Source organism: Methylobacterium mesophilicum SR1.6/6 (assembly GCF_000364445.2).
In the GTDB taxonomy this organism is placed as follows: domain Bacteria; phylum Pseudomonadota; class Alphaproteobacteria; order Rhizobiales; family Beijerinckiaceae; genus Methylobacterium; species Methylobacterium mesophilicum_A.
This window is the reverse complement of the sequence record NZ_CP043538.1, coordinates 3376751-3488885: the sequence shown is the minus strand read 5'-3', so window position 1 is coordinate 3488885 and position 112135 is coordinate 3376751. Positions and strand designations below refer to the sequence as shown.

The 112135-nt window shown below is 68.9% G+C and carries 108 protein-coding genes and 1 pseudogene (2 of these 109 cut by a window edge); 47 read left to right on the top strand and 62 right to left on the bottom strand.

The genetic code is table 11. The features are described 5' to 3' along the window. From msrP to MMSR116_RS16625, 4 genes are all read right to left on the bottom strand, one after another. Window positions 1–23: the 5' portion of a protein-methionine-sulfoxide reductase catalytic subunit MsrP gene (gene msrP / locus MMSR116_RS16640; protein WP_010681977.1), read on the bottom strand. The gene continues 928 nt to the left of window position 1, outside the view; only the first 23 of its 951 coding nucleotides appear in the window; the start codon lies at window positions 21–23; its stop codon lies beyond the left edge, outside the window. 126 nt (window positions 24–149) lie between these two features. After that, window positions 150–1904, bottom strand: coding sequence for a long-chain-fatty-acid--CoA ligase (locus MMSR116_RS16635; RefSeq protein ID WP_010681978.1), 1755 nt, complete (start codon window positions 1902–1904; stop codon window positions 150–152). Window positions 1905–2004: 100 nt separating this feature from the next. Continuing rightward, window positions 2005–2631 (bottom strand): hypothetical protein, encoded by a 627-nt coding sequence (locus MMSR116_RS16630; protein ID WP_010681979.1) that lies wholly within the window; start codon window positions 2629–2631, stop codon window positions 2005–2007. Window positions 2632–2835: 204 nt separating this feature from the next. Beyond that, the gene (locus MMSR116_RS16625; RefSeq protein ID WP_010681980.1) at window positions 2836–4347 is read right to left on the bottom strand and encodes a leucyl aminopeptidase; all 1512 of its coding nucleotides are present in this window, start codon (window positions 4345–4347) and stop codon (window positions 2836–2838) included. A gap of 184 nt (window positions 4348–4531) precedes the next feature. On the opposite strand from MMSR116_RS16625, the gene lptF reads away from it, so the two are divergent. The 5 genes from lptF (at window position 4532) to rsmA (ending at window position 11464) form a co-directional block, all read left to right on the top strand. Beyond that, on the top strand, window positions 4532–5692 hold the full coding sequence (lptF, locus tag MMSR116_RS16620; protein WP_010681981.1) for an LPS export ABC transporter permease LptF: 1161 nt from the start codon (window positions 4532–4534) through the stop codon (window positions 5690–5692). Window positions 5693–5699: 7 nt separating this feature from the next. Next, window positions 5700–6788 (top strand): LPS export ABC transporter permease LptG, encoded by a 1089-nt coding sequence (gene lptG, locus MMSR116_RS16615; protein ID WP_039892482.1) that lies wholly within the window; start codon window positions 5700–5702, stop codon window positions 6786–6788. A gap of 78 nt (window positions 6789–6866) precedes the next feature. Next, window positions 6867–9446: an LPS-assembly protein LptD gene (locus MMSR116_RS16610; RefSeq protein WP_010681983.1), complete on the top strand. Its 2580-nt coding sequence runs from the start codon at window positions 6867–6869 to the stop codon at window positions 9444–9446. Between the two features lie 31 nt (window positions 9447–9477). Further along, a complete protein-coding gene (gene pdxA, locus MMSR116_RS16605; RefSeq protein WP_010681984.1) occupies window positions 9478–10596 on the top strand; it encodes a 4-hydroxythreonine-4-phosphate dehydrogenase PdxA in 1119 nt (372 codons plus the stop codon). 10 nt (window positions 10597–10606) lie between these two features. Next, window positions 10607–11464: a 16S rRNA (adenine(1518)-N(6)/adenine(1519)-N(6))-dimethyltransferase RsmA gene (rsmA, locus tag MMSR116_RS16600; protein ID WP_010681985.1), complete on the top strand. Its 858-nt coding sequence runs from the start codon at window positions 10607–10609 to the stop codon at window positions 11462–11464. 108 nt (window positions 11465–11572) lie between these two features. Here the strand turns inward: rsmA and MMSR116_RS16595 are convergent, their stop codons facing one another. The 3 genes from MMSR116_RS16595 to MMSR116_RS16585 form a co-directional block, all read right to left on the bottom strand. Next, window positions 11573–12547 (bottom strand): TIM44-like domain-containing protein, encoded by a 975-nt coding sequence (locus tag MMSR116_RS16595; protein WP_010681986.1) that lies wholly within the window; start codon window positions 12545–12547, stop codon window positions 11573–11575. 117 nt (window positions 12548–12664) lie between these two features. Then, a complete protein-coding gene (locus MMSR116_RS16590) occupies window positions 12665–13765 on the bottom strand; it encodes a two-component system sensor histidine kinase NtrB (RefSeq protein ID WP_010681987.1) in 1101 nt (366 codons plus the stop codon). A 136-nt stretch (window positions 13766–13901) separates the two neighbouring features. Further along, window positions 13902–14534: a S24 family peptidase gene (locus tag MMSR116_RS16585; RefSeq protein ID WP_010681988.1), complete on the bottom strand. Its 633-nt coding sequence runs from the start codon at window positions 14532–14534 to the stop codon at window positions 13902–13904. A gap of 316 nt (window positions 14535–14850) precedes the next feature. Between MMSR116_RS16585 and MMSR116_RS16580 the strand changes: the two genes are divergently transcribed. The 4 genes from MMSR116_RS16580 (at window position 14851) to MMSR116_RS16565 (ending at window position 19018) form a co-directional block, all read left to right on the top strand. After that, complete coding sequence (locus MMSR116_RS16580) at window positions 14851–15201, top strand: DUF952 domain-containing protein (protein WP_010681989.1); 351 nt, start codon at window positions 14851–14853, stop codon at window positions 15199–15201. Then, window positions 15198–16274 (top strand): quinone-dependent dihydroorotate dehydrogenase, encoded by a 1077-nt coding sequence (locus MMSR116_RS16575; RefSeq protein ID WP_010681990.1) that lies wholly within the window; start codon window positions 15198–15200, stop codon window positions 16272–16274. The genes MMSR116_RS16580 and MMSR116_RS16575 overlap by 4 nt, the downstream gene beginning before the upstream one ends. Before the next feature lie 174 nt (window positions 16275–16448). Further along, complete coding sequence (locus MMSR116_RS16570) at window positions 16449–18746, top strand: FdhF/YdeP family oxidoreductase (RefSeq protein ID WP_010681991.1); 2298 nt, start codon at window positions 16449–16451, stop codon at window positions 18744–18746. Further along, window positions 18743–19018, top strand: coding sequence for a hypothetical protein (locus MMSR116_RS16565; protein WP_010681992.1), 276 nt, complete (start codon window positions 18743–18745; stop codon window positions 19016–19018). Before MMSR116_RS16570 ends, MMSR116_RS16565 begins: the two co-directional genes overlap by 4 nt. A gap of 42 nt (window positions 19019–19060) precedes the next feature. Here the strand turns inward: MMSR116_RS16565 and MMSR116_RS16560 are convergent, their stop codons facing one another. Then, the gene (locus tag MMSR116_RS16560) at window positions 19061–19942 is read right to left on the bottom strand and encodes an HpcH/HpaI aldolase/citrate lyase family protein (RefSeq protein WP_039892484.1); all 882 of its coding nucleotides are present in this window, start codon (window positions 19940–19942) and stop codon (window positions 19061–19063) included. 225 nt (window positions 19943–20167) lie between these two features. Between MMSR116_RS16560 and MMSR116_RS16555 the strand changes: the two genes are divergently transcribed. Next, window positions 20168–20509, top strand: a complete 342-nt coding sequence (locus tag MMSR116_RS16555) for a hypothetical protein (protein WP_010681994.1) — start codon at window positions 20168–20170, stop codon at window positions 20507–20509. Between the two features lie 12 nt (window positions 20510–20521). On the opposite strand, the gene MMSR116_RS16550 is transcribed toward MMSR116_RS16555, so the two are convergent. Further along, a complete protein-coding gene (locus MMSR116_RS16550; protein ID WP_010681995.1) occupies window positions 20522–21886 on the bottom strand; it encodes an MATE family efflux transporter in 1365 nt (454 codons plus the stop codon). Window positions 21887–21933: 47 nt separating this feature from the next. Then, complete coding sequence (locus MMSR116_RS16545) at window positions 21934–22272, bottom strand: DUF6460 domain-containing protein (protein ID WP_010681996.1); 339 nt, start codon at window positions 22270–22272, stop codon at window positions 21934–21936. Window positions 22273–22554: 282 nt separating this feature from the next. On the opposite strand from MMSR116_RS16545, the gene MMSR116_RS16540 reads away from it, so the two are divergent. From MMSR116_RS16540 to pdeM, 3 genes are read left to right on the top strand one after another with little or no spacing between them, the layout of a single operon-like run. Next, window positions 22555–23511, top strand: coding sequence for an alpha/beta hydrolase (locus MMSR116_RS16540; RefSeq protein ID WP_010681997.1), 957 nt, complete (start codon window positions 22555–22557; stop codon window positions 23509–23511). Continuing rightward, window positions 23508–26045: a ligase-associated DNA damage response DEXH box helicase gene (locus tag MMSR116_RS16535; protein WP_051072108.1), complete on the top strand. Its 2538-nt coding sequence runs from the start codon at window positions 23508–23510 to the stop codon at window positions 26043–26045. The genes MMSR116_RS16540 and MMSR116_RS16535 overlap by 4 nt, the downstream gene beginning before the upstream one ends. Before the next feature lie 41 nt (window positions 26046–26086). Further along, window positions 26087–26800, top strand: a complete 714-nt coding sequence (pdeM, locus tag MMSR116_RS16530) for a ligase-associated DNA damage response endonuclease PdeM (protein ID WP_010681999.1) — start codon at window positions 26087–26089, stop codon at window positions 26798–26800. A gap of 126 nt (window positions 26801–26926) precedes the next feature. Here pdeM and MMSR116_RS16525 read toward each other — a convergent pair whose 3' ends face one another. Next, window positions 26927–28387, bottom strand: a complete 1461-nt coding sequence (locus MMSR116_RS16525) for a methyl-accepting chemotaxis protein (RefSeq protein WP_010682000.1) — start codon at window positions 28385–28387, stop codon at window positions 26927–26929. A 186-nt stretch (window positions 28388–28573) separates the two neighbouring features. Next, a complete protein-coding gene (locus MMSR116_RS16520; RefSeq protein ID WP_010682001.1) occupies window positions 28574–29560 on the bottom strand; it encodes a CorA family divalent cation transporter in 987 nt (328 codons plus the stop codon). Between the two features lie 211 nt (window positions 29561–29771). On the opposite strand from MMSR116_RS16520, the gene groES reads away from it, so the two are divergent. Continuing rightward, a complete protein-coding gene (groES, locus tag MMSR116_RS16515) occupies window positions 29772–30062 on the top strand; it encodes a co-chaperone GroES (protein ID WP_010682002.1) in 291 nt (96 codons plus the stop codon). 71 nt (window positions 30063–30133) lie between these two features. After that, entirely contained in the window at window positions 30134–31774 is a 1641-nt protein-coding gene (groL, locus tag MMSR116_RS16510) for a chaperonin GroEL (RefSeq protein ID WP_010682003.1), read from the top strand. Window positions 31775–32288: 514 nt separating this feature from the next. On the opposite strand, the gene fae is transcribed toward groL, so the two are convergent. From fae to MMSR116_RS16475, 7 genes are all read right to left on the bottom strand, one after another. Beyond that, window positions 32289–32801, bottom strand: coding sequence for a 5,6,7,8-tetrahydromethanopterin hydro-lyase (fae, locus tag MMSR116_RS16505; RefSeq protein WP_010682004.1), 513 nt, complete (start codon window positions 32799–32801; stop codon window positions 32289–32291). 239 nt (window positions 32802–33040) lie between these two features. After that, entirely contained in the window at window positions 33041–33886 is an 846-nt protein-coding gene (locus MMSR116_RS16500; protein WP_010682005.1) for a triphosphoribosyl-dephospho-CoA synthase, read from the bottom strand. Continuing rightward, window positions 33883–34791 carry an ATP-grasp domain-containing protein gene (locus tag MMSR116_RS16495; protein ID WP_010682006.1) on the bottom strand — a complete coding sequence of 303 codons (909 nt, stop codon included), beginning with the start codon at window positions 34789–34791 and terminating at the stop codon, window positions 33883–33885. Before MMSR116_RS16495 ends, MMSR116_RS16500 begins: the two co-directional genes overlap by 4 nt. 196 nt (window positions 34792–34987) lie before the next feature. Continuing rightward, the gene (gene mch, locus MMSR116_RS16490; protein ID WP_010682007.1) at window positions 34988–35962 is read right to left on the bottom strand and encodes a methenyltetrahydromethanopterin cyclohydrolase; all 975 of its coding nucleotides are present in this window, start codon (window positions 35960–35962) and stop codon (window positions 34988–34990) included. Continuing rightward, window positions 35962–37110, bottom strand: a complete 1149-nt coding sequence (locus MMSR116_RS16485; RefSeq protein ID WP_010682008.1) for an ATP-grasp domain-containing protein — start codon at window positions 37108–37110, stop codon at window positions 35962–35964. Before MMSR116_RS16485 ends, mch begins: the two co-directional genes overlap by 1 nt. Before the next feature lie 22 nt (window positions 37111–37132). Then, window positions 37133–38026 carry an NADP-dependent methylenetetrahydromethanopterin/methylenetetrahydrofolate dehydrogenase gene (locus tag MMSR116_RS16480; protein ID WP_010682009.1) on the bottom strand — a complete coding sequence of 298 codons (894 nt, stop codon included), beginning with the start codon at window positions 38024–38026 and terminating at the stop codon, window positions 37133–37135. 86 nt (window positions 38027–38112) lie between these two features. After that, window positions 38113–39090, bottom strand: coding sequence for a beta-ribofuranosylaminobenzene 5'-phosphate synthase family protein (locus MMSR116_RS16475; protein ID WP_010682010.1), 978 nt, complete (start codon window positions 39088–39090; stop codon window positions 38113–38115). Window positions 39091–39655: 565 nt separating this feature from the next. Here MMSR116_RS16475 and MMSR116_RS16470 point away from each other — a divergent pair. The 16 genes from MMSR116_RS16470 to folK all read left to right on the top strand — a co-directional run bounded on the left by MMSR116_RS16470 (window position 39656) and on the right by folK (window position 53530). Continuing rightward, window positions 39656–40762, top strand: coding sequence for a tungsten-containing formylmethanofuran dehydrogenase subunit B (locus MMSR116_RS16470; RefSeq protein WP_010682011.1), 1107 nt, complete (start codon window positions 39656–39658; stop codon window positions 40760–40762). Next, window positions 40756–42402, top strand: a complete 1647-nt coding sequence (locus MMSR116_RS16465) for a formylmethanofuran dehydrogenase subunit A (RefSeq protein ID WP_010682012.1) — start codon at window positions 40756–40758, stop codon at window positions 42400–42402. Before MMSR116_RS16470 ends, MMSR116_RS16465 begins: the two co-directional genes overlap by 7 nt. Before the next feature lie 27 nt (window positions 42403–42429). Next, window positions 42430–43377 carry a formylmethanofuran--tetrahydromethanopterin N-formyltransferase gene (gene fhcD / locus MMSR116_RS16460; RefSeq protein ID WP_010682013.1) on the top strand — a complete coding sequence of 316 codons (948 nt, stop codon included), beginning with the start codon at window positions 42430–42432 and terminating at the stop codon, window positions 43375–43377. A 3-nt stretch (window positions 43378–43380) separates the two neighbouring features. Beyond that, entirely contained in the window at window positions 43381–44175 is a 795-nt protein-coding gene (locus tag MMSR116_RS16455) for a formylmethanofuran dehydrogenase subunit C (RefSeq protein WP_010682014.1), read from the top strand. A gap of 84 nt (window positions 44176–44259) precedes the next feature. After that, the gene (locus MMSR116_RS16450; protein WP_010682015.1) at window positions 44260–44466 is read left to right on the top strand and encodes a hypothetical protein; all 207 of its coding nucleotides are present in this window, start codon (window positions 44260–44262) and stop codon (window positions 44464–44466) included. A 64-nt stretch (window positions 44467–44530) separates the two neighbouring features. Next, window positions 44531–46165: a sensor histidine kinase gene (locus tag MMSR116_RS16445; protein WP_010682016.1), complete on the top strand. Its 1635-nt coding sequence runs from the start codon at window positions 44531–44533 to the stop codon at window positions 46163–46165. Next, window positions 46162–46866, top strand: coding sequence for a response regulator transcription factor (locus MMSR116_RS16440; protein ID WP_010682017.1), 705 nt, complete (start codon window positions 46162–46164; stop codon window positions 46864–46866). The genes MMSR116_RS16445 and MMSR116_RS16440 overlap by 4 nt, the downstream gene beginning before the upstream one ends. A gap of 222 nt (window positions 46867–47088) precedes the next feature. Continuing rightward, entirely contained in the window at window positions 47089–47178 is a 90-nt protein-coding gene (pqqA, locus tag MMSR116_RS16435) for a pyrroloquinoline quinone precursor peptide PqqA (protein WP_007564431.1), read from the top strand. A 31-nt stretch (window positions 47179–47209) separates the two neighbouring features. Further along, window positions 47210–48109 carry a pyrroloquinoline quinone biosynthesis protein PqqB gene (pqqB, locus tag MMSR116_RS16430; protein WP_010682019.1) on the top strand — a complete coding sequence of 300 codons (900 nt, stop codon included), beginning with the start codon at window positions 47210–47212 and terminating at the stop codon, window positions 48107–48109. 361 nt (window positions 48110–48470) lie between these two features. Continuing rightward, complete coding sequence (gene pqqC, locus MMSR116_RS16425; protein ID WP_010682020.1) at window positions 48471–49556, top strand: pyrroloquinoline-quinone synthase PqqC; 1086 nt, start codon at window positions 48471–48473, stop codon at window positions 49554–49556. Next, the gene (gene pqqE / locus MMSR116_RS16420; protein WP_010682021.1) at window positions 49553–50698 is read left to right on the top strand and encodes a pyrroloquinoline quinone biosynthesis protein PqqE; all 1146 of its coding nucleotides are present in this window, start codon (window positions 49553–49555) and stop codon (window positions 50696–50698) included. Before pqqC ends, pqqE begins: the two co-directional genes overlap by 4 nt. Before the next feature lie 11 nt (window positions 50699–50709). Further along, window positions 50710–51417, top strand: coding sequence for a hypothetical protein (locus MMSR116_RS16415; RefSeq protein WP_039892166.1), 708 nt, complete (start codon window positions 50710–50712; stop codon window positions 51415–51417). Next, entirely contained in the window at window positions 51398–51760 is a 363-nt protein-coding gene (locus tag MMSR116_RS16410; RefSeq protein WP_010682023.1) for a hypothetical protein, read from the top strand. The genes MMSR116_RS16415 and MMSR116_RS16410 overlap by 20 nt, the downstream gene beginning before the upstream one ends. Before the next feature lie 86 nt (window positions 51761–51846). Next, entirely contained in the window at window positions 51847–52683 is an 837-nt protein-coding gene (gene folP / locus MMSR116_RS16405; RefSeq protein WP_010682024.1) for a dihydropteroate synthase, read from the top strand. A gap of 2 nt (window positions 52684–52685) precedes the next feature. After that, window positions 52686–53063: a dihydroneopterin aldolase gene (gene folB / locus MMSR116_RS16400; protein WP_010682025.1), complete on the top strand. Its 378-nt coding sequence runs from the start codon at window positions 52686–52688 to the stop codon at window positions 53061–53063. Then, window positions 53060–53530 carry a 2-amino-4-hydroxy-6-hydroxymethyldihydropteridine diphosphokinase gene (gene folK, locus MMSR116_RS16395; RefSeq protein WP_010682026.1) on the top strand — a complete coding sequence of 157 codons (471 nt, stop codon included), beginning with the start codon at window positions 53060–53062 and terminating at the stop codon, window positions 53528–53530. Before folB ends, folK begins: the two co-directional genes overlap by 4 nt. A 90-nt stretch (window positions 53531–53620) precedes the next feature. Here folK and xoxJ read toward each other — a convergent pair whose 3' ends face one another. The 6 genes from xoxJ to MMSR116_RS16365 form a co-directional block, all read right to left on the bottom strand. Next, window positions 53621–54466, bottom strand: a complete 846-nt coding sequence (gene xoxJ / locus MMSR116_RS16390; protein WP_191991817.1) for a rare earth element methanol dehydrogenase accessory protein XoxJ — start codon at window positions 54464–54466, stop codon at window positions 53621–53623. Beyond that, entirely contained in the window at window positions 54466–55077 is a 612-nt protein-coding gene (locus MMSR116_RS16385) for a c-type cytochrome, methanol metabolism-related (RefSeq protein WP_010682028.1), read from the bottom strand. Before MMSR116_RS16385 ends, xoxJ begins: the two co-directional genes overlap by 1 nt. 134 nt (window positions 55078–55211) lie before the next feature. Continuing rightward, window positions 55212–57017, bottom strand: a complete 1806-nt coding sequence (gene xoxF1, locus MMSR116_RS16380; protein ID WP_010682029.1) for a lanthanide-dependent methanol dehydrogenase XoxF1 — start codon at window positions 57015–57017, stop codon at window positions 55212–55214. Between the two features lie 818 nt (window positions 57018–57835). Next, window positions 57836–58123: a hypothetical protein gene (locus tag MMSR116_RS16375; protein ID WP_039892169.1), complete on the bottom strand. Its 288-nt coding sequence runs from the start codon at window positions 58121–58123 to the stop codon at window positions 57836–57838. Window positions 58124–58230: 107 nt separating this feature from the next. Continuing rightward, window positions 58231–59418 carry a ribonuclease D gene (gene rnd, locus MMSR116_RS16370; RefSeq protein WP_039892171.1) on the bottom strand — a complete coding sequence of 396 codons (1188 nt, stop codon included), beginning with the start codon at window positions 59416–59418 and terminating at the stop codon, window positions 58231–58233. Window positions 59419–59491: 73 nt separating this feature from the next. Beyond that, a complete protein-coding gene (locus MMSR116_RS16365; RefSeq protein ID WP_432419911.1) occupies window positions 59492–59914 on the bottom strand; it encodes a hypothetical protein in 423 nt (140 codons plus the stop codon). Between the two features lie 147 nt (window positions 59915–60061). Between MMSR116_RS16365 and aspS the strand changes: the two genes are divergently transcribed. Genes aspS through MMSR116_RS16345 form a run of 4 tightly spaced genes read left to right on the top strand, consistent with a single transcriptional unit; the run spans window position 60062 to window position 64207 of the window. Then, a complete protein-coding gene (gene aspS, locus MMSR116_RS16360; RefSeq protein ID WP_010682034.1) occupies window positions 60062–61906 on the top strand; it encodes an aspartate--tRNA ligase in 1845 nt (614 codons plus the stop codon). A 23-nt stretch (window positions 61907–61929) separates the two neighbouring features. Then, on the top strand, window positions 61930–62799 hold the full coding sequence (locus MMSR116_RS16355; protein ID WP_010682035.1) for a glycosyltransferase family 2 protein: 870 nt from the start codon (window positions 61930–61932) through the stop codon (window positions 62797–62799). Then, window positions 62799–63875, top strand: a complete 1077-nt coding sequence (locus MMSR116_RS16350; RefSeq protein WP_010682036.1) for an acyltransferase family protein — start codon at window positions 62799–62801, stop codon at window positions 63873–63875. The genes MMSR116_RS16355 and MMSR116_RS16350 overlap by 1 nt, the downstream gene beginning before the upstream one ends. Then, a complete protein-coding gene (locus MMSR116_RS16345; RefSeq protein ID WP_039892172.1) occupies window positions 63872–64207 on the top strand; it encodes a hypothetical protein in 336 nt (111 codons plus the stop codon). Before MMSR116_RS16350 ends, MMSR116_RS16345 begins: the two co-directional genes overlap by 4 nt. On the opposite strand, the gene MMSR116_RS16340 is transcribed toward MMSR116_RS16345, so the two are convergent. Together MMSR116_RS16340 and MMSR116_RS16335 are read right to left on the bottom strand one after the other, a co-directional pair. Beyond that, window positions 64177–64428, bottom strand: a complete 252-nt coding sequence (locus tag MMSR116_RS16340) for a DUF3297 family protein (protein ID WP_010682037.1) — start codon at window positions 64426–64428, stop codon at window positions 64177–64179. The genes MMSR116_RS16345 and MMSR116_RS16340 overlap by 31 nt on opposite strands. Then, entirely contained in the window at window positions 64425–65075 is a 651-nt protein-coding gene (locus MMSR116_RS16335; protein WP_051072132.1) for a CatB-related O-acetyltransferase, read from the bottom strand. Before MMSR116_RS16335 ends, MMSR116_RS16340 begins: the two co-directional genes overlap by 4 nt. Window positions 65076–65153: 78 nt before the next feature. Here MMSR116_RS16335 and MMSR116_RS16330 point away from each other — a divergent pair, with 78 nt between their 5' ends. Together MMSR116_RS16330 and MMSR116_RS16325 are read left to right on the top strand one after the other, a co-directional pair. After that, on the top strand, window positions 65154–67484 hold the full coding sequence (locus MMSR116_RS16330; RefSeq protein ID WP_010682039.1) for an NADP-dependent malic enzyme: 2331 nt from the start codon (window positions 65154–65156) through the stop codon (window positions 67482–67484). 77 nt (window positions 67485–67561) lie between these two features. Further along, window positions 67562–69004, top strand: a complete 1443-nt coding sequence (locus tag MMSR116_RS16325; protein WP_010682040.1) for an acetamidase/formamidase family protein — start codon at window positions 67562–67564, stop codon at window positions 69002–69004. Between the two features lie 158 nt (window positions 69005–69162). Here MMSR116_RS16325 and ppx read toward each other — a convergent pair. The 4 genes and pseudogenes from ppx to MMSR116_RS16305 form a co-directional block, all read right to left on the bottom strand. Continuing rightward, window positions 69163–70703 (bottom strand): annotated as a pseudogene (gene ppx, locus MMSR116_RS16320) (exopolyphosphatase). 83 nt (window positions 70704–70786) lie between these two features. Next, the gene (locus MMSR116_RS16315; protein WP_010682042.1) at window positions 70787–73189 is read right to left on the bottom strand and encodes an RNA degradosome polyphosphate kinase; all 2403 of its coding nucleotides are present in this window, start codon (window positions 73187–73189) and stop codon (window positions 70787–70789) included. Window positions 73190–73295: 106 nt separating this feature from the next. Next, window positions 73296–74006 carry a DnaA ATPase domain-containing protein gene (locus MMSR116_RS16310; protein WP_010682043.1) on the bottom strand — a complete coding sequence of 237 codons (711 nt, stop codon included), beginning with the start codon at window positions 74004–74006 and terminating at the stop codon, window positions 73296–73298. Between the two features lie 27 nt (window positions 74007–74033). After that, window positions 74034–75158, bottom strand: coding sequence for an AI-2E family transporter (locus MMSR116_RS16305; protein WP_039892174.1), 1125 nt, complete (start codon window positions 75156–75158; stop codon window positions 74034–74036). Between the two features lie 141 nt (window positions 75159–75299). Here MMSR116_RS16305 and purM point away from each other — a divergent pair, with 141 nt between their 5' ends. Both purM and purN read left to right on the top strand, forming a co-directional pair. Beyond that, window positions 75300–76379, top strand: coding sequence for a phosphoribosylformylglycinamidine cyclo-ligase (gene purM, locus MMSR116_RS16300; RefSeq protein ID WP_039892176.1), 1080 nt, complete (start codon window positions 75300–75302; stop codon window positions 76377–76379). Next, entirely contained in the window at window positions 76379–77029 is a 651-nt protein-coding gene (gene purN / locus MMSR116_RS16295; RefSeq protein WP_010682046.1) for a phosphoribosylglycinamide formyltransferase, read from the top strand. The genes purM and purN overlap by 1 nt, the downstream gene beginning before the upstream one ends. A 142-nt stretch (window positions 77030–77171) precedes the next feature. Here the strand turns inward: purN and MMSR116_RS16290 are convergent, their stop codons facing one another. Continuing rightward, window positions 77172–77537, bottom strand: coding sequence for a hypothetical protein (locus tag MMSR116_RS16290; protein WP_010682047.1), 366 nt, complete (start codon window positions 77535–77537; stop codon window positions 77172–77174). 166 nt (window positions 77538–77703) lie between these two features. Then, window positions 77704–78126, bottom strand: a complete 423-nt coding sequence (ndk, locus tag MMSR116_RS16285; protein WP_010682048.1) for a nucleoside-diphosphate kinase — start codon at window positions 78124–78126, stop codon at window positions 77704–77706. A gap of 267 nt (window positions 78127–78393) precedes the next feature. Between ndk and MMSR116_RS16280 the strand changes: the two genes are divergently transcribed. Beyond that, window positions 78394–78858 carry a DUF2147 domain-containing protein gene (locus tag MMSR116_RS16280; protein ID WP_010682049.1) on the top strand — a complete coding sequence of 155 codons (465 nt, stop codon included), beginning with the start codon at window positions 78394–78396 and terminating at the stop codon, window positions 78856–78858. Between the two features lie 7 nt (window positions 78859–78865). Here MMSR116_RS16280 and MMSR116_RS16275 read toward each other — a convergent pair whose 3' ends face one another. After that, window positions 78866–79501: a glutathione S-transferase N-terminal domain-containing protein gene (locus tag MMSR116_RS16275; RefSeq protein WP_010682050.1), complete on the bottom strand. Its 636-nt coding sequence runs from the start codon at window positions 79499–79501 to the stop codon at window positions 78866–78868. A gap of 240 nt (window positions 79502–79741) precedes the next feature. Between MMSR116_RS16275 and MMSR116_RS16270 the strand changes: the two genes are divergently transcribed. From MMSR116_RS16270 to MMSR116_RS16250, 5 genes are all read left to right on the top strand, one after another. Beyond that, the gene (locus MMSR116_RS16270) at window positions 79742–80020 is read left to right on the top strand and encodes a hypothetical protein (protein WP_010682051.1); all 279 of its coding nucleotides are present in this window, start codon (window positions 79742–79744) and stop codon (window positions 80018–80020) included. Window positions 80021–80142: 122 nt separating this feature from the next. Further along, window positions 80143–82170, top strand: a complete 2028-nt coding sequence (locus MMSR116_RS16265; protein WP_010682052.1) for an FUSC family protein — start codon at window positions 80143–80145, stop codon at window positions 82168–82170. Between the two features lie 23 nt (window positions 82171–82193). Continuing rightward, on the top strand, window positions 82194–82388 hold the full coding sequence (locus MMSR116_RS16260) for a DUF1656 domain-containing protein (protein WP_010682053.1): 195 nt from the start codon (window positions 82194–82196) through the stop codon (window positions 82386–82388). After that, window positions 82389–83456 carry an efflux RND transporter periplasmic adaptor subunit gene (locus MMSR116_RS16255; RefSeq protein WP_010682054.1) on the top strand — a complete coding sequence of 356 codons (1068 nt, stop codon included), beginning with the start codon at window positions 82389–82391 and terminating at the stop codon, window positions 83454–83456. 68 nt (window positions 83457–83524) lie between these two features. After that, window positions 83525–84010, top strand: a complete 486-nt coding sequence (locus MMSR116_RS16250; protein ID WP_010682055.1) for a DUF3280 domain-containing protein — start codon at window positions 83525–83527, stop codon at window positions 84008–84010. 554 nt (window positions 84011–84564) lie between these two features. Here the strand turns inward: MMSR116_RS16250 and gatB are convergent. The 5 genes from gatB to MMSR116_RS16225 all read right to left on the bottom strand — a co-directional run bounded on the left by gatB (window position 84565) and on the right by MMSR116_RS16225 (window position 88743). Further along, the gene (gene gatB, locus MMSR116_RS16245; RefSeq protein ID WP_010682056.1) at window positions 84565–86037 is read right to left on the bottom strand and encodes an Asp-tRNA(Asn)/Glu-tRNA(Gln) amidotransferase subunit GatB; all 1473 of its coding nucleotides are present in this window, start codon (window positions 86035–86037) and stop codon (window positions 84565–84567) included. Between the two features lie 214 nt (window positions 86038–86251). Next, window positions 86252–86551 carry a hypothetical protein gene (locus MMSR116_RS16240; protein WP_010682057.1) on the bottom strand — a complete coding sequence of 100 codons (300 nt, stop codon included), beginning with the start codon at window positions 86549–86551 and terminating at the stop codon, window positions 86252–86254. Then, window positions 86548–88026, bottom strand: a complete 1479-nt coding sequence (gene gatA, locus MMSR116_RS16235; protein ID WP_010682058.1) for an Asp-tRNA(Asn)/Glu-tRNA(Gln) amidotransferase subunit GatA — start codon at window positions 88024–88026, stop codon at window positions 86548–86550. The genes MMSR116_RS16240 and gatA overlap by 4 nt, the downstream gene beginning before the upstream one ends. Before the next feature lie 72 nt (window positions 88027–88098). Continuing rightward, a complete protein-coding gene (gene gatC / locus MMSR116_RS16230) occupies window positions 88099–88386 on the bottom strand; it encodes an Asp-tRNA(Asn)/Glu-tRNA(Gln) amidotransferase subunit GatC (protein ID WP_039892179.1) in 288 nt (95 codons plus the stop codon). 162 nt (window positions 88387–88548) lie between these two features. Further along, the gene (locus MMSR116_RS16225; RefSeq protein WP_010682060.1) at window positions 88549–88743 is read right to left on the bottom strand and encodes a hypothetical protein; all 195 of its coding nucleotides are present in this window, start codon (window positions 88741–88743) and stop codon (window positions 88549–88551) included. A gap of 117 nt (window positions 88744–88860) precedes the next feature. Between MMSR116_RS16225 and MMSR116_RS16220 the strand changes: the two genes are divergently transcribed. Together MMSR116_RS16220 and ruvX are read left to right on the top strand one after the other, a co-directional pair. After that, the gene (locus MMSR116_RS16220) at window positions 88861–89430 is read left to right on the top strand and encodes an SMI1/KNR4 family protein (protein ID WP_039892180.1); all 570 of its coding nucleotides are present in this window, start codon (window positions 88861–88863) and stop codon (window positions 89428–89430) included. Then, window positions 89427–89927: a Holliday junction resolvase RuvX gene (ruvX, locus tag MMSR116_RS16215; protein WP_010682062.1), complete on the top strand. Its 501-nt coding sequence runs from the start codon at window positions 89427–89429 to the stop codon at window positions 89925–89927. The genes MMSR116_RS16220 and ruvX overlap by 4 nt, the downstream gene beginning before the upstream one ends. Here the strand turns inward: ruvX and dprA are convergent. From dprA to MMSR116_RS16100, 23 genes are all read right to left on the bottom strand, one after another. Beyond that, entirely contained in the window at window positions 89917–91131 is a 1215-nt protein-coding gene (gene dprA / locus MMSR116_RS16210) for a DNA-processing protein DprA (RefSeq protein WP_010682063.1), read from the bottom strand. The genes ruvX and dprA overlap by 11 nt on opposite strands. 27 nt (window positions 91132–91158) lie before the next feature. Next, entirely contained in the window at window positions 91159–91761 is a 603-nt protein-coding gene (plsY, locus tag MMSR116_RS16205; RefSeq protein WP_010682064.1) for a glycerol-3-phosphate 1-O-acyltransferase PlsY, read from the bottom strand. Continuing rightward, the gene (locus MMSR116_RS16200) at window positions 91761–93065 is read right to left on the bottom strand and encodes a dihydroorotase (protein WP_010682065.1); all 1305 of its coding nucleotides are present in this window, start codon (window positions 93063–93065) and stop codon (window positions 91761–91763) included. Before MMSR116_RS16200 ends, plsY begins: the two co-directional genes overlap by 1 nt. Then, window positions 93062–93865: an imidazole glycerol phosphate synthase subunit HisF gene (hisF, locus tag MMSR116_RS16195; protein WP_010682066.1), complete on the bottom strand. Its 804-nt coding sequence runs from the start codon at window positions 93863–93865 to the stop codon at window positions 93062–93064. The genes MMSR116_RS16200 and hisF overlap by 4 nt, the downstream gene beginning before the upstream one ends. Window positions 93866–93883: 18 nt before the next feature. Then, on the bottom strand, window positions 93884–94354 hold the full coding sequence (locus MMSR116_RS16190; RefSeq protein ID WP_010682067.1) for a DUF29 domain-containing protein: 471 nt from the start codon (window positions 94352–94354) through the stop codon (window positions 93884–93886). Window positions 94355–94394: 40 nt separating this feature from the next. Continuing rightward, window positions 94395–95138 (bottom strand): 1-(5-phosphoribosyl)-5-[(5-phosphoribosylamino)methylideneamino]imidazole-4-carboxamide isomerase, encoded by a 744-nt coding sequence (gene hisA / locus MMSR116_RS16185; RefSeq protein ID WP_010682068.1) that lies wholly within the window; start codon window positions 95136–95138, stop codon window positions 94395–94397. Between the two features lie 37 nt (window positions 95139–95175). Then, window positions 95176–95835, bottom strand: coding sequence for an imidazole glycerol phosphate synthase subunit HisH (hisH, locus tag MMSR116_RS16180; RefSeq protein WP_010682069.1), 660 nt, complete (start codon window positions 95833–95835; stop codon window positions 95176–95178). Between the two features lie 19 nt (window positions 95836–95854). Then, entirely contained in the window at window positions 95855–96334 is a 480-nt protein-coding gene (locus MMSR116_RS16175; RefSeq protein WP_039892489.1) for a DUF2628 domain-containing protein, read from the bottom strand. A 73-nt stretch (window positions 96335–96407) separates the two neighbouring features. Further along, the gene (hisB, locus tag MMSR116_RS16170; RefSeq protein ID WP_010682071.1) at window positions 96408–96995 is read right to left on the bottom strand and encodes an imidazoleglycerol-phosphate dehydratase HisB; all 588 of its coding nucleotides are present in this window, start codon (window positions 96993–96995) and stop codon (window positions 96408–96410) included. 82 nt (window positions 96996–97077) lie between these two features. Next, a complete protein-coding gene (locus MMSR116_RS16165; RefSeq protein ID WP_010682072.1) occupies window positions 97078–97953 on the bottom strand; it encodes an S-methyl-5'-thioadenosine phosphorylase in 876 nt (291 codons plus the stop codon). Window positions 97954–98247: 294 nt separating this feature from the next. Continuing rightward, window positions 98248–99147: a cytochrome c1 gene (locus MMSR116_RS16160; protein WP_432419910.1), complete on the bottom strand. Its 900-nt coding sequence runs from the start codon at window positions 99145–99147 to the stop codon at window positions 98248–98250. Window positions 99148–99168: 21 nt separating this feature from the next. Continuing rightward, window positions 99169–100455: a cytochrome b gene (locus MMSR116_RS16155; RefSeq protein ID WP_010682074.1), complete on the bottom strand. Its 1287-nt coding sequence runs from the start codon at window positions 100453–100455 to the stop codon at window positions 99169–99171. A gap of 13 nt (window positions 100456–100468) precedes the next feature. Beyond that, window positions 100469–101038, bottom strand: coding sequence for a ubiquinol-cytochrome c reductase iron-sulfur subunit (petA, locus tag MMSR116_RS16150; protein ID WP_010682075.1), 570 nt, complete (start codon window positions 101036–101038; stop codon window positions 100469–100471). A gap of 283 nt (window positions 101039–101321) precedes the next feature. Then, complete coding sequence (locus MMSR116_RS16145) at window positions 101322–102716, bottom strand: MATE family efflux transporter (RefSeq protein WP_010682076.1); 1395 nt, start codon at window positions 102714–102716, stop codon at window positions 101322–101324. 95 nt (window positions 102717–102811) lie between these two features. Further along, window positions 102812–104725, bottom strand: coding sequence for an ABC transporter ATP-binding protein (locus MMSR116_RS16140; protein WP_010682077.1), 1914 nt, complete (start codon window positions 104723–104725; stop codon window positions 102812–102814). Between the two features lie 107 nt (window positions 104726–104832). Beyond that, on the bottom strand, window positions 104833–105417 hold the full coding sequence (locus MMSR116_RS16135) for an AprI/Inh family metalloprotease inhibitor (RefSeq protein WP_010682078.1): 585 nt from the start codon (window positions 105415–105417) through the stop codon (window positions 104833–104835). Between the two features lie 164 nt (window positions 105418–105581). Continuing rightward, a complete protein-coding gene (locus tag MMSR116_RS16130) occupies window positions 105582–106406 on the bottom strand; it encodes a succinate dehydrogenase iron-sulfur subunit (RefSeq protein WP_010682079.1) in 825 nt (274 codons plus the stop codon). A gap of 84 nt (window positions 106407–106490) precedes the next feature. Further along, window positions 106491–108308, bottom strand: coding sequence for a succinate dehydrogenase flavoprotein subunit (gene sdhA, locus MMSR116_RS16125; protein ID WP_010682080.1), 1818 nt, complete (start codon window positions 108306–108308; stop codon window positions 106491–106493). A gap of 31 nt (window positions 108309–108339) precedes the next feature. Continuing rightward, a complete protein-coding gene (sdhD, locus tag MMSR116_RS16120; RefSeq protein WP_010682081.1) occupies window positions 108340–108759 on the bottom strand; it encodes a succinate dehydrogenase, hydrophobic membrane anchor protein in 420 nt (139 codons plus the stop codon). Window positions 108760–108769: 10 nt separating this feature from the next. Further along, a complete protein-coding gene (gene sdhC, locus MMSR116_RS16115; RefSeq protein WP_039892184.1) occupies window positions 108770–109171 on the bottom strand; it encodes a succinate dehydrogenase, cytochrome b556 subunit in 402 nt (133 codons plus the stop codon). Window positions 109172–109300: 129 nt separating this feature from the next. Beyond that, window positions 109301–110599: an SLC13 family permease gene (locus tag MMSR116_RS16110; RefSeq protein WP_039892186.1), complete on the bottom strand. Its 1299-nt coding sequence runs from the start codon at window positions 110597–110599 to the stop codon at window positions 109301–109303. Between the two features lie 251 nt (window positions 110600–110850). Continuing rightward, the gene (locus MMSR116_RS16105) at window positions 110851–111366 is read right to left on the bottom strand and encodes a hypothetical protein (RefSeq protein WP_010682084.1); all 516 of its coding nucleotides are present in this window, start codon (window positions 111364–111366) and stop codon (window positions 110851–110853) included. A gap of 255 nt (window positions 111367–111621) precedes the next feature. Further along, window positions 111622–112135: the end of an AMP nucleosidase gene (locus tag MMSR116_RS16100; protein ID WP_039892188.1), read on the bottom strand. It continues 980 nt past the right edge of the window; only the last 514 of its 1494 coding nucleotides appear in the window; its start codon lies beyond the right edge, outside the window; it ends in the stop codon at window positions 111622–111624.

Genomic DNA, 112135 nt, shown 5'->3' with positions numbered 1-112135 from the left:
CCGCGCTTGCGCTTGATCAACATCGCCGCCTCCTCGGGATCTCCGCGTCGCCATCCCACAGATCGGCGTTGGCCGACACGGGGACAACCGCCGCAGCCTCACCTTTCGGTCAGCGGAGGCCGGTGGTTACGTGACGGCCCTGCGGCGCGTCAGGCGCCGGGCGTTTCGTCGCGCAACACGCGTCGCAGCACCTTGCCGACGTTGGTCTTCGGCAGCGCGTCGTGCAGGACGACCCGGCGGGGCACCTTGTAGCCGGTGAGCTGCGTGCGGGCATGGGTCCGCAGGACATCCGCCGAGATCGACGCGTCCTTCAGGACGACGTGGGCCACGACCATCTCGCCGGTTTCCTCGCTCGGCGCACCGACGACCGCGCATTCGAGCACGGCCGGATGAGCGGCCAGGACGTCCTCCACCTCGTTCGGGTAGACGTTGAAGCCGGAGACGAGGATCATGTCCTTCATCCGATCGACGATCCGGAACTGCCCGTCCGGCAGCATCACGGCGACGTCGCCGGTGCGGAAGAACCCGTCCGCCGTCATGGCGCGGGCGGTCTCCTCGGGGCGGTTCCAGTAGCCGCCCATCACCTGCGGGCCGCGCACGCAGATCTCGCCCGGCTCGCCGACCGGGACCGGCTGCCCCGCCACGTCGCGGATCGAGACCTCCGTCGACGGCAGCGGAAACCCGATGGTGCCGGAAAAATCGCGCATGCCCCGCGGGTTGACGCAGACCACCGGCGACGTTTCCGACAGGCCGTAGCCCTCGATGATCGTGCTCCCGGTGAGCGCCTTCCACCGCTCGGCCACCGCGCGCTGGACGGCCGTGCCGCCGCCGACCACGAAATCGAGGTTCCCGAAGTCCACCGTGCCGATTTTCGGGTGGTTGAGCAGCACGTTGAACAGGGTATTGACGCCCATCAGGCAGGTGAACCGCGTGCGGCTCAGCGTTTTCACCATGCCGTCGCAGTCGCGCGGGTTCGGGATCAGCAGACAGGATCCGCCGCTGCGCATGAACTGGAAGAAGCAGGCTGTCAGCGCGAAGATGTGGTAGAGCGGAAGGGCCGTCACGGCGCAGCGGAGGACGCTCGGGTCCTTCGAATCGAACCAGAGCTGCGACTGCTCGACGTTCGCCATGATGTTGCGGTGGCTGAGCATCGCGGCCTTGGCGATGCCGGTTGTCCCACCCGTATATTGCAGGAAGGCGAGGTCTTCCGGTCCCACCGAGACCGACGTGCGCGGTAGGCCGCGGCCGCGGCGCAGGACGCTGGCGAACGGCACCGCGAGACGCTCCGGGAGCCGGAACGGCGGAACCGCCTTGCGCACGTGCCGGCTGGCCAGGGTGATGACGCGTCCCTTGATGCCGAGCCCGTCGCCGGGGCCGACGAGGAGCACCCGGTCGAGGGTCACATCCGGGAGGGCCGCTGCGACCGTGGCTCCGAAGTTCTCCAGAACGATCAGGATCCGGGCCCCGGAATCGTTGATCTGCTGAGTCAGCTCGCGGGGGGTGTAGAGCGGGTTGGTGTTCACCACCGTCCCGCCGGCGAGCAGCACGCCGAAGATCGCCACCGGGTAGGCCGGCACGTTCGGCAGCATGATCGCGACGCGGTCGCCCTTCGCCAAGCCCTGACGTGCCAGCCAGGCCGCGAGGTCGCGGGCCTGCTGGCCCAGGGTCGCGTAGGTCATCGTCGAGCCGAAGCACAGCATCGCCGGCCTGTCCGCAAAGGCGGCCATGCTGGTCTCGAACAGGTCGTTCAGGGTGCCGAGCCCCGCAACGTCGATCTCCGGCGGGACGCCCGGTGGGTAGGCGCTCACCCAGGGCCGTCCGGCAGCGTTTGCCGTCGATGGACCCGTCATCCGATCGGACGGGGTCGCCTGTGCGCCGTGCTCGACCACGCTGGCCTCGTGCATCGCGATGCCTCCCTCGGGCACGGCTCTGACGCGGCCGAGTCCCTCAACGCAGAACACGCCGACTCTGAGGGAACGGACGCTGGCCTGCAAGGCACGCGTGTCAGGGAGAGCGTCGATGCCGGAGGGCTGTCGCCAGGACGGTGTGCGGCAGCGCCGCCATGATGAGCACCAGCGCGGCGAGGGCTGCCTCCCCCGGCCTGAGCGCCCGGAGCGGCCACGGACCCACCCCGAGCGATCCCGACAGACCGATCAGGATTGCGCCGAACCAGAGGGCGAGGAAGGCCAGCGCGCCGGCGCCCACGCGTCTGAGGTGCGGCCGAAGCGGCCGGTTGGCGGCGATCGCGAAGAGACCCACGATGCCGCCGAACAGGGCAGCGGCCACGCCGGCACCGAGGCCGTAGGCAAGCCAGAGCGGCTGATGCGTGAGGAACGCCATGCCGCCCGCCGCGAAGCCGGCGCGCAGGATCAGCCCGCCGAAGGTCGGATACAGGCCGGCCGCCAGAAGCACCGCCGCACCGAGAGTCCCGAACAGCACCCGGCGCGCCATCGAGGCCGGCCCCGGTCCAAAGGCAATTCGGACGAGATGCGCCACGCCATACACGAGGGAGAAGGCGAAGAGCGGGTAGCGCGCGACGAAGTAGCCGAAGATCCAGGGCTCGACGTGCTCCGGCACCGCCGTGCGCTGGCTGAGGCCCGTGGCGGCGACCGCGGCGAGGGCGATCAGCATGGCCAGGATCGGGGCCGCCGCGCCGAGGCTTGGCCTCCAGCGTTCGGTTCCGGCGGACCCTGTCCGAAGCGGCCCGCGCGCCGCGGGCCGCGATCCGGCCGTCATGCCGACCCCCGACACGCTTGCAGGCCGCGCGATGCGGAGGCCGCCCGGTCAGCGCGGCGGCAACCCGTGGCGGACATGGCCGGCCGGCCCGTGCCCGGCCTACCGCGCCTCGTAGTGATCGCGCACCAGCCGGTCGAGGAGCCGCACGCCCCAGCCCGCCCCCCAGCTCCGGTTGATCTCGCTGGAATTGGACGACATCGCCACGCCGGCGATGTCGAGATGGGCCCACGGCACGTCCTCGACGTAGCGCTTGATGAACGAGGCCGCCGTCGCGGCGCCGCCGTGCCGGCCGCCGGTGTTTTTCATGTCGGCGAACTTGGAGTCGATCGCCTTGTCGTAGGCAGGGATCAGCGGCATCCGCCAGACCTTCTCGCCCGTCGCCTCGCCCGCCGCGTTGATGTTGGAGGCCAGCGCGTCGTCGTTGGAGAACATCCCGGCGATGTCCTGGCCCAGCGCCACGATGATGGCGCCCGTGAGCGTCGCGAGGTCGACGATCGCCTTGGGCTTGGCGCTGCGGACGATGTGGGTGATCACGTCGGCCAGCACGAGGCGGCCTTCGGCGTCGGTGTTGATCACCTCGATGGTCTGGCCCGACATCGAGGTCACGATGTCGGACGGGCGGTAGGAGCCGCCGTCCGGCATGTTCTCGACGATCCCGATGGCGCCGACCACGTTGCAGCGCGCCTTGCGGGACGCGAGGGCGTGAAGCGCCCCGACCACGGCGGCCGCGCCGCCCATGTCGCCCTTCATGTCCTCCATGCCGCCGCCCGGCTTGATGGAGATGCCGCCGGAATCGAAGATCACGCCCTTGCCGATCAGCGCCACCGGCGCCTCGCCGGCGGGGCCGCCGTTCCAGCGCATGATGACCAGCCGCGGCTCGCGGACGGAGCCCTGTGCCACGGCGAGCAGCGCCCCCATGCCGAGCTCGCGCATCCGCCCCGGCTCCAGCACCTCGATCTCGACGCCGAGCTTGGCGAGTTCGGAGGCGCGCCGGGCGAATTCCTCCGGGAAGAGGACGTTCGGCGGCTCGTTGACGAGGTCGCGTGCCAGGATCACGCTGTCGGCCAGCGTCCGGGCGCCCTCACCCTCGTGCGACGCGGTCCCGTGATCGGCGAGGAGAAGGGTCAGCGCGGTGCCGGCCTTCTCGTCGGCGTCGGGCTTCTTCTTCGTCTTGTAACGGTCGAACGTGTAGGTGCGCAGACGTGCGCCGAGGGCGAACTCGCCGGCCTGCGCCGCCGTCACGGTCATGCCGGGCCATTCGAGGACGACCCGGGCCGAGCGCCCCGAGACCTTGCTGGCGGTGAAGCCACCGAGCACAGGCCAGTCGATCTTGGCGCGGTCCTTGTCGGAGCCCAGGCCGACCACGACGAGGCGGTCGGCGCTCACGCCCGCGGGCGCCGGCAGGCTCAGGGCGGTGAGGGACCGGCCCTTGAACTTCTCGGAGGCCGCGGCGCGGGCGACCAGATCAGCTCCAGAAGCGCCGAGCGCGTCGCGGGCCGCCGAACCCAGGGCGAGATCGTCACCGACGAAGACGACGAGGTCGCCCGATCCGCCCGGGCCCTGCCCGCTCTGCCCCAGGGGACCGAAACCGATCTCGATGCCGTCCGCCATACCCGTCGCCCTGCCCGTGTTCCGGAGCCGTTCACCGCGCCCGCGCGACGCCGCGTGGGCCATCCGCCCTGTGTAGCCGCTGAGGCGGAGAACGCAACGCGGCGCAGCAGCCCTGGAATCGCCCCTTTTGTCGGGTCCCTGCCGCTTCGAGGGCGCGAGAGGACGAGCGGGACTGCCGGAGCCGATGAGGCAGATCGAGCGCTACATCTTTCGGATCGCCTTGGGCGCCACCCTCGCCTGCCTGATCGGCCTCACCGGCACGATCTGGCTGACCCAGGCCCTGCGCGAGCTCGACCTCGTGACCGCCAAGGGTCAGACCCTCATGGTCTTTCTGTTCGTGACCGGCCTGTCGCTGCCGACGCTGCTGGTGGTGATCGCGCCCGTGGCGCTGTTCATCGGCACCGTCTACGCGCTCAACAAATTGAACGGCGATTCCGAGTTGATCGTGATGTCGGCGGCCGGGATGCCGCCGCGGGCGCTGCTGCGGCCGTTCCTGACGCTGGCGCTGATCGTCAGCTTCCTCGTGGGCTTCCTCGTGGTGGTGGTGATGCCGGCGAGCTTCCAGGAGCTGCGCGACGTGATCACCCGGGTGCGGGGCGATTTCATCGCGAACGTCGTCAAGGAGGGGCAGTTCACCCAGCTCGACAACGGCATCACCTTCCACTTCCGCGAGCGCGGGCCGGGGGGCACCCTCAAGGGCCTGTTCATCCAGGACCGTCGGGAGGCCGGCAAGACCAAGGTCTACCTCGCCGAGCGCGGCAACGCCGTCGACGTCGAGGGCCAGAGCTACCTCATCCTTGAGAACGGCAGCGTCCACCAGCAGCAGAAGGAGTCCCGCGACTCCTCGATCCTCACCTTCGAGCGGTACACGATCGACCTCGCGGCCTTCGCGCCCCCGGATTCCGACACGATCTACAAGCCGCGGGAGCGCTCCACGGCGCAGCTCCTGTTCCCCGACCAGACCGAGGGTTACTACAAGCTCCAGAAGGGCCGCTTCCGGGCGGAACTGCACGACCGGCTCTCGGCGTGCCTCTACCCGCTGGCCCTGGTGTTCATCGCCTTCGCGGCTTTGGGCGATGCGCGCACGACCCGTCAGGGGCGCGGCCTCGCGGTCGCCGGTGCGATCCTCGCCGTGGTCGCCCTGCGCATCGGCGGCTTCGCGGCGGTGAGCGCCGCCGCGCGCAGCCCCGGGGCGGTGGCGGCCGTCTACGGCGTGCCGCTCCTGGCGATCGGGCTGTCCAGCCTTCTGATCTTCCACGGACCCCGGGTGCGGGCGTTCAACGGTGCGTTCGCCCGCGCGGTGCGGAACCTGATCCGCGGCCCGCGCCTCGCGCCGGCCTCCTGATCCGATGATGCTGATCGGCCCCACCCTCGGGCGGTACTTCGCCGCGCGGTTCGCCCGCACGGTGCTCGGCGTCTTCGTCACCGTGTTCGCGCTGGTCTACACCCTCGACTTCGTGGAACTGCTGCGACGCGCCGGCGAGGCCGAGGGCGCCTCCACGGGCCTGATGGCGCAACTCTCCCTCTACCGAACGCCCGCGGTGGCGGAGGGCGTGCTGCCCTTCGCGGTGCTGTTCGGCTCCATGGCGGCGCTGCTTCAGCTCTCGCGCAAGCTGGAACTGGTGGTCGCCCGGGCAGCCGGCATCTCCGCGTGGCAGTTCCTGCAGCCGGGCGTCTTCGTGGCGCTGGCCCTCGGGGCGATAGCGGTCGGGGTCTACAACCCGGTCTCCGCGATGCTGAAGCAGCGCTCCACGGAGATCGAGGCGAAGATCTTCGCCAAGGCCACCAAGGCCGGCTCGGGCAAGGATCTCTGGATCCGCCAGCGCGGCCTCGACGGCGAGGCGATCCTGCGGGCCGAGACCGCCATCGAGGGCACCACGACGCTCGCGGGCGTCTCGGTCTTCACCTTCGACGCGGCCGGGAAGTTCGCCGAACAGCTGGTGGCAGCCCGGGCGACGCTCCACGACGGCTACTGGGAACTCTCCGATGTGCGGGTCCTCACACCGGACGCACCGCCTGAGTCGTTCGACACCTACCTGATCGCCTCGAATCTCGATCCCGGGCAGGTCCGGCAACGCTTCACACCCCCGGAATCTGTGCCTTTCTGGCAACTTCCCACAACGATCGCGCGCACCGAACGGGCGGGTTTGGACGCGACCCGATACCGCCTTCAGTACGATGTCCTGTGGGCAAGGCCGATCCTGTTCGTCGCCATGGTCCTCGTCGCTGCAACCGTTTCCTTACGGTTCTTCCGCTTTGGTGGTGTCGGCAAACTCGTCCTCGGTGGGGTCGCGGCCGGCTTCGTCCTCTACGTGATCCGACAGGTCATGGAGGGGCTGGGCGCGTCCGGACTCGTCGCCGCACCGGTGGCGGCCTGGTTCCCCGCCGTGGTAGGCAGTCTTCTCGGTACGCTCACGCTTCTGTACCAGGAAGACGGCTGACCGCCGCGACCCTTCGCGGGCAGGGAGACGGGTGTTTGAGGTTCGTGGCGTCAAACGTCACAGGGGTTGGGACGCGCGTTGCGTAAGGTCGCCGACATCCTGCGGAAAGCGGGCCTTCTGGCCGCGCTCGGGCTGGCCGCGCCGCTTGCGGCGGGCGTGCCGGCGCACGCCCAGACTCTGCCCGCGCTCAAGACCGGGAAGCCTGGCGACAAGCTGCTCGTCGAGGCCGATGAGCTGATCTACGACAACGACAAGAGCACCGTGACGGCGCGCGGCAATGCCGAGCTGCATTACGGCCCCCGGACGCTCCAGGCCGACCGGGTTCGTTACGACCGCAACACCGGTCGGGTCTTCGCCGAGGGCAACGTCCGGCTGACCGAGGCCGACGGCGGGGTCGTCACCGGTGAGCGGATGGAGCTCACCGACGACTTCAAGACCGGATTCGTCGACGCGTTCCGCGGTCAGCAGACCGTCCAGCGCAAGTTCGAGACGGTGCGCACCCGGTTCTCCGCGCCACGGGCGGAGCGGCTGAACGGCGAGCAGACGAGCTTCGAGTCCGGCAGCTACACCGCCTGCGAGCCGTGCAAGGACAATCCCGAGACGCCGCCGCTCTGGCAGATCAAGGCGAAGAAGATCATCCACGACAACGAGACCCACACGGTCTACTTCGACGAGTCCACGCTGGAGCTCGCCGGGATCCCGGTCGCCTATCTGCCGTATTTCGAGGCGCCGGATCCCACGGTGCGGCGGAAGACCGGCTTCCTGACGCCGCGCTTCGTCTCGACCACGGCCCTCGGTACCGGGGTGTCGCTGCCCTACTTCGTCGACCTCGCGCCGGATTACGACCTGACCCTCACGCCGACCGTGCTCAGCCGGCAGGGTCTGCTGGCGCAGGGCGAGTTCCGCCAGCGGGTCGACAACGGCTTCTACAACCTGCGCCTGTCCGGGATCTCGCAGACGACGCCCTCAGCCTTCCTGCCGAGCCCGCTCGGCGCCGGAGAGCGCGACTTCCGAGGCTCGATCGAATCCGAGGGCCGGTTCTACATCAACCCGCGCTGGCGGACAGGCTGGGATCTCGTCGGCGTCACCGACAAGTGGTTCCTCGACAATTACCGCATCCGCAATCAGAACATCACGACGGACTATTTCCGCGAGGCGACCTCGACGGCGTTCCTGATCGGCCAGGGAGACCGCTCGTGGTTCGAGGCGCGCGGCTACTACTTCAAGGGCCTGTCGAGCTTCGACTGGCAGAAGCAGCAGCCGGTGGTCGCACCGGTGATCGACTACGACAAGCGCGTCAACGGTCCGGCCGAGATCGGCGGCGAGGTGCGCTTCCAGGCCAACATCACCAGCCTGACCCGCGAGACCACCCAGTACCAGGGTCTGCCGCGCACCGCGAGCTACCTGTTCTCGCCGAGCGTGAACGGCGTCAGCTTCCCGCTCTACCAGACCTGCACGGTGTTCCAGCGCGGCACCTGCGCCATCCAGGGGCTTGCCGGCAACAACACGCGCGCCTCCGCGGAACTGTCGTGGCGGCGCAGCTTCATCGACGACTGGGGCCAGAAATTCACGCCCTTCGCCTATCTGCGGACCGACGCGTTCTTCGACAGCACGAGCTTCTCGGGCTACCAGAACGACCTCGTCCCGCAGGTCGCCCATGTCGACCAGGGATTTGCCGGCCGGGTCATGCCGGCGATCGGCCTCGATTACCGCTACCCGTTCGTCGCCAATTTCGGGGCGCTCGGCGTCCACACCCTGGAGCCGATCGGGCAGGTCATCGCCCGCCCGTCCGAGACGCGGATCGGCCGCCTGCCGAACGAAGACGCGCAGAGCCTCGTCTTCGACGACACGTCGCTGTTCGAGTGGGACAAGTTCTCGGGCTACGACCGGGTCGAGGGCGGCGTGCGCACCAATCTCGGCGGCCAGTACTCCGTGGTCACACCGTCCGGCTGGTACGCCAACGTTCTCTTCGGCGAGTCCATCCAGCTCGCGGGCGTCAACTCGTTCCGCCGGGGCGACATTGCCAATGTGGGCCTGGATTCCGGTCTGGAGACCCAGCGCTCCGATTTCGTCGGCCGCTTCCAGGTCTCGCCGAACCAGAACATCACCTTCATCAGCCGGGCCCGGTTCAACCAGGCCGATTTCCACGTCGCCCGCTTCGAGACCGGGGCGACGGCACGGTTCGCACCGTTCGCGCCCCTGACCCTGTCGGCTTTCTACTCGTATTATGAGGCGCAGCCGCTCCTCGGCTACAGCCACTACCGCGAGGGCATCACGGCCTCCGCCACCTACAACATCACGCCGAACTGGTTCATCTCCGGCTCGCTTCTGGTCGATCTCACGCACTACCTCGACGTGCGCAACACCTATCAGGACGCGCTGACCTCCTATCTGGCCAATCCCGTCGGCACCGTGCCGATCTACCAGAATCCGGGGCGGTTCTACCTATCAGGGGCGAGCTTCGGCGGCGGCTATCAGGACGAGTGCACCACGGTCTCTCTGAACTACATCAATTCGCCGATCGCCACCGCCACGGGCGTGCGCGAGCGCAACCAGACCGTGCTGCTGCGGGTGGAGCTCAAGACGCTCGGCGAGGCGGATCTGCGACAGAACGTCGGCACGGCGATCACGGCGGACGGCATCGCCTCGGTGCGGTGACCGGCGCCAGTGCCGGCGCTATAGACCCTTCATGCCGCCTCTCGCCCTCACCCTCGGGGATCCCGCCGGGATCGGTCCGGAACTGGCGCTCAGCGCGTGGCTTGGGCGCGGAGGTGCGCGACCCTTGCCGCCCTTCTTTCTGGTCGGCGATTCCGCTTTCATCGAGCGCCTCGCCCACCGTCTGAATCATCACATCCCGGTCGCGGAAGTCGATCCCGAGACCGCCGCCGAGGTCTTTCCGCGTGCCCTCCCCGTCGTGCCGCTGCCGAGCGGCGCCATGGTCGCGGCCGAGCCGGGTGTGCCGGACACCGTGAATGCCGGCGCCACCATCGAGTCGATCACCGCCGCGGTGGACTTCGTGAAGGACGGGCGGGCGAGCGCCGTCGTCACCAACCCGATCGCCAAGTTCGTGCTGACGCGGACCGGCTTCGCCCATCCGGGCCATACCGAATTCCTGGCCGCACTCTCGGTGCCGCCGGGCCGCACGCCGCCGCGGCCGGTCATGATGATCTGGAGCGAGACGCTGGCGGTGGTGCCGGTGACGATCCACGTCCCGCTGGCAGCGGTGACGGGCCTCCTCACCCAGGACCTCGTGGAGGAGACCGCCACCATCGTGGTCCGGGACCTGCGGGACCGGTTCGGCCTTCCGGAGCCGCGCCTCGTCCTCGCCGGCCTCAACCCGCACGCAGGAGAGGCCGGAACGATCGGTCACGAGGACCGGGACGTGCTCGCCCCGGCGGTGGCCCGGCTCCGCGCGGCCGGGATCGACATCCGCGGCCCGCTCCCGGCCGACACCCTGTTCCACGCCCGCGCCCGCGAAGCCTACGACGTCGCCCTCGCGCCGACGCACGACCAAGCCCTGATCCCGATCAAGACGATCGCGTTCGACGAGGGGGTGAACGTCACCCTGGGCCTGCCCTTCGTGCGGACTTCGCCGGACCACGGGACCGCCTTCGACATCGCCGGCAAGGGCGTCGCGCGGCCGGACAGCCTCGTGGCGGCCCTGCGTCTCGCGGACCGGCTGGCGGCCAACGAGGCCGCCGGTACCACGACCGTGCCGGCTGGCGGGGACGTCATCCCGTTCAGCGTCTATGCGGGCCGGCCGAAGCCGGCGGGCGCCCGGCATTTCGATCCGGAAGACGAACTGTGAGGGCTGTCCTGTGAGCGCCGGGGACGGGCTGCCGCCGCTGCGCGACGTCGTCGCCCGGCACGGGCTGGAGCCGAAGAAGGCGCTCGGCCAGAATTTCCTCTACGACCTCAACCTCACCGGGCGGATCGCCCGCGCGGCGGGACCGCTCGCGGGCGTCACCGTCGTGGAGGTGGGGCCCGGTCCCGGCGGGCTGACGCGGGCGCTCCTCGCCGAGGGCGCGGCCCGCGTCGTGGCCATCGAGCGCGATCCCCGCGCGCTGCCGGCGCTCGCGGAGATCGCGGCGCATTACCCGGGACGGCTCGACGTGATCGATGCCGACGCGCTGGCTTTCGACCCGCAGCCTCTGATCGGTGCGGGACCGGCCCGGATCGTCGCCAATCTTCCGTACAATGTCGGTACGGCCCTGCTCACCGGCTGGCTCGACGGCGAGGCCTGGCCGCCCTGGTGGGATCAGGCCGTGCTGATGTTCCAGCGCGAGGTCGCCGAGCGCATCGTCGCCGGGCCGGAGAACAGGGCGGATTACGGACGTCTGGGCGTGCTCTGCGGCTGGCGTTCGGAAGCCGAGATCCTGTTCGATGTCAGCCCCTCGGCCTTCGTGCCGCCGCCCAAGGTGACCTCCAGCGTCGTCCGGATCGTGCCGCGGGTGAAGCCCCTGCCCTGCCGGGCCGGGGCCCTCGAAGCCGTGACCCGGGCGGCGTTCGGCCAGCGCCGCAAGATGATGCGCCAGAGCCTGAAATCCCTGACGGCCCAGCCCGGCACGCTGCTGGCCGCCGCCGGCATCGCCGAGACGGCGCGCGCGGAAGAGGTGTCCGTGACGGGCTTCGTAGACCTCGCCAATCTGTGGGACCGGATGCGGAAGGGCGGCTGAGGACCTGCGCCGCGCGCGAGTGTTGGCCGGTGCGCCACAAAAAATTGCCGGCGCCGCGGAGGCGGCGCCGGCATGAACCATGGCCTAAGAGGTGGTGCGTCGCCGCACTCAGCGGGTCTGCTGGATCGCCGAGAGCACCCAGCCGCGGCCGGGCTGGAGCAGGAAGGTCCAGAGCTCCGTCGCCTCGGACGAGTCCGTCTGCACGACGCGACCGCTGGCGCGCTCGACCATCACATCCTTGAGGGCGTAGCGCATCGCCACCGTGGCGTAGTCATTGCGGTCCTCGCCCCAGGCTTCCGCGAGATCGCCCTGGAGCAGCTTCACGTCCGAGATCTTGTTCACCACGCCGCGAGCCGCGTTGTTGCGCAGTTCCTCGTCGAAGTAGCTCACCATCTCGGGCGTCGACAGGTTGCCGAGGGTCACCCGGTCCTCACGGGAATAGGCGTCCTGGATATCGCCGAGCAGGCGCTCGAACGCCTGGTAGTCGGCCGGCCCGATCTGCACCGGCCGCGTCTGCGGGGGCCGCTGACCACCGAACATGCCGGCCCCGGCACCGCCGGGAACGCCGCCCGCGGGGCCGCCCGGGCCCGGGCCCGGGCGATCATCGAGGGACGAGCGCGCGTAGGGTGCACCGGCCCCGGCCGGTTCGCTCCGGCGACGGAAGAACCTCAGGGCGAGCATCACCACGAGTACGACAAGGCCCACCTGGAAAAGGAGGCCGATCATCGAGGCGAGGCCACCGAGGCCGCCGAAGAAGCCGCCGCCGAGCAGCGCGCCGATGAGGCCGGCACCGAGCAGGCCGGCGAAGAAGCCGCCACCGAAACGACGGCCCGTCGCGGCGGGAGCCTGCATGCCGGGGCTGCCCATGCCGGGGGACGGCGCGGTCTGCGAGCGCTGCATCGTCATGCCGCCGCCGGGCGCAGTCGGCGTGGCAGACGGCGCCGTGTAGGTGCGCGAGCCGCGGGACCCGAAAGACCCGCCGCCGCCCGGACGGGCTTCGGCGATGGGCGCCGCGACGGTCAGCGCAGCGGCCAGCGTCATGAAGGCGGCCACGCGCCGGCGACGCGAAAACTGGGTAAGCATAGACACGCCTCTGAGGACGAGAACTGGACGGCGCTGGGGCACCAACGACAATATGGGAACGGCTGAGCCCGCGTTTTAGTCCGGCGCCCGACGGCGCGAGGGCATTTTCCCGCGGCTTCAGTGCTGTGGCCGCCCCGCTGCCGCCGCGGGAAACGACAACCGGACCTGCGTGCCTTCCCCGGCGCGGCTGTCGAGGGTGATCGTCCCGTTCTGGCGCTTCATCAACCCATGAACGATCGCGAGGCCGGCACCGCGTCCCGCCTCGCGGCTGGTCTGGAAGGGTGCGAGTGCCCGGGCGAGCATCTCGGGCGACATGCCCTGTCCGGTATCGCCGACCACGATGCCGACGATGCCCTCGCCGGGCTGGTGCATCATGCGGTCGCCCGGCTCCACCCGGAACGTCGAGAGCGTGAGGGTTCCCCCGGACGGCATCGCCTCGCAGGCATTGGCGACCAAGTGCCGCAGGGCGAACTCGATCTGCGTCGGGTTGCTGATGGCCGGCGGAAGACCGGGCGTCGTCGCCACGCTGAGGCGAATGCCGGGCGGCAGGTCGGGCGCGAGCCGCGTGGCCAGATCCGCCACGATGGCGTCGAGATCGACCGCGCGCACATCCGGGGCAATGCGCCGGGAATAAGCGAGCAGCTGGCGCGTCAGGATGGCGGCCCGCTCCGTGGCATCCGCCGATCGCGAGATCGCCCGCTGGATGAACGGCTCCTGGCGGTCGCCGAGCCGGCGCTTCAGGCCGTCGATGTAGCCGATCAGGATCTGGAGGAAATTGTTGAACTCGTGGGCGACGCTGTTGGTCAGCAGCCCGAGTGCCTCGCGCTGGCGGGAGAGCGCGAGGCCTCCCTCCGCCTCGTGCAGTGCCGTGACGTCAAGGATCTGGCCGATGCGCAGATCGGTCTCCGGCAGCGGCGCGGTGGTCACGCGCGCCCAGAAGCTGGTCCCGTCCGAACGAGTGGCGAGAAATTCCTGATCCTCAGCCTGGACAGGATCGATCGCCGGTGCGTGGGCCGTCCGGATGAGCTCCAGGCCGTGCTCCACGAGCTCAGGCACGGCGTAGCCGGCGAGGCGAGCGGCGGCCGGATTGGCGTGGCGGACGCGGCCTTCCGCGTCGAGCACGACACTCGGCGTCGGCAGGGCATCGAGGAGCGCGCGGGCCTCGTCCGCGAGCGGCACGCGAGCGTCCGAACCGTGACCCGTCCCGGACTGCGCCATGCTGCGTTCGCGCTCGGCTGATGCGGAAGGCCCGCGACCGGCAACCGATAGCGACGAACGGGATCCCGGCCAAGCCGTCCGGACGCCGCGCGGCCGGCCTACCGAACGGCGGTGCGACGCTTCCGAAGCGCTCCGTCTACTGGCGCACCCACATCACACGGGCCATCCAGGCGACTTCGCCGAGGTTCAGGGTCCGATCCTCGTGCTCGGGATTGAGCGATGCCAGCTCCACGGTTCGCGCCGTGCGGCGCTTCAATTCCTTCGCCAGGACCTCGCCCCCGTGCAAGCGGACGACGACGCGATCACCCTTGCGCACGCTCGCGGTGGGCGAGACGATCAGGACATCGCCGTCCCGGAACAGGGGAAGCATCGAATCGCCCTGGATCTCCAGCGCGAACGCCCGTTCCTCGCCGAGGTCGGGAAACTCGATCTCTTCCCAGCCGGCGCCGCCTGTCGGCATGCCCTCGTCGTTGAACAGCCGGCCGGCACCCGCCTGCGTGAGACCGATCAGCGGCACCATGGTCCGGGCGGGAATCTCCCGCGCCTCGATCAGCCGCAGGAACTCGTCGAGGCTGGATCCGGTCGCGGCCAAGACTTTCGACACCGATTCCGTCGAGGGCCACCGCTTGCGCCCGTCCGCGCCCACGCGCTTCGAGCGGTTGAAGCTCGTGGCATCGAGACCGGCGCGGCGTGCCAGTCCCGAAGCCGAGTAGCCGTGGCGTTCGGCGAGCCGGTCGATGGCGTTCCAGATCTGCTCGTGCGACAGCATGTCGGGCTCGGAGGCTCACCCTGAACGGGTCCGCACCCCCATCTCGTCAGCCGGAACCCGGCCGCCCCGGAGGCATAGGGACGAACGCCCCGCCGGGCACGCGCGGCACCCTGCGGGCAAACTTGTATTCACCAGACGTGGCCCGGTCCGGATCAGGCGTCCCAATTCGGGCGTGGCTCTGTGACGCCCAGCCTAGTCGTAGGAAAGTAGAACTACAGCGCGCAGAATGCAATCGCTCCTGGAAACTGCCCGGAATCCAGGTGTTGCCGCGGGCCCGAGGCGCCACTATCGACGCGTCGGTGCTCAGGGAGCTTCGATGCCGCTCATCTATAAGATCTGCCCACGCGCTCTGTGGAAGGAGGCGGAGGCCGCCGGCCTCTTCAGGGGGGCGCCGATCGACAGCCAGGACGGCTACATCCACTTCTCCACGGCGGACCAAGTCGTCGAAACGGCGGGCCGCCATTTCGCCGGACAGGCCGACCTGCTTCTCGTGGCGGTCGAGGCCGACGCCCTGGGCGATGGCCTGCGCTACGAACCCTCCCGGGGCGGGGCCCTGTTTCCCCACCTCTACGGCAGCTTGCCCCTCGACGCCGTCGCGGCGGTCGAGGAACTGCCGTTGGGCAACGATGGCCGCCACATCTTTCCGGCCGGACTCGTCCCGGCATGATCGGCTTCGCCTACCCGCTCGTGCGGCCGCTGCTCCACCGACTCGACGCCGAGCGCGCGCACGACCTCACCTTGCGCGGCCTCACCCTGATGCCCGCATCTGGAAGCCGGGCGGACGATCCGCGGCTCGCCGTCGACCTTCTCGGCCGACGCTTTCCGAACCCGATCGGCCTCGCGGCCGGCTTCGACAAGGGCGCCCGTGTTCCGGACGCGCTGCTGAGCCTCGGCTTCGGCTTCGTGGAAGTCGGCGGGGTGGTGCCGCGGCCGCAGCCCGGCAACCCGCGGCCCCGGGTCTTCCGGCTGACCGCCGACAGGGCGGTGATCAACCGCTTCGGCCTCAACAGCGAGGGGCTCGACATCGTGGCCGCGCGGCTGCGTGCCCGGGCGGACCGCCCCGGTATCGTCGGCGTCAATATCGGCGCCAACAAGGATGCCGCCGACCGGCTCGCCGACTACGCAGCCTGCACGGCCGCGCTCGCGCCCTTGGTCGATTTCGTCACCGTCAACGTCTCCTCGCCCAACACGCCGGGCCTGCGCGATCTTCAGGGCGAGGCCTTCCTCGACGAACTCCTCGCCCGGACCGTCGAGGCCCGCGATGCGTCGGGTGCCGGCGCGGCGATCCTGCTCAAGATCGCACCCGACATGGCGCTCGACGCCCTCGATGCCGTCTGCGCTACGGCGATGCGCCGCGGCGTGCAGGCCCTCGTCGTGTCCAACACCACGGTGGCGCGGCCGTCGAGTCTCGTCGAGCGGGGTCTCGCCAGGGAGACCGGCGGCCTGTCCGGCCGCCCGCTCTTCGGACCGGCCACCCGCATGCTGGCCCAGACTCGCCTGCGGGTCGGTGACAGCCTGCCCCTCGTCGGCGTCGGCGGAATCGATTCTGCGGAGGCCGCCTGGACCAAGATCCTGGCCGGCGCGAGCCTCGTGCAGCTCTACTCGGCCCTGGTCTACGAGGGGCCAGGCTTGGTCGCCCGCATCAAGGCGGGGCTTCTGAAGCGCATGAACGCGGAGGGGATCACGTCGCTCCGGCAAGTCGTCGGGCGCGACGCCGCGGATCTCGCTCGCGAAGACTGATCCGCCAGCGGCGGGCCGGCCGGTCGCCACAGTTTAGAAAGGCTTTGCACAGCGGGAGCTTAGCCTGTGTCCCGCGCATGAGGGGCCTGCGCGCGCACGCCGTTGTGAGTGCCCCGCGGAGACGCTTATCTCGCGACTGCGAGAGCATTCGCGTCATCAGTTCCAGGACGGTTCATGGCCCAGTCTGAGGGGGCTCCAAAGCGCTCATCCGCGGCCGGCGGTTGGGGCGCTCTGAAGAGCTGCGGCAAGCACCTGCTCGGCAGCCGCGCGCCGCTCACCGGCGCTCGCGCGCTGCTGAAGGCCAACCAGCCTGATGGGTTCGACTGTCCGGGCTGTGCCTGGGGCGATCCGGAGCACGGCTCATCCTTCGAGTTCTGTGAGAACGGCGTGAAGGCGGTCTCCTGGGAGGCCACCGACAAGCGCACGCCGCCGTCCTTCTTCGCCGAGCACACGCTCTCCGAGCTGCGCGGCTGGAGCGACTACGCGCTTGAGGGTCAGGGTCGTCTCACCCATCCGATGCGCTACGACGCCGCCAGCGACCGCTACCGTCCGGTGAGCTGGGACGAGGCGTTCGCGGAGATCGGCGCGACGCTGCGCGGGCTCGATCATCCGGATCAGGCCGAGTTCTACACCTCGGGCCGCGCCTCGAACGAGGCCGCCTACCTCTACCAGCTCTTCGCTCGGGCCTACGGGACCAACAACTTCCCCGACTGCTCCAACATGTGCCACGAGGCGAGCGGCGTGGCGCTGATCGATGCGATCGGCATCGGCAAGGGCACGGTCCTCTTGGAGGATTTCGAGAAGGCGGACGCGATCTTCTGCGTCGGCCAGAACCCCGGGACCAACCATCCGCGCATGCTCGGCGACCTGCGTCGGGCCGCCGAGCGCGGCGCCCAGGTGGTGGTGCTGAACCCCGTGCGCGAGCGCGGCCTCGAGCGCTTCGCCGACCCGCAGAACACCGTCGAGATGCTGCGCGGCGCGAGCCGCCCCATCGCGAGCCACTACCTGCAGCCGCGTTCGGGCGGCGACATGGCGGCGTTCCGGGGCATCGCCAAGGTCGTGTTCGCCCGCGACGCGGAGGCGCTCGCGGCCGGCCGTCCCTCGCTCCTCGACCGGGCGTTCCTCGAGCACCACACCGCCGGCCTCGATGCCTACCGCGCCGCGGTCGATGCCACGTCCTGGGAATCGATCCTCGACCAGTCCGGCCTCACCATGGACGAGATCGCCGCCATGGCGGACGTCTATCTCGGTGCCCACCGGGTCATCGCCACCTGGGCCATGGGCGTGACCCAGCACCGCCACTCGGTGGCGACGATCCGTGAGATCGCCAACCTCCTGTTCCTGCGCGGCCATATCGGCCGTCCTGGAGCGGGCCTGTGTCCGGTGCGCGGCCATTCCAACGTGCAGGGTGATCGCACGGTCGGCATCAACGAGCGGCCTCCAGCCTCCTTCCTGGAAGCCCTGGAGCAGCATTTCGGCCTCGCGATGCCCCGCCGGCACGGCCACAACGTGCTCGCGGCGATCCGCGCCATGCGGGACGGGTCCGCCAAGGCCTTTATCGGTCTGGGCGGCAACTTCCTGCGCGCGACGCCCGATACCCCTGTGGTCGCGCAGGCCCTGGCCTCGTGCCGACTCACGGTCCACATCGCCACGAAGCTCAACCACGCCCATCTGGTGCCCGGCGCGATCGGCTACCTGCTTCCCTGTCTCGGCCGCACGGAGATCGACCGGAACGGCGCGGGCAAGATCCAGATCGTGACCGTCGAGGATTCGATGAGCATGGTCCACGGCTCCGGCGGCATCAACAAGCCGGCCTCGAAGGAGCTGCGCTCGGAGATCGCCATCATCGCGGGGATGGCCGAGGCCACCGTCGGAGCGTCCACGATCGACTGGGCCGAGTTCGCGGCCGACTACGACCGGATCCGCGACGCGATCGCCGCGACGATCCCGGGGTTCACCGGCTACAACGACCGGGTGCGCAGGCCGCGCGGGTTCATGCTGCGCAATCTCGCGGCCGAGCGGGTGTTCGACACCGGCACCGGCCGGGCCAACTTCTCGGCGGCCGCGCTTCCCGCCGAGACGGAGCACCAGACCGCCCGGAAGACCCGCGACACGTTCGTGCTGCAGACCTTCCGCAGCCACGATCAGTACAACACCACGATCTACGGCCTGGATGACCGCTACCGCGGCGTCTACGGCGAGCGCCGGGTGCTCTTCGCCCACCCGGACGACCTCGCGGAGATCCGTGACCGGCTGGGCGAGCGGGTCGATATCGTCGGTCTCCACGAGGACGGTACGCGCCGCCGGGCCGAGGATTTCCGCCTCGTGCCCTTCGACATGCCCCGCGGAGCGCTGGCCGGCTATTATCCGGAGCTGAACGTGCTGGTGCCGCTGTCGACCTTCGGTGAGAAGAGCGACACGCCGACCTCGAAGTCGGTCCTGGTGACCCTGCAGGCGCGCGCGGCGGCGTGAGCGACGCGCCCGACGAAACGGCCTTCGCCGCCGCCCTCGACCGGGTCTCGGCCGCCCATCCCGACCTCGACGTGCTGGCGGCGGGACTTCTGGCGGCGCTGGACCTGGGTCTGCCCGGCGACAGCCGGGCCTTCGCCCGGACCTTCGGGGTGGAGCACGCCCTGGTGCTGCGTGCCATCGTCGGACTGGAGGAGGACGGGCACGTCGCCGTCACGGCGCGGGATGTGCGCACCCAGCGGACGCGGTACGACGTCTCCGGCGATGCGGCATGAGCGCCGCAACGCGCTCCAGGCGCCAGGACGGCCGGGCTCGGATCAGAAGCCCTTGGCCTTGATCGCCTCCGCCCAGGTGACCGCCCGCCGGTTCACCCCGAGGTGCTGCCGTTCATAGAGCCGTCCTTCCAGCTTGATCGCACCGCGCTTGGCGTATTCCGGCCGCTCGAACGCCTCGATCACCAGCTTGGCCCGGCGCACCTCCTCATCGGTGGGGGCGAAGGAGGTGTTGGCGGGCTCCAGCTGCGTCGGGTGGATCAGCGTCTTGCCGTCGAAGCCGAGGTCGCGGGCCTGCCGGCATTCCTCGCGGCAGCCCTCCGTATCGGCGATGTCGTTGTAGACGCCGTCGAGGATCGCCAGACCCTCGGCACGGGCCGCGGCGAGCGCCATCATCATCCAGGGCAGCATCGGCACCCGCCCGGGCACGATCTTCGCCCAGGTGTCCTTGGCCAGGTCGTTGGTGCCGAGCACGAGGCAGGTGAGACGGTTGCGCGGGTCGCGCTTGGCCCGGGCGATGTCCTGGATGTTGAGGATCGAGGCCGGAGTCTCGATCATCGCCCAGATCGCGATGCCGTCCGGCGCGTCGAGGGATTCGAGGCGATCGGCGATGCTTTCCAGAACCGCCGGCGACGAGACCTTCGGCATCAGGATCGCGTCGGGCTTGGCCTCGATCGCGGCGTGGAGATCCGCCTCGCCCCAGGGCGTCTGCGGGGCGTTGACCCGGATGATCAGCTCGCGGCTGCCATACGCCCCGCTCTTCACGGCGGCGCAAACCTGCGTGCGGGCGACTTCCTTCTCCTCGGGGCCGACGGCGTCCTCGAGGTCGAGGATGATGCTGTCCACCGGGAGCGTCTTGGCCTTGTCCAGCGCCCGCTGGTTCGATCCGGGCATGTAGAGCACGCTTCGGCGCAGGCGCAGGTCCATCGTCGTGGCCACGGGTTTCTCCCTCGTCCGGCCGCCGAGCGGCCCGTCGTCGTTGCAGCGCACCCTAAACCAGCCGCTCGCACAAGCCACGTTTTCGATGCGCCATCCTGTGAGTCCACGCGGCATTTGATACCGCCCGGCTGTGCACTTGCGTTTGTCGGAATTTGGACACGATGACCGGCTTGAAGGCCGGCAAATCTGGTTATCCCTGCTTGGATCACGAACATGCGCAAAGTCTTGGCCGCCCTCGTCTTGATTGGCGCACTCGCTGCACCTCAAATCGCCACGGCGCAGAGCCGCACCACCCTCGGTGTCGGCTCCGGGGCGGTGGCGGGTGCCCTCGTGGCGGGCCCGATCGGCGCGGTGGCCGGAGCCGTGGTCGGTGGTTTCGTCGGCAATTCGTCGGAGCGGGGGCGCCGCCACGCCCGGCGGGGGCGGCGGTATAGCCAATCCGCCGTGCGTCGCGCCTACCCGCGCCGCGCGGAGGCCGAGCTGCCCCGTCCCGCCCCTGTAGCCGCCCGCGCCGCGCCGGCGCCCGCGACGTCGGGCTGGAAGGATCCGCGATAGCGCGCCGATCCGTCAGCGCGCCGTAGCGACGGCTGCGGCCGACGCCGCCGAAAACGTTCCGCGCACGAGGCTCGGATAGGCGATCGCCTGGCCCAGGCCCCGGGCGCCGAGAAAGCCCACGAAAGCGACCCACAGGCCGGTATTGCCGAGATCCAGAATCTGGACGATCCCGAGCAGGATGCCGTAGGCGGCCAGCGCACACAGCATCAGGTTGCGCATGGCTCGGGTCCAGGTCGCGCCGACGTAGATCCCGTCATACGCGAAGGGCGCGGCGGCGGCGAGCGGCGCCAGGGCGGCCAGCCAGAGATAGGCCCGCGCCGTCTCGCGCACGGGCCCGTTCGTCGTGACGAAATCGATGAACCCGGGTCCACCGACGAGCGCGAGCGCGCTGACGCCGATCCCGAAGGCCAAGCACCAGCCCAGGCTCAACGTGGAGGCCGCCCGGAAGCCCTCCGCATCCCGGGCACCCACCGCCTGACCGCACAGGGTCTCGGCCGCCGTGGCGAAGCCGTCGAGGAAAAAGCCGCCGATCAGGAAGAGATTCCACAGGACCGAGTTCGCGGCCAGGACGACATCGCCCTGCCGGGCGCCGAGCGCCGAGAACAGGACGATGCCGGTGATCAGCGCCAGGGTGCGCAGGATCACGTCGACGTTGACGCTCAGCGTCCGGCGGATCGCGGCCGCGTCGCGCAGATCGCGCAGGGACACCTGGAACGGGTGGGAGCCGAGGCGCGCCAGGACGATAAGCCCCAGGCCGAGGCCGAACGCCTCTGCGCCCAGCGTCGCGAGGGCCGCGCCCGCGAGTCCCAGTCCGAGACCCAGGACGAGAAGGAGCGTCAGGCCGATGTTGATCAGGTTGATCGCTACCTGCAGCAGCAGGCCGAGATCGGTCCGCCCACGTCCCAGCACGGAACCGAGGACGCCGTAGCTCGCCAAAACGAAGGGCGCCGACAGGATGCGGATCTGGAAGTAGATCGCGAGGCCGGAGATGACGCCCTCGCTGGCCCCGCTGATGGCGAATGCGACTCGCGCAAGCGGCCATTGCAATACGGCGAGTGTGAGCCCGATTCCGGCGCCGGCCGCCAGGGCTCGGGCCAGGATGCGGTCGACCTCGGCACCGTCGCGTGCGCCGACCGCCTGGGCGGTGAGGCCCGCTGTCGCCATTCGCAGGGCGCCGAAGGACCAGAAGATCGCATCGAAGATCACGGCGCCCAGCGCGATCGCGCCGAGCAGGGCCGCCTCACCGAGGCGGCCGATCACCGCCGCACCGACGAAGCCCAGCATCGGCGTCGTGACGTTGGCGAGCGTCATCGGCAGGGCCAGCCTCAGCACCCGGGAATGTGTCGGGCGGACGCGGCTCGCAGTGGTGGGAATCATGCCGCGAGCTTAGCGCTCGCAGGCGTTTCGAGAAGCCTCGTGACCCCCTAGCGGGACACCGCCAGCAGGCGCGCGACGAGCCAGAGCGGCACGACGACGATCGCCCCGGCGACGATCCAACCGCCGAAATCGTGCAGGGACGCGAGACCGACCTCGAGAAGCGCGCGCGCCGAATCGTAGAGGTGCCAGAACAGGCGGCCCGGGGTCATCCCGAGCATCGACATGAAGGCGCCGACCAGGACCGACAGGAACAGAAGGCGTAGGAACACGCCCGCCGGCGAACCGCCGAGGAAGCGCCGCAGTCCCGAATCGCGCGGTCGGTACGGATCGGCCCCGTAGGCGCCGTCCGGTGCGCCCTGCCGGCGCCGGTCGTGATCGACGAGCATCGCGTCCTCTGACTGTCTCACGCAACCGGATCGGCGATGAAGCGGGCGGAACCGTGGCCGCCGCACCACACCGCGGTGAAACCCGCGGGCCGATCAAGCGTTGGCGGGTTTCTCCCGCGGACCCGAGATGGCAAGCGGCGCCGGTCTCGCCAAGATGCGCGGGACCGGCGATGGGTTAAGCGTCGCACGAAACTCCCTTTGCGCAGTCGTTGCCGATGGGAGACCTTCGGGACACCGGAAGTTTCGTGGGAGGCGCTGAGTGCCGACAGGACCAAACGCACGATGATCGACCACGCCCTGTTCGACCCGGCGACGATCGATCCCGAGACGCTCCGGCTCAACGCCGAGATCGTCGCGGCGCACGCCGCCCTGCCCGATCCCTGGTCACTCCCGATCGCGGAGGTGCGCGAGCGCCGCCGCGCCGGAACCAAGGCCGCGCCCGCCATGCCGCACAGCGCCCGGGCCGAGTGGCTGACAATCGACGGCCCGGGCGGGCCCCTGAGGCTCCGCGTTGTCCGTCCGAAGCCCGGTACGAAGCTGCGCGGCGCCTATCTGCACGTCCACCGCGGCGGCTGGGTCTGGGGCTCGGCCGACGAGCAGGATCCCTGGCTGGAGCGGATCGCCGACACCTGCGGCTTCGTCGCCCTGTCGGTCGATTATCGCCTCGCCCCGGAGCACCCCTATCCGGCGGCTCTTCTGGACTGCGAAGCGGCGGCCCTGTGGCTCGCCGGTCCAGGCAAGACCGAGTTCGGCGTCCACGCGCTCACCATCGGCGGCGAGTCGGTGGGTGCCCACCTCGCCGTGATGGTGCTGCTCCGGCTGCGGGACAAGCACAACCTCCCCCGGGCCTTCCGCGGCGCCAACCTCAACGCGGGCTTCTTCGACCTGGGCCTGACCCCGTCGGTGCGGAACTGGGGCGAGGAGCGTCTCGTCGTGAACACCCGCGACCTGACGAGCTTCGCCGACGGCTACGTCCGCGAGGGTATCGACCGGCGACGGCCGGACGTCTCGCCGATCTACGCCGAGTTGAAGGGACTTCCGCCCGCCCTGTTTACCATCGGGACCATGGACCCGCTGCTCGACGACACGCTCTACATGTCGGCGCGCTGGGCTGCGGCGGGCAACGGCGGCCACACAGCGATCTATCCCGGGGGCTGCCACGTCTTCGCCCGCTATCCGAGCCCGATGAGCGAGCGGGCCCTTGAGCTGATCGACCGCTTCCTGATGGCGCTCGCCTGAGCGACCCGTCGGAGATCCTGCCGGAGCAGTTCCGGGCCTGGTTCGCCGCGCGTGGCTGGGCGCCCCGGCAGCACCAGCTCGATCTCCTGCGGATTGCGGGTGCCGGCCGCTCCGCCCTGCTCGTGGCGCCCACCGGAGCCGGCAAGACGCTGGCGGGTTTCCTGCCGAGCCTCGTCGCCGGCTCACGGCGCGGCCCGCAAAAGTTGATCCCGAAGGGCCTTCACACCCTCTACGTTTCGCCTCTGAAGGCGCTCGCGGTCGATATCGCCCGCAACCTCGACGCGCCCATCGCCGAGATGGATTTGCCGGTCCGCGTCGAGACGCGCACCGGCGACACGCCGGCGCACAAGCGCACGCGCCAGATCAGCCGGCCGCCCGATATCCTGCTGACCACGCCCGAGCAGCTGGCGCTGCTGATCGCCCATCGCGAGGCGTCGGAGTTCTTTTCGGGATTGCGCTGCGTGATCCTCGACGAGCTGCACGCACTGGTCACGTCGAAGCGCGGCGATCTGCTGTCGCTCGCCCTCGCGCGGCTGCACCGGCTGAGCCCAGGGCTCGCGGCGATCGGGCTTTCCGCCACGGTACGGGAGCCGGATGAGCTGCGGAAGTATCTGGTGCCGCAGAGCCAGACCCTCCCTCCCCCCTCTGCGGAGGGTGGGACAGTGGTGCCACCGATGGCCGACCTCGTCACCGTCGCCGGCGGCGCGAAGGCAGATCTGCGCATGCTCGATCTCGGCCGGGCGCTGCCGATCTCCGGCCATACCGCCTGGCACTCGATGCCGGCGATCTACGAGCTGATCAAACAGCACCGCACGACCCTGGTCTTCGTGAACACCCGCCTCCAGGCCGAGTACACCTTCCAGGAGCTGTGGCGGCTCAACGAGGACGCCCTGCCGATCGCGATCCATCACGGCTCGCTGGACGCGCAGCAGCGCCGCCGGGTCGAGGCCGCCATGGCGGCGGGCCAATTGCGGGCGATCGTCTGCACCGCCACCCTCGACCTCGGCATCGACTGGGGCGACGTCGATCTCGTGGTCAATGTCGGCGCGCCGAAGGGTGCCAGCCGGATCATGCAGCGGATTGGCCGCGCCAACCATCGCATGGACGAGCCGTCGAAGGCCTACCTTGTCCCGGGCAACCGGTTCGAGATGCTGGAGTGTCAGGCAGCTCTGGATGCCGTCGAGGAGGCGGCCCAGGACACGCCCGACGCCCGCCAGGGTTCCCTCGACGTCCTGGCCCAGCACGTCCTCGGCATGGCCTGCGCCGACGCCTTCGATCCGGTCGAGCTCTACGACGAGATCGTCTCGGCCGCGCCCTATGCCGGCCTGACCTGGGAATCCTTCGAGCTGGTGGTCGATTACGTCGCCACCGGCGGCTATGCGCTCCGCGCCTACGAACGCTTCGCCAAGATCCTGCGCGGACCGGACGGACTCTGGCGGGTCCGCGATGCCCGCACCGCCCAGGCCTACCGGATGAATGTCGGCACCATCGTGGAGGCGGCACGCGTGCGGGTGCGCCTGGGTCGGACGCTGCGCGGCAAGCCCGGCACCGTCCTTCCGAAGTCCGGCCGCGTGCTTGGCGAGATCGAGGACGAGTTCGCCGAGACGCTGACCGTCGGCGACACCTTCCTGTTCGCCGGCGAGACCCTGCGCTTCGAGGGGCTCGCCGAGGACGAGTGCCTCGTCACCCGGGCGCCGCCCGGCACCGACCCAGCGATCCCCTCCTATGCCGGCGCGAAGTTCCCGCTCTCGACCTTCCTGGCCGCCCGGGTCCGGGCGTTGATCGCCGACCCGTTCGCGTGGGACCGGCTGCCGAAGCAGATCGGCGAGTACCTGCTCCAGCAGCGCCGCCGCTCGGTCCTGCCGGGTGAGCGGGATCTGCTGGTGGAGACCTTTCCGCGCGGCAAGCGCTACTACCTGACCGCCTTCCCGTTCGAGGGCCGCCTCGCCCATCAGACGCTCGGCATGCTGCTGACCCGAAGGCTGGAGCGCGCCGGGCTCCGGCCGCTCGGCTTCGCGGCCAACGATTACGGGATCGCCATCTGGTCGACCCGCGACGTCTCCGAGCGCGCCGCGATCGACGCGGACTTCATCGCCGACCTCTTCGCCGTCGACATGCTGGGCGACGACCTGGAGGCGTGGCTCGACGAGTCGGCGATGATGAAGCGCACCTTCCGCCAGTGCGCGGTGATCGCCGGCCTGATCGAGCGCCATCATCCCGGGCTGAAGAAGTCGGGACGGCAGGTCACGATCTCGACCGACCTGATCTACGACGTGCTGCGCAAGCACCAGCCCGACCACCTCCTGCTGCGGGCCGCGCGGCAGGATGCGGCAACCGGACTCCTCGACGTGAGGCGCCTCGGCATGATGCTAGAGCGCATCCAGGGGCGAATCATCCACAGGTCTCTCGACCGGGTCTCGCCGCTCTCCGTGTCCGTGATGCTCGAGATCGGGCGCGAGCGGGTCTACGGCGAGGGTGCCGACGAGATCCTGGCCGAGGCCGAGGCGGAGCTTCTCCAAGAGGCTCTGTCCTGACCGTCGATCCGCCCTCCCCCGACGATACCGAGGATGCGATCTTGGCGGCCGGCCTGAGACTCGAGAAGACTCACAAGCACCCCACGCTGCAGCTCGCGGGCGAGACCCTGGTGCTGGACCTCTGCGGCGGCCTCTGGCTGCCGGACCATCGGACGCTCATCGTCTCGGACCTGCACCTGGAGAAGGGCTCGTCCTACGCCGCCCGTTCCGGTCAGTTCCTGCCGCCCTACGACACCCGCGAGACCCTGGCCTGCCTGCACGAGGCAGTGGTGCGCCACGAACCCGCCCGCGTCATCGCGCTGGGCGACTCCTTCCACGATGCCCGCGGTCCCGAGCGCATGGAGCCGGGCGACCGTGCCATGGTGGCGGCGCTGCAGGAGGGGCGCGACTGGGTCTGGATCGCCGGCAACCACGACGCCGCCGTCAGCGAGGGCATCGGCGGGCGCTACGCCGAGGCCGTGACCATCGGCGGCCTCGTCCTGCGCCACGAGCCGAGCCCGGACGCCGCGCCCGGCGAGATCGCCGGCCACCTCCATCCCTGCGGGAAGGTTGCGATGCGCGGCCGGGCGGTGCGCCGCCGCTGCTTCGTCACCGACGGGACGCGGCTCGTCATGCCGGCCTTCGGTGCCTTTGCGGGCGGTCTGAACGTGCGTGACAAGGCCATCGAAGGGCTGTTCCCGAAGGGCTTCACCGCCCATCTGCTCGGCGACGGCCGGGTCTTCGCGATCGGCCGGGGACAGCTGGCCCGGGATTGACCGCTCTGCACGATCGCGCCTGCGGCGTCGCTCCGAGACAGGTGGCGAGCCTCGGGTTGCAGCGCCGACCGGCTCGTTGCGCCGGCGAGGACAACGGCGCCGGTTTCAGGTGTGGTCCGAGCCCGCTCAGGCCGTCTTCATGAACCGGGTCACGCTCTCCGACAGGCTCGTCGAATGGCCCGCGAGGCTCTCGGCGATGCTCTGGACGGCCTGGGCGAGCTGACCGGTCGCATGCGCCGCCTCCGAGACGCCGCCGATATTGCCAGCCATCTCGTGGGTCGAGACGGCCTGCTCCTCGACGGCGCTCGCCATCGCCAGGGTGAGCTTCGAGAGCTCGCCCACCGCCGCGGTGATCATCTCGATGGCGCCGACCGCGTCACCCGTGGCGGCCTGGATCGCCGAGACCTGCTGGGTGATCTCACCGGTGGCTCTGGCGGTCTGCTCGGCCAGCGCCTTCACCTCGGAGGCCACGACCGCGAAGCCGCGGCCCGCCGCGCCGGCGCGGGCCGCCTCGATGGTGGCGTTCAGCGCCAGCAGGTTCGTTTGATCGGCAATCGACTTGATCATGCCGACCACTGCGTCGACCTTGCGGGCGTTCTCGGCGAGCTGCCGCATCGTCGCGTCGGTGGTCTCGGCCTGGACGGCGATCTGCTGAGCCCGTTCGGAGACGCGGCCGACCTGTCCGGAAATCTCCTGGATCGCCCCGTTCATTTGCTCCGAATTCGCCGCCACCGACGACGCCTTGTGGCGGGCGGATTCCGCCGAGTGCATCAGCCCCTCGGCTGAGGTCTGCATCTCGTGGATCGCGGACCCCACCGCGTCCACGACGCGCTTCACGTCCGTCTCCATGTTCACCTGTGCGGTGACGACCGCCCAGGTCAGCATCGGGCCGATGTAGCGGCCCTTCTCGTCGTTCACGGCCGTCACCCGCAGGTTCAGGGTTTCCGGTCCGACTTTGATCTTGGTGGTATGCGGCAGCCGGCTCGCATCGGCCAGCATGCTGCGCTGATGGTGCGGATTCGTGTGGAAGACGTCGAACGAGCAGCCCAGCATCTGGTCGACCTGGACCGGCAGATGCTGCTCGATCGTGGCCAGCGTATTACGCGACGTGGCATTGAGATAATCGATCTTGAAGTCGTCGTTCAGGTCGGCGGTCATCACCGCGACCGGAACGTTGTCGATCATCGTCAAAAGTCGGGTGATCTCCTTCTTCTTTGCCGAGATGTCGGAGGCGAACTTGATGACCTTTACCGGCTGGCCCTTCGCGTCCAGGATCGGGTTGTAGGTCGCTTCCAGCCAGACGGTGGCGCCCTCCTTGTCGATCCGGGGGAACTCCCCGGTCACGTAGTGGCCGCCTTTCAGCCTGTCCCAGAACGCCGCATATTCGGCTGTCTGCGCATAAGTGTCATCGACGAAGATGCGATGATGCTTGCCGACAACCTCAGCGAGCGAGTATTTCATCACTTTGAGGAAGTTTTTATTCGCGTTCAGAACCTGACCGTCCAGTCCGAACTCGATGATGGCCAGTGATCGATCGAGCGCTTCGATCTTGGCTTGCGCTTCGCTGTACGTCGCCCGCTTGAACATGATTTCGTATGCTCCAAACTGACGCCGTGTAGCGCCCGCTCGGTTAAAGAGAGTCTAATCGACAGCTATTTTCGTTTTGCTCGTTCCTGCTAGCCACGAAAAACTCAAAGATTTGCGATAAAATTTGAGGTGTTACTGACCATAAATTTTTATGAGGAGAAAAATTACTCGATATGCGTTTAAATATCAGAACCATCCGCGAATGCGGAAGTATACGATTGGCGCGACCGCACTCAGGAGGATGAGGGCGAGGGCGTAGGGGTAGCCGTAGGCCCAATCCAGCTCCGGCATGTGCTTGAAGTTCATGCCGTACATCGAGGCGATCAGCGTGGGCGGGACACCGACTACAGAGACCACAGTCAGGACACGGAAGACGTTGTTTTGCTCGATGTTGATGAGGCCGAGGGCGGCGTCGAGGAGAAACTGAACGTTCTCGGCCAGCCTGGTCTCGAACTCGTCGAGGGATTCGATGTCGCGCCGGATCGTGTCGAACCGGCCGTCCTCAGGCAGGCCGAGGCCGTCACAGGCGGCCGAAACGAACGGCACGATCCGCTCCAGGCCCAGCAGGCTCGCGCGGATCTTGCCCAGCACTTTTCCCCTGTTGCTGATGCCGCGCAGGATCCGGCGCAGGGCGAGATCGCGGCGGCGGGGCGGCGGGCTCTCCAGGCGGCGGCGGTCTTTGCCGCGGACGTCGAAGTCGAAGATCCGGGTCGACAGCGAATCGAGTTCCGACGCCATGTCCTCCAGGGCGTCGGCGAGGCTGTCCACCAGCTCCTCAAGGACCACCAGGAAGATCTCGCTCGGAGTCGTGCTCCCGTCGCCGTCGGAGATCCGCTTCGCGGAAGAGTCGAAGGCGCGCAGGTCGTGGAAGCGGATCGTGACGAGATGATCCTTGGTGAGCAGGAAGCCCAGCGGCTTCAGCTGCGATGCGCTCTGCTCGAAAGTGATCATCGGCGTCGAGAGCGAGAGGCCACCTTTGACCCGGCGCAGGCGGCTCGATGTCTCGACCTCCGAAAGGGCGGCCCGGGACGGGACGCGCAGGCCAGTGGCCGCCTCGACCGCGGCGGCTTCCTCGGAGGTTGGATCATTCAGGTCAAGCCACACGGCGTCGGGCGCGACGGCGCTGCCGGGTTGCGATGCCACCGGGCCGTGGGGTCCGTGCAGGTTCAGCATCGGGGCGCGTTATCCGTGAGGGAGAAAGAGGGCGCCGCCGCGTCATCGCACCGTCGCGCGGGGGTGCGACAGCCTTGACTCGGACACGGACCGAGCCTATCTCGCCGCCGTCTTTGGCACTCGCCGAGACAGAGTGCTAACAGTCGAGTTCGCGAGCGGTCCCGCCGGCCGCATCAACGCCAACTCCAGACCTGAAGCAAGAGGGCAGCTCATGAAGTTCCGTCCGCTGCACGACCGCGTGGTCGTCCGTCGCATCGAGAGCGAGGAGAAGACCAAGGGCGGCATCATCATCCCGGACACCGCCAAGGAGAAGCCGCAGGAGGGCGAGATCGTCGCCGTCGGCCCCGGCGCCCGTGACGAGCAGGGTCGCGTCAACCCGCTCGACGTCAAGGCCGGCGACCGCGTCCTGTTCGGCAAGTGGTCCGGCACCGAGGTCAAGATCGACGGTCAGGACCTTCTGATCATGAAGGAATCCGACATCATGGGCGTCGTCGCCGTCTGATCGGATCACCCGTCATCGCCCTTTGAGGCCGTCCCGGCCTTGGGGTTCAACCAGTAGCTAAGAGGCACACAATGGCAGCGAAAGACGTTCGTTTCTCCGCCGACGCCCGCGATAAGATGCTGCGCGGCGTCGACATCCTCGCCGACGCGGTGAAGGTGACGCTCGGCCCGAAGGGTCGCAACGTCGTGATCGAGAAGAGCTTCGGCGCCCCGCGCATCACCAAGGACGGTGTGACGGTCGCCAAGGAGATCGAGCTCTCCGACCGCTTCGAGAACATGGGCGCCCAGATGGTGCGCGAAGTGGCCTCGAAGACCAACGACATCGCGGGTGACGGCACCACCACCGCGACCGTGCTGGCCCAGGCCATCGTCCGCGAGGGCGCCAAGTACGTCGCCGCCGGCATCAACCCAATGGACCTGAAGCGCGGCATCGACCTCGCCACGCAGGCTGCCGTCAAGGACATCACCTCGCGCGCCAAGAAGGTCTCGACCTCCGACGAGGTCGCGCAGGTCGGCACCATCTCGTCGAACGGCGACACCGAGATCGGCCAGATGATCGCCCACGCCATGCAGAAGGTGGGCAACGAGGGCGTCATCACCGTCGAGGAGGCCAAGACCGCCGAGACCGAGCTCGACGTCGTCGAGGGCATGCAGTTCGACCGCGGCTACCTCTCCCCGTACTTCATCACGAACGCGGAGAAGATGGTCGCCGAGCTCGAGGATCCCTACATCCTCATCCACGAGAAGAAGCTCTCGTCGCTCCAGGCGATGCTGCCGGTGCTCGAGGCCGTCGTTCAGACCGGCAAGCCGCTCCTGATCATCGCCGAGGACATCGAGGGCGAGGCGCTCGCCACCCTCGTGGTCAACAAGCTCCGCGGCGGCCTGAAGGTCGCGGCCGTCAAGGCGCCGGGCTTCGGCGACCGCCGCAAGGCGATGCTCGAGGACATCGCGATCCTGACCAAGGGTCAGATGATCGCCGAGGATCTCGGCATCAAGCTCGAGAACGTGACGCTCCCCATGCTCGGCCGCGCCAAGCGCGTGCGCATCGAGAAGGAGAACACCACGATCATCGACGGCGTCGGCGAGAAGTCCGACATCGAGGGCCGTATCGCCCAGATCAAGGCGCAGATCGAGGAGACCACCTCGGACTACGATCGTGAGAAGCTCCAGGAGCGTCTGGCCAAGCTCGCGGGCGGCGTCGCGGTGATCCGCGTCGGCGGCGCGACCGAGGTCGAGGTGAAGGAGAAGAAGGACCGCGTCGACGACGCCCTCAACGCCACCCGCGCGGCGGTCGAGGAAGGCATCGTCCCGGGCGGCGGCACTGCGCTGCTGCGCGCCAAGAAGGCGGTCGCCGAGCTGAAGTCCGACATCCCGGACGTCCAGGCCGGCATCAAGATCGTGCTGAAGGCCCTTGAGGCTCCGATCCGCCAGATCGCCCAGAACGCGGGCGTCGAGGGCTCGATCGTGGTCGGCAAGATCACCGACAACACGGGCTCGGAGACCTTCGGCTTCAACGCGCAGACCGAAGAGTACGTCGACATGATCCAGGCCGGCATCGTCGACCCGGCCAAGGTGGTGCGCACTGCACTGCAGGATGCGGCTTCCGTGGCCGGCTTGCTGGTGACCACCGAGGCGATGGTCGCCGACGCGCCGAAGAAGGACAGCCCTGCCCCGGCGATGCCGGGCGGCGGCATGGGCGGCATGGACTTCTAAGTCCTCAGCCGACCTGCGAGACGAGGAGGGGCCGCCGAGAGGCGGCCCTTTTTCTTCCAGGCATCTCCCGACGCCGCTCCGATCCCCCGCGCTGAGGCGTTCACCGTTCGACGCGGCCAGCCTGGATCGGTCTGCCCTCCGTACGGCCGAGATCGGCTTCGATTTCGGCGCCGAGGCAGAAGAAGCGTTGCCGAGGCTCGGCCACCAAGGGAATCGATCGCTCGATCGCCGCGACGACCTCAGACGGGTGGTGCCTCACCAACCCGACCGTCTCGGTGCGTCGCCTATGCGGATCGTGCCGTCACCCATCAACCGGGCAGGACATCACGCCGCTGCATCCCCTGCAGCACCGACCGGCAACGTTTATTCCGGCGCAGAGGACAAACGAAAAACGGGACGGCGCGAGCCGTCCCGTTCAGAAGCCTACCTATCGGCCAAGGAAGATCGAAGCCAGTCGCTGGAGCAGGCCCCGCGGTGCGGGCGGAGGCTCGCTCTGCCCAGGACCGTCCCCGATCTAAGCGTTGGCGGCGAAGGGGTGCTGCGCGGAGTTGCGCTGCTCGGTGACCGTCGAGGCCTTCGGCTCGCCGTTCACGGCGCGCTGGATCGACAGCTTGGTCGCCTCGTAGTTGTACTTCTGGATCTTGGCGTCGTCGGCCGCCTCCCAGTGGATGAACACGCCGACCAGGATGTACAGGTCGTCGGCCTCGTCCGCCGGGATGATGCCCTCGGCCACCGCGTCCTGAACGGCCTTGGCAACGCCGTGCTGGGCCGGTCCGAACATCTGGACGGCCTGGCGGGCGTCGTTGATGGTGACCTTGTTGAACATCAGGGTGTTGGGCTTGCACGGCAGGTTCGGCGCGATGACCGCGAGCAGGCTGGTGAAGCCGTGCTTGTTGTTCACGAGGCCGTTGCAGAAAGCCGACTCGGCCGGCGAACCGCGCGGTCCGATGATGAGGTCGATGTGGGCGACCTCGTTGCCGTCGCCGACGAGCGCTTCGCCGACCTGAACCTTGGTGATCTTCGCCATTCGGTGTCTCTCCCTGGATTCCGAAATAGAGCCGCGCGCCGGGCGGTGCCGCGGCCGGGAAGCCATCCTTGTTATCGGCGCCCGACCATGCCGGCCGAGCCGGATGAGCCGAGCCGGTTGGGCCGGACAGCGCGGCGGACCCTACAGCGGGGCCCTGCGGCTCACAACCCGCGCAAGGCCCTGCAACGAAGGAATTTCTTATTGTCCGCGCGGGGAAATTTATGGAACCCGGGTGCGGTTCAGGCCAGCACGGCGCCCGCCGCCGCGAGGGCGTCCCAGAACAGGGTCGCGACCGTGAAATCTGCGCTCGTGCCGGGGTTCAGGCCGCGGGCCTTGAGCGAGGCATCGAGGGCGAGGAGCGGCGTGACCGGCTTGCAGGCCAGATCGAGTCCGGTCAGCGCCGCCTCGGCCTCCCGCCGAACGGCCTCGGCAGTCGCCGATCCCGCCTTGCGGGCAATATGGCTGTCCGGGACCGACCGCAGGTAGGCGAGATGGACCGCGCTCGTGCACCACGACGGGTCGAGCCCCGTCTCGCGGGCCGCCGACAATGCCGGAAGGCCGATCGCCGCCACGTCGGCGAAGTTGTCGACATAGGCGCGGGCGATCCGGTCTCGCCCCGCAGCCTCCGCCATGGCCTCCAGCAGGGATTTCGGCGCCGGCGCGGCGACATCGTGGTTGCCGGCCCGCCCGAGGCCGCCGGGATTGGCGAGGCGGATCGCGGCGAAGACCGCCTCGGAATCCGGGCTCTGCAGGCTGCCGAGGCTGGCCGAGACCGACTGTCCTCGCTCGGCGGCGACCGCCAGCGGAGCGCAGAGCAGCAGGATGCCAAGATTCGTGTTCTGGCCCACCGCCGCCATCGTGGCGGCGACGCCGTCGCGGACGCGCGCGCCGATCCCGGTCCCCGCTTGCGCCAGGGCCGGGGCGGAGACGTCGGCGCTCGTGATGAAGTCGGCCACCACCATCCGGTGGCCGGCCGCGAAGGCGTGGACGTTGCCGGGTTTGAGGGCGTCGAGTTCCGCCAGGCAGGCCGCCCGGTAGAGCGTTCCGATCAGCCCCGCGTCGAGCGTGCTGTCGCGCATGCTCATGCGACCACGAGCCTGGGACGGCTCGCGCCGCGGGCGGCGGCCAGGAACCCGCGCACCACGGCGGCGGCGATGTCGGTCTCGCAGACGGTCTGCAGACCCGACCACGCCGGCATGGAATTGACCTCCAGGATCGAGAAGCCGCCCTCCCCGTCCTCAACCAGATCGACGCCGGAATAGTCGACCCCGACGGCCGCGGCGGCGGCCTCCGCGAGTTCGGCCGCCGCCCGCGGCATCGCCCAGGTCAGCGGCCGGCCGCCCCGGTGGACGTTGGTGATCCAGCCGTCGCCCTCGCGGATCATGCCGGCGATGGCGCGCCCGTCGCAGACAAAGACCCGGTAATCGCGCCACAACCCGTCGCGACGCGGAACATAGCGCTGGAGGTAGTAGACCCGCGCCACCGCCTCTTCGTCGGGCAGATCCTCCGGCCGCTCGATCAGCACGAGCCCCTCCCCCTGCGAGCCGAACAGCGGCTTGAGGACGAGCGGCGCGCCGGGCCGGGCCTCGGTCGCGACCAGGGCGGCGGCGGCCTCGCGCTTCGAGAACACCCAGGTGGCCGGCGTCGGCAGGCCGGCCCGGGCGATGAGGAGCGAGGTGGCCGCCTTGTCCACCGAGCGCTCGATGGCGGTCGGCGCGTTCCAGACGGTCACGCCCGCCGAGACCAGGGCGTGAAGGACGCCGAGGCGCATCGTCGTGGCCTCGAAGGTGCCGCCCGCGATGGTCCGCATCAGGACCCCGTCCGGAAGCGCCTCGGGAAAGCCCGGCACCCGCAGGGGCTCGCCGCCGCCGGTGACCACCGCGACGTCGGCGAGGGAGAACAGAACCGGCTCGACGCCCTGAGCCTGCAGGGCTGTGAGGAGCCGGTTTCGATGCCAAGTGCCGTTATCGGCCGCGAGTCCGATGCGCATCGGGGTCCTGGTGGTTGGGAAAGTCTCGGCTCTCAGGGATGGCCGGGACCGAGGTCGCTCGTCCGAGCAGGCGCATGGGCCTCCGGTACCGCGAAGTTGGCGGTCGGTTCGCCTTGCTCCCCTCCCCCGCTGCCGTGGGAGGGGAGAAGCGGGTGCCGGCACCCGCATCGCCGCGGCGATGCGCCAAGCCGGCCACTCAGGCGAACGAAGCGTCCACCAGAGTGGCCTCCAGTCGTCCGCCCCGGTAGGTGGCGCCGGAGCGGACCGACGTGACGATCGCCTCGGCCGGCGAGAACAGCGCGCCGTCGATCTTGTAAAAATCGCCGTTCACCCGCGCGAAGATCTCGGCGAACGGGGCGCCGTGATCGCTCGACGTGGTGGAGGGCAGCTGCTCGGCGAGCTGCTTCGCGTCGGCATCGTCGGCGTCCACGAAGAGCTGGACGCGCCCGCCATAGATGATGGCGTCGTTGGTCCGGCCCATGGCCTTGATGAAGTCCGGGTGCGGGGGCGACAGCGGCGCGGAGCCGATCCCGTCCACGATGGTGTGCAGGTCGAAGCCGACCGTGTGCGCCTTGTGGAGCGCGACCTCCAGGACGCGCGCCACCACCTGGGTGGAACCGGCGAGGCTCTGGGTCGGCGCGAAGATGAAGGTCAGGTCCTCGGGCCGGAGGCCGGAGGCCTCGGCGACCTTGGCGACCACGCTGTCGGGCGGTCCGCCGGCCGCCTCGAGGACGAGCGCAGTCTTGGACGCCGCGTCGCGATAGCCGAGTTCCTGATAGAGATCCTCGACGGCCGCGACCGCGCGGCCGGGCCCCGAGCCGAGGGCGAAGAAGCCGGAATCCCCGGTCTCGTCCGCGAGGCTCCAGCCCGCGTACTGGCTGCCCAGGCAGGCGAGCACCGGGTCTGCTGCGTGGACCGTCACCGAGTAGGGCCAGGTCGCGATCGGCCCGCTCGGCGCGATGGTCACCGTGCCGAGGCCGCCGAGGCAGATCTCGGCGATGCGCCGGCCCGCCTCGATCGAGCCCTTCGCCTGCGCGCCGGCGTCGATCATGCGGGCGCCACCGGCGGCTTGCGACACGGAGAGCCGCAGCGTCGCGGCGTCGGCCACGAGGCGCTCGATCAGCGGGCCCGAGAGCGCATTGACGCTGGGATAGGTTTGGCTGGCACTCATCACAGGGCTTCCTCGGGGTGTGTTTTCTTCGCCGCGCGGATGGCCCGCAGGCGCGCCATCCGCGTTTCCAACAGGGCGAGCACCTCCGCCCGGTCCGCGCCTTCGGCCAGCACCGTGCAGAGCGGCGCGTCGCGGCGGACCACCGAGCCGGGGCACGGGCGGTCGCGCACGTAGTCCGGCCAGTCGAGGTCCGGAACAGGCGCAAGCTCTCGGTCCGCGTAACAGATCTGCGCGGCCGCCGCACCAGCCGGTTGCGGGCCGGGATCCGGCATTGTGCCGAGGCAGGCCGCGATATGGGCCGCCAGCATCGGCGTGGCGCGCCGGTCGAGGATGTCCAGCGTCGCGCCGGGACGCGGATTGATCTCGGTGAGCCACCAGTCGGGTCCGTCGACCAGAACGTCGGCGCTGCCGAGGCCGCGCAGCCCCGTGGCGGCGACGATCCGCTCGGCGCCGGCGGCGATCGCCGCCGCGGTTGCAGGACCGAGTGCGTCGGGCTCGCCGGGCCCGCGCGCCAGGGCTCCGGCGTAGCGGAACGGCCTGATCGGGGACGGCGCGCACCATTGCTCGGTCACGGCGAGGACGCGGATCGTGCGGCCATCGGCGAGGAAGTTGAGGGCGTGCGGCCGGCCTGCAACGCGTCTCTGGAAGTAGTGGCCCGGGGGCGCCGCCGCACGGGTCGCCGGCCGGATATGGCTGCCGCCGCTGCCGCCCGCCCGCTTGAGCAGCCATTGCACCGGCTCCGGTGGAGGATCCTTCGAGACCGCCGGATGCGGCACGCCGAGGCGCGCGCAGAGCGCGGCGAAGTCCGACGGATCCTTCAGCGTCGCGATGGCCTCGGCCGAGGCCCCGACGAGTCGGTGCCGCTCGGCGAGGCGCGCGACGAGCCCTGGCGCATCTTCGAAACCGCTGCCGAGGACGAGGCCGACAACAGGGCCGGCCCGATGGGCCATCTCGTCGAGGGCGTTCAGCGTCGCGTGGTCGGCGAGGGCGGTACCGAACCGTCCGGGCAACGGTCGGTAGGCTTCGGCCAGTGCCCGCGTGTCCGAGTCGCCGAACAGGTCGGCCACGTAGGGCCGGAGGCCGGCGCGACGGGCTGCCTCGGCCAGGGCGCGCCCGGCCTGGGCGGCGATCAGGACCGCGTCGGCCATCCTGAGCCGGGCCCGGCTCGATTTAGCCGGCGATCTCCACCGCGAGCGCGTAGGCGTCGCGGAAATCGAGGCAGAGCGGCGTGTCGGAGGCCAGCATCCGGTCGAACAGGCGCCGCTGCGTCTGATACTTGACGTTGCCGACCGCCAGCGCACCGATGCCGACACCCTTCCCGGTGGGCAGCGGCACATCGACGGCGTTGACGTCGATCCCTGCGATGCCGGCGGGCGGCACGGCGTTGACGTCGGAGGCCACGAGCAGCTTCGGCGCCGATTCCAGATCCTTTGCCGAGAGGATCGGGATCCCGGCGGGACCGGCGGACAGGATCACGTCCGCGTCCCGGATGGCCGCGCGACGGTCCTCGGGGGTGGTCCCGTCGACGGCACCGACCTCGATGCCGAAGCGCCATTTCATCGTGAAGGCGATCTTCGAGACCCGCTCCTCGCCGTCATGGCCGACCAGCACGGTGGTGGCGCCCTGCAGGGCGCCGATCACCGCGGCCACGTAGGCAACGACGCCGGCGCCGCCGAAGATCACGATGCGCTTGCCCTTAAGGTCGGTGTCGAACTTCTGGCGCAGGGCGCGGGACACCTGCGCGACCATGGCGGCGCCGGTGGTGAACGAGCCCGCCGGGTCGGCGAAGACGTGGTTCACGAAGGGCGGCACGAAGGCCTTCTTGGCGCGGTCGACCATGTCGAGGGCGTCCTCGGCATTCTTGCCGCCGATGAAGATCCCCGTCCGGGTGCCGTCGCCCGGCGCCCGCGAGAAGATCGAGTCCTGGGTCAGCGAGACCACGTCCGCGAGGCTGACCTCCGTGTAGGTCACCACGGTCTCGAAGCCGGCATCCACGGCCATGTTCACGTCGAACGGGCTCATGTGCCGGAGCGGCGTCAGCATGTGGAGGATCGAGCGGGCCATGAAATCCTCGTCCGGCGCGCGACAGTTGCGCCTTGCCTCCGTCCAAACCCGGAGCGGTGTTCCGGGTCAAGTCCGGGCGTGCAGGGTCAGTTCGGTCCGGACACCGAAGCGCCCCGGTTGCGCCCGCGGGCGATGATGAACCGGAGCGGGCCGCCTCGGTCGAGGGAGGCCACGAGGGTACGAGCCTCGCCCTCCGAGGGCATCAGCACGAAGCCGGTCGGTCCCCAGGAGGACTGGCCGTAGCCGGGCACGCCCTGCGCGGCGGCATTCGCCAGGGCCTGCGCCACCGCGGCGCTCGCGTAGCGGCCGCCCTGATGGGGTGCGAAGTGGTCGCCGATCAGATCCTGGATCCGCGTGATCCCGGCACCGAAACCCTGAGGCTCCGCCAGGGCGACGGCCGGAAGCACCTGCATCAGGGTGATCCGGCAGATCTCTGCCGCCTGCGCCTCCGGGAAGCGCGGCAGGTCGCGGAAGGCCTCGACCTCGCGCGTCCCGTGCACGCCGTCCATGCTCCGATCGAGGATGAGAACGACGCGCCAGGCCTCGGGATAGGGCAGCCGCGCGACGACCGGCGGCGGTCCTCCATCGGGACCGCGTCCGCCATCGACGATCAGGCCGCCCTCCGTGAAGGCGCACAGGCCGACGCCCGAGCGGTTACCCCGGTCGAGGCTGGCCGCGAACGCCTCCGCCGCGAAGGGCCGGCCCTCCAGGCGGGCCATCGCGGCGGCCACGGCCAGCGCGAGCTGGGTGCCCGAGCCGAAACCCGCATGGGCCGGGATCGCCCGCTCCACCGCGACGGCCACGTCCCCGCGGACGCCGAGATGTGCGGCGGCAGCCTCGGCGTAGCCACGCACGCGGTCCGCCTCGGGTCCCTCCGCCGAAGGGTGCTTCGCCCGGCATGCAGTCAGGGCCAGAGAGGGCTCGTCGACGGCGAGGCCGATGCTACCGAAGCGTCGGCCCAGACCTCCGTGCAGGTCGAGGAAGCCGAAATGCAGCCGCGCCGGGGCCTCGACCCGCACGGCGCCCGCCACCGCCACCTCGTTCCGCCCGGGGACATCGCCCACCACGTTTCCCTCGAATCCTGCAAGCCCGGCGCATGCCCGGCGCGCTTGTCACATGTGGCCCGGAGCCGGGCAACGGTGATCCGTTCGGCGCGGCCGCCGGCGAATCTTGCCCATGGTTAAGGCAATCCGGCCCCTCTGGTTTCGTCGAACCGTCGCGTGACCGCCTTCGCGCTTCCGTCGCGGCCCGCCCCCAGATTGAAACCCGCGTCTCTTCGCCGGTCCGTCACAGGGGACAAGCGGCGGGATGCCCGACCGATCTTCGCGCGCAGCACGCGTCAGGCGACCGCGGCCTGAGAGTGCGGCGGGGTCTCCGGCGGCGGCAAACCATCCCTGGCGCGCCACTTCCCGACAGGGATCGCCGTCCGCCCCCCTTGCCGCGGTGGGCGGATGAATGCAAACCTAGGCCCCGCGACGGCGTGCCGAGTTTGCCGTCTGCCCGGGACTTGCCGGGCGGGCGTGCCATTCCGACTCTGTGGGGGCCCAGGTTCATGGGGCTTGCCCGCTTCGTCAGGTCTTACGGCCGTCGCCCGCTCCGAAACCAAGCAAGAACGTTGCGAGAGGGAGCATGGCAGCCTGGGTGAAGGGTGGCGCGACGGACGCGGGCACCGCCATCGAGGCGGCCGCATCCCTCATCGCCAAGGCGCGCGCGCCGGTCATCGCCGGCATGAGCGCCGATGTCGCCGCGATCCGCGCGGCCTACGATCTCGCGGGACGCATCGGCGCTTCCGTCGATACTGCAGGCTCGGCGGGGACCTATGCGGAACTCGGCTCGCTGAGCCGGGTCGGCGCCCTGACGACGACGCCGGCCGAGGCCGTCGGGCGGGCGGATGTGGTGCTGGTGGTGGGCGCCGCCGCCTGGCAGGCCCCGCTCCTGAAGCGTCTGATCGACGCCAAGCCCACCCGCGGGCGCGCCGCCGGATCGGATCGCGCCCTCTTGGCGGTCGGCGCGAACGCGACCGCCACGCTGGCTTGGCCGGCCGGGAATGGCCTGCCGGAGGCTGTCGGCGTGCTGCGGGCCTGCGCCCGCGGTCATCTGGCGGGGGATGGCCTCCCCGGGCAGATCGCGGCCCGGCTCGCCGCCGCGCAATACGGCGTCCTGCTCTACGATCCCGCCGAACTCGGGGCGTACGGCGTCGAGATGCTCCAGGGCCTCGCCATGGAGCTGAGCGAGACCACCCGCTGCTTCACCCTCGCGGTCGGCGGCACCGGGCAGGACCGCGCGGTCGTGCCAGTCTCGGCCTGGCTCACCGGGCAGGCCCCGCGCAGCGGCTTCGGCCGCCGCGTCCCTGAGCACGATCCCTGGCGCTTCGACGCCGCACGGCAGGTCGCCGCCGGCGAAGCGGATGCCGTCCTCTGGCTCGCCTCCGTACCGGTGGCGCGCCCGGATTGGCTGTCGAACGTGCCGTCCGTCGCGCTGGTCGCGGACGGCGACGCGCAAGCTGCTGAGGTGGTGATCGCGGTTGGCCAGCCCGGCCGCGACCATGGCGGCGTGCTGTGGAATGAGCAGCGTGCCGCGCTGACCTTCTGGCCGGCCTCGGCCCCATCGGAGCTGCCGCCGGCCGCGTCGGTGCTGGGCGCCCTCAAGGAGCGTCTGCTCGCAGGCCAGAACTCGGGCCAGAACTCGGGCCAGAACTCGGGCCAAGCCGCGTCGAGGAGTGTGTCCGCATGCTGAGCGTGATCCGGGGCGGGCGCGTCGTCGATCCGACCGCGTCCCGCGATTCCGTCGGTGACGTCTGGATCGAGGACGGCCGCGTGATCGATCCGCCGGGCCGCGAGCCCGACGCGGTGGTCGACGCCGCGGGCTGCGTGGTGATGGCGGGCGGCGTCGAGGTGCACTCGCACATCGCCGGCGGCAATGTGATCACCTCGCGTCTGCTCCTGCCCGACCTCTACGTCAGCGAGGCGGCACCCGAGGGTCATCCGTTCGCCCACGCGGGCGGGGCGGCGGCCTGGATCGGCTCGACCTACGCGCGGATGGGCTACACCACGGCCGTCGAGCCGGCGATGCCGCCGACCCACGCCCTCGGGACGCAGCTCGAACTCGCCGACATCCCGCTGCTCGACCGCGGCGCCCTCACGGTGATGGGCAACGACGACCAGCTCCTGCAACTCCTCCGCGAGCGCCAGGGCGGTACCGCCGTGCGCGACCTCGTCGCCCTGTCGGTCGCCCAGTCGCGCGGCCTCGGGGTCAAGTGCATCAACGCGGGCGGCGCCTCCGCCTTCAAGGACGGGGCCCTGCGCCTGTCGCTGGACGACGAGATCCCCTGCTACGGGCTCTCGACCCGGCAGATCATGGGCTCGCTCCTCGACGCCGTGGAGGAGATCGGCGTCCCGCACCCGCTGCACGTCCACTGCAACAATCTGGGCCTGCCGGGAGCGGACGACAGCTTCATGGCGACGCTCGATGCGGCCGAAGGCCGGCGCATCCACTTCGCCCACGCGCAGTTCTACGCCTACGGCGCCGTGGACACGGCCAATCCCGGCACCGGCGGTTTCCGCTCGGCGGCGGAGCGCATCGCCCAGGCGATCACCGACAACCCCAACGCCACCCTCGATATCGGGCAGGTCGTGTTCGGCCAGACCGTGACGGTGTCGCTCGACATCCTCCGCCAGTTCGCCGGCCGGAAGGGCGCCAAGCCGAAGAAGTGGGTCCTGAACGCGGGCGACGCCGAGGGCGGCGGCGTGGTGCCGTTCCTGTACCGGCCCCGGGGGCCGACCAGCTCGCTGCAATGGGCGATCGGCCTGGAGATCATGCTGCTCTCCACCGATCCAGAGCGGACGATCCTGACCACCGATCACCCGAACGGCGGCCCGTTCACCCAGTACCCGCGCATCATCCACCTGCTGATGGACAAATCGGAGCGCGACCGCGAGATCGCGACGCTGCCGAGCGTGGTCGGCGAGCGCTCGAGCCTCCCCGGGCTGGAGCGCGAGTACACGCTCTCGGAGATCGCGCAGCTGACCCGGTCCGGACCGGCGAAGCTCCTCGGCCTCGCCGATCGCGGCCACCTGCGGGCCGGCGCTCGGGCCGACGTCGCCGTCTACCGCGACGACGCGAACCGCACCGCGATGTTCACCGCCGCCAAGCTCGTCCTCAAGGACGGCGTGCCGATCGTCGAGGACGGCGAGGTCGTGGAGTGGCGCGCCGGCCGCACGCTGTCGCTGACCGTCGAGTCCGACAAGGCTATGGCCAAGCGCGCCGACACCTACCTCACGGAGCGGTTCGGCGAAGGGCTCGACAGCTTCGCCGTCCCCGACGCGGCCTTCGGCGAGGGCCGGGAGAATTTCGAGGCTGTGCCATGCCGGGTGTGATCAGCGGGCCGAGCCGCGGGAAGTACGATGTCTGACCTCTCCCTCAACGGCATCCCGGTCGTCGACACCTTCGCGGAGGCGTTCGACGTGGCCGGCACGGCCATCATCGTCACGAACGACACCGCCAAGTGGGCGATGATCGCCGCGACCACGATGACCGGCTTCGCCACCTCGGTGATCGGCTGCGGCGCCGAGGCCGGCATCGACGCCGAGCTGTCGCCCGAGGAGACGCCGGACGGGCGGCCGGGCGTGCGCATCCTGCTGTTCGGCTTCGAGCCGAACGGCCTCAAGGACCAGCTGATCAAGCGCGTCGGCCAGTGCATCCTCACCTGTCCGGGCACCGCCTGCTACGCGGGCGTCGACGGGCCGACCAAGATCAAGCTCGGCGGCGCGATCCGCTATTTCGGCGACGGGTTCGCGGTGGCCAAGCGCCTGCCCGACGCCACCGGCAAGGCCCGGCGCTACTGGCGCATTCCGGTGATGGACGGCGAGTTCCTCTGCGAGGACTCGGTCCGGGCCGTCGACGGCGCGGTCGGCGGCGGCAACCTGCTGTTCCTCGGGCGCAATCACGCCGAGACGCTGAAGGTCGCCGAGATCGCCGTCGAGGCCGCCAAGGCGGTCCCCGGCGCGATCCTGCCGTTCCCGGGCGGCATCGTCCGCTCCGGCTCCAAGGTCGGCGGCCGGACCAAGGGCATGATGGCCTCGACGAACGACGCCTACTGCCCGACCCTGAAGGGCCGCGCCGGCTCGGCGCTCCCGGCCGAGTGCGGCGTGGTGCTGGAGATCGTGATCGACGCCCTCACCTCGCAGGGCGTGTCCGACTCGATGCGCGCCGGCCTGCACGCCGCCACCGAGATCGGCGGCAAGCACGGGCTGATCGCCGTCACGGCCGGCAATTACGGCGGCAATCTCGGCCGCCACCACTACCACCTGCGCGACCTGCTCGCGCCGCAAGACGCCACGAAGGAGGGCTGAGCCGTGAGCACCCTCACCCTGCGCGCGGCTCCGCCCGAGCGGCTCGACTTCCTCAACATCAACCCGCTCGCCCTGAGCCGCCTCTCGCAAGGCGAGGCCGAGCGCCTCGAAATCGGCACCACTCGGACCGGCGTGCGGCTCGGCGACTGCTTCGCCGTGTCCCTCGACGGGTCCGATACCCTGACCATCGAGGGCGGCCACGAGCGCCTCGATCGGGTCGGCGCCGCTTTGTCCGAGGGGGCGATCCGGGTCGACGGCGATGTCGGCCAGCGCCTCGGTGCCGGCATGGCAGGCGGCAGCCTGACCGTCACCGGCAATGCCGGTCCATACGCGGCCTCCGGCGCCACCGGCGGCACGATCACCGTCGAGGGCGACGCCGGCGACCATGCCGGCGGCGCGGTCTACGCCGCCAAGGCCGGGCTCGACGGCGCGACGCTGGTCATCCGCGGCTCCGCAGGCGCGCATCTCGGCGACCGCATGCGGCGCGGGACCATCGTGGCGGGCCGGGCCGGCGCCTTCGCGGGATCGCGGATGATCGCCGGCACCCTGGCGGCCCTGGCGGTGGGCGACCATCCGGGTCTCGGGATGCGGCGGGGGACGCTTCTCCTCGGCGCCCACGGCCGGATGGCCGAGACCTTCGTGGAGACCGGGACGCACGATCTCGTGTTCCTGCGGCTGCTGGCCAAGGCCCTGCGCGGCCTCAGCGCCGAGCACGCCGCCCTCCTCGACCGACCGCTGCGCCGGTATTCCGGCGACCTCGCCACGATCGCGAAGGGCGAGATCTGGGTCGCGGCCTGACGCCGCCTGGGCAAGGGACGCGGATGCATCCTATGCTCCGCGCCAAGCCGGCCCGTCCGAGGCCGGCAGCCCGGGAAGGCGCCCATGCTGCTGCTGCTGTCGATCTGCCTCGTCGCCCAGCCCTCGACCTGCCGCGAGGACCGGATCGAGATGTCGTTCGAGAAATCGAGCCCCTTCGTGTGCCTCCGCAACTCGCAGAGTGCGCTGGCGACTTGGCAGGCCGCCCATCCCGAGTGGCACGTGGAGCGCTGGCGCTGCGCCGCCAAGGAGGGCTTGCCGAAAGATCTGTGAGCGCCTTGGTTCCCGGGCCGGCCAGTGACATGCTCGGCTCCGCATTGGGAGCGGTACGGGAACGATGCGCTCGCTGAAGGTCCGCTTCGCGCTGCTGCTCGGCGGCACCGCCATCGTGGTGATGTTGGCTGCCGCGGCCGCCTTGGCCGCGATCGGCGCGGCGGAGCGCACCGTCGACCGCATCCTGGAGGCGCAGCGGCGCCTGGAACTCCTCGCCGAGCTGTCGGGCCGTCTGACGCAATTCGGTCTCGCCGCCGTCGAGACCGTCGGCAATCCCGACGGCCAGCCGGAGGCGATGGCGATCGCCCGCAACAACGCCGACCGTGCCTTGAACACCGTGGACGAGGCGCTCGCCCGGAGCTTCCCGCCGAGCGACGATCCCGCCGACCGGATGCAGTATGCGGCGCGCACCCGTCCCATGGCGCAGCTGCGGGCCGCCCGCGTCGTGCTCGACCGGCAGGTCGCCCTGATCAGCCGCCAGACCGACTCGGAGCGGCGCCAGGACGCCATCAAAGGCGCGCTCAACGGCTTCGGCGCCATGACCGGTCAGCCGCTCTCCTTCCTCATCGAGGCCGAGCGGCGCAGCATGTCGCTGGGGTCGGACCAAGCCCGCGCCTTGTCCGAACGCCTCCGCGTGGCCGCCGCCGCCGCCGTGGCGGCGGCCCTGGTGCTGCTGGCGATTCTCTACCGCGGCGTCACGCGGCCAACCCTGGCGCGGATCGAGGAAGTCCGCAGGGCGGCGAGCGCCATCGGCCACGGCGCCCTCGACACGCGCCTCTCCGTCGCGACCCGCGACGAGCTCGGCCTGCTCATGACGAACGTCAACCGCATGGCCGCCCGACTCGCCCGGCGCGAGTCGCGGGTGGCGGCCGACCGGGCGGCACTGGAGGATACCGTGGCGGCGCGCACCGCCGACCTGCGCGCCGCCAATGCACGCCTGGAGGCGGTCGACCAGTCGCGGCGGCGCTTCTTCGCGGATGTCAGTCACGAGCTGCGCACGCCGCTCACGGTGATTCTCGGCGAATGCGACCTCGCCCTGCGGAGCGCGTCCCGCGGCACCGATCCGGGGCCGGTCTTCGCGACGATCAAGAAGCGCGCACAGCGCCTCAAGCTGCGCGTCGAGGACCTCCTGCGGGTGGCGCGCTCGGAATCCGGAGAGATCGAGTTCGACAAGCGGCCCCTCGGCCTCGCTTTGGTCCTGTCGGAGGCGGTAGACAACATGGCCTCCGAGGCGGCGCGGCGCCGGGTCGGCCTGACCCTCGATCCCGGAACGCGGGATGTCGAGTGCCTGGCCGATCGGGAATGGATCCGCCAGACCGTCGAGAGTCTCGTGGACAACGCCCTGCGCCACGCCGCCGGCCTGACGCGGGTGGAGGTTGCCCTGGCCGCCGGTCCCGGTCCTGTCGGGCGGATCACCATCACGGATGACGGGCCGGGTTTCGGCACCTCGGAAGACGAGCTGTTCGAGCGCTTCCGGCGCGGCCAGGGGGCAGGCCCGGACGAGACCGGGTTCGGCATCGGCCTCGCTTTGGCGCGCTGGATCGTCGAGCAGCACGGCGGCACGATCCGGCTGGGAGCCGGGTCCGACGGGCGCGGCGCCCGCGTCAGCCTGGACATTCCGGCGCTCGATCCGGCATGGGATATGGGCACGGCCGGAAACGCGGCCGGCGACGCACAGGTGAGGGAACCGGCTGCATGACGCGGATCCTGATCGTCGAGGACGACATCGACATCCGCGGCCTCCTCGCCCGAGGCCTGGAGGCGGAAGGATTCGAGGTTGGCACGGCGGCCTGCGTCGATGAGGCGCTCAAGGCCGCGCACGATCCCGCGCCCGGTGCCGTGCTCCTCGACATCAACCTGCCGGACGGGTCGGGCCACGACGTCTGCCGGTCCCTGCGCGAGGGCGGTTTCCCAGGCGCGATCCTGTTCCTGTCCGCGCGCGACGAGATCCGCGACCGCGCCGAGGGGCTGGCGCTCGGGGCCGACGACTACATCATCAAGCCGTTCGAGTTCGACGAGCTGGTCGCCCGCCTGCGGACCCACCTGATGCGCCGCGAGCAGGCCGAGGCGCCCCGCTCGCGCCTCACGGCGGGCAAGCTGATGCTCGACCTCGAAACCCGCCAGGCGAGCTGCGGCGAGGCCAGCGCCCGACTGACCCCTCGCGAGGCCGACCTGCTCGCCATGCTGATGGAGAGCATCGGGAAGCCGGTCTCCCGTGCGGAGATCTTCGACCGCCTCTGGGCCAGCCAGGGCGGCCTCTCGCTCAACGTCGTCGACGTCTACATCGGTTACCTGCGCTCGAAGATGGCCGATTTCGTCCGCTTCGGCGGGCCGACGCTGACCACCGTCCGCGGCAAGGGATTCATGCTGGAATTGCGCGGTCCCGACTTCCGGCAGTGAGGGCCTGTACTTAAGTCCTAGATGCCGATGTTTCACGATGGTGGCCGGTTATTTAGCCGGTGTCTCACGAAAAATTTGGGATGATCCGGCAATTTCGTGCTTGAAGCGCGCGACTGAATCGTCGATACCTGTGTCGCGCCGGAAATGAGAGCGCCATCAGTGTCTTAGGGTCTTCTTAGGATCCGCCTGGCACTTGGTGAAGATATCCCAAGGAGAAACACCATGAAGTGGGCTGCCCCCGTCGTGTCCGAGATCTGCGTCGGCATGGAAGTGACGAGCTACGAGTCGGCCGAGATCGACACCTTCAACTGAGTTTTCGGGCCGGGGATCTCGGGAGCCGCACATGCGCGTCGTGATCCTCGGTTCCGCGGCTGGCGGCGGCCTTCCCCAATGGAATTGCCGCTGCCCCATCTGCGCGCTGGCACGGTCCGAGCCGGACCGGGTGCGGCATCGGACCCAGTCGAGCATCGCGGTCTCCGCGGACGGGTCGGACTGGCTTCTGATCAACGCCTCGCCGGATATTCGGCAACAACTCTTCGACAATCGCGAGATGCACCCGCGCGAGGGCCTGCGCCACTCGCCGATCCGTGCCGTTCTCCTGACGAACGGCGACGTCGATCATGTCGCAGGACTTCTGACGCTGCGTGAGGGGCAGGCCTACACGCTGTACGGCACGCCCGGCATCCTCGATTCGGTCAACGGCAACCGCGTGTTCGACGTGATGGCAGAGGGTGTGGTCGCCCGCCGGCCGATCGGCATGGACCAGACTTTCGAACCGCTCCCCGGCCTCTCGGTCACGCTCTTCCCGGTGCCCGGCAAGGTGCCGCTCTGGCTGGAGGACGAGCGGATGGAGATCGGTGCCGAGACCGAGACCACGGTCGGCGCCCTGATCGAGGCCGGCGGCCGTCGACTCGCCTATATTCCCGGTTGCGCGCGGGTCACGGACGGGTTGCGGGCGCGGATCGCGGGCGTGGACGTGCTGCTGTTTGACGGCACTGTCCTGCACGATGACGACATGATCCGGGCCGGCGTCGGGACAAAGACCGGCTGGCGTATGGGACATGTGCCGATGCGCGGCGACAACGGCTCGATCGACGCGCTGGCGGCCGTCGAGATCGGGCGGCGCGTGTTCGTGCACATCAACAATACCAACCCGGTGCTGGTCGAAGACTCGGCGGAGCGGGCGGATGTCGAGGCGGCCGGATGGACGGTGGCGCACGATGGCCTGAGCCTGTCGCTCTAGGACGCAGTCGAACGGGGGTATCCAGCCCGCGCCCTCATCCTGAGGTGCAGCGAAGCTGCCTTGAAGGAGGGCTCCTTCGAGGCTTGCGCTGCGCTCCGGCACCTCAGGATGAGGGGGTTAGGTTGGAGTTCGGTTGCGACGAATGTGGCGACCCGCGCTCGTCGTCTGGAATGGGGCCAGGACGACGATGGCCCTGTGCCGCAGGCATCGGCGCCGCGAACCGGGAGCCCGGACGCGACCAAAGGTTGGGTTGGTCAGCCGCCGACCCTATATCGATATTCAAGTTCAGGAATTCGCCCCGGCGCCGAGGGCGAGACCGCGCCACAGGAAACGCGACCCAAGAACGGACGCCGGATACGCCATGAACGCAGTCTTCCCGACACCCGACACCGCCGACAGCCAGCGTCTCCTCAGCCCCGACGAGCTGGAAGCGGCCCTGCGGGACATCGGCGCGCGGCGCTACCACAACCTGCACCCGTTCCACCGGCTCCTGCACGACGGCAAGCTGTCGAAGGATCAGGTCCGCGCCTGGGCGCTGAACCGCTACTACTACCAGGCGATGATCCCGGTGAAGGACGCCGCGGTGCTCGCCCGGATGACGGACGCCTCGCTGCGGCGCGTCTGGCGGCAGCGCATCGTCGATCATGACGGCGACCACGAGGGCGACGGCGGAATCGAGCGCTGGCTGAAGCTCGCTGAGGGCGTCGGCTTCGATCGCGAGTATGTGCTGTCGACCCGCGGCATCCTGTCGGCCACGAAGTTCTCGGTCGAGGCCTACGTCCACTTCGTCTCCGAGAAGACGCTGCTGGAGGCAATCGCCTCCTCGCTGACCGAGATGTTCTCGCCGACGATCATCTCCGAGCGCGTCGCCGGGATGCTCAAGAACTACGACTTCATCACCAAGGAGACGCTGGCCTATTTCGACAAGCGTCTGACCCAGGCGCCGCGCGATGCCGACTTCGCCCTGGACTACGTCAAGCAGCACGCCACGACGCCGGAGCTGCAGCGCCGGGCGATGGCGGCGCTGACGTTCAAGTGCAACGTCCTCTGGACACAGCTCGACGCCCTGTACTTCGCCTACGTGGCGCCCGGCATGATCCCGCCGGACGCGTGGCAGCCGGGCGAAGGCCTCGTCGCTGAGCGCGCGCCGGTTCAGGGCGGCACCGCCGCCGGCAAGATGACGGCCGGGGACCGGCCGCGCCTGCCCCGCGGCGTCCGGCTGCGCAACGACGAGACCCGCGGCAAGTACGTCCTGCTCGCGCCTGAGCGCACCTTCGACCTCGACGACAACGCCGTGGCGGTGCTTAAGCTCGTGGACGGCAACCGCAGCGTCGCGGAGATCGCGGACGAACTGGGCAAGACCTACGCGGCCGATCCCCGGGCCATCGAGACCGACATCCTGGCGATGCTCGACGGGCTCGCCGAGAAGCGAGTTCTAGAGCGATGAATGCCCTGACACCGAACCGGCCCGAAGCGCCGGCGCCGGTGGGCCTGCTCGCCGAGCTGACCCATCGCTGCCCTCTGCGCTGCCCCTATTGCTCCAATCCGCTGGAGCTCGACCGCCGGTCGGGCGAGCTCGACACGGCGACGTGGCAACGCGTTCTCAAGGAGGCGTCCGGCCTCGGTGTCCTGCACGTCCACCTGTCCGGCGGCGAGCCCACGGCACGCAATGACATCGTCGAGATCACCAAGACCTGCGCCGACCTCGGCCTGTACTCCAACCTGATCACGTCGGGGGTCGGCGGGGCGCTGGGCAAGCTCCAGGCCCTCTACGACGTTGGCCTCGACCATGTGCAGCTCTCGGTGCAGGGGGTCGACGCGCAGAACGCCGAGAAGATCGGCGGCCTGAAGAACGCGCAGCCGCAGAAATTCGAGTTTGCCGCCAAGGTCGTGGAGCTGGGACTACCGCTGACGCTGAACTCGGTGATCCACCGCGGCAACATCCACGAGGTTGCGGGCTTCATCGACCTTGCGGTGAAGATGGGCGCCAAGCGCCTCGAAGTCGCGCACACGCAGTACTACGGCTGGGCCTACGTCAACCGCGCCGCGCTGATGCCCGACAAGGCGCAGGTGGACGAGTCGATCCGGATCGTCGAGGCGGCCCGCGAGCGCCTGAAAGGCCAGCTGGTGATCGACCTCGTCGTGCCCGACTACTACGCGAAGTATCCGAAGGCCTGCGCGGGCGGCTGGGGCCGCAAGCTGATGAACGTGACCCCTCAGGGCAAGGTGCTGCCCTGTCATGCCGCCGAGACGATCCCGGGGCTTGAGTTCTGGAACGTCAACGATCATTCCCTCGGCGAGATCTGGCGCGACTCCCCGGCCTTCACCGCCTATCGCGGCACCGACTGGATGCAGGAGCCCTGCCGCTCCTGCGACCGCCGGGAGAAGGATTGGGGGGGCTGCCGCTGCCAGGCGCTGGCGCTCGCGGGCGATGCCGCGGCGACCGATCCGGCGTGCTCGCTCTCCCCGCTCCACGCCAAGGTGCGGGCGCTCGCCGTCGAGGAGGCGGCCGAGAATCCGCCCGATTACGTCTATCGGACGATCGGCAGCAACGTCCGGTCGCCGCTGAAGGAGGAAGTGCACTCGTGAGAGTTCAAGTCGTGAGAGGTCTCGCCACGACCGCCATCGCGCTGGCGCTGACCGCGCTGCCGGCCTTCGCCGAGGACGCGCCGAAACCCGCCGTCACCCAGGCCAACGCCGCGGCGCCGCCCAGCGCGGCCGATCTGCTGTTCGATCAGCCGCACATGAAGAACACGGCCCCCGGCTCGACCATCACCTACGACTACCTGCGCCGTTCCGGGATCTCCAAGGGGCCGTTCGGCGCGCCGCTCGAGGACACGGTGACGCTCAAGATGGAGCCCGGGAAGAGTCCCGAGGCGCGGGACATCTCCGTCACGATGTTCTCAGGGTTGAATCGCGTGCCGGCCGGCCCCTTCGAGGACATGGCGGGCAATCCGGTCGTCTCCCTGTTCCTGGAGAACCACCTTCGGGTGCTGTCGAAGGTCCTGGAAGCCAACCCGCGCTACCTGAAGCTCGCGATCCGCAAGGGCCTGCGCGAGAAGGCGACCGTGACGCCCACCAAGGTGACCATCGGTGGCCGCGAGGTCGACGGCTGGCGCGTCGTCACGAAGCCGTTCGCGGGCGACGCGATGACGCAACGCATGCGCGGCATGGACGACATGACCTACACCTTCGTCACCGCCCCTTCGGTCCCCGGCGAGATCGTCTCGATCGAGGCGTCGTCGAAGAGCCAGGACGGCGGCGAACTGCTCGAGGAGAAGCTGAACTATGACCAGAAGGCTGGCTAGCCGCACCGCCCTCGCCGCCCTCGCCCTGACGGTTTCGGGGCTGGCCGGCTGGGCGGCCGAGGAGAACGACTACCCGACCGATGCGCGGGTCGATTACGTGTTCGGCTGCATGGCGGCCAACGGCCAGACGCGCGAGAGCCTGCAGAAGTGCTCCTGCTCGCTCGACCAGCTTGCCGCGATCCTGCCCTACGACAAGTACGTGCAGGCGAGCACGGTGCTGTCGATGCGTCAGGGAATCGGCAACCGCGCCAACGAGTTCAAGTCGACCAAGATCTTCGACGACAAGGTCGCCGATCTGCGGCGCGCCCAGGCCGAGGCCGAGATCCGCTGCTATCGCGGCTGAGTGTGGATTGCGCGGCCGGCGTTGCGCCGGCCGCGCGATTCGCGCAGACCGGCTCCCGAACCGCGCTCGTGAACGGGACCCGCTCCGTGACCCCCTCCCCCGGCCTGTCCGACCTCCTGCCCGATCTCGGTGGGCGCACGCTGGTCATGGGCATCCTCAACGTCACGCCCGATTCCTTCTCGGACGGAGGCCTGTTCGCCGGAGAGGCCGAGGCCGTCTCCCAGGCCGAGCGGCTGGTGTCCGAAGGCGCGGCGATCCTCGACATCGGCGGCGAGTCCACGAGGCCCGGCCATACGCCGGTCCCGGCCGAGGAGGAGCAGGCACGGGTCCTGCCGGTGATCCGGGCCGTGGCACCCCGGCTGGCGGTGCCGATCTCCATCGACACCTACAAGGCGTCCACGGCGCGGGTGGCGCTGGAAGCCGGCGCTCGGATCGTGAACGACGTCTGGGGGCTTCAGCGCGAGCCCGACATCGCCACCGTGGCGGCGGCGCATGGTGCGCCGGTCATCATCATGCACAACCGCGAGACGATCGAGCCCGACCTCGACATCGTCGCCGACATGCTCGCCTTCTTCGAGCGGTCGCTTGCCATCGCCCATCGGGCCGGCATCCAGGATTCCGATATCGTGCTCGATCCGGGGGTCGGCTTCGGCAAGACCTGGACACAGCACTTGGAAGCCTTGAGGCGGCTGCCTGAGATTCGAGCCCTCGGTTTTCCGGTTCTGGTCGGTGTCTCCCGCAAGTCGCTGCTGGGACGCTTGCACGATCGCGAGACCCGCCCGGCCGACCGCCTCCACGGCTCGCTGGCGGCGCATGCGGTCGCCGCGACGCTGGGCGCCGACATCGTGCGGGTGCACGACGTGGCGGCCCACGTCGATGCCATGCGCGTGGTCGATGCCGTCATGCGGCCGGAGGGCCGCTGAGCATGGCCGGCGACGTGATCCGCGTGACCCGCATCGCGGTGTTCGGCCGCCACGGCCTGCTGCCCGAGGAGGCGGTGCTCGGCCAGCGCTTCTACATCACGCTGGAAGCCGCTCTCGATCTCGGTCCGGCGGGACGCTCCGACGACGTCGGCGGTACGGTGAGCTACGCAGACCTCACGCAGGTTGCGGTCGAGATCGCCACGGAGCGCCGCTTCAACCTGATCGAGGCGCTGGCGGAAGCGATCGCGACCTCGATCCTGACGGGCTTCCCGCCGGTTGAGGCGATCACCGTGCGGATCGACAAGCCGAGCGCCCCCGTTCCCGCCATCCTGGAGAGTGTCAGCGTGGAGATCACGCGCCGCCGCGAAAGCCATCCATGAGGGCCTATCTCGGAATCGGCAGCAATGTCGGCGACATGGCCGCGATGCTCGACCGGGCGGTCGCCGGTCTCAACGCGACACCGGGCATCAGGGTGGTGGCGCGTTCGGCCGATTATCGCACGCCGCCCTGGGGCAGGACCGATCAGCCCTGGTTCCTCAATGGCGCCGTCGCGGTCGAGACCGATCTGGACCCGCACGGCCTGCTCGATGCGTGCCTGCGCGTGGAGCAGGAACTCGGCCGCGTGCGCGAGGAGCGCTGGGGGCCGCGGGTGATCGATATCGACGTCCTGTCCTACGAGGGCGCCGCCGTGGACGACGCGCGTCTCGTGCTGCCGCACCGCTACGTGCGCGAGCGGGCCTTCGTGCTGGTGCCCCTGGTCGAGATCGCGCCGGATCTCGTCATCGGGGGCGAGCGTGCGGCGGAGGCCCTGGCAAAGCTCGATCGCACGGGGATTGAGCGGGTCTGAAATCGGGGGCCGCACGCGTACCGCCGAGGCCCGTCACGGTCCTCCCACACATCACCTCAGGATGAGGTGGCGGGTCGGACAACCGGCCGCTCACCGTTCGCCGGGTTCGGCCAGCCTGTTCTCCTCCTCGTCGAGGAGCGGCACGTCGTAGTCGCGAAGAACCTTATCGATGTCGGCCTTGCGCTTGCGCAGCACGGTATTCAGCGAGCGCTTCCAGTCGTTCTCGCCGATCCTGACGCCCATGGCGATCCGGTAGGCCATCGGCGGCCGCTCCGGCTCCTTGAGCAGCGGCACGACGCGCATGGCCGTTCCCGACTGCTTGGCGAGCCACCCGGCTGCCGGGCCCCAGAGCACGGCGGCGTCGATCTCCTTGGAGGCCAGAGCCGCGACGATCTCGGCCGCCACCGTCTGGTGCTTGCGGGCCGGATCGAGCTGGTATGGCGCGTAGGCCTTCATGCTGGAGACGAGGCCGAGCTCGCCCATCCGGTTGACCGGCGGCGTGCCGGCGATCACCCCGATGCTCTTGCCCTTCAGGCGCGGGTCGTCGAGGGCGGAGACGCCGTCGAACTCGCCCGCGCGGGTGACCAGCGTGTAGGCGGAGCGATAATACGGGTTGGTCGTCTGGACGAGGTCGCTGCCGAAGGCCTGACCCATGATGAGGTCGCAGAGGCCGGTCCCGAGCGTGTTGCGCACGAAGCCGGGCCCCTGGGTCAGCCAGTAATAGCGGACCTTGATCTTCAGCTCATCGGCGATGATCGCCGCGATCTTGTTCTCGAAGCCGTCCTCCTTGCGTTCGGAGAACGGCATGTTGCCCGGGTCCCCGCAGACGCGCAGCACGTCGGTGGTGACCGTATCCGGCAGATGCTGGGCGTGAGCGCCCTGCGCCACCGTCAACGACAGGGCGCAGAGTGCAAGGATCCGGGCAGGGGACGACATCAACCGCCCATGCACTCCTTCTCGGACTTCCGGGCGCCTTCGGGCTTGTCCTCGTGCTCCGAGGGACGGATACGCCCGATCGCTCCGGCGGCACGCGCCTTCAAGTAGACGTAGAGATCGTCCGAATAGCACATGACGTTCTTGTTGTCGCCGAAGGCCGGCATGACCTTCTGCTCGGAGGCGTTCACGTCCTGCTTGCCGCCGACCAGGATGCCGATGAACTCCTCGTAGGAGAGGTGCTTCAGCGAGTCCTTCAGCGCCGGCGCGTAGGTCGAGCCCATGCCGTCCGGTCCGTGGCAGACGTGGCACTCGGCGTGGTAGCGGCGGTATCCGGAATACGTATACCAATCGAGCTTCTTGCCGTCCTGCGTCACGCGGAAGGTCGGATGGCCTTCGGCATCCAGGTACTTGCCGTCCTCGACCTTAACGGCGGCATCCTTCTTGAGGAGCTTCTCGTCCTGCTCGGCCGTCTTGTCGTTGGCGTTGAGCGAGTTGGCGAGGGCGGGGTCGGCAGGCTTGGCATCCTCAGCATGTACGGCCACCGCGGACACGGTGGCTAGGGCGAGGGCGGCGATAACCGGCCGCGTTACGATCGTGCTGAGGTTGAACAAAGCATGTGTCTCCCTAGGCGCGAGGCCTTTCGTCTCCCTTCGAGCCGCAGCCTCTTGCGCATGAGTCTAATCACAAGGATGCCGGCGCGGGAACCCGCGCCGGCACCGATTTTACACTTGCACCCTGCGGCCGATTAGTTCGGCAGAGCGAAGACCGTCAGCTGACCACCGAGGTTGGTGTACTGGGTCAGGGCCGCGTAGCCGCCCACCGCGCCGAGGCCGGCATTCGGGTCGGTCAGGCCGGCCGCGAGGCCGATGCCGGCCCAGCCGCCCACGCCCGAGAGGACGCCGACGTACTGCTTGCCCTTGTGCTGGTAGGTCATCACGTTGCCGATGATGCCCGACGGGGTCTTGAACTTGTAGAGCTCCTTGCCGGTCTTGTCGTCGACCGCCTTCAGGTAGCCCTCAAGCGTGCCGTAGAACACCACGTCGCCGGCGGTGGCCAGAGCACCGGACCACACCGAGAACTGCTCGGGGTTGGACCACTTGATCTTGCCGTTGACGCCATCCCACGCGATGAAGTTGCCCATGCCGCCGTGCGAGTTCGGGGCCGGGTACATCGAGAGGGTCGCACCGACGTAGGGCTGGCCCGGGGTGTAGGTCACCCGGAACGGCTCGTAGTCCATGCAGACGTGGTTGGTGGGCACGTAGAACAGGTTGGTCTTCGGCGAGAAGGCCGCAGGCTGCTGATCCTTCGACCCGAGGGCCGCCGGGCAGATGCCCTTGGAGTTGGTGTCCTCACCGTTCTGCTCGGTCGAGTACTTCGACACGACCAGCGGACGGCCGTAGTTCTTCGAGCCCTTGTCCATGTCGACCTTGGTCGCCCAGTTGACGGCCGGGTCGTACTTCTCGGCCACCAGCAGGTTGCCGTCCGCGCGGTTCAGCGTGTAGCCGAAGCCGTTACGGTCGAAGTGGGTCAGGAGCGGCTGCTCCTTGCCGTCAACCTTCTGATCCGTGAGGATCATCTCGTTGATGCCGTCGTAGTCCCACTCGTCGTGGGGGGTCATCTGGTAGACCCACTTGGCGACGCCGGTATCCGGGTTACGCGCCCAGATGGTCATCGACCACTTGTTGTCGCCCGGACGCTGCTTGGGGTTCCAGGTCGAGGGGTTGCCCGAGCCGTAATACATCAGGTCGAGCTTGGGATCGTACGAGAACCAGCCCCAGGTGCAGCCGCCGCCGGTCTTCCACTGATCGCCTTCCCAGGTCTTCAGCGAGGAGTCCTTGCCGACAGGCTTGCCGAGCGAGGTGGTCTTCTCCGGGTCGACCAGCATCTGGTCGTCCGGACCCTCGGAGTAGCCGCGCCACACCTTCTTGCCGGTCTTCAGGTCGTAGGCGGTGACGTGGCACTGCACGCCGAACTCGCCGCCCGAGATGCCGACGATGACCTTGTCCTTCACGGGCAGAACCGTGGCGGTATTGGTCTCGCCCTTCTTCGGGTCGCCGTTCACGACCGACCAGTTGACCTTGCCGGTCTTGGCGTCGAGCGACACGAGGGTGGTGTCGGCCTGGTGCAGGAGGATGGCGCCGTCGGCGTAGGCCAGACCACGGTTGACCGTGTCACAGCACATGACCGGGATCACGGACGGATCCTGCTTGGGCTCGTACTTCCAGACGATCTTCGCCTCGTGGTCGAGGTCGAGGGCGTACACGATGTTCGGGAACGGCGTGTGCACGTACATCATGTTGCCGATGACGAGCGGCGAGCCCTCGTGGCCGCGCAGAACGCCGGTCGAGAACGTCCAGGCAACCTGGAGATCCTTGACGTTCTTGGCGTTGATCTGATCGAGCTTGGAATAACGCGTATTGGCGTAGTCTACCGTCTGAAGGACCTGCTCCGCCGGATTGGCGATGCCCTTCATGACGCTTTCGTTGGCCAGCGCCGGCGCGGCGACGGCCGCAACACCCGCGCCGAGCGCAAGGAGATGCACTGCTCTCATGGGTTCCTCCGACAAGTCTTTAAGGGTCGTTGCGGCGCGCGTAGAGAAGGGCGTCGCTCGGACTCCGACCTGACTGTTTGCGACAGGGATGGACGCCTCGGTAGCGGGCATAGTGGACTTCGAGGAGATCTACCGATCCCCTAGCCAGGAACCGCCATCCCTGGGGCGGCTCCCTCGAAACCGAGGCTTGAACGAACTCTAAGAGATTTTTGAGCGCCGTCAACTCGCTCTTCCGCGCGATAACCCCCGCGGTGAAAGCTTCGTTTAGGGTGACACAAGCCTAGTCCCTGTCATTGTGCCGCAGAAGAAAATGTTGCGACGCACAATTAGTTCGGCTTCGTTCGGGATTGTCCTCACGCCGATGTGACGCCTTCCTATGCAGGTCTTGCAGGGGGCGAAGCTTTGCTACGGCGCCATATGCGCGCGTGGCGGGAGCCGGACCGTATCGCTTCGGCGTCGGCGCGGAGGAATCTTTGCGGTGCGAAGGCGTCCAGGGGCCTCCCCGGCGACGGAACCGCCGACGCGGTGGCCGTGCGCCCAGTCGCCGCACTCGTCGTTGATCGGGATCCAAGAATGCTTCGGCGGGTTCGCGCGAGAAGATTGCCGAATCATCCCGGGTCACTGGACGCTGGAAGACGCGCGACGGCCGGGCCGGAGGACCCCTCCCCCGGGACTGATCGATCCCCTCATCGTAGATGTGCAGCAGACCGGTTTTCGCAGGGCCGCGCGATGTGGGCCCCGCGTCGCCCTGCGGCCGCACATCGCAGCGCGAGGCTCTGAGTCGCCATGCGCGGCGAAATCAGGCTCTCGACGTCCGCCTAGAGCGGGCCGACCGGCCCCGTTCCCTCGAACTCGGCCACGTCGCCCACGAGATCGGTCAGGGATATCGTCAGGCGGCGGCCGTTCGCGAGCCGGAGTTGGGCGTCAGGCTCAAGCCAGATGGGCCGCAGATTGGCGTGACTGCCGTAGAGATTGCCGAAGGCGACGACGCCGCCTTCCCGTCGCTCGATGACCACGCGGTAACGAACCCGCACGGAGCCGCAACCCTCCGCCGAAACCAGCCCACGGCCGGTCAACGTCTTTAAGACTTCGTTCGGCTCGAACATACGCACGACGCGGAGGGGATTAATCGGCAACCCTGTTGCCATTTAATCCCGACCCGCCGACGTGTCACGCGCACAGCTCAGGTTGGGCGGGGACCGACGACCCGTTGTCAGCCATTCCCGAGGGGCTCTGCGTCAGCCGGCATTGCGTCGAGCTCCCGCACGACGATGCGGCCGGCCACGACCGAGAGCGCCAGCCGACCCTGCTTGAGGGCCAGGGCCTTCTCGCCGAACAGCACCCGACGCCAGCCTTGGAGAGCCGGCACCTCGGCGGCATCGTCGTCCGCGAGGGATTCGAGGTCGTCTACGGTGGCGATGATCTTCGGAGCCACGCCCTCGGCCTCGCAGACGGCCTTCAGCAGCACCTTGAGGAGCTCCACGATCGCGCCGTTGCCGCCGCTCCGGCGGATCCGCTCCGGCATGCGGATCTCGCTGGTGTCGCGCGACAGACCGCGCTCGACGGCCGACAGGATCTCGGCGCCCGTGCGTGAGCGCTCGAACCCGGCCGGGATGGTGCGTAGCCGCGCCAGCGCCTCGGCGTTGCGCGGTGCGGCCGAGGCCACGTCGATCACCGCCTCGTCCTTGAGGACGCGCCCGCGGGGAACGTTGCGCGCCTGCGCCTCGCCCTCGCGCCAGGCCGCCACCTCCATCAGCACGGCGATCTCGCGCGGCTTGCGCATCCGGCCCGACAGCCTGCGCCAGGCCTGCGCGGGCTCGGCCCGATAGGTGTCCGGCGAGGTCAGCACCGCCATCTCCTCGTCGAGCCAAGCGCCGCGATCCGTGCGCAGCAACTCGGCCACGAGAACCTCGTAGACCTTCACGAGGTGGGTCACGTCTGACAGGGCGTAGGTAAGCTGGGCCTCCGAAAGCGGCCGCCGCGACCAGTCGGTGAAGCGCGAGGACTTGTCGATCTTGGCCTTGGCGACATCGTTGACGAGCTGCTCGTACGAGACCGAGTCGCCGTAGCCGCACACCATCGCGGCGACCTGGGTGTCGAAGAACGGGTGCGGCAGCACGCCGCCCATCAACCAGATGATCTCGAGATCCTGGCGCGCGGAGTGGAACACCTTCACGGTGCGCTCGTCGGCCATCAAGTCGATGAAGGGCTGCAGATCGATCCCCGGCGCGAGCGGATCGACCAGCACGGCGGTGCCGTCCGGAGCCGCCATCTGGATCAGGCAGAGCTTCGGATAATACGTCGTCTCGCGCATGAACTCCGTGTCCACGGTCACGAAGGGCTGCGCGGCCAGACGCGCGCAGGTTTCACGCAGCGTGTCAGTTGAGGTGATCAGGTCCATGTCCCGGCTATACGCAACCGCCGCCATCATGGGGAGGGACAGGCGCGAAGGTCCCCATATTTCCCCGCATTCCCTAGGCGGAAAATGCCCTGGCCGCGGCGGCGAGGCTCGCCCTGCGCCGTGCCCGGGCCTGGCCCCGGATCCGCACGGCATCGGCGCGGCGTTGCGCCTCCGCACGCGCCAGCAGCCGGTCAAGGATGCCGGTCTCGATGCGCTCGCCCGTCGCGCCGTCGATGAGCCGCCGGATCCGATCGACCCGGAAGCCGCGATAGCCGCCGCGGCGGGCATCGATGCCGCCGAGCAGCATCCGCCCGGGACCGAGCTTCAACTCGCGCGCATCGAGGGACCGATTGCTCCACGCGCCGGTGGCATCCTCGTAGACGAGGTCGAAATGGCCGTCGAGCGGCAGGGTCCGCCACGAGCTTGGAGCCTCTGCGATCGGCGGATCAGGGGCGGCCGCCGGATGGGAAAAAGCGTTGTGACTCATGGAGATCATATGGGGATCGGGCGGCCGATCCGGTAGTCCGGCCGGCTGGCCGAACGCGCGGCGCGCGGCCCGTTTCGCAGCCATCGTGCCGGTCCTGCGCTTGACTTGGGGGGCCTCGCGTGAATGGTGCCGGCCTTCCCTCGGAAGAAGCCCGTCATGCACCGTTACCGTTCCCACACCTGCGGGGCGCTCCGCCCGTCCGACGTCGGACAGAGTGTCCGCCTCTCCGGCTGGTGCCACCGCATCCGCGATCATGGCGGCGTGCTCTTCGTCGACCTGCGGGACCATTACGGACTCACGCAGTGCGTGGTCGATTCCGACTTCCCGGCCTTCAAGGCGGCAGAGACCGTGCGCTCGGAATGGGTCGTGCGGATCGACGGACGGGTCCGGACGCGCCCGTCCGGGACCGAGAACGCCGAGCTGCCGACCGGCGCGGTCGAGGTCTACATCGACGACCTGGAGGTGCTTGGTCCCGCGGGCGAGCTGCCGCTGCCGGTCTTCGGCGACCTGGAATATCCGGAGGAGACACGGCTGCGGTACCGCTTCCTCGACCTGCGCCGGGAGAAGCTCCACGCCAACATCATGAAGCGCGGCGCGATCATCGACTCGCTCCGCCGCCGGATGCGCGAGGGCGGCTTCTTCGAGTTCCAGACCCCGATCCTGACCGCGTCGAGCCCGGAGGGCGCGCGCGACTACCTCGTGCCGTCGCGGGTCCATCCCGGCAAGTTCTACGCGCTGCCGCAGGCGCCGCAGCAGTTCAAGCAGCTGACGATGATCGCGGGCTTCGACCGGTACTTTCAGATCGCGCCCTGCTTCCGCGACGAGGACGCCCGCGCCGACCGCTCGCCGGGCGAGTTCTACCAGCTCGATATCGAGATGAGCTTCGTCACCCAGGAGGACGTGTTCCAGGCGGTCGAGCCGGTCCTGCGCGGCGTGTTCGAAGAGTTCGCCGAGGGTAAGCGCGTCACCGGGGAATTTCCGCGGATCACCTACGCGGATTCGATGCTGAAATACGGCGTCGACAAGCCGGATTTGCGCAACCCGCTGATCATCGCGGACGTGACCGACTTGTTCGCCCGCGACGACGTCGCGTTCAAGGCGTTCAAGGGTGTGATCGCCGGCGGCGGCGTGGTCCGCGCGATCCCGGCGACCGGGGCGGCCGCGCAGTCGCGCTCGTTCTTCGACAGGCTGAACGACTGGGCCCGCTCCGAGGGCGCGCCCGGTCTCGGATATATCGTCTTCGAGGAGGAGAACGGTCAGCTCTCCGGCAAGGGGCCGATCGCCAAGTTCATCCCGGCCGAGGTTCAGGCTCTGATCGCCGAGCGGGCGAGCGCCAAATCCGGCGATGCAGTGTTCTTCTCCGCCGGCCCGGAGGGCAAGGCCGCCGGCCTCGCCGGCAAGGCGCGCATCCGCATCGGCGACGAACTGGGCTTGTGCGACAAGGACCAGTACGCCTTCTGCTGGATCACCGACTTCCCGATGTATGAGTGGAGCGAGGAGGAGAAGCGGATCGACTTCTCCCACAACCCGTTCTCCATGCCCAACATTGACCGCGACGAGTTCTTGAACCTCGATCTCGATGCGCTGGCATCCGAGGACGAGACCGGCGCCAACACGAAGAAGATCCTCAACATCAAGGCCTTCCAGTACGACATCGTCTGCAACGGCGTGGAGCTGTCCTCCGGGGCGATCCGGAACCATCGTCCGGACGTCATGGAGAAGGCGTTCGCCATCGCGGGCTACGGCCACGAGGTGCTGGAGCAGAAGTTCGGCGGCATGCTGAACGCACTCCGCATGGGCGCTCCGCCGCACGGCGGCATTGCGCCGGGCGTCGACCGCATCGTCATGCTCCTGTGCAACGAGCCGAACATCCGCGAGGTGGTGCTGTTCCCGATGAACCAGCGCGCCGAGGACCTGATGATGGGCGCGCCCTCCGAGGCGACGCCCAAGCAGCTGCGCGAGCTGCACATCCGGCTCAACCTGCCCGAGAAGAAGGCCTGACTCGCTGACGGGTTCGCCGCGCCGTGGCGAGCCTCGTCGCGATCGTGGTCGCGCATGACAGCGCGGACGTGCTGCCGTCCTGCCTCGCGGCGTTGGCCGGCCAGCACGTCCCGGCGATCGTGGTGGATAATGCCAGCCGGGACGCCTCCGCGTCGGTCGCGGAGGCCGCCGGAGCCCAGGTGATCCGCAACGCCCGCAACGAGGGCTATGGCCGCGCCAACAACAGGGGCGTCCGGGCCGCCGCGACGGCAGAGCGCGTCCTCATCGTGAATCCCGACATCGTCCTGCGTCCGGGTGCCGTCGACGCTTTGCTGGATGCTGCCCGCGCATGGCCGGAGGCCGGTCTTTACGCGCCCCGGATTGTCGAGCCCGACGGGCGATTCTTTTTTCAGGCACGCTCCCTGCTGGCACCTTATCTGACCAATCCGGGCGGCCGCCCGGCCCTGCCGCAGGGCGATGCCTGTACGCCGTTCCTCTCCGGCGCCTGCCTGATGATACCGCGCGCCCTATTCCTGGAGCTCGGCGGCTTCGACGAGAACATCTTCCTGTTCTACGAGGACGACGACCTGTGCCGACGCGTCGCCGATGCCGGCCGGGCGCTCGTCCACGTCCATGGCGCCGAGGCGCTGCATGGCCGTGGTCGCTCATCCGCGCCGGAACCGGGGCGGGTGTTCCGCACGCGCTGGCATCAGGCTTGGTCGCGGGCCTATGTCAGCCGGAAGTACGGCCTGCCCGATCCGAGCCCTGCCGGAATCGCGCGTAACCTGCCGAAGGTGCTCCTGTCGGCCCTGGCCCTGCGACGGTCGGGACTGGAGCGCTACGGCGGCTCCGCGGCCGGCGCGCTCGCCTTCCTGCGTGGCCAGGACGCACTCGCGCGGGAGGGCCTGCGCTAATGGCGGCCTCGACCATCGCGACCGCCCTGGAGGGGCCGCGCAACGGCTTCACCGGTCTGCGCCTCTTCCTCGCGCTCGCGGTCGTCGTATCGCATGCCTTCAGCGTGGCGACGGGCGCTGCCGGGGATGAGCCGCTGGCCCGGCTCACCGGCTTCACCCTCGGCGAGCACGCGGTGAACGGCTTCTTCGCCGTGTCGGGCTTCCTGGTCACCATGAGCTGCGACCGGCGCGGGATCCGCGACTACGCGATCGCCCGGACCCTGCGGATCCTGCCGGGGCTGGTTGCGGCGACGCTGATGGTGTCGCTCGGGCTCGGCGCAGCGCTCACCCGGCTGCCCCTGGCCGAGTACCTGCGCGACCCCGGCCTCTGGTCGTTCATCCGCGCGACGCTGACGACCTTCAAGAGCAATGCCGCGCTCCCCGGTGTCTTCGAGGCCAACCCGTACAGGGCGCCCCTCGGCACGGTTTGGACGCTCAAATACGAGGTCCTGTGCTATCTCGGCGTCTTGGCCGCCGCCCTATGCGGCCTGCTTCGGAGGCGGGGGGCCGCGCTCGTGATCGTCATCGGCCTCGCCATCGCCCTGGTTGCCGTCGGCGGGTGGCACGGGGCCGAGCTGCCCAAGGGCACCGAGACCGCCCTGCGATTGCCGCTGATCTTCTCGGCCGGAGCCGCCCTGTACCTGTGGCGCGAGCGCCTTCGGATCTCGACGGCCGCCCTCGCCTGTCTGGTCTTCGGGACCTTCGTGCTCGCCCGGACGCCGGCCTATCCCGCGCTACTGTTCCTGGCGGAGGCCTACGGTGTCGTCTGGCTCGCCCTGGGACCCATGGCGCGCGGCCTTTTCGATCCCTCCGCCGACCTGTCCTACGGGATCTATCTCTATGGCTGGCCGATCCAGCAGAGCCTGCACGCCCTGTGGCCGGAGCCGTCGGGGCTCGCTCTTCTCGTGCCGGCCCTCGCCATGACGCTGCCGGTGGCCGCCCTGTCGTGGTTCTGGATCGAGCGGCCCGCCCTATCGGTGAAATCGCGGATCTTGGGGCGACGCACCCTCGGTACCATCGAGCCGGCCGGGCCATGAGCGGATCCGGGAGACCGATCCTGCCGCTGGCGGCGCTCGATTTGGCGGCGCGCCTGCTTGAGCAGGAAGGTTTTGTGGTGACCGCGCGCAATGAGCGCGGTGATAGTCTCTATCTCAGGCCCGTCAGTTGCTCATGGCACCTGCGCGTGTCGAATCACGCCCGTACCGCCAATCAGCGTTCCAGGCGCGCCGACATCCTGACGAGCCTCGTCATCGTCGGCCCGCGCTCACGGGAGCAGGTCGAACGCATGGTGTCGGACGCGGTCCGCAACTTCCGGGCATCACTCGCCCGGAAGGCCGATCAGGCCTCCGGCGTCGGATCGCGGAAGTAGGGCTCCACGGCACCCTTCAGCTTCACCGTCATCGGATTGCCGGCCCGGTCGAGGGTCTTGCCGGCCGAGAGCCGCACCCAGCCCTCGCTCACGCAATACTCCTCGACGTTGGTCTTCTCGACGCCCTTGAACCGCACGCCGACGCCGCGCTCCAACGCCTTCTCGTCGTAGAAGGGACTGTTCGGGTTGGCGGCGAGGCGGTCGGGAGGCGTGTCGGTCATAGTCCGGATCTCGGAGCGGCTTCGAGCTGGGCCTCGCCGGTACGGGAATCCGCGTTCCCGCGCAACGCCGCGAGCAGGGCTTCGACCTGCCCGCTCTGCAGCAGCGGCACCAGCCGTGTCACCGTCGCGTGCGGGAGATCCCACCACGCCGCCGCTGTCAGCGCCGCCACCGTGGCCTCGTCGAACCGGCGGCGCACCACCCGTGCGGGATTGCCCGCCACCACTGCGTAGGCCGGCACGTCGCGGCTTACCACGGCCCGGGCCGCCACCACGGCGCCGTGCCCAACCGTGACGCCCGACAGGACCATGCAGCCCGAGCCGAGCCAGACATCGTGCCCGATCACCACGTCGCCCCGGGACGCATGGTAATCCTCCGGGGCTCGAGCGTCCGGAAACAGCCCTCGCATCGCCGCGAACGGGTAGGTCGACGGCCAATCGAGCCGGTGGTCGCCGCCGAGCAGGATCTCGACCTTGTCGGCAATGGAACAATAGCGGCCGATCGTCAGCCGCCGTCCGCTCTCGGGAAAGCGGATTTTTGGACGCCCATACGAATAAGCGCCTATGGAGAAGCCGTAGGTCCTCGCCAGTTTGGCGAGGTGGATTCGGGTCTCGTTGTGCGGGTTGCGCCCCCTGCGTAGCCGGTGCAACAGACCGGTCACGACGGGAGCCCGTGCGCTGCGCGATCGCGTCGTCCTCGGGAAAGCAGGTGAGCGGGAGCGTGGGCGATGGCCGATAACATGTCCGAGGACCTCAAGGCCGGGGCGCTCATCTACCACCGCCTGCCTAAGCCCGGAAAGCTGGAGATCCAGGCCACCAAGCCTCTGGGCAACCAGCGCGACCTCGCACTGGCCTACTCGCCGGGCGTGGCGGCAGCCTGCATGGCCATCCACGACGATCCGCAAGAGGCTGCCAACCTCACGGTTCGCCAGAACCTCGTGGCGGTGCTCTCCAACGGTACGGCGGTCCTGGGCCTGGGCGATATCGGTCCCCTGGCCTCCAAGCCCGTGATGGAGGGCAAGGCAGTCCTGTTCAAGAAGTTCGCCGGCATCGACGTGTTCGACATCGAGGTCGACCAGAAGGACGTCTCGAAGCTCGTCGACGTTGTCTGCGCCTTGGAGCCGACCTTCGGCGGCATCAACTTGGAGGACATCAAGGCGCCCGAGTGCTTCGAGGTGGAGGAGCAGTGCCGGGCTCGGATGAACATCCCGGTCTTCCACGACGACCAGCACGGCACCGCGATCATCGTGGCGGCGGCCGTCCTCAACGGACTTGAACTCGCCGGCAAGAACCTGTCCGACGTCCGGATCGTCACATCGGGCGCGGGAGCGGCGGCACTGGCCTGCCTGAACCTTCTCGTGTCGCTCGGCGCGACCCGCGAGAACATCACGGTCACCGACATCAAGGGCGTGGTCTACAAGGGCCGCCCGGAACTGATGGACCGCTGGAAGGACATCTACGCCCAGGAGACCGACAAGCGGACGCTCGCCGAAGTGATCCCTGGCGCCGACGTGTTCATCGGCCTCTCGGCCGGCGGTGTGCTCAAGCCCGAATATCTGAAGGAGATGGCCGAGAAGCCTCTGATCATGGCGCTCGCCAACCCCTATCCGGAGATCATGCCGGACCTGGCCGAGCAGGAACGGCCGGACGCAATGATCTGCACCGGCCGGTCGGATTTTCCCAATCAGGTCAACAACGTCCTGTGCTTCCCCTACATCTTCCGCGGCGCGCTGGATGTGGGCGCCCACAAGATCAACGAGGAGATGAAGAAGGCCGCTGTGAAGGCGATCGCGGGCCTCGCGCACGAGACGACCTCGGACGTGGTCGCCCGTGCCTATGGCGGCGAGGCCCGGCCGTTCGGTCCGAAATCGCTGATTCCGAGCCCATTCGATCCACGCCTGATCCTGCGCATCGCGCCGGCGGTGGCCAAGGCGGCGATGGAGTCTGGCGTCGCCGGCCGGCCGCTCGCCGATTTCGACGCCTACGTCGAGAGCCTGGACCGGTTCGTCCACCGGTCCGGCCTGATCATGAAGCCGCTGTTTTCCAAGGCGAAGGAAGCGCCCAAGCGCGTCATCTACGCCGAGGGCGAGGACGAGCGCGTGCTCCGTGCCGTCCAGGCGATCGTCGAGGACAAGGTCGCGTTCCCGATCCTGGTCGGGCGGCCGCGGGTGGTGGAGACGCGGCTCAAGCGTTTCGGCCTGTCCCTAGAGCACGGGCGCGATTTCGAGCTGATCGATCCGGAGGACGATCCCCGCTACCGCGCCTACGTGCAGACCTATCTCGAGGTGGCCGGCCGACGCGGCATCACGCCGGACGCCGCCCGTACGCTGGTGCGCACCAACAACACCGTGATCGGCGCGATCGCGGTCCGCCGCGGTGAGGCCGATGCCCTGATCTGCGGCCTGGAGGGACGGTTCGAGACGCGGCTGCGGATCATCCGCGACGTGATCGGGCTGGCGCCCGGGGTCGAGCAGTGCGCCGCCATGAGCCTCGTGGTGACGCACGAGGGCGCTTACTTCCTGGCCGATACCCACGTCCGACCCAATCCGTCCGCCGAGGAAATCGCCGACGTGGCTCAGGCCTGCGCCAGCCACGTGAGCCGATTCGGACTCACGCCGAAGATCGCGCTGCTCAGCCATTCGGACTTCGGCCAGTCGGATTCGGCCTCGGCCATGAAGATGCGGGACGCCCTCGCGCTCCTGCAGAAGCGCGACCCGAATCTGATGGTCGACGGCGAGATGCAGGCGGATTCGGCCCTCAACGAGATGGTCCGCGATCGCGTGCTTCCGGGCTCGCGGCTCAAGGGCGCCGCCAACGTTCTGATCTTCCCGAATCTCGACGCCGCCAACATCGCCTTCCAGTTCGCCAAGGTGCTGGCGGATGCCCTGCCGGTCGGCCCCCTGCTGATCGGGCCGGCCAAGCCGGCGCATATCCTCACGCCTTCGGTCACCGCCCGCGGCATCGTCAATGTGACCGCCGCGGCGGTGGTTGAGGCCCAAGCGGATCCGTCGGCTCCGGCCAAGAGCGAGGAGGGCGGCGTCGGCATGATCTCGGAGTGAGCATGCCGCGTGACGGCTGCAGGCGTGGCCGTCGACTTGCTTCCCCGTCCCCTTGGCCAAACCTCGGGAGATGAGCCATGTGCGCCGGCGACGATCCGACTTGCCACGCCTTCGAGAAGCACCGGCGTAGGTTCCAGAAGGATCTTGAACCGGAACGGCGGGCCTTCCTGAAGAGCAGCTTCGCGGCGACTAGCGCGGCCGCGGCCTTCGCGGCCGGCGGCCCGTCGCTGGTGAGCCCGGCCCTCGCCCAGGCGAGCGGCGCGAAGATCGCCGCGACCGCGCATTATCACCTGCCGGCCAACGCGGAGACCGTGCACTGGGGCTTCTTCAGCCGGAGCCTCAAGCCGCAGGTCGAGATCGCATCCGGCGACTTCGTCACCATCGAGACGCTCACCCATCAGGCGAGCGACGATGCCGAGCGGATGATCCAGGGCGATCCGGGCGCCGAGAGCGTCTATCTCTGGACGAAGGACAAGATGGGCGTCTCGCCCCGCGGCGCCGGTGCCCTGGACGCTAAGACTGGCCCCGGTGGTGGCCTCGGCGTGCATATCTGCACCGGCCCGGTGGCGATCCGGGGCGCCGAGCCCGGGGACGTGCTGGAGGTACGCATCCTCGACGTTGCGCCGCGACCCTGCGCCAACCCTAAGTACAAGGGGCTCGCCTTCGGCAGCAACGCGGCGGCGTGGTGGGGCTATCACTACAACGATCTTATCACCGGCGATAAGCCCCGGGAGGTCGTCACGATCTATGAGGTGGACGCCACCGGAGAGCGTGACTGGGCGCGGGCGGTCTACAGCTTCCGCTGGCCGGGGGTGACCGATCCGTTCGGCGTCTCCCACCCGACCATCGACTATCCCGGCCTGCCGGTGGACCATGCCAAGACGCAGAAGACCTTCGAGGTCTTGAAGGGGATCCGCGTCCCGATCCGCCCGCATTTTGGCACCATGGGCGTCGCGCCCGCGGAGGCCGACCGGGTGAACACGATCCCGCCGAGCTACACCGGCGGCAATATCGACAACTGGCGGATCGGCAAGGGCGCGACACTCTACTATCCCGTAGCGGTGCCCGGCGCTCTGTTTTCCGTGGGCGATCCCCATGCCAGCCAGGGTGATTCCGAATTGTGCGGCACCGCGATCGAGTGTTCGCTGACCGGCACCTTCCAGTTCATCCTCCACAAGAAGACCGACCTGCCCGGGACGCCGCTCGAAGCCCTCGACTTCCCGATGATCGAGACCCGGGACGACTGGGTGCTGTCGGGATTCAGCTATCCGAATTATCTGCGCGACCTAGGTCCGGAGGCGCAATCCGTTATCTTTCAGAAATCCTCGATCGATCTCGCGATGCGCGACGCCTTCCGCAAGATGCGGCAATTCCTGATGCACGCGAAGGGACTGACCGAGGACGAGGCGATCTCGCTCATGTCGGTGGCGGTCGATTTCGGGATCACGCAGGTGGTCGACGGCAACTGGGGCGTCCACGCCGTGGTCAAGAAAGCGATCTTCTCCGATCGCGTCGCCTGAGCGTCGGCGGCTGGACGCTTCATCGGGCGGCCTCGCTGGCCTCGTTGTGCGGGTGCTGAACCTCTGCCCGTACGCCTCGCTCCAGGCAGCCCGCGCTCTCCCGTGAAGATCCGCGGAGGACGTCGGGATGCTGTCGGCGATAGCGGCCCGCGGCGCCCTCAGCCGACCTCGATCCGCCCGTCGAGGCCGACCACGCGCCCGAGCCCGCGGACACGGTTCAGTAGGCGGTCGCCGCTCAGCGCCTCCCACTCGCGGGACAGGCGCAGGGTCACCCGCCCGTCCTCGACGGTCAGCGGTGCATGGCCGAGGGCGCCGCCCATCCCGGCCGAGATCGGGAAGGCGACGCGCAAGAGGGCGCCGAGGAGGCGTGCCCGCTCGAACAGGCGCGGGCCCGCGACTCCGCGCAGGACCGGGTTGGCCTTTTCGGGGGCGAGGCCGGTGTGCCGGAGCGCGACCGCCAAGGCGAGATAGGCCCGTCCCGGGTGATCGACTCCGACGAACGCCGCATTCTGGATGACCCCGATGCTCTGCGCGTCGCGGTAATCCGGATGGGCGCGCCAGCCGACATCGGAGAGCAGGCAGCCGGCGTGGCGCAGGCGGCGCTCGTCGGCGGTCTCGTGTCCATCGAGCGTCTCAACGAACCGGTCGGTCCAGGCGATCAGCTCCTCGCCGTGGCGGGGGCGCGGGCGCGCAGGGCGTTGAACTCCGCTGCCGACGCGAGCAACGGATCGATCTGCCGCACCTCCCGGTCCAGCTGCTCGAACAGCAGACCCTCGCGCACGCCCGAAGCCGAGATCGCCACCTCCCGCGGCCGCCCGACCCGGATGATCTCCTCCAAGACCGCGGCACCGTAGGCCAGCAGGGGGCGGCGAGCTTCCGAGATGGCGTCGACATCCTGGAGCAGGGACACGTCGGTCTGCTCGACGATCTGCAGGAAGGTCAGCTCGTCGCTCGGCTCCACGGTGTAGCCGTGCATCACGTGGACGGGGTAGCCGCGGGCGGCCTGATGCAGCCGGGCGAGCGCGCGCCACGTGCCCCCAACCGCGTAGAAGGTCCGGCCGCGCAGGGTTTCCAGCTGCGGAGCCGCCTTGCGCATGTGCTCGCGGACGATCTTGGCGGCCTTCTTCACCGAGCCGCCGGAGAGATCCTGCAGGGCAAGGCCGCCGAGCGGCATGGTTACGCCCTGGCCGACGACGCTGCCGCGCACGTCCACCATTTCCAGAGACCCGCCGCCAAGATCGCCCACGACACCGTCTGGCGCGTGGAAGCCGGAGATGACGCCCAGCGCCGAGAGCTCGGCCTCGCGGCGGCCGGAGAGGAGCTGGATCTCGTGGCCGCAGGCCGCTTCGGCGGCGCGCAGGAAGTCCGGACCGTTCTCGGCATCCCGCGCCGCCGCGGTCGCCAGGACGAAGACTTGCCCCACGCGCATGGTCTCACACAGCACCCGGAAGCGCGCGAGGGCGGCAAGCGCCCGGGCCACCGCGTCATCATTGAGCCGACCGGTGGTGAGGACGTGGCGCCCGAGACCGCAGAGCACCTTCTCGTTGTAGAGTGGCGTCGGCGCCCGGGTCAGCCCATCATAGGCGACGAGCCGGACCGAGTTCGAACCGATATCGATGATCGCGACAGGTTCGCGCGCATCGTCGGCACGCGGCTCGACGGCGTGCGCGAGGGAGAGGTTGGCGCGAAGGCTGCCCAAACGTTCGAGTCCTTGTTGAGCCCGACGCGCGGCTTCCGCGCGTCGGGCGAAATCCTTACCCCAGTGCCACCGCGCCGCCAAAGTCAGGCACGCTGCGCGCGCCGGCTCAGGGCCCGCGGGCTCGACTTTTTCGAGGCCTTGCCGCGGCCCGAGAGGCTCGGGTTCGTCATGAAGTACTTGTGCGCGTTGAAGGGTTCCTCACCGTCCGCGGGCTGGATCCGCTCGCATCCGCCCGAAGCCAGAAGACGCCAGCTCTGGCGGTTGTCGAGCAGGTTGGCCAGCATGATCTGGTCAAGCACCTGCTGATGCACTGTCGGGTTGGTGATCGGCAGCAGCGCCTCAACCCGGCGGTCGAGGTTGCGGCTCATCAGGTCGGCGGACGAGATGTAGACCGTGGCCTTGGGATGCGGCAGCCCGACTCCGTTGCCGAAGGCATAGATCCGGCCGTGCTCGAGGAAGCGCCCGACGATCGACTTCACCCGGATGGTCTCCGACAAGCCCGGGATGCCTGGTCGCAGGCAGCATATACCGCGCACCACGCAGTCGATCTGCACCCCAGCCTCCGAGGCGTCGTAGAGCGCGTCGATGATCTGGCCGTCGACCAGCGAGTTGCACTTGATCCAGATCGCCGCCGGGCGTCCGACCCTGGCGTGGGCAATCTCGGCCTCGATGTGCTCCAGCAACCGGTTCTTCAGCGTGAGCGGCGAGACCGCCATGCGCTCCAGTTCGGCGGGCTCAGCGTAGCCGGTGATGAAGTTGAAAATCCGCGAGACGTCGCGAGCAATCGCCGGGTCGGCTGTGAAGAACGACAGGTCCGTGTAGATGCGCGCCGTGATCGGATGGTAGTTGCCGGTGCCGACGTGGCAGTAGGTGACCAGCTTGTCGCCCTCGCGCCGGACCACCAGTGACAGCTTGGCGTGCGTCTTCAACTCGACGAAGCCGAACACCACCTGCGCGCCGGCTTTCTCCAGGTTGCGCGCCCAGCGAATATTCGCCTCCTCGTCGAAGCGGGCCTTCAGCTCGACCAGGGCGGTGACGGACTTCCCGAGTTCCGCGGCCTCGGCCAGGGCAGCCACAATGGGGGAGTTGGACGAGGTCCGGTAGAGCGTCTGCTTGATCGCCACCACGTTCGGATCGCGGGCGGCCTGGGCCAGGAACTGCACCACCGAATCGAAGGATTCGTATGGGTGGTGGACGATGAAGTCCTTCTGGCGGATCGCCGCGAACACGTCGCCGCCGCTCTCGCGGACGCGTTCGGGAAAGCGCGGATTGTAGGGCTTGAACTTCAGGTCCGGCCGGTCGATCCCGACCACCTGAGACAGCTCGTTGAGCGCGAGCATGCCCTCCACAAGGAAGATCGCGTCCGGCGAGATCTCAAGCTCGTCGGCCACGAAGCTCCGCAGATCCTCGGACATGCCGGCCTCGACCTCGAGGCGGATCACGACGCCGCGCCGACGCTGCTTGAGGGCGGTCTCGAAGTGGAGGACCAGATCCTCCGCCTCCTCCTCGATCTCGAGGTCCGAATCGCGCACCACGCGGAATGCGCCGCTGCCCTTGACGAGGTAGCCCGGGAAGAGTCGCCCGGTGAACATCCCGATCACCTGCTCGATCGGGATCAGCCGCGCCGACGTCTCGCTGTCGGTGACCGGCAGGCGCACGAATCGATCGATCACGCCCGGCAGGCGGATGAGGGCGCGCAGCACCCGGCCGTCCTTCGGCCGCACCAGCATCAGTGCGATGGTGGTGCCGAGATTCGGGATGAATGGGAACGGGTGCGCCGGATCGATCGCCAGCGGCGTCAGCACCGGGAAGACATGGTTGAGGAAATACTCCTCAAGCCACGCCGACTGCTCGGCCGAGAGGGAGGCGGGCTCGACGATGTCGATATCGGCGGCATGCAACTCCTCGCGCAGCTGGCGCCAGCGGGCCTGCTGGTCGGCGGCGAGGCGGGACACTTCCGCACCGATGCGCAGGAGCTGTTCCGAGGGCGACAGGCCGTCCTGAGACGGCACCGTCAGGCCCGCGCGGACCTGATCGATCAGGCCGGCGACGCGGACCATGAAGAACTCGTCGAGATTGTTCGCCGAGATCGACAGGAACCGGAGCCGTTCCAGGAGCGGATGATTGGGATTGGAGGCTTCTTCCAGCACACGTCGGTTGAACTGGAGCCAGGACAGCTCGCGGTTCACGAACCGCTCGGGCGAATGCCGCAGGGAGCGCCCGGCTTCGAGCACGGGCTCCCGCGAAGCGCCCGCCGTTTGTTCGGCCGGAGGCGCGGCGGCCGGCCACTCGTCCGTAGAATCGGTGGCGGTGCCGACAGCGCTCTCAGGGGCGGCGGCCGGAGTGGTCACACCGGCGGCCAGCTCAACCGGTGAACGCCGCGTGGTGGGCGTGCGCCGCGTCGTCGAAGGGGTCGCTGAGCGCCGACGGGGCTCCGCTGCCTCGTCGGCGGCGTCGCGATCCATGGGCTTCTGCGTCGATTCCATCTCCGAGTCCTGTCTCTAGCGCGTGGCTCCTCACGGTGGCGGAGCCTGTATCACCCTGGACCGGCGGCCATCACGACAGTTCCGTGACGGCCGCCGGATTCTCCACTCAGTCACTCGGCTCCGGCTCGTCATCAAAGCCCATACGCCGCAGCACCGCCAGGGCGAGCGGACGGCTGATGCGGCGCCCACGACCGAGCGCGTCGCGATCCAGTTCGGCGACGACGTCCCGGGCGCGGCCGAGGGAGCGGTCGATCCGCAAGGCCAGCGACTCGATGACCCCGAGATCGACGACCAGTTGCCGGTCCACGAACAGTTTCACCAGCACGGCGCGCAGCAGGGCATCATCCGGAGCCTCGATGGCGATCCCCGGCGCCAGGCGGAGACGCGAGCGCAGGTCCGGCGTCACGAGGCCGAGGGCATCGATCCCGGTCGCGCTGGTGAGCAGCACCGGGCAGGCCCGCTCGCGCGCCCGATTGAGCAGATGGAACAACGCCGCCTCGTCCCGCTGTTCCGCCCGGTCGATGTCCTCGATGACCAGCGCGCCGTTCGAGACGAGGTGCTGGACCGCGTCGGCTCCGATCTCGGCGGCCGGGATGGTCCAGGCATGCGCGCGCTCCGCCCAGATCGCAGCGAGGTGGCTCTTGCCGCTGCCGGACGGGCCGGTCAGCGCGAGAACGCTGTCGGGCCAGTCCGGCCACGCTTCGATCAGCGCGTAGGCGGCCTCGTTGGCCGGACCGACGAGGAAGTCCTCGCGCCCGTAGCGGGGATCGAGCGGCAGGTCGAAGGCCAGCTGCCGCGGTGGGGCGTTCTCGCGCATGCGTCGTCCGGATTGCCTCGTGCAGGATCATCCCGCGCTCGCGGAGGTCAAGGCCGCTGCCTCCTTGCCGTCGTGCTCGATGAGGATCGGCTGCCCGGCGTGGTAGAGGCGGCTCTCGAGATAGCGCGCGAGGGCGAAACGCACGAGCACGCCCATCGAGGCCGCGATCGGGACGGCCAGCAGCAGCCCGACGAAGCCGAAGAGCGTGCCGAATGCCAGCAGCGCGAACATCAGCCAGACCGGGTGGAGTCCCGTCGACTCGCCGACGAGCTTCGGCGAGATGACGTTGCCTTCCAGAAACTGGCCGACGAGGAACACGCCCACCGTCAGGCCCAGGTGCAGCCAGTCGGACGAGGGCCAGAACTGGACCAGCGCCACGCCCACCGAGAGCAGGAAGCCCGTAAGCGTGCCGACATAGGGGATGAAGGTCAGGAAGCCCGCGATCAGCCCGATCAGCACGCCGAAGTTGAGGCCCACGAGCCAGAGGCCGACAGCGTAGAAGCTACCCAGGATGAGGCAGACCAGCGTCTGCCCGCGGACGTAGCCGGTGACGGCCCCGTTGATCTGCCGGGCGAGATCCCGCACCGTCGCCCGGTGGCGCGGCGGCACCCAACCGTCGATGGCCGCGACCATCCGGTCCCAGTCGACGAGGATGTAGAACGCGACCACCGGCGTGACCACCAGCAGCGACGCGATCGAGATCAGCGCCTGGCTGCCCGACCAGAGCGACTTCAGGAAGGCCAGGAGCCACGTCCCTGCCTGCGTGGCCAGGGTGCCGACGGAGGATTGCAGCTCGTTCAGCACATCCGCGCCGCCGACCCGCTCCAGCAGGGTCCCGGAGCGCTCCGCGATGATCGCCTGGAGCCGCGACACCATCCCGGGCAGCGCGTTGACCAGCGCCACGACCTGATTGGCCGCCAGCGGGATCAGGATCAGCAGCGTCACGACCAGCGCGACGACGAACAGGGCGAGGATCATGAGGCTCGCGGTCAGCCGCCCGAGGCCGAGCCGCTCCAGCCGGTCGGCCAGGGGATCGAGGAGATAGGCCAGCGTGATGCCCGCCACGAAGGGCAGCATCACCTCGCGCAGGAGGTAGACGACGAGTCCGAGAGCGACCACGCTGGCCAGCCCGATCACAGCCCGTGCGCGCACGACGACGCTCCCCCTGGCGGACATCCGCCAGCGCGCAGAGTGGGTATGCGGCGCGCGCCGATCAAGCCGCCGGTCCGCCGACTCGCGCGCCGCGCGGTAAGCCGCTAGAGCGGAACCCGTATCGAGCGAGGTGGCGAAGGCATGACGGGCGAGGACGGCAACCAGCCGAAGACGGGGCTGACCTACGCGGCGGCGGGCGTCGACATCGACGCCGGCAACGCCATGGTCGAGACGATCAAGCCGCTGGTGCGCTCGACCCGGCGCCCCGGCGCCGACGCCGAGATCGGCGGGTTCGGCGGCCTGTTCGACCTGAAGGCCGCGGGCTTCCGCGACCCGATCCTGGTGGCGGCCAACGACGGCGTGGGGACCAAGGTCAAGATCGCCATCGAGACCGGCCGCCACGACACGATCGGCATCGACCTCGTGGCCATGTGCGTCAACGACATCATCGTCCAGGGCGCCGAGCCGCTGTTCTTCCTCGACTACTACGCCACCGGCAAGCTGGTCCCGGGTGTCGGCGCCGATATCGTGCGGGGCATCGCCGACGGTTGCCGGCAGGCGGGCTGCGCGCTGATCGGCGGCGAGACGGCCGAGATGCCAGGCCTCTACGACGGCTCCGACTACGACCTCGCTGGGTTCTCGGTGGGCGCCGCCGAGCGAGGCGCGCTGCTGCCGCGACCGGGCATACGCCCCGGCGACGCGGTGCTGGGCCTGCCCTCCTCCGGGGTGCATTCCAACGGCTTCTCGCTGGTCCGGCGAATCGTCGCCAAGAGCGGCCTCGGCTGGGATGATCCGGCCCCGTTCGAGCCCGGGCGCAGCCTCGGCGAGGCGCTCCTGGAGCCGACCCGGATCTACGTAAAGCCGTTGCTCGCCGCGCTGGGCGCCACGGACGGCATCCGGGCGCTCGCCCACATTACCGGCGGCGGATTCCCCGACAACCTGCCGCGGGTCCTGCCGGACGATGTCGGGATCGCCATCGACCTCGACGCGGTGACCCCGCCGCCGGTCTTCGGCTGGCTCGCCCGCGCGGGCGGCGTCGCCGAGGCTGAGATGCTGCGCACGTTCAATTGCGGGATCGGCATGGTGGTGATCGCCGCCGCCGACGCAGTGGACGACGTCGACGAGGCCCTGACCCGGGCCGGCGAGACGCCCGTGCGGCTCGGCCGGATCACGCCGCGCGGCTCCGAGCCCGTGACGTTCACCGGCCGCCTCGCCCTCTGATGGCGGCCGCCCGAAAGACCCGCGTGGCGATCCTGATCTCTGGGCGCGGCTCGAACATGGTGGCGCTGCTGGAGGCGGCGCGGCACCCCGATTTCCCGGCCGAGATCGTGCTGGTCCTGTCGAACCGCCCGGAGGCCGCCGGACTCGCGCGTGCGGCCGCGGCTGGCATCCCGACGCAGGCCATCGACCACACGGCTTTCGCGGACCGTGCCGGCTTCGACGCCGCCCTCGATGCCGCCCTGCAGGCGGCCGATGTCGACCTCGTATGCCTCGCGGGCTTCATGCGGATCCTGACGCCTGACTTCGTGGCGTCCTGGGCGGGCCGGATGCTCAACATCCACCCCTCGCTCCTGCCGCTGTTCAAGGGCACGCACACGCATCGGCAGGCGCTGGAGGCGGGCGTGCGCCTGCATGGCTGCACGGTCCACTTCGTCGTGCCGGAGCTCGACGCCGGCCCGATCGTCGCCCAGGCCGCGATCCCGGTTCGGCAGGATGATGATCCCGAAAGCCTCGCGGACCGCGTGATCGTGCAGGAGCGCCGGCTCTACCCAGCGGTACTCGCGCTGGTGGCGGGCGGCGGTGCCCGCCTGCAGGACGGGCGGGTCGTGATCGACGCCGACGGGCCGGACGGCGTGCTGTTCAGCCTGTAAGGACAGCCATACCGGCGTGCCCAGGTCTTTGCGAGCGGAGCGAAGCAATCGCGCTCCGCCACGCTCGCCGACGTTTCTCTGCGCTGGGTTGCTTCGCGCCGCTCGCAAGAACGGTCGGCGGAACCTCGCAGCCTTGAGGTGCTCAGACCGGGCGCTGTAGCTTGCAGCTGTCGAGCGCCGCGAGCGCCTTCGCCCGGGCGGAATCGTTGAAATAGCCGGTGGTGCGGTAGGCTTCGATCTCGGACGCGTCGAGGCTGCGCAGGGTCTGGCGGGCGTAGCAGCCGCAGGGCCGCTCCAGGGAGGCCTCGGTGGCGCTGGTCATGCGGGCCTGGACGATGGTGCAGGCATGACGCACGCGGCCTTCGAGGTTGGCCTTGGTGGCGGTCTTGAGGGCCGGATCCGGCTCGTACTGCTGGAACGGGGCCGAGGATCCGCCCGCGAGGGCAGCGGTCGCGCCGAGGGCGAACAGGCCGGTCGCGATCAGCAGAGGCAGGCGGCGCATCGTCATGGTCGGTTGGTCCGGAGCTGAGATTGGCTAAGCTCAGCCGTTGGACTCTTCCGGGCTCCGTCCCGTCAAGGACGGCCCGGTCACACCCGGCGGCATTCACCGCAGCGCCGGGTGCACTGCGAAATGAAGGCGGCCCGGTGTGCCCGGGCCGCCACCGTGCGACGCCTCAAGCGGCGATGTCGGAGTCCTGGAAGAACTGCGCGATCTCGATCTTGGCGTTCTCGGCGCTGTCCGAGCCGTGGACGGTGTTCTCGCCGACCGACTCGGCGAACTTCTTGCGGATGGTGCCCTCGGCGGCCTGAGCGGGGTTCGTGGCGCCCATGACCTCGCGATACTTGGCCACGGCATTCTCGCCCTCGAGAACCTGGACCACCACCGGGCCGGAGGTCATGAAGGTGACGAGCTCACCGAAGAACGGGCGCTCCTTGTGCACTTCGTAGAACTTCTCGGCCTGCGCCTTGGTCATGCGGATGCGGCGCTGGCCGACGATGCGCAGGCCCGCCTCCTCGATCACGGCGTTCACCGCGCCAGTCAGGTTCCGCCGCGTCGCGTCGGGCTTCAGGATCGAGAAGGTGCGCTCGGTGGCCATGGTGCGTCCGGTCTGTCTGTGGAAAAAGCGCGCGGCACGTCGGCATCCCGGACGCGGCGCGGCAGCGAAAATTTCGCTTCGGCGCCGGGCTTATAGCGGGCGCCCCCCGGTGCCTCAAGCCGCGCAACTGGGCGATGCCGGACAAGCGCGGCCGTGGCGCTGCCGCAACACTGCCGAAAAATCGCCGGAATGCGGCGGCTCACTGGCGTCCATCAACTTCGTCCACCCCTCAGGGCGTCCGGGACGCCCCAATTCCGGAGACGAACCATGCGACTCGCTCTCAGCGCCGGCCTGCTGCTCGCCGGCCTCTCCGCCGCTGCCGCCGACACCGCCAAGGATCCTTCCGGCACATGGCTCACCGGCGACGGCCGCGCCAAGATCCGGATCGACCGTTGCGGTCCCGGTCAGAAGCTCGTCTGCGGGAAGGTCGTCTGGCTGAAGGCGCCGACCTTCGACAACGGCGCCCCGCGCACCGACCTCAAGAATCCCGATCCGAAGAAGCGCGCTCGCCCGGTGATCGGGCTGCAGCTCATCGAAGGTCTGAAGCCGGATGATGAGAAATTCACCGGCGAACTCTACAATATCGAGGAAGGCAAGATCTATACGGTCAGCCTTGAGCGCGAGAGCGATGCCGAACTGAGCGTGTCCGGCTGCATGCTGAAGGTCCTGTGCGGCTCCCAGACCTGGACTAAGGTTCCGGACGTGAACCAGCAGGCCGCCAACAAGAACTGAGCGTCCGTCAGATCGCCGCGAGGCCGCGCTGCACCGCCGGCCTCGCGAGAATGCTGTCCAGCCATCGGGCGACGTTGGGCAGGGTGTTGATGTCGACGCCCTGCTTGAAGTTGAGCTTCGCCCAGGTGAACGTGGCGATGTCGGCGATGGAGTAGTCGTCGGCGAGGTAGGCCCGACCGTCTAGCCGACGTTCCAGCACACCGTAGAGGCGCTTGGCCTCGGTGGTGAACCGGTCGATGGCGTACGGCACCTTCTCGGGCGCGTAGATCTTGAAGTGGTGCGTCTGCCCCAGCATCGGCCCGAAGCCCGCCACCTGCCAGAACAGCCACTCGTCCACGACGATCCGGGCGCGCTCATCCGCCGGGTAGAATTGGCCGGTCTTACGGCCGAGATACTGCAGGATCGCGCCCGACTCGAAGATGGAGATCGGCCGTCTGCCCGGACCGTCCGGATCGACAATGGCGGGAATCTTGTTGTTGGGTGAGATCGCCAGGAAATCCGGGGCGAACTGCTCATTCTTGGCGATATCGACCGGGACGATCCGATAGGGGAGTTCGCACTCCTCCAGCATGATCGGGATCTTCCAACCGTTCGGCGTGCTCCAGGTATGGACGTCGATCGGCCGCCCGGACACCGCTGCCATGCTCTGCCTGCTCCTCGACCGATCGATCGGCGACGCGGTGTTCCTCCGCCGATCTCGGACAACCCTGTCAGTGAAGACGATTTCCCGGCCGCGCTCAAGGGCAGCGTCGGAGGAGGTCTCACGTTTGCGACATATGACGCGCCGCCTGTTGGCAGATCGCGGGGCCGACTTGCCGCGGCTGCGCCGCACCGGCGAGACTGGTGCCCGGGCGTCGTCGCGACGCCGAAGGGGGAAGCTTCGATGATCAACAGACTCGTCAGGATCGCGGCCCTGTCCGTGCCGCTCCTCGTCATGCAGCCCGTTCTCGCCAAGGAGGCCCCCGCGAAGACCCCCGCGGCAACCGAGGCGCCGGCCGCGAAGCAGCCGAGCCCGGGCCAGACCGCCGCCCGCGAGCGCCAGAAGAAGTGCGGTGCCGAGTGGCGGGGACTGCCCGACGCGCAGAAGACCGCGCAGGGGCCGAAATGGCCTCAGTTCTGGAGCAAGTGCAACAAGCGCCTGAAGGGCAACGACAAAGCCTGAGCCGGTCTCGAACCGCGGAGCTTCTCGGATGTTGCTCCTGCCGGGAAACGGATCGCTGGCGAGTGCCGTCATGATGGGTCGACCCGCGCCGCGTCGGTGCATCGAGCACGGGCTGGCCGGGCATGGCTGAGGCCGTGTCCGCCCAGCCTCAGGTCTCGATCCTGGATCGCGTCATCGCGATCCTCGACGCCTGGGTGCCGAAGCCGGCGGCCTGGGCCTTTGCCCTGCGCATCTGGCTCGCCATGATGGTGGCGCTGGCGCTTGCCTTCTGGCTCCAGCTCGACAGCGCCTCCTCGGCCGCGACCTGCGTGGCGATCCTCGCGCAGCCAAAACGGGGACAGGCAATCTCCAAGGCCGTCTATCGCCTCCTCGGCACGCTCGTCGGCGCCGTCGTGTCGATCCTGGTCATGGCGCTGTTCGGGCAGGACCGGGTGCTCCTGCTCCTCTCCTTCACGGTCTGGCTCGGCCTCTGCGTCTTCGTCGCGCAGTACCTGCAGGACACCCGGGCCTACGGCGCCATGCTATCCGGATACACCGTGGCGATCATCGCCCTCGGCCAGATCGACGAACCGCAGGGAACCTTCGACGCTGCCGTCTCCCGCGTCGCGGTGATCGTGCTCGGGATCGTCGTCATCACCTTCATCAACGATGCGCTGGCGTCGCCGAGCACGTGGCGGTCGCTGCTGCCGCAACTCCGGACGGCCTGGGACGGAACGCGGTCCTATGCTCGCGAGACACTCACCGCTGGCGATCTCGGCCCGGGGCGCACCGCCGCGCTGATCAGAACCATCGCGCCGATGCGCGCCGATGCCAGCGCCATCGCGGGGGAACTCGACGACGGGCCCTTCCGCGCCGCCGGGGCGCGCAGCTGCATCGCTGCGCTCTACGTCATGGCGGCGGCGATCCGCGCGGTGGCCGCGGCGGCCGCCTGCCTGCGCAGCCCGAGCCCCGCCGTCGCGGAGGCTATGGCGATCTGTCGGCGGGTCGCCGATGCGCCCGATGCCGAAGCCCTCGACCGGGACGACGAGCGGCTGCGTGACCTGGTCGAAGCCGCGATCCGGGACGGCCATCGGCCGCTCGACGAGGTAGTAGTCCTTCAGCGCGCTCTGGATTTCGTCTGCGCGGCCACCTTCGCGCAGGATGGGATCCGGGCCGTTGCGGACGGCCACCGCCCGTTCCGTGACGCCCGCCTGCCGACGCACCGGGACTTCCCGGTCGCCCTGCGCGGCGCCCTTCGGGTCGCCATCGCCTTCGCCGTGACGGCAGCCACCTTCCTGGCGCTCGGCCTGCCACAGGCCACCTTCGCTTTGGTGCAAGTCGCTGCGACGGCGGCCCTGTCTTCGGTCACACCGGATCCCAAGAAATTCGCCAACGGCGTCGTGATCGGGATGTGCCTCGCCGCCACGTTCGCCGGCATCGCCCGGTTCGCCTTCCTCAACGGCGTGCAGGGCTTTCCCATGCTCGCGATGGTGATGGCGCCGGTGATCTTCTTCGGCTGCTTCCTGTCGCTGAACCCGAAGACCTTCGGCATCGGCTTCATCGTGATCGTGTTCTTTCCGGTCTTGCTGAGCCCGGCGAATCCTCAGTCCTACGATGCGCAGAGCTTCCTGCTGAACGCGTTCCTGGTGGTCGTGTCGGCGGTCATCCTGTCGATCGTGGTGCGTCTGGTGCTCCCGATCACCCCCGCGCAGCAGCGCGTCTTCGCCCTCGATTCAGCGCGACGCGACTTGGCCGATGCGCTGGTGGGCGAAGGCGGCGACGCTACCACGCGGACGAGCCTGAATGCGGACCGCGTCTTCCAGTTCGCCGCCTACAGTTCGGCCAGCGGCGCGGTGCGGCGGGCCGACCTCTCGCACGCTCTTGCGTTGGCCCGGCTCGAGGCGGCGGCCGCTCGGGCCCATGCGGAGCTGCGGCGCCTCTGGCCCGTGCCGAGTCTCCGCGATGCGATCCTTCGGGCGCGCACCGGCCTCGCGGCCGGTGACGACCGCGCCCTCGAACACGCAGCCCGCGACATGATTCGCGCCGCATCCGCCCAGGACAGAACGGTGCGGCTCACGACCGCGCGGGCGGCAAGCGACCTCGTCACCGCGTCGCGCACCATCGCGCGGTATCGGCGTTTCCTCCAGCGGCTCGGAATCGCGCTATTCTGAGGGACGCAGCTTTCGAGGCAGAGATGTACGAGGATATCCATATCGGCGGCGTGCTGATTTCCTCCTTCGTCGCCTATGCTCTGGCTGCCTTCGTGGTCCTGCTCGTCCTGCGCTGGTTCTTCGCGCGCATCCGCTTCAGCCGCTACGTTGCCAACGCCCCGCTCGCCGAGGCCGGCATCTACGTCTGCGTCCTCGCTCTTCTCATCGCGTTGATCTGAATGCCCGACACGACCGCCGACGAGGATGATCCCAAGCCCGCCTCGCGCGCGGGCACGACGGATCCTGAGAAACGCACCGACGATCGCCTGCCCACCCTCCCGCGCCGGGGTCGGGCCGCCAAGGTCTTCCGATTGGCCGCGACCGGGCTGATCCTGCTGGTCGCTCTCGTGGCGGCGATCTACGTGTGGCAGTTCTACGTGGTGGCACCCTGGACCCGCGACGGAGCAGTCCGCGTGCAGGTCGCCAACATCGCCCCGCAAGTCTCCGGTCAAATCATAGAAGTCCGTGTTCAGGACAATCAGAACGTCCGAAAGGGCGATATCCTTTATGTGATCGATCCGATCGACTTCGAGGTCTCAGTGACTTCGGCGGATGCCGAGGTTAAGAACCGCGAGGCCGACTTACAGGTCAAGAATGCCCAGTCCGCCCGACGTCAGGCGCTCACCACGGTCTCAACGTCGATCGAGGAGAAGCAGCAATACGCCGGCACCGCCAAGATCGCGGAGGCCACTCTCGAGAGCGCGCAGGCGCAGCTGCGGCAGGCCAAAGTCAACCTTGAGCGCACCCAGGTGCGATCGACCGTCAACGGCCGCGTGACCAACCTTCTGATGCGGGTCGGCGACTACGCCCGCACCGGCACCTCGAACATCAACGTGGTCGACACTGATTCGTTCTGGATCGACGGGTACTTCGAGGAGACGAAGATGCCCAACATCCGCGTGGGTGACACGGCCGACGTCAAGCTGATGGGCTTCGATCCCCAACTGAAGGGGACGGTCGAGAGCATCACCTTGGGCATCTCCACGGCCAACGCCGCCGCGAGCACGCAGGGCCTGCCGGACGTGAATCCGGTCTACACATGGGTCCGGCTTGCCCAACGCGTCCCGGTGCGGATCCGCATCGATCACGTTCCACCGAACGTCCCGCTGATCGCCGGCATGACCGCGACGGTGGTCGTCAACGGCGGCCGGGCGCCGACACCGAACTGGTTCATGGATCTGCGTGAGCGCATATCCGGCCTCGCGAACACGTCCGCCGACCGGACCCGGGAAGCTGACCGGCGCTGAGAAAAGCCGAGGGGCCGCATCTTCGCTCCGCTGGTTGTCCCCGTGAGTCCATTCTTGGGGAGATGTGCATGAACCGATCCACGCTGCTCGCCGGCTGCCTCCTGATGCTGACGGGCGCCGCCCGTGCCGCGCCCGAGAAGGCCGCGGTGTTCGACTTCCAGTTCTCAAACCTTTCGCCGGTCCCGAGCGACGCGGCCGACACCGCGCGCCTGAAGCGGGTCAGCGCCGAACTGCGAGATCTGCTCGCGAAAAAGGGGCTCTTCACCGTGGTCTCGGTCGATCCGGTCCGGGAGGAGGTCGCCAAGAGCGCCGACCTGCGGCGGTGCAACGGCTGCGCCGACCAGATGGCCCGCAAGCTCGGCGCCGACGTGGCGATCACCGGTGAGGTCCAGAAGGTGTCGAACCTGATCCTGAACCTCAACGTGTACGTGAAGCCCCTCGCGGGGAACGCGCCGGAGCGGGCCTACAGCGTCGACCTTCGCGGCGACACGGACGAGTCCTTCGATCGCGGCATCCGCTTCTTGGTCGAGAACAACATGGGTGCCGGCAAATAACTCGCGCGCCAGGCAATATTTTCGCGATGCCGCACGATCGATCCAAGGCCTTGATCGCGTTTGCGTGCATCGCGGCGGCGGCCTGTCGCCGGCCGGAAAATGCAACGGCCCCACGAAATAGCTATTGACCATGCTGAGAGACGGGCGCAGTCTTCATCTGTGCTTAGCGAGAGCGGGCATGGACCGGCCGAAAACCTTGACGTGGTCAGGTTTGACAATGGTCACGGTCGCCAGAGGCTGGAGGAGACAGGCATGACTCCACCGCAGCGGAACGCCGCCTAGACGGAATCGGGACAGGTTCGGCCCGACACCCAGCGGCACCATACGAACAGCCGGACGGAAGCGGCTCCAGGGGCGCAGAAGCGGCCAACACGGCACGTCTTCGAATGCGCGAAAGGCCCCACTTTGAGCCGTTCCGCCGCGGTTTCCTTCTGAAGCCAGGATCTGTTCGTCCATCACCTGCCCGGCTCGGCCGCGGCGGGATTTCAATGTGTCTCGATGGCCCCGCTCGCAAGGACGGCGTCGCCAGACCCTGCAGGCGGGTGAGCCCGGGATCAATCGATCCCGAGCTTCGCCTTCAAGAGCGCGTTCACCGCGGCTGGGTTCGCCTTGCCGCCGGTCGCCTTCATGGTCTGGCCGACGAACCAGCCGAGCAGCGTCGGCTTCTCCTTGGCCTGAGCGACCTTGTCGGGATTGGCCGCTATGATCTGGTCCACGGCCGCCTCGATGGCGCCCGTGTCGGTCACCTGCTTCATCCCGCGGCTCTCGACGACGGCGCGCGGGTCGCCACCCTCCGTCCAGACGATCTCGAACAGGTCCTTGGCGATCTTGCCGGAGATCACGCCCTCGCCGATCAGGTCGACGATTGCGCCGAGCTGCTGGGCTGAGACCGGCGTGGCCTCGATGGATAGTCCTTCCTTGTTGAGGCGCCCGAACAGCTCGTTGATCACCCAGTTGGCTGCGGCCTTGCCGTCCCGGCCCTTCGCCACCGCCTCGTAATAGTCGGCGGACGCACGCTCGGCGACCAGCACGCCGGCATCGTAGGGCGACAGCCCGTAATCGGCGACGAATCGCGCCTTCTTGGCGTCCGGCAGTTCCGGCAGCTCTCCGGCGAGCGCGTCGACGAAGGCCTGATCGAACTCCAGCGGCAATAGGTCCGGATCGGGGAAGTAGCGGTAATCGTGGGCTTCCTCCTTGGAGCGCATCGAGCGCGTCTCGCCCTTGTTCGGGTCGAACAGGCGGGTCTCCTGCTCGATCGTGCCGCCATCCTCCAAAATCGCGATCTGGCGCCGGGCTTCAGTCTCGATCGCCTGCCCGATGAAGCGGATCGAGTTGACGTTCTTGATCTCGCAACGCGTGCCCAGCGGTTCGCCGGGGCGGCGCACGGAGACGTTCACGTCAGCACGAAGGCTGCCCTTCTCCATGTCGCCGTCGCAGGTGCCGAGATAGCGCAGGATCGTGCGCAGCTTGGTCACGTAGGCCTTCGCTTCCTCGGAGGAGCGCAGGTCAGGCCGCGAGACGATCTCCATCAGCGCCACGCCCGAGCGGTTGAGGTCGACGAAGCTGCGGGTTGGGTCCTGGTCGTGCAGCGACTTCCCGGCATCCTGCTCCAGATGCAGGCGCTCGATGCCGACAGTAATCGACGAGCCGTCGGCCATGTCGACCAGCACCTCGCCTTCGCCGACGATCGGGTCCTTGTACTGTGAGATCTGATAGCCCTGCGGTAGGTCCGGGTAGAAGTAGTTCTTCCGGTCGAACACCGAGCGCAGGTTGATCCTGGCCTTGAGGCCGAGGCCGGTGCGGACGGCCTGGGCCACGCACTCGGCATTGATCACCGGCAGCATGCCGGGCATCGCGGCATCGACGAGCGAGACGTGATCGTTCGGCTCACCGCCGAACTCGGTCGAAGCTCCGGAGAACAGCTTCGCCCGGCTGGCAACCTGGGCGTGGATCTCCATGCCGACGATCACCTCCCAGTCGTGGAGGCCGCCCTTGATCAGCTTCTTGGGGTCGACGGGTGCGTTCATGGTCGTTTGGGCCGAGATGAGCTTGGCGGGTATCTCCCACCCGCAACCTCATCCCGAGGTGCCCACGCCGGCGGGCCTCAAAGGAGGGCTCCAGGGATCGCGCGACCGGCTGGAGGGCTCCTTCGAGGCCTCCGCTGCGCTCCAGCGCCTCAGGATGAGGTCGCGGGTGGGAGCTGATTGTGTCCGGCCACTTACGGGCCGCTTCGCGAAAAGATCAAGCGCGGCGTCCCACGGCCCGGCGTGCGCCGTAGCCGGCGATTGCCCAGAGCAGTGCCGCGACGGCGCGGACCGGGAAGAAAGTCGGCCCGTCATGGGTGATGGGCGCCGGCCAAGGGATGCCGGCCGCGCTCACCGCGTAGGAGAACAGCACGGAGAAGGCGAACGCCGCGATCGCCGCGATGAACAGCTTGCCGAACTGGCTGGCGGTCCAGCCGAGATAGACGGCCACGACGATCAGCGCCGGGTCGAACCCGGCCCAGATCCAGACGGTCCAGGGGTAGAAGGGAACGGTCATGCCCACCAGGGCTCTGGGAGGACGGTCCGGCCGGCCGCGTCCTCAATGACCTGGGCCACCGCGAACAGCGTCTCCTCGTCGAAGGGCCGGCCGATGAGCTGCAGCCCGAGGGGCAACCCTTGGGCGTCGAGCCCCGCCGGCACGGCGATGCCCGGCAGCCCGGCCATGTTCACCGTCACGGTGAACACGTCGTTGAGGTACATCTCCACCGGGTCGGCCGAGGCCTTCTCGCCGATGCCGAAGGCGGCCGACGGGGTGGCAGGGGTGAGGATCGCATCGACGCCGTCGGCGTAGGCGACCTCGAAGTCGCGCTTGATCAGCGTGCGGATCTTCTGCGCGCGGACGTAGTAGGCGTCGTAATAGCCGGCCGACAGCACGTAGGTGCCGATCATGATCCGGCGCTTCACCTCGCGGCCGAACCCGGCCGCGCGGGTGTTCTCGTACATCCCGGCGATGTCCTTGCCCGGGACGCGCAGGCCGTAGCGCACGCCGTCGTAGCGGGCGAGGTTCGAGGAGGCCTCGGCCGGGGCGACGATGTAGTAAGCCGGCAGCGCGTAGGACGTGTGCGGCAGCGAGATGTCCTTGAGGGTCGCGCCGGCCGCCTTGAGCCATGCGGCGCCCTCGTCCCAGAGCTTCTGGATCTCGGCCGGCATGCCGTCGACCCGGTACTCCTTCGGGATCCCGATGGTCAGGCCCTTGACGCCGCGCGACACCGCGGCCTCGAAATTCGGCACCGCGAGGTCGGCGCAGGTCGTGTCGCGCGGATCGGGGCCGGCCATGGAGCCGAGCAGGATCGCGCAGTCGCGGACCGTGCGGGCAATCGGGCCCGCCTGATCGAGGGAGGAGGCAAATGCCACCGTCCCCCAGCGGGAGCAGCGCCCGTAGGTCGGCTTGATCCCGACCGTCCCGGTGAAGGCGGCAGGCTGGCGGATAGAACCGCCGGTATCGGTTGCGGTGGCGCCGAGGCAGAGCCGCGCCGCAACGGCGGCGGCCGAGCCTCCCGACGAGCCGCCGGGCACCAGCGGCGCGTCAGACCCCTTGCGGCGCCAGGGAGAGACCACGTTGCCGAAGGCGCTGGTCTCGTTGGACGAGCCCATGGCGAATTCGTCGAGGTTGAGCTTGCCGAGCATCACGGCGCCGTCGCGCCACAGGTTGGCCGAGACCGCCGATTCGTAATGCGGCTCGAAGGTTTCCAGGATCTTCGAGCCCGCCGTGGTGGTCACGCCGTCGGTGCAGAAGAGATCCTTGATCCCGAGGGGGATGCCCTCCAGCGGCCGTGCCGCGCCGGCGGCGATCTTCTGGTCCGAGGCCTCAGCCATCTGCAGGGCGTGGTCCGGCGTCTCCAACAGGTAGGCGTTCAGCGCGCGGGCCTTGCCCATCGCGTCGAGGTGAGCCTGCAACAGCTCGCGGGCCGAGATCCGCTTCGCCTTCAGAGCGTCGCGCGCCTCGGCCAGGGTGAGTTCGTTCGGATTCACGCTGTTCACGTCCCCGCGCGTCGTCGCGCCTGCTCGCCAAAGATCCGGCCCGGAAAATTCAGCCCGCAAGGGCTACTCGACCACCTTCGGGACGAGGAAGTAGTTGTCCTCGGTCTCGGGGGCGTTGGCCACCACGTCGGCGGCGCGGCCGCCCTCCGTGACCACGTCCTCGCGCTTCTTCATCGCCATCGGGGTGACCGAGGTCATCGGCTCGACCCCGGAGACATCAACGGTGCTGAGTTGCTCGACGAAGGCGAGGATGGCGTTGAGCTCGCCCTGAAGCGGTCCGACCTCGTCGTCGGTGACTGCGATCCGCGCCAGATGCGCGATGCGCCGAACCGTCTTCTCGTCGACCGACATGCCGTCCCGTTCAATCCAGATCGGGAGCAGCCTCCCGAGATCGATCGGGCTATAGCATCGGGTTTCGACGCGCCGCAACGCGCCACGCCGCAAAGGCTTGGCGCTCCCTAAATCGTCGGGACAAAGCCGACCGATGCCGGAGCCGTTGCGCCGAGACGTCGTTCAGGTCACGACGTGGTTCGGCGTCACCGAGATCTCGATGCTGATCCCGGCCTGCCGTGCTGGCCGCACCAGGGATTGTGTGAAGCCGGCAACAAGGATCTCGAAGGCGAGCAGCAGCATCCAGCAGTGCTTGCGCGTGAGCGCGTGGCGGCGCGGAGCCGGAGCGGAGCGATTGAGCGGGCCGGTCGTCGACAAGGCGGTACCCGGGGTGTGGGTTAACGATGCGTTAACCTACCTATTGGTGAACGGCTCCGCGCGCAGCCGGGGTGATCTACGGAGAGGGTTAAGGCTGTGGATGGCGGGGCGGAAGCGATGTGGGAGCGGCTGTTTCTCAGTCTGACGCCGGGTCTGACGGCCGACGCCGCAGCCCTCGACCGCGCGGCGGCGGAATTGGGCTTCGCGCTGCCGGCCTCCTATCGGGCCTTCTGTCGAACCTGCGGCGTCGGCTTGGCGGCCGAACGGTTCAGGATCGCCGTCCCGGTTCCGTTCGAGGCCAGCGATCTGCTGAGCCAAGCCGGTCTCATTGCCCACAGCGTTGGCGCCGCCGTGCAGATGCTGGAGGACGGGTCGGAGCCTCACCGCTTCGATGTCGCGGGCGACGATCCGAGCGTGGTCGAGCGCGCTTGCTTCTTCGCCGCGGGCGACGATGGCAGCTTCCTGTTTTGGGATGTGTCGGGCGGTGGCGAGGAGTACGACATCTGGCTGCTCGCGCCCGACCTCGTGACGGTCCTGTTCGGCGGCGAGAGCCTTTTTGACTTCTTCGCGCGGGTCATCGGCCCGGCGGCTGCCCTGGTCCTCGGACCCGGCCAGGAACCGCTCCCTGCCCGGTTCGAGGGCTTCTCCGAAGCGACCCTGGCCCGAAGCGCGCAGGCGGCACCATGAACCACGACGCGATCCGTGCGTTCGCGGCCGCATCTCAGGGCGGGGCACGGCTGATCGGCATCGACCTCGGCACCAAGACGATCGGGCTCGCCCTGTCCGACCTGGGCCGCCAGATCGCGACGCCGCTGGAGACGATCCGACGGGTGAAGTTCACACCGGACGCGCAGCGGCTCGCCGCCCTGTGCCGGCAGCACGCCGTGGGCGGCCTCGTCGTCGGCCTGCCGCTGAACATGGACGGCAGCGAGGGGCCCCGGGTGCAATCGACCCGCGCCTTCATGCGCAACCTCGCGCCGATCCTGCCGCTGCCCCACGTCTTCTTCGACGAACGCCTGTCGACCGCCGTGGTCACCCGGGCGCTGATCGAGGCCGACGCCTCGCGAGCCCGCCGCGGCGAGTTGGTCGACAAGCTCGCCGCCGCCTACATACTTCAAGGCTGTCTCGACGTGATGCGCAACCTGGCCGACGCAGACGCTGCGGAGGATCCAATCAGCGGCTGACGAGCGAGACCGTGCCACTGGCGTGGCGTTCGATCCGGCCGTCCAGTTCCAGCTCCAGCAGGACGGTCTGCACCACCCTCGCCCCGACCCCCGCGCTCCGCGCCAAGTCGTCGGTGCCGACTGGGCTGGGGCTCAAGAGAGCGACGATCCGCGCGCGGGGATCGAAGGGTTCGGACGGATCGTCCTCAGGCTCGTCGTATACGCCGGTCGGGCCTCGACTGAAGAGGTCCGGCAGGTTGCATGGGGCCGCGGCGTAGGCGTCGAGGTCGATCTCGTCCCAGAAGTCCGGCTGCTCTGCGAGATCCGGGCCGCCGCGGGCGGGCGCCACCTCTGCATCCGGGCCGCCCTCGATGATCGGGCCGAGGACGTCCAGGACGTGGGACACGTCCGAAACGAGGGTGGCGCCCTGTCGGATCAGGTCGTTGGTACCCTCTGCCCGGGGATCGAGCGGCGAACCCGGCACCGCGAAGACCTCCCGGTTCTGCTCCAGGGCGAAGCGTGCCGTGATGAGCGAGCCGGAGCGCCGCGCTGCCTCTACGACGACGGTGCCGTAGGCGAGGCCCGAGATGATGCGGTTGCGCCGGGGAAAGTCGCGTCCGCGCGGTTCCCATCCCATCGGCATTTCAGCGAGCACCGCGCCGCCCTCCGCCAGGATCGCCTCGACCAGCGTCGCATGGCTCGCCGGGTAGATCCGGTCCTGGCCGCCGGCCATCACCGCGACGGTCCCGGTCTGCAGGCTCGCCCTGTGGGCCCGCACGTCGATGCCCCGGGCGAGGCCCGAGACGACGACGAGGCCGGCCTCGCCGAGTCCGCGGCTCAGGCGCTCCGTGAAGGCAAGCCCGGCAGTCGAGGCGTTACGCGAGCCCACCAATGCGACGGCGGGCTGGCTCAGGATCGGCGCGCCGCGGAGCGCCAGGAGCGGAGGGGCGGCGTCGGTGCGCTGGAGCAGCCGGGGATAATCCGCCTCGCCGGAGGCGATGAACCGGCCACCCAGACGGCCAAGGGCCGCGATCTCGTCCTCGGCCTGTGCCCGGCTCGGTGGCGCGATGCGCCGGCCCTGGCGGCGGGTGAGGTCCGGAAGCGCGTCGAGGGCCGTGGAGGCGCCGCCGAAGCGATTGACGAGGGCGCGGAAGGTGCGGGGGCCGACACCCTCGGTCCGGATCAGACGCAGCCATTCGATCCGCTGCGCATCGGTGAGCTGCATGCATCCCCCACGGTGCGCGTCGCGCGCTCAGCCTTTCTGGCCGATGCGCCCCTCCGTGCCGGCCGCGAGTCGGCGAATGTTGGGCGCGTGCTTCCACCATAGCAGCATGCCCAAGATGAGAAACAGCAAAGCTTGGGCCGGCGCGCCGACAGCCCACAAGATCACGGGTGTCACCGCGGACGCCGCCAACGCCGCGAGCGACGAATACTTGAGAGCGAAGGCGAGGCCGAGCCAGATCGCGGCGAAGATGCCCAGCGCGGGCGGGCTGAAGGCGAGGAGGACACCGATAAACGTCGCAACGCCCTTGCCGCCCTTGAATCCGAGCCAGATCGGGAAGAGGTGGCCCAAGAACGCTCCCAGACCGGCGGCGAGCGCCGGGCCCTCGCCCAGATTCCGGGCGATCAGCACTGCGGCGGTCCCCTTGAGGGCGTCGCCCAGCAGGGTTGCAGCGGCCAAGCCCTTCCGCCCTGTCCGGAGTACGTTGGTGGCGCCAATGTTGCCCGAGCCGATCGCCCGCACATCACCGAGCCCGGCGAACCGCGTCAGGATCAACCCGAATGGGATCGAGCCCAGGGCGTAGCCGAGGAGGAGGCCGCCCAGCGCGGCCGGGGTCACGAGATCAGGTGGCATCAGGCGGCCACCGGATAGTCTTCGGTCGCGTGAACGATCCGGCCGCCGACCAACGTTAACACGGCCGCCCCCTGCAGGCGCGCCTCGTCGAAGGGCGAGTTCTTTGACCGTGACTTCAACCGGCGCTTGTCCAGCACGTAGGGCAGATCGGGATCGATCAGGATGAGGTCGGCGGGGGCGCCGACCACGAGGCGCCCGGCGCTCCGACCGAGGATGCGGCCCGGATTGACGGTCAGCGCCGCGATCAGTTTGGGCAGGGCGAGATCGCCGGTATGGACGAGGCGCAGGGCGGCGCCGAGCAGGGTCTCGATCCCCAGGGCGCCATCCGCCGCTTCGGCGAAGGGCAGGCGCTTGGTTTCAACATCCTGCGGATTGTGATCGGAGACGACGACGTCGATCACGCCCTCGCCCAGTGCGCGCACCACGGCCTGTCGGTCGGCCTCGTCGCGCAGGGGCGGCGAGAGCCGGCAGAACGTGCGGTAATGGCCGATGTCGTTCTCGTTGAGGACGAGATTGTTGACCGAGACGCCACAGGTCACGGGCAGGCCGTCCTCCTTGGCCCGGCGGACGATCTCGACGGAATCAGCGCAGGAGATCATCGCCGCGTGGTAGCGGGCACCTGTCAGCCGCACGAGGCGGATGTCCCGTTCAAGCATCACGGTCTCGGCCTCGCGGGGGATCCCCATCAAGCCGAGACGCGAGGCGAGTTCGCCCTCGTTCATCACGCCTTCGGCGACGAGCTCTGCCTCCTCGACGTGCTGCATCACCAGCGCATCGAAATCCCGAGCGTAGGTCAGCGCGCGACGCAAAACTTGCGCGTTCGCCACGGCCCGCAACCCGTCGGTGAAGGCGACCGCGCCGGCTTCCTTGAGCAACCCAAACTCGGTCATCTCCCGGCCGGCCAGACCCTTGGTGATGGCGGCGGCGGGCAGGACGTTGACGCTCGCCGTGTCGCGGGCGCGCCGAAGCACGAAGTCGACGATCGCTGGTCCGTCGATCACCGGGTTCGTGTCCGGCATGCACACCAGGGTGGTGACGCCCCCCGCGGCGGCGGCGGCACTCGCTGAGGCCAGGGTCTCGCGGTGTTCGGCGCCCGGCTCGCCGACGAAGGCCCGCATATCGATCAGACCGGGCGTCAGCACATGCCCGGCACAATCGATTCGCGCCGCCTCTGCCGGGGCGCCTGGACCATGTCCGGCGGCGATGTCGGCGATGCGGCCGTCTTGCACGAGAATCGCGCCGGCGGTCTGGCGGCCGGTCTCGGGATCGAGGAGGTTTGCGTTCGCCAGAAGATAGCTGCTCACTGAGGCGCCCTCGCCGAAGAAGCCGGACCGTCGAGACGTATAGCGAGACCGGCGGCCGCCATGTGCGCCTTCGCCTCGGCGACGCTCGCCTGCCCGAAATGGAAGATGGAGGCTGCCAGGACGGCGCTCGCCCCGCCCTCGGCCACGCCGGCCACGAGGTCGTCGAGGCCGCCAACACCGCCGGACGCGATCACCGGCACCGTCACGGCATCGCTGATCGCCCGCGTCAAGGCGAGGTCGTAGCCGGAGCGGGTCCCGTCCTTGTCCATGGATGTGACCAGCAACTCGCCGGCCCCCTTACCGGCAACCAGCCGCGCGAAGGCCACGGCGTCGATTCCGGTGGGATCGCGGCCGCCGTGGGTGAAGATTTCCCAGGCGGCGGGCGCTCCGGGCGGCGACACGCGCTTGGCGTCTATCGCCACGACGATGCATTGAGCGCCGAATTTTTCCGCGGCCCGCGCCACGAGATCCGGATCCTTCACGGCGGCGGTGTTGATCGCGACCTTGTCGGCGCCGGCGAGCAGCAGGGCGCGCACGTCCTCGACGGTTCGGACGCCGCCGCCCACAGTGAGCGGCATGAAGCAGGCCTCGGCGGTGCGGCTGACGATGTCGAGCAGCGTGCCGCGGGCCTCCCGGCTCGCCGTGATGTCGAGGAAGCACAACTCGTCGGCGCCGGCCGCGTCGTAGACCTTGGCGGCCTCGACGGGATCGCCGGCATCGCGCAGGCCCTCGAAGCGGACGCCCTTCACGACGCGCCCGTCCTTCACGTCGAGGCAGGGAATGATGCGGGTCTTGAGCACGGCGTCCCGGGGGTTCGGTTAGGCTTCGGGATCGATCGCGATAGGGCGATCCAAGATGTCCTGATAGGTGTATGGGCAGGCCGCTGGGAAGCGCTTCACCAGGAAGCCCGTTTCCCTGGCTGCCTTGAGGCGGGCGACCCGGTACGCCTTCGCCACGGCTTCGGCGAGGCGCCCCTTCAATCCTGGGCTCTCAGCAAGTTCCTTCGCGATAAGGACGCGATGGGTCGCGATTGGTATGGCCCAGCTTCGCGTCCGCTTTACGGGTCGAAAGTCGAACTTCAGCATATGGACCAGCACGACGCGCAAGGCGCTCACCACGCTGGCGAACTGGCTCCTGAACAAGCTCTCGATCTCATCAGCCAAGCTCCCGCGATCCGGGCCGGAGAGGTCGACCGACCGCAGGCCCGCGCTCCGCTCCTGCGTCCAGATATGGAAATCGTTCGTGTAGGCCGTTTCTGCCGATGCGGGCCGGGTCTTCAACGCCGTCATCGAAGCCTCCCACTTCGGCGCCTCCGACACAGACGGTCTATCACGAAGCACGGCCGCGCGCCGCAGCGATCGCCGCCAGTGCCGCGGCCGGATCGATGCGGCCGTCATAGAGCGCTCGTCCCGTGATCGCGCCGGCGATGAGAGCGCAATCCGGCTGCAGCAGGCGGTGCACATCGTCGATCGACGCGAGGCCGCCGGAGGCGATCACCGGGATGCGTACGGCCTGCGCCAGCGCCAGGGTCATCTCGACGTTCAGGCCCTTGAGGATCCCGTCACGGGCGATGTCGGTGTAGATGATCGCCGCCACACCCGCGTCCTCAAATCGGCGGCCCAGCTCCTCCGCCGTCATGCTGGACGTCTGTGCCCAGCCCTCGACGGCGACGCGGCCGTCTTTCGCGTCGATGCCGACGGCGATCTTGCCCGGATGCTTGCGTGCGGCTTCCCGGACGAAGCCCGGGTCGCGCACCGCCGCGGTGCCGATGATCACCCGTGCCACACCCTTCGCGAGCCAGCCCTCGAGAGTCTTCATCTCGCGGATGCCGCCGCCGAGCTGCACCGGGACCGTGACGCGGGCGAGGATCGCGTCCACCGCCTCGGCGTTGCGCGGCGCGCCCGCGAAGGCGCCGTCGAGATCGACCACATGAAGCCAGGAGAAGCCCTGCGCCTCGAAGATCGCGGCCTGCGCCGCCGGATCGTCGCCGAAGACCTTGGCCTGCGCCATGTCCCCCTGGATGAGGCGGACGCAGCGTCCCTCCTTCAGGTCGATCGCCGGGTACAGGATCACGGGCGCATCTGTCCTTCTTGTCGGGGCCGCACCGCGCTCACGGGCGCCAGTTGAGAAAATTCGCGATGAGGGCGAGGCCCAGCCGCTGACTCTTCTCGGGATGGAATTGCGTGCCGGCGACGTTGTCGCGCGCGACCATGGCGGTGACCGGCCCGCCATACTCTGCGCGGGCGACCACGTCGTCCGGGCGCTCGGGTGTGAGCGCGTAGCTATGTACGAAGTAGGCGTGGAGGCCGTCTGCGCCGGTCGGGATCCCGGTAAGGAGGGCGTGGTCGCGTTCAGCTCGCAGGGTGTTCCAACCCATATGCGGGACCTTGAGCGTCGGATCCGCCGGGCGGATCGGGCCGACATCGCCCGGGATCCAGCCGAGGCCCGGGGTCGTGGTGTATTCAAGGCCGCGGGTCGCGAGGAGCTGCATGCCGACGCAGATCCCCAGGAAGGGGCGGCCGGCCTCATGGGCGGCATGCGTCATCGCCTCGACCATGCCGGGCACCGCGTCGAGCCCGCGACGGCAATCCGCGTAAGCGCCGACGCCCGGCAGGACGACGCGGTCGGCCGAAGCCACCACGTCCGGCTCCGACGTCAGGCAGATCCGCGCGTTGCGGCCGCTCTCGCGGGCGGCGCGCTCGAAGGCCTTGGCGGCGGAATGAAGGTTTCCCGACCCGTAATCGATGATCGCGACGATCTCAGTGCTCATGCTCGTCTCGCGCACTGACTCACCGGGCGCCTTCCTGCGCAGGGAACAGACCGATGACTGGGTCCGTGCGCCGGCTGGGTCCGCTCGGGAACGGGGCACGGGGTGCGGTCGGGCTCGCTCCGATCCAGCGCTGCAGCGCCCGAGCCTCCGCCTCCTCGGGCGACGATGCGACTACGGCATCGCGCGCCGGCCACCCGCGCCGGGCCAGCGTCCAGCGCCGAAGGCTCGATGCTTCGAGTCCGATCAGCCACGCTGCGAGGACCGTGACGAACACGCCGGCGCCGGTGGACAGGTCCAGGAAGATTCCCAGCCCCGCCAGCGCCACGAGCCCGATCAACACGATCAGTGCCGCGATCCAGAGGCGATGGAATAGGAACCACACAACGGTGAAGGCGAAGGCCGACCACGAGAAGCCGTCCCGCACCAGCTTGGCGCGGTCGAGGCCGATCGACTCGCCCGGCCGTGCCTCATCCGGCAGGTGGAGCGTGTAGCTGCGCATCCGCATCGCGAAACTCCGACAGCGTGCGCCGCGAGGGCCGTGTGGCCGATCCGGACGCCCGACGACAACAAGTCTACAGGGAGCCCTTGGTGGAGGGAACGCGCCCCTCCTCCCGCGGATCGATCGCCACGGCCTTCCGCAAGGCCCGGGCCAGTCCCTTGAAGCAGCTTTCCGCGATATGGTGGGCGTTGTCCCCGTAGAGCGTCTCGACGTGCAAGGTCAGCCCGGCATTCATCGCGAAGGCCTGGAACCACTCGCGCACCAGCTCGGTATCGAAATTTCCGATCTTCTCAACCCGAAAGGCGGTGCGGAACACCAGGAAAGGACGACCTGAGATATCGACGCAGACGCGGGTGAGCGCCTCGTCCATCGGCAGGTGAATGTCGGCGTAGCGGGTGACGCCACGCTTGTCGCCGAGTGCCTTGGCGAAGGCCTGTCCGAGCGCGATGCCGCAATCCTCGGCCGAGTGATGCTGGTCGATGTGTAGGTCGCCGTCGACCCTCACGTCGAGATCGAAGAGGGCGTGCCGCGCCAGGAGATCCAGCATGTGATCGAGGAAGCCGATTCCCGTGGCTATCGTCGATTGGCCGGTCCCGTCGAGAGCCACGGAGACCGCGATGTCGGTTTCCGCGGTCTTCCGGCTGATGGTGGCGCTGCGCATCTTGGTCTGAACTTCGTCTCAGGGGCGATTGTGGCCGCCCCGCCTTCTAGAGGGACTCTCTTCGGAATGGAAAGGGCGTTCCCTAGCCGGCCAGCACCCGTCCCGCCACGGCGTCGAGCTTCGCGAGCAGCGCCGGATCCCGCACGGAAGGCGCCGTCATGATCGCGCCCTCAAGCGCCCGGTGGGAACCCGCCGGACAGGGTTCGCGCTCGCCTGGAAAGTCGCGCGCCAGCCGTGCCACCACGCGCGCGGCCTTGTCGGCATTGGCGCGGGCGACCGCGATCACGGAGGCCACGTCCACGGCGTCGTGGCCGGGATGCCAGCAATCGTAGTCGGTCACCATCGCGATGGTCGCGTAGGTGATCTCCGCCTCGCGGGCGAGCTTGGCCTCCGGCATGTTGGTCATGCCGATCACGTCGAAGCCCTGTGCCTTGTAGGCGCGGGATTCTGCCAGCGAGGAGAATTGCGGGCCCTCCATGCAGACATAGGTACCGCCGCGGTGCACTGCGATCTGCTCGGCCTTAGCCGCCTGGGCGATCCGCGCCTGAAGACCGGGACCCACCGGGTGCGCGAGGGAGACATGGGCGACACAGCCGTCGCCGAAGAATGAGGAGGCACGCCCGTAGGTGCGGTCGACGAACTGGTCGACGAGGACGAACAGGCCCGGCGGCAGCTCCTCGCGGAACGAACCGCAGGCCGAGAGAGCGACGAGATCGGTGACCCCTGCCCGCTTCAGGGCATCGATGTTGGCGCGGTAGTTGATACCCGATGGCGAGAGCCGGTGGCCGCGCCCGTGCCGGGCCAGAAATACGACTTTCGTGTCGCCGATCCGCCCGATCCGCAGGGCGTCCGAGGGCTCGCCCCAGGGAGAAGCCACGCGCTCCTCACAGACATCCTCGAGACCCGGCAGCTCGTAGACGCCGGAGCCGCCCATCACGCCGAGTACCGCTGCCGTCATGAAGGTATCCCTGTCGTGGCGCGGCGCTTCGAAGAGCCGCTAGTCCTACCCGTGACCTCGTCCTGAGGTGCCGGGGCGAAGCGGAGGCCTCGAAGGAAACCTCCAGGTTCCGCGGTAATTGGAGCCCACTTGAGGCCGCTGCGCCGACGCTCAGGACCAGGTTTGGGGGTGGATCGGCTCGTGTTCCCCGAGCCGATCATCGCGGAAATGACGGGTTAACATGGGGATCCAGCTCAAAAAAGATGGGCCTCCGCAAGGGAGGCCCAACCAGCTTCGTCGATCCGAGGTGAGATCTCAGTAGGCCTTGTGCAACTCCGGCTGGAGGCCGTGGACCTCGCCGCCGACATCGGCCCAGATCTTCTTCTTCACGTAGTACAGCAGCCCCGACAGGATGATCAGGAACAGGATCACCCGGAACCCCAGAGCCTTGCGGTCCATCATGTGCGGCTCGGCCGCCCACATCAGGAAAGCCGCGACGTCCTTGCCGTACTGATCGACGGTCTCGGGCACGACCGGCTGGCCTTGATCGTTCTTCGGGTAGGTGACCTGCCCGTCGGTGATCGGCGGCGGCATCGCGATGATGTGGCCGGGATAATATTTGTTGTAGTGGCCGCCATCCGGGACGGTGAAGTCCTTCGGCGCCTCTTCGTAGCCGTTGAGGAGCGCGTGGATGTAATCGGGCCCCTGCTCCGAATAGCCGATGAGGGGCAGCCAGTCGGTCAGGAAGTACAGCGAGCCGCGGGAGAAGGTCCGCGCCTTGGCGATCACCGAGAAGTCCGGAGGCGCCTTGCCGCCATTGGCCGCGGCTGCCGCCTGATCGTTCGGGAAGGGCGGCGGGAAGGTGTCGGCCGGGCGGCCCGGGCGATCGAACATGTCGCCCGCATCGTTCGGCCCGTCCTTGACCTGATAGGTCGCGGCGAGAGCTTTGACTTGGCTGGCGGTGAAGTCCGGGCCGCCCTCCTGCGCCAGATTGCGGAAGGCGACCAGCTTCATCGAGTGGCAGGCTGAGCAGACTTCCTTGTAGACTTGGAAGCCTCGCTGCAGCTGCGCGGTGTCGAAGCGGCCGAACGTGCCGGCGAAGCTCCAGTTCACGCGGGCCGGGATCGGCCCGCCATGTCCCTCTTGGGCGGAGGCCGGCGCGGCGCCGAACAGAAGTGCCGCAAGGGCGGCGGTCGAGAGGACGCGGGTCATCATCATGGTCCTGTCGTCAGCCCGTCAGCCCTTGGTGGTCGGAGCGGCGGCGGCACCCGCTGGCATGCCGGATCCGCTCACCTGCTTGCCTGGCCCGGTCACGCTCTCGAGGATCGAGCCCGGCAGCTTCTTCGGTGTCTCGAACAGACCGCAGAGCGGCATGACGATCAGGAAGTGGGCGAAGTAGTAGGCGGTGCAGACCTGCGATGCGATCACGTAGCCGCCCTCCGGAGGCTGCGAACCCAGCCAGCCGAGCAGCAGCGTGACGCCGATGAACACCCAGAAGAACTGGCGGTAGATCGGCCGGTAGTTGCATGAGCGGATTCGCGACGTGTCGAGCCACGGCGCGAAGGCCAGGATGATCACCGCCGAGAACATCAGGATCACGCCACCGAGCTTGCTCGGGACCGCGCGCAGGATCGCGTAGAACGGCAGGAAGTACCATTCCGGAACGATGTGCGCGGGCGTCACGGCGGGATTCGCCTGGATGTAGTTGTCCGCATGGCCGAGGAAGTTCGGCTGGAAGAACAGGAACCACGCGAACAGGATCATGAACACGCAGGTCGCGAACACGTCCTTGACGGTGGCGTAGGGCGTGAACGGCACCGCATCCTTGCTCGACTTGATCGGGATCCCGGCCGGATTGTTCTGACCCGTCACGTGCAGCGCCCAGACGTGCAGGATGACCACGCCGGCGATCATCCAGGGCAGCAGGTAGTGCAGGGAGAAGAAGCGGTTCACCGTCGGGTTGCCCACCGAGTAACCGCCCCAAAGCAGGGTCTGGATCGTGTCGCCGACCACCGGGATCGCCGCAAGGATGTTGGTGATGACTGTGGCACCCCAGAAGCTCATCTGGCCCCAGGGCAGCGTGTAGCCGAGGAAGGCGGTGGCCATCATCAGCAGGTAGATGACGACGCCGAGGATGTAGAGCACCTCGCGCGGGGCCTTGTACGACCCGTAGTAGAGCGCCCTGAACATATGAACGTAGACGGCCACGAAGAACATCGACGCGCCGTTGGCGTGCGCGTAGCGCAGCAGCCAGCCGTAATTCACGTCGCGCATGATCTTCTCGACGGAGGTGAAGGCGCCCGTCGCCGAAGGTTCATAGTGCATCGCCAGCCAGACGCCGGTGATGATCTGGATCCCCAAGAATGCGGCGAGGATCGCCCCGAAGGTCCAGAAGTAGTTGAGGTTCCGCGGAACCGGGTAGGCAATGAAGGACGAGTGCACCAGCCCAGCGATGGGCAGGCGCGCCTCGAACCATTTGGCCACGCGGCTCTTGGGGACGTAGGTGCTGGCCGTTCCGCTCATGCTTCCGTCCTCCTCAAGCCGCTTCCTTGCCGCCTTCGCCGATCCGGATCTTCGTATCCGTCTGGAAGGCGTAGGGGGGGATCGGCAGGTTGATGGGCGCTGGTCCGTGGCGCACGCGACCCACTGCGTCGAATTGCGAGCCGTGGCACGGGCAGGCCCAGCCCTCGAAATTGCCCTGGTGGCCGATCGGCACGCAGCCGAGATGCGTGCAGTTGCCGTAGACGATGAGCCACTGGTCGTGGCCATTCTTGACCCGCGTCGTGAAGGCGGCGGGATCAATCATCGCCGAGAGTGGCACCGCCTTCATGTCGCCCACCTCCTTCTCGGTGAGCTTGCGGACGAAGATCAGCTTGCCGCGCCAGAAGACGTTCACGATCTGCCCGTCCTGGATCGGCGCCAGGTCGACCTCGATCGGGGCGCCGGCCGCGATCGTATCGGCGTCGGGCGCCATGGAGGAGATCAGCGGCCAAGCGGCAGCGCCCGCTCCGACGGCGAGCGCGGCACCGGTGGCGAGGAAAAGGAAATCACGGCGGCTGCCGTCATGCCCATGCGTCGCGGGGGCGGCGGCTGATGTGTTCGCCAAGGTCTCGAACCTCCAGAGAGCGGGCCCTCACCGTGCCGGACGAGGGAGGCGCGCCGCTTGACGTGCGGGTTTGTCGGCTCGGCCGAACCACAGCACTTTAATTCTAAACTGTGCAATGCGACCGCCCGTCGCCCGGAGTCAAGCCGACGGCCAGATCGCGCGCGCATCTCGCGCGGTAAGCGGGGCCGTATGTTACTGCGGTGCGGTAGACAGGGCACTCCCGCGACCGCCTGAGGCTGGTTCGATTCCTCCACCCCGGCTTCCGTTCCGGGATGCGCCCGCCTCATGTCGCGCCCGTGAGTCGGTGCCACCTCAGGACCAGCAGGCTCGCCACCGCGAAGAGCCCCGCGCAGAAGCCGAACCAGATTCCGTAGCCCTGGAAGCCGCCGCCCCAGGCCAGCGCGGCGCCGAGCGGCACGCCGAGGCCCCAGTAACCCCCGATCGCGATCCACATCGGGACCCGGGTGTCCTGCAGACCGCGCAGCATGCCGAGCGCCACCGACTGCACGCCGTCAGCCACCGCGAAGAGCGCCGCGAAGCCGATGAAGGCGGCCGCGATCGGCAGGACGGCGTCGTTGGCGGGGTCGCGCAGGTCGAGAAACAGGCCGGTGAGCCGTTCCGGAACGAGGAGCTGGGTGAACGCGCAGAGCGTCATGAAGACGAAGGCGAGCCCCAGCGCGACCGCGCCGGACCGTCGTACGCCGCTCCCGTCCCGGCGCCCGAAGGCCAATCCGACCCGTACGGTCGCGGCCTGGGCGACACCGTTGGGCACCATGAAGCACACGGCCGCGATCTGGATCGCCACTGCGTGGGCGGCGAGCTGGCTCGCCCCGAACAGGCCTATACCGAGGGCGGCGGCCTCGAATAGGCCCGCCTCGGCCAGGCCGGTCGCCACCATCGGCAGGCCGAGCCGGAAGACGGCGGCCAGCCGCGCGCCGTCGAAACGCCAGAGCCCCTGGAGGAGCCGATAGCGCCGGAGTCGTGGATTGCACAGAACCACGGCGACCAGAAGAGCGAGGCTGAACACCGACGAGCACAGCGTGGCGGCGCCGATCCCCGCCATGCCAAGGCCGAGGCCCGCAGGAAAGGCGAGCCACAGGCCGAGGGTGACGTTCACCGGAAGCGCAACGAGGCTCGCGGCCAGCGCCCAGCCCGGCCGTTCCAAGGCGGCGAGCGCGCCCCGCACGGCCATGAACAGCAGGGCCGGCCACATCGCCCATTGCAAGACGCGCATATAGGCGCCCGCCGCCTCGGCCAGGGCCGGCGGCTCTCCGATCGCGGCGAGCAGCGGGCCGGTGTACCAGAGGAGCCCCATCAGGGGCGCGGACACCAGCGTGGCGGCCCAGAGACCAGCCCGAAGGGTACGCCGCGCGGCGTCGCTCGCGCCTGGATCGCCCCCGAGCGCTGCAGCGGTCAGCGGTGCCACCGTCCCGGTCAGGCCGAGGCCGCCGATGAACAGGATGAAGTAGAGCCCGTGCGCCAGCGTCGCCGCTGCAAGGTCCACGGCGCCGAGGCGACCGAGCAGGACGACGTCGGCCATGATCAGGCCGTGCTGGGCGAGGTTGATGAGCACGAGCGGCCCCGATAGCGCCAGTGTCGCGCGCAGTTCGCGGAGCCAGGGACGGTGCAACGGGGCCCCTTCCCGCGCGGGAAGGCCCGCGAGGTCGAGTGCCGGCATGGAACGCTCTCGGGATGTCTCAGATCTGGACGGATCGGCCGCGATGACGCGGTGACCTCGGCGCCGCGACCCGTCTGGGCCGGCGCCGCAATCGCCTAGCTGCGCAAGGCGTCGGAAACATGTCGCGCCCGCCGATCCGGCGTCAGCCAGCCCTCGGGCGTTTTCGGCGGATCCCGATCGGCCAGAAAGCCGCCTGACTGACGCGCCCAGAGGCCGGCGTAGACGCCGCCGCGGGCGACAAGTTCTGCGTGCGTGCCCTCCTCGACGATCCGTCCGCGGTCGATGACCACGAGCCTGTCGAGGGCCGCGATGGTCGACAGGCGGTGAGCGATGGCGAGCACGGTCTTGCCGGCCATCAGCGTGTCGAGGGAATCCTGGATTGCAGCCTCGACCTGGCTATCGAGCGCGGAGGTCGCCTCGTCCAGGATCAGGATCGGCGCGTCCTTGAGCATGACCCGCGCGATGGCGATCCGCTGGCGCTGGCCGCCTGAGAGCTTCACGCCGCGCTCACCCACCTGGGCGTCGTAGCCGCGCCGCCCCTTGTGGTCGACCAAGTCGGCGATGAACCTGTCGGCGTGGGCCAACCGGGCCGCGCGCTCGATCGCCGCCTGATCGGCGTCGGGCCGCCCGTAGGCGATGTTGTCCCGGATCGAGCGGTGCAGGAGCGACGTGTCCTGGCTGACCATCGCGATGGCCTCGCGCAGGGATGTCTGCGTCACCGTGGCGATGTCCTGGCCGTCCACCAGGATGCGGCCGCTCTCCACGTCGTAGAGCCGCAGGAGAAGTGTCGCCAGGGTGGACTTGCCCGCACCACTCACTCCCACCAGCCCGACCTTCTCGCCGGGTCGGATCGTCAGCGAGAAATCCTCGATGATGGTGGCATCGCCGCGCCCGTAATGGAACCCGACGTTCTCGAACCGGATCTCGCCCCCCGCGACCCGCAATGCGCCCGCGTCCGGCGCGTCCACGAGGGCGTGGGGCCGCGCCATCGTCTGCATGCTTTCCTGAACCACGCCGACATTCTCGAAGACGCCGCGGACCGTCTGCATCACCCAGCCGGACATGGCGATCAGGCGCAGGACCAGCGCAAGCCCCGCAGACGCCTCGCCGGTGGTCATCCCACTGCTCCGCCAGAGGATCAGACAGGCCGTCCCGGTGGCGATGAGGAGAGCGCTGTTAAGGAGCCCGAGCAGGCTGGTGGTCAGAGTCACCAAGCGGAACTGGTGCAGATAGGCCGCCGTGTGGACCTCAACGGCATCCCGCACCGCCGCCCGCTCCTCGCGGTCGCGGGCGAAGAGCTTCACGGTGAGGATGTTGGTGTAGCTGTCGACGATCCGGCCGATCAGCGTCGAACGGGTGTCGGCGGTGCGGTGGGAGCGCGACCGCGCCCGTGGCACAAACCACGTGGTCAGAGCCGCGTAGGCGGCAATCCATATCAGCACCGGCAGGACCAGCCACGGCGAGATCGAGCCGAACAGCCCGACCGCGGTGACGGCGTAGATCGCCACGTAGAGAAGCGTGTCGATGAAGACGACGGCGAGTTCGCGGACCGCCGGGCCCACCTGCACGACGCGGTTGGCGAGTCTGCCGGAGAAGTCGCCCTGAAAATACGAGAGCGCGTGGCCGAGCGTGTAGAGATGGGCACGCCAGCGGATCTGGTTAGTGGATTGTGGGACCACGAGCTGGTTGGAGAGCACCTCGTGGGCCCAGATCGAGACCGGTCGCACAACGGCGATGAGAAGGATCGCGAGCGTTAGCCCCGCCGCATGGTCGGAGAGCACTGTTGCCCGATCCGCCGTGCCGAGCAGATCGATGAACCAGCGCATGACGAGGTAAAGGGAGGCCTCGACCGTGCCGGCGATCACCGCAATGATGAACAGCAGCGCCAGCACGCCGCGGATCGGCCGCAGGTAGAACCACGCGAAGCCGAGAACCGACCGCGGCGGCATTCGCGTTTCGTCGAAGGGCGCGAACGGGTCGACTCGGCGCTCGAGCCAATCGAGGAACATGCTGCCGGGGGTGTGAGGCTGCGGGAGCCTTCATGTAAGTGCGGGCTGCCGCGTGCCAACCGTGCGGAGTGGTCGCGGCAGCAGTTGCGGTGTCCTGTCCGAAGGCCTCAGCGATTCAAGGCCAGCGCGGCGCCCGACTTGGTCAGCGCACCTTCCAGGCCGGCGCCTCCCTGCCGGAGGCGCGCCGCCACCGAGCCGCCGGGCTGATAGAGGTAGACTTCGCCGTCCCGGAAATCCCAGGCCGAGACCCGGGCCAGATCCTTGTTGGCGCACCCCGAAGCCGTAGCCTTGTACAGATCGAGGGCGGGCGCACTCGACAGGGTGACCTTGCAGTTCGCCCCGGTGGCGTCCCGCGCATCCCAGGAGCCGACCACGGACGCCCGCCCGCTCGCCACCACTGGGGGTGGCGGTGCCGGCGGGGTGACCGGCTCCGGGATCACGGTCGGCGCGGCGGGCGACAGCGCGGCTTGCGCACCGGGCGGCGGGGGCGCGTCGGGGCTCGCCGCGGCACCGGGCGGCGGTGCCAGGGGCGCCGCGGTCACGGTTCCCGACGGGATCGCGGTGACCGCGTCGAGGGACCCTTGCTGGGACGGGGCGCGGGTCCGCGGGCCGTCCAGGCGGCTCGATGCGCAGGCACCGAGGCTGGCGCTCAGGCAGAGGACGGCGAATGTCGGCAGATTCGGGCGCAGCATCGGTCCACTTTGAGTCGGGCTGAACGGGGCGCTGAAGCGCCAGCCGCCTGACTCCGATCCAAATGCGCTGACCGCAAGGCGGCCGCTCCCTCCGCAAACAAAACCGGTGCGAAGAGCCGGGCCTTTTCCCCCGGGTGTGACCGGAAGGCCTCACCGGGATGCGATCAAAGCGTGCGCTCGACCATCATCTTCTTGATCTCGGCGATCGCCTTCGCCGGGTTCAGGTTCTTCGGGCAGGTGTTGGCGCAGTTCATGATCGTGTGGCAGCGGTAGAGCCGGAACGGGTCGTGCAGACCGTCGAGGCGGTGACCGGTGTTCTCGTCGCGGGAATCGATCAGCCAACGATAGGCCTGAAGCAGCGCGGCCGGACCGAGGAACTTGTCGCCGTTCCACCAGTAGCTCGGGCACGAGGTGCTGCAGCAGGCGCACAGGATGCACTCGTAAAGCCCGTCGAGCCGCGAGCGGTCCTCAGGCGTCTGGCGCCACTCCTTCTCGGGCGCCGGCGTCTCGGTCTGCAGCCAGGGCTCGATCGCCGCGTGCTGCGCGTAGAAATTCGTGAGGTCCGGCACGAGGTCCTTGAGGACCGGCATGTGCGGCAGCGGATAGATCCGGATCGCGCCGTCCTTGTCCTTGCGGGTCAAGACCGGCAGCGCGTTGTCGGGGCTCTTGCACTCGTCGATGCCCATCGTGCAGGCGAGCGCATTCTGGCCCTCGATGTTCATCGCGCAGGAGCCGCAGATACCTTCGCGGCAGGACCGGCGGAAGACCAGGGTCGAATCGACCTTGTTCTTGATCCACAGCAGCGCGTCGAGGACCATCGGACCGCAATCCTCGCGGTCGACCTGATAGGTGTCGATCCGCGGATTGGCCCCATCATCGGGGTTCCAGCGATAGATCTTGAAGGTCTGCAAGCTCTTGGCGCCGGGCGGCGCCGGCCAAGACTTGCCCGGCGTGATCTGCGAGTTCTTCGGAAGATTGAACTGGGCCATGATGATCGTCAGCTTCCGCTGGAACTGAATGGGGCAGTCGCACGGCCGGGGCCGGCGACTGCGCGCATGACTCGGGATTTAAGATCAGTACACTCGCGCCTTAGGCTCGATGTACTGGATCTCGTTCGACATCGTGTAGGTGTGCACCGGGCGGTAATCGATGACCACTTGGTGCTGGCCCTCGTCGAGCCAGGACAAGGTGTGCTTCATCCAGTCCTTATCGTCCCGGTCCGGGAAGTCCTCGCGGGCGTGAGCGCCGCGAGATTCCGTGCGGTTCGCGGCCGACTCCATCGTGACGACCGCCTGGCCGATCAGGTTGTCGAACTCCAGGGTCTCCAGGAGGTCGGTGTTCCAGACCAGCGAACGGTCAGTGACCTTCACGTCGGCGGCGGCGTTCCAGACCTTGTGGATCAGGCCCTTGCCCTCCTCCAGAACCTCGCCGGTGCGGAACACCGCGCAGTTGTTCTGCATGGTCTTCTGCATCTCGGCGCGCAGCTCAGCGGTCGGCGTCGAGCCGTTGGCATTGCGGAAGCGGTCGAGACGCTCCAAGGCCTTGTCGGTCGCGCCCTTCGGCAGCTCCATGGCCCGGCCGTTCGGCTCGACGATCTCGGCGCAGCGCTTGCCTGCGGCGCGGCCGAAGACGACGAGGTCGATCAGCGAGTTGGAGCCCAGACGGTTGGCGCCGTGGACGGAAACGCAGGCCGCCTCGCCGATCGCCATCAGGCCGGGAACCACCGTGTCGGGGTTGCCATCGCGGAGCGTCAGCACTTCGCCGTGATAGTTCGTGGGGATGCCGCCCATGTTGTAGTGGACGGTCGGGATGACCGGGATCGGCTCCTTGGTCACGTCGACGCCCGCGAAGATCCGCGCCGATTCCGAGATGCCGGGCAGGCGCTCGTGCAGGATCTTCGGGTCGAGATGGTCGAGGTGCAGGTAGATGTGATCCTTGTTCTTGCCCACGCCGCGGCCGTCGCGGATCTCCATGGTCATGGAGCGTGAGACCACGTCGCGCGAGGCGAGGTCCTTGGCCGACGGCGCGTAGCGCTCCATGAAGCGCTCGCCCTCGGAATTCGTCAGATAGCCGCCCTCGCCGCGGGAGCCTTCGGTGATCAGGCAGCCCGCGCCGTAGATGCCGGTCGGGTGAAACTGCACGAACTCCATGTCCTGCAGCGGCAGGCCGGCGCGCAGCACCATGGCGTTGCCGTCGCCCGTGCAGGTATGGGCGGAGGTCGCCGAGAAATAGGCGCGCCCGTAGCCGCCGGTCGCCAGGATGGTCATCTGGGCGCGGAAGCGGTGGATCTCGCCGGTCGCCTGATCGAGGGCGATGACGCCGCGGCAGCGGCCCTCGTCGTCCATGATCAGGTCGAGGGCGAAGTACTCGATGAAGAAGTCGGTCTGGTTCTTCACCGCCTGCCCATAGAGGGTGTGCAGCATGGCGTGGCCGGTGCGGTCGGCCGCCGCGCAGGTGCGCTGGGCGGTGCCCTTGCCGTAATCGGTGGTCATGCCGCCGAACGGGCGCTGGTAGATCTTGCCTTCCTCCGTGCGGGAGAAGGGCACGCCCCAGTGCTCAAGCTCGTAGACCGCGGCGGGCGCGTTGCGCACCAGGTACTCGATGGCGTCCTGGTCGCCGAGCCAGTCCGACCCCTTCACGGTGTCGTACATGTGCCAGCGCCAGTCGTCCGGGCCCATGTTGCCGAGGGACGCCGAGATGCCGCCCTGTGCCGCGACGGTGTGCGAGCGGGTCGGGAACACCTTGGTGATGCAGGCTGTGCGCAGGCCGGCCTCAGAGCAGCCGACGGTGGCGCGCAGGCCCGCGCCGCCCGCGCCGACGATAACCACGTCGAAGGCGTGATCGTGGATCGTGTAGGCAGGCCCGCTGCCGTTCGTGCCGTTGGCGGCCATGGTCGGCTCCTCGATATTCGTTGATGCGGGTTCAGGCCGGCTGTCCGAAGCCGATCCGCAGGACCGCGTAGACGCAGGCCACGGCCACCAGGACCGCGTAGACGTTGTTGGCGAACACGGCGGCAATCTTGGTCGCCTGCGCGTGCACGTAATCCTCAATGATCACCTGCATGCCGATGCGCATGTGGAGGGTCACCGACAGGAACGCCAGGATGAGGATGATCGAGACGAAAGGGTTCGCGAGGACGTGGACTGCATCCGCATAGCCGCGCCCGGCCATCCGGGCGATGATGACCACGAAGGACAGCATCAGCACAGTGTTGGTCACTGCGGTGATTCGCTGCAGCCACCAATGGCCGACGCCGTGATGGGCGACGCCCAGGCCGCGGACGCGGGCCCGCGGCGTGCGGATGGAGACGCTGGTGTCCTGGCGGACCTGTTCCTTGGCCATGCCGACCTCCTCAGCGAACCAGAAGGGCGACCGCCCAGATGACGAGGGTGAGCGCCACCGACCCGATGAGCGTCAGGCGGGACATGGCAAGCCGCTTCTCCCGATCGAAGCCGATCCCAAAGTCCCAGGCCAGATGGCGCAGACCGCCGAGCATGTGGTGCATGAGGATCCACGTGTAGACGAACAGGATCAGCCGCCCGAACAGGGAGCCGAAGAAGCCGGCCACGTAAGAATAGGCCACCGGTCCCGAAGCCAGTGCGACGAGCCAGATCGCGACCAGCGCAGTCCCTCCGTAGAGGGCCGTGCCGGTGACGCGGTGAAACACCGACATCGCCATCGTCCAGGTCCAGCGATAGATCTGGAGATGCGGCGACATGGGCTGTGCCACTGTCGGGCGAGCGGTGGGTGCCATCGGATTGAAGCCTCGCAGCTGCGAACTGGACCGTCTCTAATCTGGTAGCGCTAGTGGCTACGGGAGCAAGCCGCAATGCGTCATGCTGCAACGCAATGTGACAAGCTGGGCGACACTATCGAGAATCTGTCACTTCAGTTGCCCCAGGATCCGCCACCAGGCGTAGTCCAGCGGCGCTGCCAGGAGTGACAGCAGCCCGAAGCTCAGCGTCAGGCGTGTGGCATCCCGAAGCCGCACGCCACCGAGTTCGCTGGCGAACACGATCGGCGGCGCTTGGTAGGGGAAGAACACGGTCGAGTAGCCGATCACCTGAAGCGAGACGACCGCGAGTGGTGACAGGCCGCTGGCCTCCGTCATCTCTCCCGCGAGACCGGTATAGAGCGCCGGCGCGCCGTTGGCGGTGACGAGGAGCGTCAGCACCGTGCCGAGTCCGGTGAGCACCGCGAAATTCGCCGCGTCCGCGCCGGGCGTCAGGGGTGCGACCGCCAGCAGGATGTGGCCCAGTCGCTCGCCAAGTCCGGTCTCGTTGACGAGGGCGACGAGGCCGAGGAGCGCCGCGATGTAGAAGCAGGTTCGCAGGTTCACCTGCTGAAAGGCCTCCGGCTGCAGCACCCCGATCCTCGGCAGCAGGCAGATCACCGCCGCCGCCAGCCCGACCCAGGCCGGTGCGAGGCCGTGCAGGCTGTCGGTCATCCAGAGCGCGAGCGTGCAGGCGAGAATGACGGCGAGGCGCCGCTCGGCGGCCGAGATCGGCGGAAGCGCCGGCAGAGTTGGGGCGGCCGATGACAGCCGGTCCGGGAATAGTCGAACGATCAGGGCCACCAGCATCGCACCCTTGACGACCGCGAGCACCGGCGCGTGCAGCACGAAGTAGGAAAGGTACGAGAGGTGAAGGCCGAGCAACCGCTCGGCTGAGCCCGCCATGACGAGATTCGGCACGTTCGCCGGCAGGATGGCGGCGGACAGGATCGGCGTTGCGACGCCGACCGCCAGCACGGCGCCCGTGCGCCCCGGACGACCAGCCGTCAGGCCGAAGGCATCGCAGAGCGCCAACGTTACGGGAATCATCAGGGCGATGCGCCCGAGATTCGACGGCATGACGAAGGCGATCAGGAAACTCAGCATCACAAGGCCGGCGATGAAGCGTCCGTAGGAGCCAGACAGGCGCATAGCCAGCGCGCGCGCCATGCGGGCGCCCAGCCCTGTGCGCGTCATCCCCTGGCCCACGATCATCCCGGACAGGACCAGCCAGAAGGCCGAAGTCGAGAATCCCGAGAAGACCGTTCCGGCACTGCCCAGCCGCAGCAGCATCGCAAGGCCGAAGAAGGCGAGCGCCGTGACCACTTCCGGTAGCAGCGCCGTGGCCCAGAGGCCCATGCAGACTACCAGCAGGACCGCCGTCGCCGGAACTACAGCCTCCCCGCTCACCCGGACCTCCCGACGCCGCGCCCTTTACGGATGCTCCGCATCCTGGCCGGATTGGCACGGTTCGCAATTCGGATGTTCTTGATAGTGCCTTCGCGCATGACGAAGGAACGCGTCCAGGTGTGTGGCATGCGCCAGCGGCACTGCCCCTCGCCCCCAACATCGCTGCGGCCCGACAGAGCAGGCCCGGCCGCGTCCGCGACCGAGCCTTTCTCAGTGCCGATCCTGTGAAAGGGACGAAGCGACTTCCCGGCCTAGTAGCCGTAGAGGTTGCAGTATGCCGGATCGTAGGCACCGTAACCGAAACCATCGGCGCAATTGTCGTAGCCGAAGCCGCCAAGGCCGTAGCCGACGCCGAGACCCAGTCCGACGCCAGCGAGCCCGTAACCGAAGCCGCGACCGTAACCGCGGCCATACCCGCGTCCGGCGAAGCCACGACCCGCGAAGCCGCGGTTGCCGATCACACCCGCCCGACCGACGCCGACCCGTCCTGCGTTGTTGAATCCGCCGGTGCGGAGACCGCCGACGCCGGTTCCCGCCACGCCGCCGGCGCCGAGGCCGGCCCCACGGAAGCCGCCGCCGAGGCCGCCGACACGGGCGCCACCCAGCCCGCCTCCGCGGAAACCGCCACCACCGAAACCGCCGCCGTGGAAGCCACCGAAGCCACCGCCATGGAACCCGCCACCGCCGAAACCGCGGGCATCCGCACTGCCGGGCAGGAACATTGCGGCGGCCAGAAGGGCCGTCGATGCAATCGCTAAACGCTTCATCGGAAAGTCCAAATCTTGAGAGGGATCTGACTTTCCAAACACGCCTCGCTGACAAGGTTTCCAAGCGTGAGCGCGAAGAGGCGGCGTGGCAGTCGGTCGCTGTGACCGCTGTCCCATCGACCGCCGACGGCAGGAATCAGGGCGTCGGCACCGTTGCGCAGAGTCGCGGCGGCGGCCGACGACGTCATTCGCTCAGATCCTGAACGTGTCGCCGGTCCTCGTCGCGGGAACGATGGCCGCCCCGGTCGAACCCGCTCAGCGGAACGGTGGCTCGTCGAAGCTCCGCAGTTTGCGCGAATGCAGTCCGTGACGGTCGGCGCGCAGACCGTCCAGCGCCGCAAGGCCGACCCGCAGATGCTCCGAGACCGCCCGGTCGTAGAACGCGTTCGCGGCGCCCGGGAGCTTGATCTCGCCGTGGAGCGGCTTGTCGGAAACGCAGAGCAGGGCTCCGTAGGGAACGCGCAGCCGAAATCCCTGAGCCGCGACGGTGCCGCTCTCCATGTCGACCGCGACCGCGCGCGACTGATTGATCCGGCGCCGCTCCTGGCTGAAGCGCAACTCCCAGTTCCTGTCGTCATAGGTGACGACCGTACCCGTCCGCAGGCGCTGCTTCAGGGCGTCAGCGTGCTCGCCCGTCACCGCGGCGGCTGCGCTTTGCAGAGCGAGCTGCACCTCGGCCAGCGCCGGGACCGGCACATCCGGTGGAACCAGTTCGTCGAGAATCCGGTCCCGGCGCAGGTAGGCGTGGGCGAGGACGTAGTCACCGATG

Coding starts and splice junctions, on each gene's coding strand:
- MMSR116_RS16635 (WP_010681978.1), bottom strand. CDS start 1,904: ATGCACGAGGCCAGCGTGGTCGAGCACGGCGCACAGGCGACCCCGTCC.
- MMSR116_RS16630 (WP_010681979.1), bottom strand. CDS start 2,631: ATGCTGATCGCCCTCGCCGCGGTCGCCGCCACGGGCCTCAGCCAGCGC.
- MMSR116_RS16625 (WP_010681980.1), bottom strand. CDS start 4,347: ATGGCGGACGGCATCGAGATCGGTTTCGGTCCCCTGGGGCAGAGCGGG.
- lptF (WP_010681981.1), top strand. CDS start 4,532: ATGAGGCAGATCGAGCGCTACATCTTTCGGATCGCCTTGGGCGCCACC.
- lptG (WP_039892482.1), top strand. CDS start 5,700: ATGCTGATCGGCCCCACCCTCGGGCGGTACTTCGCCGCGCGGTTCGCC.
- pdxA (WP_010681984.1), top strand. CDS start 9,478: ATGCCGCCTCTCGCCCTCACCCTCGGGGATCCCGCCGGGATCGGTCCG.
- MMSR116_RS16595 (WP_010681986.1), bottom strand. CDS start 12,547: ATGCTTACCCAGTTTTCGCGTCGCCGGCGCGTGGCCGCCTTCATGACG.
- MMSR116_RS16590 (WP_010681987.1), bottom strand. CDS start 13,765: ATGGCGCAGTCCGGGACGGGTCACGGTTCGGACGCTCGCGTGCCGCTC.
- MMSR116_RS16585 (WP_010681988.1), bottom strand. CDS start 14,534: ATGCTGTCGCACGAGCAGATCTGGAACGCCATCGACCGGCTCGCCGAA.
- MMSR116_RS16580 (WP_010681989.1), top strand. CDS start 14,851: ATGCCGCTCATCTATAAGATCTGCCCACGCGCTCTGTGGAAGGAGGCG.
- MMSR116_RS16575 (WP_010681990.1), top strand. CDS start 15,198: ATGATCGGCTTCGCCTACCCGCTCGTGCGGCCGCTGCTCCACCGACTC.
- MMSR116_RS16570 (WP_010681991.1), top strand. CDS start 16,449: ATGGCCCAGTCTGAGGGGGCTCCAAAGCGCTCATCCGCGGCCGGCGGT.
- MMSR116_RS16560 (WP_039892484.1), bottom strand. CDS start 19,942: ATGGACCTGCGCCTGCGCCGAAGCGTGCTCTACATGCCCGGATCGAAC.
- MMSR116_RS16555 (WP_010681994.1), top strand. CDS start 20,168: ATGCGCAAAGTCTTGGCCGCCCTCGTCTTGATTGGCGCACTCGCTGCA.
- MMSR116_RS16550 (WP_010681995.1), bottom strand. CDS start 21,886: ATGATTCCCACCACTGCGAGCCGCGTCCGCCCGACACATTCCCGGGTG.
- MMSR116_RS16545 (WP_010681996.1), bottom strand. CDS start 22,272: ATGCTCGTCGATCACGACCGGCGCCGGCAGGGCGCACCGGACGGCGCC.
- MMSR116_RS16540 (WP_010681997.1), top strand. CDS start 22,555: ATGATCGACCACGCCCTGTTCGACCCGGCGACGATCGATCCCGAGACG.
- MMSR116_RS16525 (WP_010682000.1), bottom strand. CDS start 28,387: ATGTTCAAGCGGGCGACGTACAGCGAAGCGCAAGCCAAGATCGAAGCG.
- MMSR116_RS16520 (WP_010682001.1), bottom strand. CDS start 29,560: ATGCTGAACCTGCACGGACCCCACGGCCCGGTGGCATCGCAACCCGGC.
- groES (WP_010682002.1), top strand. CDS start 29,772: ATGAAGTTCCGTCCGCTGCACGACCGCGTGGTCGTCCGTCGCATCGAG.
- groL (WP_010682003.1), top strand. CDS start 30,134: ATGGCAGCGAAAGACGTTCGTTTCTCCGCCGACGCCCGCGATAAGATG.
- fae (WP_010682004.1), bottom strand. CDS start 32,801: ATGGCGAAGATCACCAAGGTTCAGGTCGGCGAAGCGCTCGTCGGCGAC.
- MMSR116_RS16500 (WP_010682005.1), bottom strand. CDS start 33,886: ATGAGCATGCGCGACAGCACGCTCGACGCGGGGCTGATCGGAACGCTC.
- MMSR116_RS16495 (WP_010682006.1), bottom strand. CDS start 34,791: ATGCGCATCGGACTCGCGGCCGATAACGGCACTTGGCATCGAAACCGG.
- mch (WP_010682007.1), bottom strand. CDS start 35,962: ATGAGTGCCAGCCAAACCTATCCCAGCGTCAATGCGCTCTCGGGCCCG.
- MMSR116_RS16485 (WP_010682008.1), bottom strand. CDS start 37,110: ATGGCCGACGCGGTCCTGATCGCCGCCCAGGCCGGGCGCGCCCTGGCC.
- MMSR116_RS16480 (WP_010682009.1), bottom strand. CDS start 38,026: ATGGCCCGCTCGATCCTCCACATGCTGACGCCGCTCCGGCACATGAGC.
- MMSR116_RS16470 (WP_010682011.1), top strand. CDS start 39,656: ATGGCAGCCTGGGTGAAGGGTGGCGCGACGGACGCGGGCACCGCCATC.
- MMSR116_RS16465 (WP_010682012.1), top strand. CDS start 40,756: ATGCTGAGCGTGATCCGGGGCGGGCGCGTCGTCGATCCGACCGCGTCC.
- fhcD (WP_010682013.1), top strand. CDS start 42,430: ATGTCTGACCTCTCCCTCAACGGCATCCCGGTCGTCGACACCTTCGCG.
- MMSR116_RS16450 (WP_010682015.1), top strand. CDS start 44,260: ATGCTGCTGCTGCTGTCGATCTGCCTCGTCGCCCAGCCCTCGACCTGC.
- MMSR116_RS16445 (WP_010682016.1), top strand. CDS start 44,531: ATGCGCTCGCTGAAGGTCCGCTTCGCGCTGCTGCTCGGCGGCACCGCC.
- MMSR116_RS16440 (WP_010682017.1), top strand. CDS start 46,162: ATGACGCGGATCCTGATCGTCGAGGACGACATCGACATCCGCGGCCTC.
- pqqA (WP_007564431.1), top strand. CDS start 47,089: ATGAAGTGGGCTGCCCCCGTCGTGTCCGAGATCTGCGTCGGCATGGAA.
- pqqB (WP_010682019.1), top strand. CDS start 47,210: ATGCGCGTCGTGATCCTCGGTTCCGCGGCTGGCGGCGGCCTTCCCCAA.
- pqqC (WP_010682020.1), top strand. CDS start 48,471: ATGAACGCAGTCTTCCCGACACCCGACACCGCCGACAGCCAGCGTCTC.
- pqqE (WP_010682021.1), top strand. CDS start 49,553: ATGAATGCCCTGACACCGAACCGGCCCGAAGCGCCGGCGCCGGTGGGC.
- MMSR116_RS16410 (WP_010682023.1), top strand. CDS start 51,398: ATGACCAGAAGGCTGGCTAGCCGCACCGCCCTCGCCGCCCTCGCCCTG.
- folB (WP_010682025.1), top strand. CDS start 52,686: ATGGCCGGCGACGTGATCCGCGTGACCCGCATCGCGGTGTTCGGCCGC.
- folK (WP_010682026.1), top strand. CDS start 53,060: ATGAGGGCCTATCTCGGAATCGGCAGCAATGTCGGCGACATGGCCGCG.
- xoxJ (WP_191991817.1), bottom strand. CDS start 54,466: ATGTCGTCCCCTGCCCGGATCCTTGCACTCTGCGCCCTGTCGTTGACG.
- xoxF1 (WP_010682029.1), bottom strand. CDS start 57,017: ATGAGAGCAGTGCATCTCCTTGCGCTCGGCGCGGGTGTTGCGGCCGTC.
- MMSR116_RS16375 (WP_039892169.1), bottom strand. CDS start 58,123: ATGTTCGAGCCGAACGAAGTCTTAAAGACGTTGACCGGCCGTGGGCTG.
- rnd (WP_039892171.1), bottom strand. CDS start 59,418: ATGGACCTGATCACCTCAACTGACACGCTGCGTGAAACCTGCGCGCGT.
- MMSR116_RS16365 (WP_432419911.1), bottom strand. CDS start 59,914: ATGATCTCCATGAGTCACAACGCTTTTTCCCATCCGGCGGCCGCCCCT.
- aspS (WP_010682034.1), top strand. CDS start 60,062: ATGCACCGTTACCGTTCCCACACCTGCGGGGCGCTCCGCCCGTCCGAC.
- MMSR116_RS16350 (WP_010682036.1), top strand. CDS start 62,799: ATGGCGGCCTCGACCATCGCGACCGCCCTGGAGGGGCCGCGCAACGGC.
- MMSR116_RS16345 (WP_039892172.1), top strand. CDS start 63,872: ATGAGCGGATCCGGGAGACCGATCCTGCCGCTGGCGGCGCTCGATTTG.
- MMSR116_RS16340 (WP_010682037.1), bottom strand. CDS start 64,428: ATGACCGACACGCCTCCCGACCGCCTCGCCGCCAACCCGAACAGTCCC.
- MMSR116_RS16330 (WP_010682039.1), top strand. CDS start 65,154: ATGGCCGATAACATGTCCGAGGACCTCAAGGCCGGGGCGCTCATCTAC.
- MMSR116_RS16325 (WP_010682040.1), top strand. CDS start 67,562: ATGTGCGCCGGCGACGATCCGACTTGCCACGCCTTCGAGAAGCACCGG.
- MMSR116_RS16315 (WP_010682042.1), bottom strand. CDS start 73,189: ATGGAATCGACGCAGAAGCCCATGGATCGCGACGCCGCCGACGAGGCA.
- MMSR116_RS16310 (WP_010682043.1), bottom strand. CDS start 74,006: ATGCGCGAGAACGCCCCACCGCGGCAGCTGGCCTTCGACCTGCCGCTC.
- purM (WP_039892176.1), top strand. CDS start 75,300: ATGACGGGCGAGGACGGCAACCAGCCGAAGACGGGGCTGACCTACGCG.
- purN (WP_010682046.1), top strand. CDS start 76,379: ATGGCGGCCGCCCGAAAGACCCGCGTGGCGATCCTGATCTCTGGGCGC.
- MMSR116_RS16290 (WP_010682047.1), bottom strand. CDS start 77,537: ATGACGATGCGCCGCCTGCCTCTGCTGATCGCGACCGGCCTGTTCGCC.
- ndk (WP_010682048.1), bottom strand. CDS start 78,126: ATGGCCACCGAGCGCACCTTCTCGATCCTGAAGCCCGACGCGACGCGG.
- MMSR116_RS16280 (WP_010682049.1), top strand. CDS start 78,394: ATGCGACTCGCTCTCAGCGCCGGCCTGCTGCTCGCCGGCCTCTCCGCC.
- MMSR116_RS16275 (WP_010682050.1), bottom strand. CDS start 79,501: ATGGCAGCGGTGTCCGGGCGGCCGATCGACGTCCATACCTGGAGCACG.
- MMSR116_RS16270 (WP_010682051.1), top strand. CDS start 79,742: ATGATCAACAGACTCGTCAGGATCGCGGCCCTGTCCGTGCCGCTCCTC.
- MMSR116_RS16265 (WP_010682052.1), top strand. CDS start 80,143: ATGGCTGAGGCCGTGTCCGCCCAGCCTCAGGTCTCGATCCTGGATCGC.
- MMSR116_RS16260 (WP_010682053.1), top strand. CDS start 82,194: ATGTACGAGGATATCCATATCGGCGGCGTGCTGATTTCCTCCTTCGTC.
- MMSR116_RS16255 (WP_010682054.1), top strand. CDS start 82,389: ATGCCCGACACGACCGCCGACGAGGATGATCCCAAGCCCGCCTCGCGC.
- MMSR116_RS16250 (WP_010682055.1), top strand. CDS start 83,525: ATGAACCGATCCACGCTGCTCGCCGGCTGCCTCCTGATGCTGACGGGC.
- gatB (WP_010682056.1), bottom strand. CDS start 86,037: ATGAACGCACCCGTCGACCCCAAGAAGCTGATCAAGGGCGGCCTCCAC.
- MMSR116_RS16240 (WP_010682057.1), bottom strand. CDS start 86,551: ATGACCGTTCCCTTCTACCCCTGGACCGTCTGGATCTGGGCCGGGTTC.
- gatC (WP_039892179.1), bottom strand. CDS start 88,386: ATGTCGGTCGACGAGAAGACGGTTCGGCGCATCGCGCATCTGGCGCGG.
- MMSR116_RS16220 (WP_039892180.1), top strand. CDS start 88,861: ATGTGGGAGCGGCTGTTTCTCAGTCTGACGCCGGGTCTGACGGCCGAC.
- ruvX (WP_010682062.1), top strand. CDS start 89,427: ATGAACCACGACGCGATCCGTGCGTTCGCGGCCGCATCTCAGGGCGGG.
- dprA (WP_010682063.1), bottom strand. CDS start 91,131: ATGCAGCTCACCGATGCGCAGCGGATCGAATGGCTGCGTCTGATCCGG.
- plsY (WP_010682064.1), bottom strand. CDS start 91,761: ATGCCACCTGATCTCGTGACCCCGGCCGCGCTGGGCGGCCTCCTCCTC.
- MMSR116_RS16190 (WP_010682067.1), bottom strand. CDS start 94,354: ATGACGGCGTTGAAGACCCGGCCCGCATCGGCAGAAACGGCCTACACG.
- hisH (WP_010682069.1), bottom strand. CDS start 95,835: ATGAGCACTGAGATCGTCGCGATCATCGATTACGGGTCGGGAAACCTT.
- MMSR116_RS16175 (WP_039892489.1), bottom strand. CDS start 96,334: ATGCGCAGCTACACGCTCCACCTGCCGGATGAGGCACGGCCGGGCGAG.
- hisB (WP_010682071.1), bottom strand. CDS start 96,995: ATGCGCAGCGCCACCATCAGCCGGAAGACCGCGGAAACCGACATCGCG.
- MMSR116_RS16165 (WP_010682072.1), bottom strand. CDS start 97,953: ATGACGGCAGCGGTACTCGGCGTGATGGGCGGCTCCGGCGTCTACGAG.
- MMSR116_RS16160 (WP_432419910.1), bottom strand. CDS start 99,147: ATGATGACCCGCGTCCTCTCGACCGCCGCCCTTGCGGCACTTCTGTTC.
- MMSR116_RS16155 (WP_010682074.1), bottom strand. CDS start 100,455: ATGAGCGGAACGGCCAGCACCTACGTCCCCAAGAGCCGCGTGGCCAAA.
- MMSR116_RS16145 (WP_010682076.1), bottom strand. CDS start 102,716: ATGCCGGCACTCGACCTCGCGGGCCTTCCCGCGCGGGAAGGGGCCCCG.
- MMSR116_RS16140 (WP_010682077.1), bottom strand. CDS start 104,725: ATGTTCCTCGATTGGCTCGAGCGCCGAGTCGACCCGTTCGCGCCCTTC.
- MMSR116_RS16135 (WP_010682078.1), bottom strand. CDS start 105,417: ATGCTGCGCCCGAATCTGCCGACATTCGCCGTCCTCTGCCTGAGCGCC.
- MMSR116_RS16130 (WP_010682079.1), bottom strand. CDS start 106,406: ATGGCCCAGTTCAATCTTCCGAAGAACTCGCAGATCACGCCGGGCAAG.
- sdhA (WP_010682080.1), bottom strand. CDS start 108,308: ATGGCCGCCAACGGCACGAACGGCAGCGGGCCTGCCTACACGATCCAC.
- sdhD (WP_010682081.1), bottom strand. CDS start 108,759: ATGGCCAAGGAACAGGTCCGCCAGGACACCAGCGTCTCCATCCGCACG.
- sdhC (WP_039892184.1), bottom strand. CDS start 109,171: ATGGCACCCACCGCTCGCCCGACAGTGGCACAGCCCATGTCGCCGCAT.
- MMSR116_RS16105 (WP_010682084.1), bottom strand. CDS start 111,366: ATGAAGCGTTTAGCGATTGCATCGACGGCCCTTCTGGCCGCCGCAATG.